The 112,013-nt window shown below is 67.1% G+C and carries 108 protein-coding genes and 3 pseudogenes (2 of these 111 only partly in view); 57 read left to right on the top strand and 54 right to left on the bottom strand.

Annotated elements, in window-relative coordinates; genetic code table 11:
- The 14 genes in view from AC099J_RS21460 to AC099J_RS21395 are tightly spaced (at most 32 nt apart) and all read left to right on the top strand, a layout consistent with a single transcriptional unit that may run on beyond the window.
- Nucleotides 1-419, top strand: partial view of an indolepyruvate oxidoreductase subunit beta family protein gene (locus AC099J_RS21460; protein ID WP_479617319.1) — the final stretch only. The gene continues 1,075 nt to the left of window position 1, outside the view; 419 of the gene's 1,494 nt are visible here — the last part of the coding sequence; the start codon falls outside the window, past its left edge; it ends in the stop codon at nt 417-419.
- 13 nt (nt 420-432) lie between these two features.
- Complete coding sequence (locus tag AC099J_RS21455) at nt 433-1,404, top strand: PDR/VanB family oxidoreductase (protein ID WP_479617318.1); 972 nt, start codon at nt 433-435, stop codon at nt 1,402-1,404.
- Nucleotides 1,405-1,436: 32 nt separating this feature from the next.
- Entirely contained in the window at nt 1,437-2,396 is a 960-nt protein-coding gene (locus AC099J_RS21450) for a Bug family tripartite tricarboxylate transporter substrate binding protein (protein WP_479617317.1), read from the top strand.
- A gap of 9 nt (nt 2,397-2,405) precedes the next feature.
- Entirely contained in the window at nt 2,406-3,737 is a 1,332-nt protein-coding gene (locus AC099J_RS21445) for an aromatic ring-hydroxylating dioxygenase subunit alpha (RefSeq protein WP_479617316.1), read from the top strand.
- The gene (locus AC099J_RS21440; RefSeq protein ID WP_479617315.1) at nt 3,734-4,216 is read left to right on the top strand and encodes an aromatic-ring-hydroxylating dioxygenase subunit beta; all 483 of its coding nucleotides are present in this window, start codon (nt 3,734-3,736) and stop codon (nt 4,214-4,216) included. Before AC099J_RS21445 ends, AC099J_RS21440 begins: the two co-directional genes overlap by 4 nt.
- Nucleotides 4,217-4,224: 8 nt before the next feature.
- Complete coding sequence (locus AC099J_RS21435; RefSeq protein ID WP_479617314.1) at nt 4,225-5,826, top strand: ATP-dependent acyl-CoA ligase; 1,602 nt, start codon at nt 4,225-4,227, stop codon at nt 5,824-5,826.
- Between the two features lie 15 nt (nt 5,827-5,841).
- On the top strand, nt 5,842-6,810 hold the full coding sequence (locus AC099J_RS21430) for a Bug family tripartite tricarboxylate transporter substrate binding protein (RefSeq protein ID WP_479617313.1): 969 nt from the start codon (nt 5,842-5,844) through the stop codon (nt 6,808-6,810).
- A gap of 1 nt (nt 6,811) precedes the next feature.
- Nucleotides 6,812-7,990: a thiolase family protein gene (locus tag AC099J_RS21425; RefSeq protein ID WP_479617312.1), complete on the top strand. Its 1,179-nt coding sequence runs from the start codon at nt 6,812-6,814 to the stop codon at nt 7,988-7,990.
- The gene (locus AC099J_RS21420) at nt 7,987-9,240 is read left to right on the top strand and encodes an SDR family NAD(P)-dependent oxidoreductase (RefSeq protein ID WP_479617311.1); all 1,254 of its coding nucleotides are present in this window, start codon (nt 7,987-7,989) and stop codon (nt 9,238-9,240) included. The genes AC099J_RS21425 and AC099J_RS21420 overlap by 4 nt, the downstream gene beginning before the upstream one ends.
- Nucleotide 9,241: 1 nt before the next feature.
- Entirely contained in the window at nt 9,242-10,078 is an 837-nt protein-coding gene (locus AC099J_RS21415; protein WP_479617310.1) for a cyclase family protein, read from the top strand.
- A gap of 2 nt (nt 10,079-10,080) precedes the next feature.
- Nucleotides 10,081-10,809, top strand: a complete 729-nt coding sequence (locus tag AC099J_RS21410) for an SDR family oxidoreductase (protein WP_479617309.1) — start codon at nt 10,081-10,083, stop codon at nt 10,807-10,809.
- 22 nt (nt 10,810-10,831) lie between these two features.
- On the top strand, nt 10,832-11,818 hold the full coding sequence (locus AC099J_RS21405) for a Bug family tripartite tricarboxylate transporter substrate binding protein (protein WP_479617308.1): 987 nt from the start codon (nt 10,832-10,834) through the stop codon (nt 11,816-11,818).
- 1 nt (nt 11,819) lies between these two features.
- Complete coding sequence (locus tag AC099J_RS21400) at nt 11,820-12,599, top strand: SDR family NAD(P)-dependent oxidoreductase (protein ID WP_479617307.1); 780 nt, start codon at nt 11,820-11,822, stop codon at nt 12,597-12,599.
- Nucleotides 12,599-13,051: an acyl-CoA thioesterase gene (locus tag AC099J_RS21395; protein WP_479617306.1), complete on the top strand. Its 453-nt coding sequence runs from the start codon at nt 12,599-12,601 to the stop codon at nt 13,049-13,051. Before AC099J_RS21400 ends, AC099J_RS21395 begins: the two co-directional genes overlap by 1 nt.
- Here the strand turns inward: AC099J_RS21395 and AC099J_RS21390 are convergent.
- The 8 genes from AC099J_RS21390 to feaR form a co-directional block, all read right to left on the bottom strand.
- Nucleotides 13,026-13,568, bottom strand: a complete 543-nt coding sequence (locus AC099J_RS21390) for a MarR family winged helix-turn-helix transcriptional regulator (RefSeq protein WP_479617305.1) — start codon at nt 13,566-13,568, stop codon at nt 13,026-13,028. The genes AC099J_RS21395 and AC099J_RS21390 overlap by 26 nt on opposite strands.
- Before the next feature lie 133 nt (nt 13,569-13,701).
- The gene (locus AC099J_RS21385; protein ID WP_479617304.1) at nt 13,702-14,541 is read right to left on the bottom strand and encodes a transporter; all 840 of its coding nucleotides are present in this window, start codon (nt 14,539-14,541) and stop codon (nt 13,702-13,704) included.
- 33 nt (nt 14,542-14,574) lie between these two features.
- Nucleotides 14,575-15,207 carry an SCO family protein gene (locus tag AC099J_RS21380; protein WP_479617303.1) on the bottom strand — a complete coding sequence of 211 codons (633 nt, stop codon included), beginning with the start codon at nt 15,205-15,207 and terminating at the stop codon, nt 14,575-14,577.
- 17 nt (nt 15,208-15,224) lie between these two features.
- Nucleotides 15,225-17,537 carry a primary-amine oxidase gene (tynA, locus tag AC099J_RS21375; RefSeq protein WP_479617302.1) on the bottom strand — a complete coding sequence of 771 codons (2,313 nt, stop codon included), beginning with the start codon at nt 17,535-17,537 and terminating at the stop codon, nt 15,225-15,227.
- Nucleotides 17,538-17,605: 68 nt separating this feature from the next.
- Entirely contained in the window at nt 17,606-19,174 is a 1,569-nt protein-coding gene (locus AC099J_RS21370; RefSeq protein WP_479617301.1) for an amidase, read from the bottom strand.
- A gap of 44 nt (nt 19,175-19,218) precedes the next feature.
- Nucleotides 19,219-20,049: a serine hydrolase domain-containing protein gene (locus tag AC099J_RS21365; RefSeq protein ID WP_479617300.1), complete on the bottom strand. Its 831-nt coding sequence runs from the start codon at nt 20,047-20,049 to the stop codon at nt 19,219-19,221.
- Nucleotides 20,050-20,532: 483 nt separating this feature from the next.
- Nucleotides 20,533-22,017 carry an aldehyde dehydrogenase family protein gene (locus AC099J_RS21360; RefSeq protein ID WP_479617299.1) on the bottom strand — a complete coding sequence of 495 codons (1,485 nt, stop codon included), beginning with the start codon at nt 22,015-22,017 and terminating at the stop codon, nt 20,533-20,535.
- 166 nt (nt 22,018-22,183) lie between these two features.
- On the bottom strand, nt 22,184-23,386 hold the full coding sequence (feaR, locus tag AC099J_RS21355; protein ID WP_479617298.1) for a transcriptional regulator FeaR: 1,203 nt from the start codon (nt 23,384-23,386) through the stop codon (nt 22,184-22,186).
- 115 nt (nt 23,387-23,501) lie between these two features.
- On the opposite strand from feaR, the gene AC099J_RS21350 reads away from it, so the two are divergent.
- A complete protein-coding gene (locus AC099J_RS21350) occupies nt 23,502-23,864 on the top strand; it encodes a hypothetical protein (RefSeq protein WP_479617297.1) in 363 nt (120 codons plus the stop codon).
- A gap of 191 nt (nt 23,865-24,055) precedes the next feature.
- Here AC099J_RS21350 and AC099J_RS21345 read toward each other — a convergent pair whose 3' ends face one another.
- From AC099J_RS21345 to AC099J_RS21310, 8 genes are all read right to left on the bottom strand, one after another.
- Nucleotides 24,056-25,477 carry an NAD(P)(+) transhydrogenase (Re/Si-specific) subunit beta gene (locus tag AC099J_RS21345; protein ID WP_479617296.1) on the bottom strand — a complete coding sequence of 474 codons (1,422 nt, stop codon included), beginning with the start codon at nt 25,475-25,477 and terminating at the stop codon, nt 24,056-24,058.
- On the bottom strand, nt 25,474-25,782 hold the full coding sequence (locus tag AC099J_RS21340) for a proton-translocating transhydrogenase family protein (RefSeq protein ID WP_479617295.1): 309 nt from the start codon (nt 25,780-25,782) through the stop codon (nt 25,474-25,476). Before AC099J_RS21340 ends, AC099J_RS21345 begins: the two co-directional genes overlap by 4 nt.
- 2 nt (nt 25,783-25,784) lie before the next feature.
- Nucleotides 25,785-26,927, bottom strand: a complete 1,143-nt coding sequence (locus AC099J_RS21335; protein WP_479617294.1) for a Re/Si-specific NAD(P)(+) transhydrogenase subunit alpha — start codon at nt 26,925-26,927, stop codon at nt 25,785-25,787.
- A 21-nt stretch (nt 26,928-26,948) separates the two neighbouring features.
- Nucleotides 26,949-27,983 carry an L-idonate 5-dehydrogenase gene (locus AC099J_RS21330; RefSeq protein ID WP_479617293.1) on the bottom strand — a complete coding sequence of 345 codons (1,035 nt, stop codon included), beginning with the start codon at nt 27,981-27,983 and terminating at the stop codon, nt 26,949-26,951.
- A gap of 14 nt (nt 27,984-27,997) precedes the next feature.
- Nucleotides 27,998-28,771 (bottom strand): glucose 1-dehydrogenase, encoded by a 774-nt coding sequence (locus AC099J_RS21325; RefSeq protein ID WP_479617292.1) that lies wholly within the window; start codon nt 28,769-28,771, stop codon nt 27,998-28,000.
- 89 nt (nt 28,772-28,860) lie between these two features.
- Nucleotides 28,861-29,853 carry a 2-hydroxyacid dehydrogenase gene (locus AC099J_RS21320; RefSeq protein ID WP_479617291.1) on the bottom strand — a complete coding sequence of 331 codons (993 nt, stop codon included), beginning with the start codon at nt 29,851-29,853 and terminating at the stop codon, nt 28,861-28,863.
- A gap of 14 nt (nt 29,854-29,867) precedes the next feature.
- Complete coding sequence (locus tag AC099J_RS21315; RefSeq protein WP_479617290.1) at nt 29,868-30,539, bottom strand: RraA family protein; 672 nt, start codon at nt 30,537-30,539, stop codon at nt 29,868-29,870.
- Between the two features lie 97 nt (nt 30,540-30,636).
- A complete protein-coding gene (locus tag AC099J_RS21310; RefSeq protein ID WP_479617289.1) occupies nt 30,637-31,845 on the bottom strand; it encodes an aspartate transaminase in 1,209 nt (402 codons plus the stop codon).
- A 272-nt stretch (nt 31,846-32,117) separates the two neighbouring features.
- Between AC099J_RS21310 and nac the strand changes: the two genes are divergently transcribed.
- From nac to AC099J_RS21245, 13 genes are all read left to right on the top strand, one after another.
- The gene (gene nac / locus AC099J_RS21305; RefSeq protein ID WP_479617288.1) at nt 32,118-33,074 is read left to right on the top strand and encodes a nitrogen assimilation transcriptional regulator NAC; all 957 of its coding nucleotides are present in this window, start codon (nt 32,118-32,120) and stop codon (nt 33,072-33,074) included.
- Nucleotides 33,075-33,221: 147 nt separating this feature from the next.
- Nucleotides 33,222-33,671: an acetyl-CoA carboxylase biotin carboxyl carrier protein gene (locus tag AC099J_RS21300; protein WP_479617287.1), complete on the top strand. Its 450-nt coding sequence runs from the start codon at nt 33,222-33,224 to the stop codon at nt 33,669-33,671.
- Between the two features lie 2 nt (nt 33,672-33,673).
- Entirely contained in the window at nt 33,674-35,038 is a 1,365-nt protein-coding gene (gene accC / locus AC099J_RS21295; protein ID WP_479617286.1) for an acetyl-CoA carboxylase biotin carboxylase subunit, read from the top strand.
- Entirely contained in the window at nt 35,035-35,703 is a 669-nt protein-coding gene (gene pxpB, locus AC099J_RS21290) for a 5-oxoprolinase subunit PxpB (protein WP_479617285.1), read from the top strand. Before accC ends, pxpB begins: the two co-directional genes overlap by 4 nt.
- Nucleotides 35,700-36,680 carry a 5-oxoprolinase subunit C family protein gene (locus tag AC099J_RS21285; RefSeq protein ID WP_479617284.1) on the top strand — a complete coding sequence of 327 codons (981 nt, stop codon included), beginning with the start codon at nt 35,700-35,702 and terminating at the stop codon, nt 36,678-36,680. The genes pxpB and AC099J_RS21285 overlap by 4 nt, the downstream gene beginning before the upstream one ends.
- A gap of 2 nt (nt 36,681-36,682) precedes the next feature.
- Nucleotides 36,683-37,120, top strand: a complete 438-nt coding sequence (locus AC099J_RS21280) for an acetyl-CoA carboxylase biotin carboxyl carrier protein (RefSeq protein WP_479617283.1) — start codon at nt 36,683-36,685, stop codon at nt 37,118-37,120.
- Nucleotides 37,121-37,129: 9 nt separating this feature from the next.
- Nucleotides 37,130-37,903: a LamB/YcsF family protein gene (locus AC099J_RS21275; protein WP_479617282.1), complete on the top strand. Its 774-nt coding sequence runs from the start codon at nt 37,130-37,132 to the stop codon at nt 37,901-37,903.
- 226 nt (nt 37,904-38,129) lie between these two features.
- Nucleotides 38,130-38,882, top strand: coding sequence for an SDR family oxidoreductase (locus tag AC099J_RS21270; RefSeq protein ID WP_479617281.1), 753 nt, complete (start codon nt 38,130-38,132; stop codon nt 38,880-38,882).
- Nucleotides 38,883-38,928: 46 nt separating this feature from the next.
- Entirely contained in the window at nt 38,929-39,630 is a 702-nt protein-coding gene (locus AC099J_RS21265) for an amino acid ABC transporter permease (protein WP_479617280.1), read from the top strand.
- Between the two features lie 18 nt (nt 39,631-39,648).
- On the top strand, nt 39,649-40,398 hold the full coding sequence (locus AC099J_RS21260; protein ID WP_479617279.1) for an amino acid ABC transporter permease: 750 nt from the start codon (nt 39,649-39,651) through the stop codon (nt 40,396-40,398).
- Between the two features lie 17 nt (nt 40,399-40,415).
- Nucleotides 40,416-41,150, top strand: coding sequence for an amino acid ABC transporter ATP-binding protein (locus AC099J_RS21255; RefSeq protein WP_479617278.1), 735 nt, complete (start codon nt 40,416-40,418; stop codon nt 41,148-41,150).
- A gap of 49 nt (nt 41,151-41,199) precedes the next feature.
- On the top strand, nt 41,200-42,042 hold the full coding sequence (locus AC099J_RS21250; protein WP_479617277.1) for an ABC transporter substrate-binding protein: 843 nt from the start codon (nt 41,200-41,202) through the stop codon (nt 42,040-42,042).
- A 150-nt stretch (nt 42,043-42,192) separates the two neighbouring features.
- Nucleotides 42,193-43,836, top strand: coding sequence for a tannase/feruloyl esterase family alpha/beta hydrolase (locus AC099J_RS21245; protein ID WP_479617276.1), 1,644 nt, complete (start codon nt 42,193-42,195; stop codon nt 43,834-43,836).
- Between the two features lie 126 nt (nt 43,837-43,962).
- On the opposite strand, the gene AC099J_RS21240 is transcribed toward AC099J_RS21245, so the two are convergent.
- Nucleotides 43,963-44,706 (bottom strand): IclR family transcriptional regulator, encoded by a 744-nt coding sequence (locus AC099J_RS21240; RefSeq protein ID WP_479617275.1) that lies wholly within the window; start codon nt 44,704-44,706, stop codon nt 43,963-43,965.
- 232 nt (nt 44,707-44,938) lie between these two features.
- Here AC099J_RS21240 and AC099J_RS21235 point away from each other — a divergent pair, with 232 nt between their 5' ends.
- From AC099J_RS21235 to AC099J_RS21175, 13 genes are all read left to right on the top strand, one after another.
- The gene (locus AC099J_RS21235; protein WP_479617274.1) at nt 44,939-46,501 is read left to right on the top strand and encodes an acetolactate synthase large subunit; all 1,563 of its coding nucleotides are present in this window, start codon (nt 44,939-44,941) and stop codon (nt 46,499-46,501) included.
- Nucleotides 46,502-46,544: 43 nt separating this feature from the next.
- Nucleotides 46,545-47,339 carry an SDR family NAD(P)-dependent oxidoreductase gene (locus AC099J_RS21230; RefSeq protein WP_479617273.1) on the top strand — a complete coding sequence of 265 codons (795 nt, stop codon included), beginning with the start codon at nt 46,545-46,547 and terminating at the stop codon, nt 47,337-47,339.
- Nucleotides 47,340-47,356: 17 nt separating this feature from the next.
- Nucleotides 47,357-48,412 carry a WD40/YVTN/BNR-like repeat-containing protein gene (locus tag AC099J_RS21225; protein ID WP_479617272.1) on the top strand — a complete coding sequence of 352 codons (1,056 nt, stop codon included), beginning with the start codon at nt 47,357-47,359 and terminating at the stop codon, nt 48,410-48,412.
- Entirely contained in the window at nt 48,405-48,884 is a 480-nt protein-coding gene (locus AC099J_RS21220) for a VOC family protein (protein WP_479617271.1), read from the top strand. Before AC099J_RS21225 ends, AC099J_RS21220 begins: the two co-directional genes overlap by 8 nt.
- 7 nt (nt 48,885-48,891) lie before the next feature.
- Nucleotides 48,892-49,497 carry an amino acid synthesis family protein gene (locus AC099J_RS21215; protein ID WP_479617270.1) on the top strand — a complete coding sequence of 202 codons (606 nt, stop codon included), beginning with the start codon at nt 48,892-48,894 and terminating at the stop codon, nt 49,495-49,497.
- Nucleotides 49,498-49,511: 14 nt separating this feature from the next.
- A complete protein-coding gene (locus tag AC099J_RS21210) occupies nt 49,512-50,381 on the top strand; it encodes an alpha/beta fold hydrolase (protein ID WP_479617269.1) in 870 nt (289 codons plus the stop codon).
- On the top strand, nt 50,378-52,006 hold the full coding sequence (locus AC099J_RS21205; protein ID WP_479617268.1) for a bifunctional 3-(3-hydroxy-phenyl)propionate/3-hydroxycinnamic acid hydroxylase: 1,629 nt from the start codon (nt 50,378-50,380) through the stop codon (nt 52,004-52,006). Before AC099J_RS21210 ends, AC099J_RS21205 begins: the two co-directional genes overlap by 4 nt.
- Before the next feature lie 11 nt (nt 52,007-52,017).
- The gene (locus AC099J_RS21200) at nt 52,018-52,323 is read left to right on the top strand and encodes an NIPSNAP family protein (protein ID WP_479617267.1); all 306 of its coding nucleotides are present in this window, start codon (nt 52,018-52,020) and stop codon (nt 52,321-52,323) included.
- An 8-nt stretch (nt 52,324-52,331) separates the two neighbouring features.
- On the top strand, nt 52,332-53,771 hold the full coding sequence (locus AC099J_RS21195; RefSeq protein ID WP_479617266.1) for an NAD-dependent succinate-semialdehyde dehydrogenase: 1,440 nt from the start codon (nt 52,332-52,334) through the stop codon (nt 53,769-53,771).
- A 99-nt stretch (nt 53,772-53,870) separates the two neighbouring features.
- Complete coding sequence (locus AC099J_RS21190; RefSeq protein WP_479617265.1) at nt 53,871-55,331, top strand: NAD-dependent succinate-semialdehyde dehydrogenase; 1,461 nt, start codon at nt 53,871-53,873, stop codon at nt 55,329-55,331.
- 225 nt (nt 55,332-55,556) lie between these two features.
- Nucleotides 55,557-56,537: a Bug family tripartite tricarboxylate transporter substrate binding protein gene (locus tag AC099J_RS21185; RefSeq protein ID WP_479617264.1), complete on the top strand. Its 981-nt coding sequence runs from the start codon at nt 55,557-55,559 to the stop codon at nt 56,535-56,537.
- A gap of 83 nt (nt 56,538-56,620) precedes the next feature.
- A complete protein-coding gene (locus tag AC099J_RS21180; protein ID WP_479617263.1) occupies nt 56,621-57,940 on the top strand; it encodes a sulfatase-like hydrolase/transferase in 1,320 nt (439 codons plus the stop codon).
- Nucleotides 57,941-58,111: 171 nt separating this feature from the next.
- Nucleotides 58,112-59,482, top strand: a complete 1,371-nt coding sequence (locus AC099J_RS21175; RefSeq protein ID WP_479617262.1) for an aspartate aminotransferase family protein — start codon at nt 58,112-58,114, stop codon at nt 59,480-59,482.
- 85 nt (nt 59,483-59,567) lie between these two features.
- On the opposite strand, the gene AC099J_RS21170 is transcribed toward AC099J_RS21175, so the two are convergent.
- A complete protein-coding gene (locus AC099J_RS21170; RefSeq protein WP_479617261.1) occupies nt 59,568-61,025 on the bottom strand; it encodes an aldehyde dehydrogenase family protein in 1,458 nt (485 codons plus the stop codon).
- 133 nt (nt 61,026-61,158) lie between these two features.
- On the opposite strand from AC099J_RS21170, the gene AC099J_RS21165 reads away from it, so the two are divergent.
- Nucleotides 61,159-62,142, top strand: coding sequence for a helix-turn-helix domain-containing protein (locus AC099J_RS21165; protein ID WP_479617260.1), 984 nt, complete (start codon nt 61,159-61,161; stop codon nt 62,140-62,142).
- Here the strand turns inward: AC099J_RS21165 and AC099J_RS21160 are convergent, their stop codons facing one another.
- The 5 genes from AC099J_RS21160 to AC099J_RS21140 form a co-directional block, all read right to left on the bottom strand.
- Nucleotides 62,143-63,558, bottom strand: coding sequence for an alginate export family protein (locus tag AC099J_RS21160; protein ID WP_479617259.1), 1,416 nt, complete (start codon nt 63,556-63,558; stop codon nt 62,143-62,145).
- A gap of 44 nt (nt 63,559-63,602) precedes the next feature.
- Nucleotides 63,603-65,051 carry an APC family permease gene (locus tag AC099J_RS21155; RefSeq protein WP_479617258.1) on the bottom strand — a complete coding sequence of 483 codons (1,449 nt, stop codon included), beginning with the start codon at nt 65,049-65,051 and terminating at the stop codon, nt 63,603-63,605.
- A 209-nt stretch (nt 65,052-65,260) separates the two neighbouring features.
- Nucleotides 65,261-66,127 (bottom strand): alpha/beta fold hydrolase, encoded by an 867-nt coding sequence (locus tag AC099J_RS21150; RefSeq protein WP_479617257.1) that lies wholly within the window; start codon nt 66,125-66,127, stop codon nt 65,261-65,263.
- A gap of 4 nt (nt 66,128-66,131) precedes the next feature.
- Entirely contained in the window at nt 66,132-67,109 is a 978-nt protein-coding gene (locus tag AC099J_RS21145; protein WP_479617256.1) for a Bug family tripartite tricarboxylate transporter substrate binding protein, read from the bottom strand.
- A gap of 38 nt (nt 67,110-67,147) precedes the next feature.
- A complete protein-coding gene (locus AC099J_RS21140; protein WP_479617255.1) occupies nt 67,148-67,750 on the bottom strand; it encodes an amino acid synthesis family protein in 603 nt (200 codons plus the stop codon).
- Between the two features lie 303 nt (nt 67,751-68,053).
- On the opposite strand from AC099J_RS21140, the gene AC099J_RS21135 reads away from it, so the two are divergent.
- Genes AC099J_RS21135 through AC099J_RS21110 form a run of 6 tightly spaced genes read left to right on the top strand, consistent with a single transcriptional unit; the run spans nt 68,054 to nt 73,571 of the window.
- Nucleotides 68,054-69,091 (top strand): glycosyl hydrolase, encoded by a 1,038-nt coding sequence (locus AC099J_RS21135; RefSeq protein WP_479617370.1) that lies wholly within the window; start codon nt 68,054-68,056, stop codon nt 69,089-69,091.
- Between the two features lie 50 nt (nt 69,092-69,141).
- Nucleotides 69,142-69,768, top strand: coding sequence for a glutathione transferase GstA (gene gstA / locus AC099J_RS21130; protein ID WP_479617254.1), 627 nt, complete (start codon nt 69,142-69,144; stop codon nt 69,766-69,768).
- Between the two features lie 19 nt (nt 69,769-69,787).
- The gene (locus AC099J_RS21125) at nt 69,788-70,852 is read left to right on the top strand and encodes a cyclase family protein (RefSeq protein WP_479617253.1); all 1,065 of its coding nucleotides are present in this window, start codon (nt 69,788-69,790) and stop codon (nt 70,850-70,852) included.
- 24 nt (nt 70,853-70,876) lie between these two features.
- Nucleotides 70,877-71,530 (top strand): glutathione transferase GstA, encoded by a 654-nt coding sequence (gstA, locus tag AC099J_RS21120; protein WP_479617252.1) that lies wholly within the window; start codon nt 70,877-70,879, stop codon nt 71,528-71,530.
- A 41-nt stretch (nt 71,531-71,571) separates the two neighbouring features.
- Nucleotides 71,572-72,540 (top strand): Bug family tripartite tricarboxylate transporter substrate binding protein, encoded by a 969-nt coding sequence (locus AC099J_RS21115; protein WP_479617251.1) that lies wholly within the window; start codon nt 71,572-71,574, stop codon nt 72,538-72,540.
- A gap of 47 nt (nt 72,541-72,587) precedes the next feature.
- On the top strand, nt 72,588-73,571 hold the full coding sequence (locus tag AC099J_RS21110) for a Bug family tripartite tricarboxylate transporter substrate binding protein (RefSeq protein ID WP_479617250.1): 984 nt from the start codon (nt 72,588-72,590) through the stop codon (nt 73,569-73,571).
- A gap of 12 nt (nt 73,572-73,583) precedes the next feature.
- Here AC099J_RS21110 and AC099J_RS21105 read toward each other — a convergent pair whose 3' ends face one another.
- Nucleotides 73,584-74,306: an IclR family transcriptional regulator gene (locus tag AC099J_RS21105; protein WP_479617249.1), complete on the bottom strand. Its 723-nt coding sequence runs from the start codon at nt 74,304-74,306 to the stop codon at nt 73,584-73,586.
- Between AC099J_RS21105 and AC099J_RS21100 the strand changes: the two genes are divergently transcribed.
- Together AC099J_RS21100 and AC099J_RS21095 are read left to right on the top strand one after the other, a co-directional pair.
- Nucleotides 74,305-74,922 carry a hypothetical protein gene (locus AC099J_RS21100; protein WP_479617248.1) on the top strand — a complete coding sequence of 206 codons (618 nt, stop codon included), beginning with the start codon at nt 74,305-74,307 and terminating at the stop codon, nt 74,920-74,922. The two genes, AC099J_RS21105 and AC099J_RS21100, sit on opposite strands and share 2 nt — an antisense overlap.
- 157 nt (nt 74,923-75,079) lie before the next feature.
- Nucleotides 75,080-75,415, top strand: a complete 336-nt coding sequence (locus AC099J_RS21095; protein WP_479617247.1) for a hypothetical protein — start codon at nt 75,080-75,082, stop codon at nt 75,413-75,415.
- 5 nt (nt 75,416-75,420) lie between these two features.
- On the opposite strand, the gene AC099J_RS21090 is transcribed toward AC099J_RS21095, so the two are convergent.
- The 23 genes and pseudogenes from AC099J_RS21090 to AC099J_RS20980 form a co-directional block, all read right to left on the bottom strand.
- Entirely contained in the window at nt 75,421-78,192 is a 2,772-nt protein-coding gene (locus AC099J_RS21090; RefSeq protein WP_479617246.1) for a conjugal transfer protein TraG N-terminal domain-containing protein, read from the bottom strand.
- 18 nt (nt 78,193-78,210) lie between these two features.
- Nucleotides 78,211-79,659 carry a conjugal transfer protein TraH gene (locus AC099J_RS21085; RefSeq protein WP_479617245.1) on the bottom strand — a complete coding sequence of 483 codons (1,449 nt, stop codon included), beginning with the start codon at nt 79,657-79,659 and terminating at the stop codon, nt 78,211-78,213.
- Between the two features lie 8 nt (nt 79,660-79,667).
- Nucleotides 79,668-80,534, bottom strand: coding sequence for a conjugal transfer protein TraF (gene traF / locus AC099J_RS21080; RefSeq protein WP_479617244.1), 867 nt, complete (start codon nt 80,532-80,534; stop codon nt 79,668-79,670).
- A 9-nt stretch (nt 80,535-80,543) separates the two neighbouring features.
- Complete coding sequence (locus tag AC099J_RS21075; RefSeq protein ID WP_479617243.1) at nt 80,544-80,960, bottom strand: hypothetical protein; 417 nt, start codon at nt 80,958-80,960, stop codon at nt 80,544-80,546.
- The gene (gene traN / locus AC099J_RS21070) at nt 80,957-83,167 is read right to left on the bottom strand and encodes a type-F conjugative transfer system mating-pair stabilization protein TraN (RefSeq protein ID WP_479617242.1); all 2,211 of its coding nucleotides are present in this window, start codon (nt 83,165-83,167) and stop codon (nt 80,957-80,959) included. Before traN ends, AC099J_RS21075 begins: the two co-directional genes overlap by 4 nt.
- Before the next feature lie 10 nt (nt 83,168-83,177).
- Complete coding sequence (gene trbC, locus AC099J_RS21065) at nt 83,178-83,951, bottom strand: type-F conjugative transfer system pilin assembly protein TrbC (RefSeq protein ID WP_479617241.1); 774 nt, start codon at nt 83,949-83,951, stop codon at nt 83,178-83,180.
- Nucleotides 83,938-84,966, bottom strand: coding sequence for a TraU family protein (locus AC099J_RS21060; RefSeq protein WP_479617240.1), 1,029 nt, complete (start codon nt 84,964-84,966; stop codon nt 83,938-83,940). Before AC099J_RS21060 ends, trbC begins: the two co-directional genes overlap by 14 nt.
- The gene (gene traW, locus AC099J_RS21055; RefSeq protein WP_479617239.1) at nt 84,963-85,598 is read right to left on the bottom strand and encodes a type-F conjugative transfer system protein TraW; all 636 of its coding nucleotides are present in this window, start codon (nt 85,596-85,598) and stop codon (nt 84,963-84,965) included. The genes AC099J_RS21060 and traW overlap by 4 nt, the downstream gene beginning before the upstream one ends.
- Complete coding sequence (locus AC099J_RS21050) at nt 85,595-86,032, bottom strand: hypothetical protein (RefSeq protein WP_479617238.1); 438 nt, start codon at nt 86,030-86,032, stop codon at nt 85,595-85,597. Before AC099J_RS21050 ends, traW begins: the two co-directional genes overlap by 4 nt.
- A 12-nt stretch (nt 86,033-86,044) precedes the next feature.
- On the bottom strand, nt 86,045-86,617 hold the full coding sequence (gene traF / locus AC099J_RS21045; protein ID WP_479617237.1) for a conjugative transfer signal peptidase TraF: 573 nt from the start codon (nt 86,615-86,617) through the stop codon (nt 86,045-86,047).
- Complete coding sequence (locus tag AC099J_RS21040) at nt 86,614-86,979, bottom strand: hypothetical protein (protein ID WP_479617236.1); 366 nt, start codon at nt 86,977-86,979, stop codon at nt 86,614-86,616. Before AC099J_RS21040 ends, traF (AC099J_RS21045) begins: the two co-directional genes overlap by 4 nt.
- Nucleotides 86,976-89,552, bottom strand: a pseudogene (gene traC / locus AC099J_RS21035) (type IV secretion system protein TraC). Before traC ends, AC099J_RS21040 begins: the two are co-directional and overlap by 4 nt.
- A gap of 17 nt (nt 89,553-89,569) precedes the next feature.
- Nucleotides 89,570-90,244: a TraV family lipoprotein gene (locus tag AC099J_RS21030; RefSeq protein WP_479617235.1), complete on the bottom strand. Its 675-nt coding sequence runs from the start codon at nt 90,242-90,244 to the stop codon at nt 89,570-89,572.
- Nucleotides 90,241-91,077, bottom strand: a complete 837-nt coding sequence (locus tag AC099J_RS21025; RefSeq protein WP_479617234.1) for a DsbC family protein — start codon at nt 91,075-91,077, stop codon at nt 90,241-90,243. The genes AC099J_RS21030 and AC099J_RS21025 overlap by 4 nt, the downstream gene beginning before the upstream one ends.
- Nucleotides 91,061-92,479: a TraB/TrbI/VirB10 family type IV secretion system protein gene (locus AC099J_RS21020; RefSeq protein ID WP_479617233.1), complete on the bottom strand. Its 1,419-nt coding sequence runs from the start codon at nt 92,477-92,479 to the stop codon at nt 91,061-91,063. The genes AC099J_RS21025 and AC099J_RS21020 overlap by 17 nt, the downstream gene beginning before the upstream one ends.
- Nucleotides 92,476-93,393, bottom strand: a complete 918-nt coding sequence (locus tag AC099J_RS21015) for a type-F conjugative transfer system secretin TraK (RefSeq protein ID WP_479617232.1) — start codon at nt 93,391-93,393, stop codon at nt 92,476-92,478. The genes AC099J_RS21020 and AC099J_RS21015 overlap by 4 nt, the downstream gene beginning before the upstream one ends.
- A gap of 46 nt (nt 93,394-93,439) precedes the next feature.
- Nucleotides 93,440-94,006 carry a type IV conjugative transfer system protein TraE gene (gene traE, locus AC099J_RS21010; RefSeq protein WP_479617231.1) on the bottom strand — a complete coding sequence of 189 codons (567 nt, stop codon included), beginning with the start codon at nt 94,004-94,006 and terminating at the stop codon, nt 93,440-93,442.
- A gap of 15 nt (nt 94,007-94,021) precedes the next feature.
- A complete protein-coding gene (gene traL, locus AC099J_RS21005; protein ID WP_479617230.1) occupies nt 94,022-94,321 on the bottom strand; it encodes a type IV conjugative transfer system protein TraL in 300 nt (99 codons plus the stop codon).
- A 22-nt stretch (nt 94,322-94,343) separates the two neighbouring features.
- Entirely contained in the window at nt 94,344-94,703 is a 360-nt protein-coding gene (locus AC099J_RS21000) for a hypothetical protein (protein ID WP_479617229.1), read from the bottom strand.
- Between the two features lie 67 nt (nt 94,704-94,770).
- Nucleotides 94,771-95,076 (bottom strand): hypothetical protein, encoded by a 306-nt coding sequence (locus tag AC099J_RS20995; RefSeq protein WP_479617228.1) that lies wholly within the window; start codon nt 95,074-95,076, stop codon nt 94,771-94,773.
- Nucleotides 95,073-95,612 carry a lytic transglycosylase domain-containing protein gene (locus AC099J_RS20990; protein WP_479617227.1) on the bottom strand — a complete coding sequence of 180 codons (540 nt, stop codon included), beginning with the start codon at nt 95,610-95,612 and terminating at the stop codon, nt 95,073-95,075. The genes AC099J_RS20995 and AC099J_RS20990 overlap by 4 nt, the downstream gene beginning before the upstream one ends.
- 138 nt (nt 95,613-95,750) lie before the next feature.
- Nucleotides 95,751-96,260, bottom strand: a complete 510-nt coding sequence (locus tag AC099J_RS20985; protein ID WP_479617226.1) for a hypothetical protein — start codon at nt 96,258-96,260, stop codon at nt 95,751-95,753.
- A gap of 681 nt (nt 96,261-96,941) precedes the next feature.
- Nucleotides 96,942-98,300, bottom strand: coding sequence for an IS1380 family transposase (locus AC099J_RS20980; RefSeq protein WP_479617225.1), 1,359 nt, complete (start codon nt 98,298-98,300; stop codon nt 96,942-96,944).
- A gap of 301 nt (nt 98,301-98,601) precedes the next feature.
- On the opposite strand from AC099J_RS20980, the gene AC099J_RS20975 reads away from it, so the two are divergent.
- On the top strand, nt 98,602-98,967 hold the full coding sequence (locus AC099J_RS20975; protein ID WP_479617224.1) for a hypothetical protein: 366 nt from the start codon (nt 98,602-98,604) through the stop codon (nt 98,965-98,967).
- 51 nt (nt 98,968-99,018) lie between these two features.
- Here the strand turns inward: AC099J_RS20975 and AC099J_RS20970 are convergent.
- Nucleotides 99,019-99,382 (bottom strand): annotated as a pseudogene (locus AC099J_RS20970) (ATP-binding protein); the annotation flags it as partial.
- Nucleotides 99,383-99,513: 131 nt separating this feature from the next.
- On the opposite strand from AC099J_RS20970, the gene AC099J_RS20965 reads away from it, so the two are divergent.
- From AC099J_RS20965 to tcmP, 5 genes are read left to right on the top strand one after another with little or no spacing between them, the layout of a single operon-like run.
- Nucleotides 99,514-100,101 carry a LexA family protein gene (locus AC099J_RS20965; RefSeq protein ID WP_479617223.1) on the top strand — a complete coding sequence of 196 codons (588 nt, stop codon included), beginning with the start codon at nt 99,514-99,516 and terminating at the stop codon, nt 100,099-100,101.
- Nucleotides 100,102-100,137: 36 nt separating this feature from the next.
- On the top strand, nt 100,138-100,884 hold the full coding sequence (locus AC099J_RS20960; RefSeq protein WP_479617222.1) for a DUF5131 family protein: 747 nt from the start codon (nt 100,138-100,140) through the stop codon (nt 100,882-100,884).
- 8 nt (nt 100,885-100,892) lie between these two features.
- Nucleotides 100,893-102,176, top strand: a complete 1,284-nt coding sequence (locus tag AC099J_RS20955; RefSeq protein WP_479617221.1) for a three-Cys-motif partner protein TcmP — start codon at nt 100,893-100,895, stop codon at nt 102,174-102,176.
- A gap of 37 nt (nt 102,177-102,213) precedes the next feature.
- Nucleotides 102,214-105,291: an N-6 DNA methylase gene (locus AC099J_RS20950; protein ID WP_479617220.1), complete on the top strand. Its 3,078-nt coding sequence runs from the start codon at nt 102,214-102,216 to the stop codon at nt 105,289-105,291.
- Between the two features lie 56 nt (nt 105,292-105,347).
- Nucleotides 105,348-106,484 carry a three-Cys-motif partner protein TcmP gene (gene tcmP, locus AC099J_RS20945; protein WP_479617219.1) on the top strand — a complete coding sequence of 379 codons (1,137 nt, stop codon included), beginning with the start codon at nt 105,348-105,350 and terminating at the stop codon, nt 106,482-106,484.
- 99 nt (nt 106,485-106,583) lie between these two features.
- Here the strand turns inward: tcmP and AC099J_RS20940 are convergent, their stop codons facing one another.
- The 4 genes from AC099J_RS20940 to tnpA form a co-directional block, all read right to left on the bottom strand.
- Entirely contained in the window at nt 106,584-107,105 is a 522-nt protein-coding gene (locus tag AC099J_RS20940; RefSeq protein ID WP_479617218.1) for a hypothetical protein, read from the bottom strand.
- 34 nt (nt 107,106-107,139) lie between these two features.
- Nucleotides 107,140-108,741 carry an IS66 family transposase gene (tnpC, locus tag AC099J_RS20935; protein WP_479617217.1) on the bottom strand — a complete coding sequence of 534 codons (1,602 nt, stop codon included), beginning with the start codon at nt 108,739-108,741 and terminating at the stop codon, nt 107,140-107,142.
- A gap of 70 nt (nt 108,742-108,811) precedes the next feature.
- Nucleotides 108,812-109,159 (bottom strand): IS66 family insertion sequence element accessory protein TnpB, encoded by a 348-nt coding sequence (tnpB, locus tag AC099J_RS20930; protein ID WP_479617216.1) that lies wholly within the window; start codon nt 109,157-109,159, stop codon nt 108,812-108,814.
- Entirely contained in the window at nt 109,156-109,548 is a 393-nt protein-coding gene (gene tnpA, locus AC099J_RS20925) for an IS66-like element accessory protein TnpA (RefSeq protein ID WP_479617215.1), read from the bottom strand. The genes tnpB and tnpA overlap by 4 nt, the downstream gene beginning before the upstream one ends.
- A 137-nt stretch (nt 109,549-109,685) precedes the next feature.
- On the opposite strand from tnpA, the pseudogene AC099J_RS20920 reads away from it, so the two are divergent.
- Nucleotides 109,686-110,113, top strand: a pseudogene (locus AC099J_RS20920) (DDE-type integrase/transposase/recombinase); the annotation flags it as partial.
- 205 nt (nt 110,114-110,318) lie between these two features.
- Here AC099J_RS20920 and AC099J_RS20915 read toward each other — a convergent pair.
- Nucleotides 110,319-110,942, bottom strand: coding sequence for an IncC plasmid conjugative DNA transfer DtrJ family protein (locus AC099J_RS20915; protein WP_479617214.1), 624 nt, complete (start codon nt 110,940-110,942; stop codon nt 110,319-110,321).
- A protein-coding gene (gene traD / locus AC099J_RS20910) for a conjugative transfer system coupling protein TraD (RefSeq protein ID WP_479617213.1) crosses the window boundary here: on the bottom strand, nt 110,939-112,013 show its 3' portion. 851 nt of this gene lie beyond the right edge of the window; 1,075 of the gene's 1,926 nt are visible here — the last part of the coding sequence; its start codon lies off the right edge, out of view — the gene reads right to left on this strand; it ends in the stop codon at nt 110,939-110,941. The genes AC099J_RS20915 and traD overlap by 4 nt, the downstream gene beginning before the upstream one ends.

Raw genomic sequence — 112,013 nt, 5'->3', positions numbered from 1 at the left:
CGCATGCGGTGCACCGGCTCGTGGCGCGCTTCACACGCGAAGGTCGCACCGTCTCCACCAGCTCGCTGCGCGGCTACCTGCTGCTGTGGGGTCTGGCGCGCTTGCGCGGCGCGCGGCGCGCTTCGCTGCGCTACCAGCACGAGAACGCACGCATCGAACAGTGGCTGCAACAGATCGCCACCACCGCGGCAGCACACCCCGCGCTGGCCGTCGAAGTGGCCCAATGCCAGCGCCTTGTCAAGGGCTACAGCGACACCCATGCCCGCGGCCTGGCCAACTTCCAGCTGCTGATGCACGCCGTGCGCTCAGCTGGCGCAACGCTGGCGCCCGCCACGTTACGCGCCCTGCGCGAGGCGGCTCTGGCCGACGAACACGGCAAGCAGCTGCAGGCCCTGCTGGCCCGCCACGCTCTCGCCTGAACAAGGAATCGCCATGTCCACCATCTCCATGCGCGTCGCCCAAGTCGACACGCTGAACCCCTTGATCCGCCGCTTCGCGCTGCAGCCCGCACAGGGAGGCCCGCTGCCCAGTTTCGACGCCGGTGCCCATGTGCGTGTGCGCATCGGTACGGGCGACGACTGGCGCCACTACTCGCTCATCGATTTCTCTACGGCGGCCGACGCCGGTGCCGCCGCGCCGCAGGCCTACACCATCGCCGTGCGGCTGGAGGACTCGGGCCGAGGCGGCTCGCGCTTCATGCACGCGCTCCAGGCGGGCGACGTGATCACGATTGAGCCACCGCGCAACGACTTCCCGCTGGCCGCGCACGGTGGCTCCGTGGTGCTGGTCGCGGGCGGCATCGGCGTCACCCCGCTGGCCAGCATGGCGGCGCGCTGCCGCGCCCAGGGCCGGCCGGTACGCATGGTCTATGCCGGCCGCAGCCGTGCGCTCATGGCCTTGCTGCCCGAGCTGCAGGGCCTGCTGGGCGACGCGTTGCGCGTGCACACGGACCAAGAGGCCGGCGCGCCGCTGGACGTGGGCGCGCTGCTCGACGGCTGCGCGCCCGAGGACCGGTTGTACGTCTGCGGCCCCCAGCCCCTGCTCGATGCCGTCCTCGCCGCTGGCCATGCGCGCGGCTGGCCCAGCGAGCGCGTGCGTTTTGAGCTGTTTACGGCGCCCGTGCCCCAGGCCGGCGACCACGCGTTCGAAGTGGTGCTGGCGCAGAGCGGCCAGCGCTACACCGTGCCGATCGAACAGACCATCCTCGAATGCCTGATCGACCATGGCTGCGACCCGATATTTGACTGCAAGCGCGGCGAATGCGGCGTCTGCGCTGTGCCTGTGATCGAGGGCGACATCGACCACCGCGACTACGTGCTGAGCGCCAGCGAAAAGGCCGCCGGCAACGTGATCCAGATCTGCATCTCGCGCGCCAAGGGCCAGCGCCTGGTGCTCGACCTCTGACCCGCCTTCAACACCCACCCCCAGGAGCCCCCATGATGATCCGCAGAACCCTGATGCGCTGTGCGCTCGCCCTGTTCCCGCTGGCAGCGTTCGCCAATGATGGCAAACCCGTGGAGTGGGTCGTCGGCTACGCGCCGGGCGGCGGCTCCGACGTGGTCGCCCGCATGCTGGCCGACGCCATGGGCAAGAGCATGCAGCAGACCTTCATCGTGGTGAACAAGCCCGGTGCCGGCGCCAACATCGCGGCCGAGTACGTGGCCAAGACGCGCAACCCCGAGCAGACTGTCTCCACCGTCGATTCGGCCGTGCTGGCGGCCAACCCGTTCCTGTACAGCAAGCTCGCCTACAGCGCTGAGAAGGAGTTCGCGCTGGCCGGCATGATCGCGCGCTTCCCGCTGGTGCTGGTGGTGGCTCCCAACGCGCCGGTCAAGACCCTCCCCGAGTTCCTGTCCTGGGCCAGGAGCGACCCCAAGGGCACCAGCTACGGCAGCCCCGGCGCCGGGAGCCCACACCACCTGGCCGTGGAGCTGTTCCGTGCTCAGACTGGCCTGGCGCTGACGCACGTGCCCTACCGAGGCGCGGCGCCGGCCATGGCGGACGTGGTGGGCGGCCAGCTGCCCTTCATGTTCGTCGACACCTCCAGCGGCGGCCCCTTCATCGCGTCAGGCAAGGTGCGCGCCATCGGCGTGGCCAGTGGGCAGCGGCTCAAGTCCATGCCCGATGTGCCCACGCTGGCCGAGCAAGGCCTGCCCGGCTTCGAGGCCTACGCTTGGCAGGCGCTGGTGGTGCCAGCCGGCACCAAGCCGGCGACGACGGAGGCCTTGAACAAGGCGCTGAACGCCGCACTCAATTCCGACGACGTGAAGACCCGCATGGCGACGCTGGGCATCGAGCCGCTGCCCACCTCGGCCGCCGAGGCCACGCGCTACGCCGCACAGGAGCGCGAGCGCTGGGGCCGGGTGATCCGCGACGCCAACATCAAGCTGGACTGAGAGGGCACCATGACCCGCTACCGCGACAACCCCGCCGCCGTGGCCGCGCTGGTGCGCGACACCGAGGTGCACAAGGACTGCTACATCAGCGACGAAGTCTTCGCGCTGGAGATGGAGCAGCTGTTCGCCAACACTTGGGTCTACGTGGGCCATGCCAGCCAGATCCCCAAGCCCGGCGACTTCTTCGGCACGACGGTGGGCGACCAGCCCGTCATCATGGTGCGCCACACCGATGGCAGCATCAAGGTGCTCAACAACCGCTGCGCGCACAAGGGCGTGCAGATCGCGCCCGAGGGCTGCGGCCACACTGGCAAGTTCTTCCGCTGTCCTTACCACGCCTGGACCTACCGCACCGACGGCAAGCTGCTCTCCATCCCGCTCAAGAAGGGGTACGACAACACCGGATTCGACACCTGCGAGGCCAGTCGCGGCCTGGCTTCCGTGGGCGCGGTCGAGGTCTACCGCGAGTTCGTGTTCTGCCGGCTGAACCCCGATGGCATTTCCTTCGCGGAATTCTTCGGCCCCTCGTTGTCCACGCTGGACAACATGGTCGACCGCTCGCCTGAAGGCCGGCTCGAAGTGACCGGCGGCGTCATGCGCTATATGCACGACTGCAACTGGAAGATGCTGGTGGACAACCAGACCGACACCTGCCACCCCATGGTGGCCCACGAGTCGTCGGCCGGCACCGCCGTCAAGGTGTGGCAGCAGGCACCCGAGGGCACGCCCAAGCCCATGGCCGTGGAGCTGTTCGCGCCCTTTGTCAGCCCCTACGAGTTCTTCGAGAACATGGGCATCCGCGTGTGGGAAAACGGCCATGGCCACACCGGCGTCAGCGACTCGCTCCATGCCGCGTATTCGCCCGCGCCCGGCTACTGGGAGAGCATGGCCGCGGCCTATGGCGAGGAGCGCGCCCGCAGCATCCTGGCAGAGGTGCGACACAACACCGTGTACTTTCCCAACATCATGGTCAAGGGGCCGATCCAGACGCTGCGCCTGTTCAAGCCGCTGGCAGCAAACAAGACGCTGGTGGAGAGCTGGACCTTCCGCCTGGTCGGCGCACCCGATCTGCTACTGGAACGCACCCTCATGTACAACCGCCTCGTCAATGCCCCCACGTCCGTCGTCGGCCATGACGACCTGGAGATGTACGAGCGCGCCCAGCAGGGCCTGCATGCGCGCGGCGCCCAGTGGGTCAATGTGGGCCGGCTTTACGACAGCGCCGAGCACGGCCAGGCCGATGCTGTCACCAACGGCACCAACGAATGGCAGATGCGCAGCCAGATGCGCGCTTGGGTGCGCTTCATGACGACCGGTATGGCGCAGAAGGAGGCGGCATGACCTCACCCTCCGATGCCCAACTGATCGACTTCGTGCTGGACGAAGCCGCCATGCTCGACGCCCTGCGCTTCGAGGACTGGCTTGAAATGTTCACCGAAGACGGCCACTACTGGATGCCGCTCACACACGGTCAGACAGACGCCCGTTTGCAGGCCTCGCTGATGTATGAAGACAAGCTATTGCTGCAGGTGCGCGTGGCACGGCTGGCGGGCGCGCGCACCTTCTCGCAGCAGCCCATCAGCCGCTGCCACCACCTGCTGCAGCAGCCGCGCGTGATGGCGCGTGACGACGCCGCCGGCCACTACACCTGCCGAACCTCCTTCCACTACGTCGAGACCCGCCGGGACACGCAAACGTTGTACGCCGGCTGGGCCACGCACACGCTGGTGCAGCAGGTGGGCGGCCTGCGTATCCAGCTCAAGCGCGTGGACCTCGTCAACTGCGATGCGGCTTTCGGCAGCATGCAGCTCTTCATGTGAACCACTCCATGCACAAACCCAACTCCCTGGCCCAAGCCTTCGCGCCGGCCGACCGCACGCTGCCGCGCATGCTGCAGCATCAGGCCGCGCGCTTCGGCGACCGCGCGCTGTTCGTGGCCGGCGCCGTGAGCTGGACCTTTGCCGAAGCGCTGCACATGGCCGGCGCCTATGGCACGGTGCTGCAGCGCGCGGGCGTTCAGGCCGGCGACCGTGTAGCACTCCTGTGTTCGAACCGGGCCGAGTTCATGCAGGTTGTACTGGGCTGCGCTTGGATTGGCGCCGTTGCGGTGCCGGTCAACATCGCCTCCCGCGGGAGCCAGTTGCATCACATCCTGTCCAACTCCGGTGCGCGGCTGTTGGTCACCGAGGCCGAGGGCCTGCAGGCCGTGCGCGCGCTGGCGGTGCTGGAGGCGCCTGCGCTGCCGTTGCAGACCATCTGGCTGCTCGACATGCCGGCCGCCGGCGAGGACGGCTGCACGCCATTCCCCGCCGAGCCGACCGAGGCCGCAGCGCCCGCCGCCGTGCGCCCGGGCGACACGCTGCTGATCCTCTACACCTCCGGCACCACGGGCCTGTCCAAGGGCGTGTGCTGCCCGCATGCGCAGTTCTTCTGGTGGGGCGCGCACAGCGGCAGCCTGCTGGGCCTGCGAGAAGGCGAGGTGTTGGTGACCACGCTGCCGCTGTTCCACACAAATGCGATGAATGCCTTCTTCCAGGCGCTGTTGAGCGGCTCGACCCTGGTCGTGGAGAAGCGTTTCTCGGCCACAGCCTTCTGGGAATCATTGGTGCGCCACCAGGCCACGGTCACCTACGTGCTGGGCGCGATGGTGCCCATCCTTTTGTCCAAGGACGCGACGCCGCACGACCGTGCGCACCGCGTGCGCATCGCGCTGGCACCAGGCGTGCCGCCGCAGTTCCACGCGGTATTCACCGAGCGCTTCGGCATGCGCTTGCTGGACGGCTATGGCTCGACCGAGACCAACTTCGTGATCGGCCGCGACGCCGAACAGCGCCCCGGCAGCATGGGCCGCATCGCCGATGGTTTCGAAGCCTGTGTGGCCGACGAAGACGACAACCCCGTGCCCCCGGGCCAACCCGGCGAGCTTCTGCTGCGCGCGCGCGACCCCTATGCGTTTGCGACCGGTTACTTCGGCATGCCCGAGAAGACCGTGGAGGCTTGGCGCAACCTGTGGTTTCACACCGGCGACCGCGTGGTCTGCGGTGCCGACGGATTCTTCACCTTCATGGACCGGCTCAAGGACGCGATTCGGCGGCGGGGCGAGAACATCTCGTCCTACGAGGTCGAGCAGGTGCTGCTGAGCCATCCAGCCATCGCGGTCGCGGCCGTGTACCCGGTCAAGAGCGAGATGGCCGAGGACGAGGTCATGACGGCCATCGTGCTGCGCGAGGGGGCTAGCCTCGACGCCGTGGCGCTGATGCAGTTCTGCGAGCCGCGCATGGCGTACTTCGCCGTGCCGCGCTTCGTCGAGTTCCTCGCGCAGTTGCCGGCCACCGAGAACGGAAAGATCCAGAAGTTCAAGCTGCGTGATCGTGGTACGACCGACCAGACCTGGGACCGCGAGGCGGCTGGGTATCAACTCAAGCGCTGAAGGGCAGGTGACCTTATGAAACGCATTTTCTTGAAGGGCCTTGTGGCTGGCTGCGCCAGCCTCCTGCTGGCCACCGCAGGCGCCCAGAGCGCCTACCCCAGCAAGCCAATCCGCATCATCGTGCCGTTTCCGCCGGGCGGCGGCAGCGACATGGTCGCGCGCATCGTGTCGACGCGGCTGGCCGAAAGCTGGAAGCAGCCCGTGCTGGTGGACAACCGCCCCGGCGGCAACACCATCATCGCGGCCGAGGCAGCGGCCAAGGCTGCGCCCGACGGCTACACGCTGTTTGTGGCCATCGACTCCACGCTGGTCATGAACCAGAGCCTGTACAGCAAGCTGCCCTACGATCCCGTGGCCAGCTTCACGCCGGTCACGCAGGCCATCACCATGCCCATGGTGCTGGCCGTGCACCCGGCCACACCCGCCAAGACCGTGCAAGAGCTGCTGGCGCTGGCACGTGAGCGCAACGGCGAGCTGGCCTACGCACACGGCGCGCTGCCGGCCCAGGTGGCCGGCGAAGTGTTCAAGGCTGCGACAGGCGCCAAGCTCCTTGCCGTGCCCTACAAAGGCGGCGCACCCGCCATGACCGACACCGTGGGCGGAACCGTGCCCGTAATCTTCGATGCACTCGGCCCGGCCATGCCTTTCGTGAAGGGCGGCAAGGTGCGGGCGCTGGCCGTCACCAGCGCGCAGCGCAACCCGTTGCTACCCGACGTGCCCACGCTGGCCGAGTCCGGTCTGCCGGGCGTGGACCTGGTGACGTGGATCGGCTTCGTGGTGCCGGCCGGTGTGGACCCGGCCATCGTGCAGCGCCTGCACGACGAGCTGGCGCGCATCCTGCAGCTGCCCGCCACGCGCGAACAACTGGCGGCCGTGGGCATGACGGTGGTGGCCAACACGCCCGCGCAGTTCGCGCAAGTCATCCGCGACGACACGGTGAAGTTCGGCCGCATCATCAAAGCCGCTGGCATCCGCCTCGACTGACATGGCGCATTTCCACACCCGCAAGGGCTACGAAGGCGTCGCCGTCGCCGTGCCCGTCACCGTGCCCTACGAGCGTTATTCCACGCACGGCGCGCACTGGTTCATCGGCCGCGCGCTGCATGCGCTGCTCGAACAATCCGGCCTGCCCAAGAGCGCCATCGACGGCCTCACGGTCAGCAGCTTCTCGCTGGCGCCGGACACTGCCGTGGGCGTGACACAGCACCTGGGCCTGTCGCCGCGCTGGCTGGACCACATTCCCACCGGTGGCGCCAGCGGCGTGATGTCGCTGCGCCGCGCGGCGCGGGCCGTGCAGGCGGGTGATGCCGACATCGTGGCCTGCATCGCGGCCGACACCAACCATGTCGATTCCTTTCGCCAGACGTTGGGCGCGTTCAGCCATTTCGCGCGCGACGCCACCTATCCTTATGGCGCGGGCGGGCCGAACTCGATGTTCGCCTTCATCACGGCGCACTACATGCGCACCTACGGCGCCTCGCGCGAGGACTTCGGCCGCATCGCGGTGGACCAGCGCGCCAATGCGCTGCGCAACCCGAACGCCTTGTTCAAGAAGCCCTTGAGCCTGGACGAGTACGTGGCCGCCAAGGCGATCTCCGCGCCCATCCACCTGTTCGACTGCGTGATGCCCTGCGCGGGCGCCGAGGCTTTCCTTGTGATGTCCGAGGCGCGTGCGCGCGACCTGGGGCTGCCGCATGCGCTGCTGCGCGGCGCCATCGAGCGCCACAACGCTTATGCCGACGACCCGGTCATGCTGCGCGGCGGCTGGCGCGTGGACCGCGACGAGCTTTACGCCATGGCCGGCGCGCAGCCGGCCGACATCGACTTCGTGCAGACCTATGACGACTACCCGGTGATCGTGATGATGCAGTTCGAAGATCTGGGCTTTTGCGAGAAGGGCGAGGGCCCGACGTTTGTGCGCACCAGGCGTACGACGCACGACGGCGACTTTCCGAACAACACCAGCGGCGGCCAGTTGTCGGCCGGCCAGGCCGGTGCGGCGGGTGGCTTCCTCGGGTTGACCGAGACCATTCGACAACTCACAGGTGCGGCCGGTGCACGTGCTGTGGCGAACGCGCAGTTGGGCCTGGTGGGCGGCTTCGGCATGGTCACCTACGACCGCTGCCTGTGCACCGGTGCCGTGATTTTGGGGAGTGCCCCATGAGCATCCCGATGCCGCGCCCCGCGCGCAAGAACCCAGTGCTGCGCACGCCGCAGATGAACCTGCCGCCCAGCGCGCGCGGCCGCGTGGCGCTGGGTCTTACGGCCGCCGCCGCCGAAGGCCGGTTCGAACTGCAGGTCTGCGAAGACTGCAGTGCCGTGCAGTACCCACCGCGCGAGGCCTGCGGGCGCTGCGTGTCACCACGGCTGCGCTGGCGCGCCCAGTCCGGGCTCGGTGAACTGTTGGCCGAGACCACGCTGGACCACAGCAACGACCTGTACTTCCGCGAGCGCCTCCCCTGGCGGCTGGGCATGGTGCAGCTGGATGCGGGCCCGAGTGTGATGGTTCATTTGCATGGAGATGTCGGCGCTGCTCCGGATCGCGTGCGCGTCGGCGCCCGCATCGACCGCAGCGGCCAAGCCGTGTTGATCGGATTCCCCGAGAAAGAGAGTGAACACATGGCAGACGACAAGATGCTGCGCGAGATGGCCAGCGACCCACGCTTTCGCAAAGTCCTGGTCACCGACGGCAAGACCCCTGTGGGCCAAGCCGTGGTGCAGGCACTGCTCAAGGCCGGTGCCGACCTGGTGTGGGTCGGCCATGCCGAGCCCTGGAAGACGGCACCCGGCCTGGACGAGCTGGCCGTGTTGCCCAAGGTGGCCCTGGTGCCGCTGGACGTGAGCGACGAACGATCGGTGACTGAGCTGGCCGGCCAGATCGGCGGGAAGGTCGACATCGTGGTCAACACGGCCGAGCTGCACCGGGGCTTCGGCATCGCGGCGAGGCGCGGCACCGACGTGGCCAAGGCGGAGATGGAGGTCAACTACTTCGGCCTGCTGCGCCTGGCCCAGGCTTTCGGCCCCGCGCTGCGTGGCCGCTCGGCCGACGGCGCCACGCATGCCTGCGCCTGGGTCAACGTGTTGTCGGTCTACGCGCTGGCCAACTACCCGGCGCAGGGCACGTTCTCAGCGTCGAAGGCGGCGGCGCTGTCGCTTTCGCAGTGCCTGCGCGCCGAGATGCGGCCAGCCGGTGTGCGCGTGATCCATGTGTTCCCCGGCCCGGTAGACGACGAGTGGAACCAGAACATGCCTCCCCCCAAACTCGGCCCCGCTGCGCTGGCCTCGGCGATCGTCAAGGCCTTGCAGGGTGGGGTGGAAGACGTCTACCCCGGCGAGATCGCTCAGGAATGGCTGGCCCGCTGGCGTGACAACCCCAAAGTGTTAGAGCGTGAACTCGCTGCAGGAGGATCTTGACATGACATCCGCTACCCCGATGGCTTCCGCGACCGTCACCCCGACGGCTTCCCCCGTCCTCGCCGGCTTGGTCGCCGCACTGGCAAGCGGCCAGGTTCGCGTCATCGACCTCACGCAGACGCTGATGCCTGAGTTTCCGGCCATTGCGCTGCCGCCCGAAATGGGCCAGTGCCAGCCGTTCCGCGTCGAGCAAATCTCGGCCTACGACGAGCGCGGTCCGGGCTGGTACTGGAACAACTTCTCCTGCGGCGAGCACACCGGCACGCATTTCGACGCCCCGGTTCACTGGATTTCGGGCCGCGACCTGCCGAACAACTCGGTGGACACCATCGACCCACAGCGTCTCGTGGCACCGGCGTGCGTGATCGATTGTTCGGCGCAGGCAGCGGCCGATGCGGACTACCTGATGACCGTGGCCGACATCGAAGCCTTCGAGGCCCGGCACGGCCGCATCGCGGCGGGTGCCTGGGTGCTGATGCGCACCGACTGGTCGCAGCGCTGGTCCAAGGGGCAGGATGCGCAGGCCTTTCAGAACATGAACGACACCGGCCAGCACACGCCCGGCCCCAGCACCGAGGCCGTGCGCTTCCTGGTGGAGCAGCGCGACGTGCTGGGCTTCGGCACTGAAGCCATTGGCACCGACGCCGGACAGGGTTACCACCTGCTGCCGCCGTATCCCTGCCATTCACTGATGCACGGCGCGGGCAAGTACGGCCTGCAATGCCTGACCAATCTGGACCAACTGCCGCCCACGGGCGCCGTGCTGTTCAGCGCGCCGCTGAAGATCCAGAAGGGCAGCGGCAGCCCCTTGCGCGTACTTGCGCTGGTGGGAGGCTGAGCATGGCGACCCACCAAGTCGCGGCTGTCACGGGCGGCAGCGCCGGCATCGGCAAGGCCATCTGCGAACACCTGTTGGCGCAGGGCTATGAGGTCGTGTCGCTCGCGCGCCGCGCCAGCCCGCTCACGCATGCGCGGCTGCACAACATCGAGGTCGACCTGACCGACCGCGCCGCCACTGGCGAAGCGATGCGCGACATGGCGCAGCGTTTCGAGGTGACGACGCTGGTACACAACGCGGGCGTGATCCGCGCGGCGCTGCTGCCCGACGTGCAGCTGTCCGACCTCGACGCGCTGGTCAACCTGCACCTGGGCTGCGCGATCCAGATGATGCAGGCCACGTTGCCGGCGATGCGCGCACGCCAGTTTGGCCGCGTCGTGCTGCTGTCCTCGCGCGCGGCGCTGGGTTTGCAGACGCGCACCAGCTACTCGGCCACCAAGGCTGGCATGCTGGGCATGGCACGCACCTGGGCGCTGGAGCTGGCGGCCGAGGGCATCACGGTCAACGTGGTGGCGCCGGGCCCGATCCGCACCGACATGTTCTACGACGTGGTGCAAGAGGGCAGCGACAAGGAGCGTCAGCTTGCCGCCTCAGTGCCCGTCAAGCGTCTGGGCGAATCGGCCGACGTGGCGCGGGCCGTGGCATTCTTTGCCGATGCGGCCAATGGCTTCGTGACTGGCCAGGTGCTGTATGTCTGCGGCGGTACCAGCGTCGGCAGCCTGGCCTTGTAGCTTGATGAACTGGAGGGTTTCGATGAACGCTGCACGTCCTGCTTTCACCCGCCGGCATCTGCTCGGCCTGACCGCGTGCCTTGCAGCGACGGGCGTGTCGGCCCAGCCCTCGACCTGGCCGAGCCGACCGCTGCGCATCGTCGTGGCCTTTCCGGCTGGTGGTCTAGCCGACGTGCTGATCCGCCTGCTGGTGCCCCAACTCAGCGAGGCGTTGGGCCAGCCCGTGGTGATCGACAACCGGGGCGGTGCCAGCGGTAACGTGGCGGCTGTCGAGGTGGCGCGCAACGGGGGCGACGGCCACACGCTGCTCGTCAATGTGACGACGCTCGAATCGGTCAACCCCCTCATGTTCGAACGCATGCCGCTGGACCCGACGAAAGAGCTGCAGCACGTGGCTCTGCTGGCCAACACCCAATTATTTCTGGTCACGAGGCCAACGCTTGCGTCCAACACGCTGGCTGAATTCGTGGCTTATGCCAGGGCGCGCCCTGGCAAGCTGAGCTACGGCTCGGCTGGCAACGGCACCACGCCGCACGTGGGCGGTGAGTTGTTCAAGCAGACCGCGGGCATCTTCGCCACGCACATCCCCTACCGCGGCATGGCCCCGGCCATCCAGGACGTGATGGCTGGGCAGATTGACTACGCGTTCGTGCCCGGCACCGTGTTCCCCAGCGTGAAGGCTGGCAAACTCAAACTGCTGGCTGTGGCCAGTCAGCGGCGCGCGTCTTACAAACCTGACGCACCCACGGTGGAAGAGGCTGGCTTCGGCAAGGTCTTTGTGGACACGCCGTTCGCGGTCTACGCCCCTGCCGCCATGCCGGCGGCCAACGTGGCCCGTGTCAACCACGAGTTCAACCGCCTGCTGGCACTGCCGGCCACCCGGGCACGCTTTGCCGATGCTGGCGCAGAGCCGGTGGCGCTGTCGCCGGCCGAGCTGACGGCTCTGGTGCGTGAAGAGACCGCGCTGTTCGGCCCCATCGTCAAGTCCCGTGGCATCAAGATCGATTGACATGAACTCCATCCCTCTTCCCTTTGCCGGGCGCCATGCCGTCGTCACCGGCGCCGGTCGCGGCATCGGCGCCGCGATCGTGGCGCGGCTCAGCGCGGCGGGCGCCGCCGTCACGCTATTGGGCCGGGATATAGCCGTGCTGCGGCAGGTCGCACAAGCGCTGCCGGGGCGCCATCACGCAGTGGCCTGCGACGTCACGCAGGCCACATCAGTCGAGCAAGCGTTTGCGCAAGCCCGTGGGGCGCTGGGTCCGGTGGACATGCTGGTCAACAATGCCGGGCAGGCGCTGAGCGCGCCGTTCGCCAAGACCAGCCTGGCCCAGTGGCAAGCGATGCTGGATGTGAACCTTACCGGCTGCTTTCTGTGCACGCAGGCGGCCCTGCCCGACATGCTGGCCGCAGGCCGCGGCCGCATCGTGCATATCGCCAGCACGGCCGGGCAGCGCGGCTACGCCTATGTCACCGCCTACGTCGCCGCCAAACACGGCGTGATCGGGCTGACCCGCGCGCTGGCGCTGGAGCTGGCCACCAAGGGCATCACGGTCAACGCCGTGTGCCCGGGCTATACCGACACCGACATCGTGCGCAGCAGCGTGGCCAACGTGGTGGCCAAGACCGGCCGCAGCGCCGAGGCTGCGCTGGGCGAATTCGTCAAGTCCAACCCCCAGGGTCGGCTGGTGCAGCCAGCCGAAGTAGCCGACGCCGTGGCCTGGCTATGTGGCCAGGGTGCGGCGGCAGTCACGGGCCAGTGCATCTCGGTGGCCGGCGGGGAGGTGATGTGATGGACGCCGCCGCCTCGTCGCACTTCGAACGTGAACGCCTGGTCCGCTTCTCCGACTGCGACCCGGCGGGCATCGTGTTCTACCCGCAGTACTTCGTGATGTTCAACGGCCTTGTGGAAGACTGGGTCACCGAAGGTTTGGGCGTGGGCTACACGCCGCTACTGTTGGAGCGCCGCATTGGCCTGCCGACCGTGCGCGTCGAGGCTGAGTTCAAGGCCGTCAGCCGCATGGGCGACCGCGTCGCGCTGCGGCTGGGGTGCGTGCGACTGGGCACACGTTCGTTGACGCTGCAACTCGAATGCCGCGCCGCCCAGGGCGGCGAGTTGCGCATGGTCATGCGCCAGGTGCTGGTCACGACATCTCTGCAGACGCACCACGCCATCGACATCCCGCCTGACCTGCGCGCGGCCATCGTGCGCAGCGGCTTTACGGGTGACGGTGCAGCTCGATGATGCGGCGTAACGTCACCTTCAGCGCCTCGGCCCGCTTCAAGCCGAACGGCGCCAGCACGCGCTGCTCGTGTTCCTTGGCCTGCGCGATGAGGTCGGCCACGATGGTCTGACCCGAGGGCGTGATGCGCACCAGGGTCACGCGCCGGTCGGTCTCGTGCGCGAAGCGCTCCACATAGCCTTTGGCCTCCATGCGGTCCAGCAGGCGGGTGACGGTGGGTTGCTTGCTGACCGAGACCTGCGCCAATCCGCCTGTGCTGATGCCCGGGCTTCCCGTCAGCGTGGCCAGAATGCGCCATTCGGTGATGGAGAAACCGGCCGCCTGCACGACGGCGTGGAATTCGGTAGAGATCAACTTGCTGGCCTGGGCCAGCAGGGCGGCCAGGTAATCGTCAACGAAGGGCAGGGCGGGCTCGTCGTGTTCGAGGGCCTCGTCCACGTCGACATACGTGCGTGCCGAGGCATCTGGAAGGTGGGTTCCGGGATCGTTGACGTGGGGATGGTGCAGGCCTGAACGCATCCGAAATCATACATGGGGTGTGGTGGTCTTGACGCGCCCCGCACGTTCCTGGATCACTCAGCCGTGGTTGTCATCGCTGCGCCTGAGATCCGAGTGAATGGTCTTGGCGCGACCATCGGCGCGCGGCCAGCGCTCAGAACACGAACGCCGCCCGCGCCTGTAGCCCCTGCAGCGCGGGGCCGTTGTGGACCTTGACGTCCTTCTGGTACTGCAATTGGAGCTGCACGGTCTCGGTCAGCTGGTGCTGCCAGGTCAGCATCAGGTTGGTGTCGCGCCGCGCACCGAGCACGGTCACGCCGTGCTGGCTTTCGCGCAAGCCGTAGGTCTGGCGCGCGCTGACGGCAAGGGTGTTGGCGTCGGACAGGCGGTAGCTCAGGTGCGCGAAGCCGCGCGCCATGGGCCGGCGCGACACTTCGCTCGTGCGGTCGCGGCTGTAGAGCTCGACTTGGCCGACGAGGTCCAGCGTCCAGGCGCCACCCAGCCTGGTGATGTAGCCGGCCTCCACGTCGAGCGCGTAGCGGTCTTCACTGACGGCCAGGCCCTGCGCGCGCTTGCCCCCGGTGGGCAGCGAGAGGTAGGCGGCCCAGCCCAGGTGCCGGCCGGCCTCGGCGTCGGACAGCGTCCACAGCGTGGCGCCGACGATCACGTTGCCGATGCCTGATTCCGAGTAGCCGGCCGCGTTCACGCGCTGCCGCGCGGTGGGCAGGATCACCTCCACATCGGCCGGCATGCCGCCCAGTTCGAAGTAGTGCATGGCGCGGGCGATGCCCAGGTCCAGCTTCAGGCCCAGGTCGCCGACCACGCGCCTTCCGTTGTCGTAGACGCGGTTGGCCGTCTGGTGCTGGGCGTACAGGGCCACCACGGTGCTGCCAGCAGGTGCCGGCACGTAGTCGCCTGGATCGGGCAGGCCGGCGGCCTGGGCCGACGCGGCGGCGATCAAGCCCAGGGCCAGAAAGGAGGAGGCAGATTTCATCGTGGTGCTTTCGGTGATTCAGTGAGAAAGGGTTCAGGTGTGTCGCGCCATCTGGGCGGCCATGTCGGCGGGGTGTGGATCGACTGCACTGGCCCAGCACAGTCGCGCCTGCCGGTCGAACAGGAAAACACGGTTGATGTGCTGGGCGGCGGCCTGGGCGCTGCCGACGCGGAACTCGGCCAGCATGGCGTCCAGGTCCTGCGGGGCTGGCACGCCGGCCACCCAGGTCGAGGTTTGGGCGCCGAACTTGCGTAGCCAGCGGTTCAGGCCTGGCGGGTCGTCGCCCAGGGGGTCGATGCTCAGCGACAGCAGGCGCCCGTCGGTACCGCCCTGGCGCAACCGTTGCTGCAGCGCGGCAAACAGAGCGCCCTGCACCAGGCAGGTGTCGCCGCAACCAGTGAAGAACAGCTGCACGGCGGTGACCTGGTGGCGCACCAGCGAAGCCAGGTCGCCAACCTGACTGGTGGCCAGTTGTATCGGCAGTGCGCGCACTGGCCGCAGCGCCGCCACGGCGCCGGCCACCGGCGCAGAGGCTGTCGCACGCGGCGCGCCGTGTGCAAGGGCAGCTTGCTGGGTCAGCGCCAGCCCACTTGCCGTTGCGAGACGGCAGAACGCGCGTCGAGACAAGGCGCACGCCGTGGCGCCGCCCGGATCGATGCCTGGCATGTGGCTTTCTCGGCCGCTTACTTCTGGCCGGCGCTCTTGCTGGCGGCCCGGTTCAGGCCCAGCGTTGGCGTTTCGTCGAAGAAGTTCCAGGGCTTGAGCAGCACGTTGACCCACTCGGTCGGCATGATGGGCCACTCCTCGGCGCGCGCGATGTGGGTGGTGCCGGTGGTCAGCCAGACCACGTTGTCGGTGCCGACGATGGACTGGTTATCGGCCGTGAACTGGCCCAGCCCTGTGTCCTTGTCCGAGCGGTTGGGGTACTTGCCTTCGGGGAAAGCCTCTTCGGGGTGATAGCGCGTGACCCACAGCTGCTTGTCCATGAAATTCAGCCGGTTGTAGATCCACTCGTCCTTGCCGAAGTTGGCGCCTTTGGCGATGGGGTGGGTGCCGCCGGCGTAGGGGATCAGCTGGTACGACACGGGGTTGCCCACCTTGTTGGTGCGGGCCGTATTGCTCAGCAGGCGGATGGTGGAAGGGTCGAACTTCTGCGCGGCCTCCTGCTCGGTGGCCACCGTGCGCGTGGTCGATTGCATGGTGCTGGTGCGAGGGCCGCCACGCGTGTTGGGCAACACCACCGGGTCGACCTCAGTCAGCGTGTTGGCCTCCCCGTCCACGTCCATGTCGAGCCGGAAGTTGTAGATATGCTGGTGCGTGGTGCCCACGATGTGGTGGTCCAGCAGCGTGCCGTAGCGCGTGTCTTCGGCAGCGCTGGCATCTTGCATGGTGCGGCTCTGCACGCCCTTGACGGCCTCGATGCCGGTGGCGCCAGCGTTGATGCCGATGGTGCCGTTCTCGGCGAACACCCAGTCGAAGATGTAGTCGTAGTTGCCCACGGTGCTGATCCAGCGCACCACCAGCTCGCGCCGCTCGGCCGACACGTTGGGCTGGCCCATCTCCTGGTGCTTGAACTCGGGACCGGCGTAGCGCTCGAACACCGCGATGGCGTTGGGCACGGTGGTCGGCTTGCCGGTGTAGTCGGCCAGCAGGGCGCTGAGCAGCACCGCGTTCTCGGGCGCGTCCTTGCCCTTCTCGATGGGCGAGGTCAGTGTGCCCATGCCGTACTCGCCCGAATCCAGATACGCCTTGAAGTACCAGCCGGCGTCCGGGTCACCATAGGGCACGATCATGCCGCCGAGCGCGCCCTCATACATCACCTTGCGCTTGGTGCCCTTGTCGTTGTAGGTGACGGTGGACAGCACCAGCCCCACACGCGAGTCCAGCCGCACATGGAAGTCCCAGTTGCGCCAGTGCAGCGTGTTGCCGGTGATGGTGTAGTTCTTGCCCTCGGGCTCGGTGATGTGCAGCGGCTTGGGCGCGGGCGTGGCCTGGCGGTCGCGGCCGTCGAAGGGCGTGGCCTTCATCGGCACCGGGATCACGCCCTGGTCTTCGACCTTGACGACCTTCTTGTGCACCAGGTCGACCACGGCCACGAGGTTCTCGATCGGGTGGGCCCAGTAGTTGCCGTCGCCCACGTCCAGGTAGCTGACGACTTTCAGCAGCCGGTCTTCCTGCTGCAGCCCGTCCTTGCCGGCGAAGTAGCCCACCGTCAGCGGCGTGCCGACGACCTTCTTCACGTCGTTGATGCCGCGCTTGGCCAGCGCCTGCGCGTACTCGGGGCTGGCCTCGATGGCCGCCTGCACTGCGGCGAAATCGTCCAGCAGCACCATGCCGTGGGCGCCTGCGATCTCCTTCCAATCGCGCAGCTGGCGGCTGGCCAGGTTGACGCTGCCCTCGATCACCTTCTTGCCGTCCAGGATGGTGAACAGCGCCTGGCGTTCGGCCGCCACCGGCTTGCCGCTCATCGCGTAGTCCCAGACCTGGTCCTTGGGGGGCGCTTTGAGCGTGATCTCCGTGAAACGGTAGCCGGCCTGGTAACGGCCGCTGGCCTTCAGCACCTCGACCACGGCGTTGATCTCGTCGGGCGTCAGCGGGTTCAGCGGGCTGGCCCGGCGCTCGACCACGAAGGTCTTGTCCAGGCCCGACTGGAACACCTGGTTGACGAAGCCCTTGGACACAAAGGGTTTGCCGCCGCGCATGCTGACCGGCACTTCGAGCTGGAGCGGCGTGCCGTTGACGGTGGCGTCGCGCGAGCCGGGTTTCAGCCGCACCGTGGTGCTGTTGCGGTCGACGGTGTAGACGCGGGCGAAGGCGTCCCAGCGCACGGTGGCGCCAAAGCCGTCCAGTGCCTTGGCAAGGGGCACCATCTCGGCCGCGCCGCCATGGGCCAGGGCGGGTGCCGGGCCCAGTGTGGCGCTGCCGATGGCGCCGGCGGCCAGTGCACTGAACAAGGCCAGGCGGAATGTGGAGTGGGCGGAAGGGCGTTGCTGCATCGTGGTCTCCTGGATACCGGCGAGGGCCGGCGAAGTGTTGTGAATTGCGAAGTGGGTTGAGTGGGTCTTCAAGCCAACAGCGGGCTGCGCCGGGCGGTATAACCGCACGCTTGCTCGTACGCGTGGCCGACCTGTAACACGGCCAGGTCGGCCTGCGCGCGACCCATCACCTGCAGGCCCATGGGCAGTCCGTTCGGGCTGAAGCCGGCCGGTACGTTGAGCACTGGCACACCGGCCAGCGTGCCGCCGATGACCACTTCCATCCAGCGGTGGTAGGTGTCCATGGGCTTGCCGGCGATGGCCTTGGGCCAGTCCAGCTTGGCGTCGAACGGGAACATCTGGGCCGATGGCAGCACCAGGTAGTCGTAGCGCTGGAACAGCGTGTTCAGCGCCTGGTACCAGGCTGTGCGGTCCATCGACGCGCGGTAGACATCGCCGCCACTCAGCTTCAGGCCGTTCTCGATCTCCCAAACCGCCTCGGCCTTGAGCAACGCGCGCGTCTTCGGGTCGTGGTACAGCGGGGCCGCACCGCCGGCAACGAGAAAGCCACGCAGCGTGAGCCAGGTCTTCCACAGCCGGTCCATCGAGAAATCGGGCCTGGCTGCCTCCACCGTGCAGCCCAGCGTCTCGAAGTGCTGGAGGGCCTTGGTGCAGGTGTCCATCACGCCGTCCTCCATCGGCAGGTAGCCGCCGAAATCGCCCAGCCAGCCGATGCGCGCGCCCTTGAAGTCGCGCGCCAGCGACTGCGTGAACTGGGTCGGGTCCTGGTCGATGGTGAGCGGCGTGCGTGCGTCGTAGCCGGCCTGCACCGCCAGCAGCATGGCCAAGTCGGCCACGCTGCGCGCCATCGGCCCCTCGTAGCCCAACTGCTGCATGAAGACCTCGCTGGTCGGGCCGTAGGGCACGCGGCCGAACGAGGGCCGAAAGCCGAACACGTTGTTCCAGCCCGCCGGGTTGCGCAGCGAACCCATCATGTCGCTGCCGTCGGCCACCGGCAGCATGCGCAGGGCCAGCGCCACAGCTGCGCCGCCGCTGCTGCCCCCGGCACTGCGGCGCGGATCGAAGGCGTTGCCAGTGGTGCCGAACACAGTGTTGTAAGTGTGCGAGCCCAGGCCGAACTCGGGCGTGTTGCTCTTGCCCACGAGCAGCGCGCCGGCGCGGCGGGCACGTTCGACGACGATGGCATCGGCCTTGGGCACGTAGCCCTTGAGGATGGGTGAGCCCGAGGTGGTGAGGATGCCTGCGGTATTGGCCAGGTCCTTGGGGGCCTGCGGGAAGCCGTGCATCCAGCCCATGGGCTTGCCGGCCGCCAATTGCGCGTCGCGCTCGGCGGCCTGGGCCAGCAGCCCGTTGCGCGGCTGCAGCGAGACCAGCGCGTTGACCTGCGGGTTGAAGCGGTCGATCTGCGCCAGCGTGGCCTGCATGACTTCCACACACGACACGTCGCGGCGATGGATGCGGCGCGACAGCTCGATGGCGCTCCAGCCGGTGATCTCGGCCGTGCCGGCAGGGCCAGCCAAGCGCGGCGCGCCGGCACAGCCGGCCAGCGGTGCGGCCAGCAGCGCGGCGCCGGCCTTGAGGAAATCGCGGCGGCTGTCGCCAGGGGAAAGGTCAGTGGCTGTCGCAGGGTCTGACATGGTGTGTCCGTATGGGCGGGTTGGGAATCGGGGGCGGGGAACATTCAGGGGCGCAGCGCCACGACCAGTGCGCCGAGCAGCGCATCGGTCTCGACCAGGCTGGGTCCGTAGACCGGCTTGGGCCAGATGCTGTGGATGACGAGCACGAGCTTTTCCTTCGGGTGGATCCACTGGTCGGGCAGCACCTGCTGTCCGCCGGTCATGCCGCCTTGCACGATGAACAGGCCGAAGCGCCCGAAGTCGCGCAAAGTAGCGTTCACACCGCTGCCGGCGAATTCCTGGCCGCCCGGCGAATCGAGCTGCCAATACGCGTGCGACTCCATGCCGAACGGCACCCAGATCTTTTTGGAGAAGTAGTCGCTGATGGGCTGCTTGGTGGCGCCGGCCAGGATCTCGCCGACCAGGGAGATCTCGCCCGTGCTGTAGTTGAAGTTGGTGCCAGCCGGCGCCACACACGGCAACTGGGCCAGGAACTTCAGCACCGCGCCCTTCTCCTGCGCGCTCTGGGCGCGCAGCATGCGGCGACGGTCCGACTCGGGGTCGAGGTAGTCATTGTTCCAGGCCACGCCCGAACTCATCTGCAGCACCTGCCTGACGGTGACGTCGTCATACGCCCAGCCACGCAGCGCGGGCAAGTACGGCACCACCTTGTCGTCCAGGCTGCGGATGTGGCCGTCCTTGAAGGCTGAGCCCACCCGCGTCGACGACATCGACTTGGCCACCGAAAACGACTGCCACTCGGCGCTGGCGTCGTTGCCCATGGCGTAGCGCTCGGCCACGACCTGGCCGTCCTTGATGACCAGCAAACCTGCCGTGTGCTTGCGCGCCATGAGCTGCGCCATGTTGAAGCGCCGGTCACCGACCTGGTAGGACACGTCTACTGGTTTGCCCACAGGCAGCGGATGCACGTGCGCGCCGCGCCGGATGGTGCGCGTCGGGTAAAGCTGGTCCAGGTGGCGGTAGGTGGGTGCCTGCAGGGGGGCGGCAGCGTCATGAGGTCTTCCAGGCGACCGAGCGTCTCAGCAGTTGGCGCCGCAGCCGGGACTGGTGCCTGGACGCCGGTGGTCAGGCCGAGAGCGGCAACCAGTGCCGAGCTGATGCGCACAGACTTCGCACGGGACACAGGGTCGAGGGAGCAGCGCGACGGCTTGCGTGGTCCGCGTGGTGAGACGGACCTTGGTGTCGGTGTTGTCGCCCACACTGCAGAGTCGAACGTGGGTACATCGCGGCGGCGAAGCATCTCGTGTGCCGCTGCAGGGGTCGGGGCGTCTTGCATGGTGCGTTCTCGTGGGGGCCGACTGGAGTGCCGGTTCATGGTCGTTCCCCGCTTCAGAGGGTTGATGAATCGGAGCCGAAGATCAGTGCGCGATGCAGACCGACTTGGTTTCGGTGCAGGCCTCGACCGCGCCCCGGCCGAACTCGCGGCCGATGCCCGATTGCTTGACGCCGCCGAAAGGCATGGCCGGGTCCAGCAGTACATGGGTGTTGACCCAGACGGTGCCGGCCTCCAAGCGCGGCACCAGGTTCATGGCCTTGCCCAGGTCGTTGGTCCACAGGCTGGCGCCCAGGCCGTATTCGCTGTCGTTGGCAAGCGTGACGACCTCATCGTCGCTGTCGAAGGCCAGCACCGACAGCACCGGGCCGAACACTTCTTCGCGCGCCACGGCCATGCCTTGCGTCACGTCGGCCAGCACCGTGGGCGCCACATAAAAGCCCGCACGTGAAAGTGGCGTGCCACCGGTGGCCACGCGGGCGCCCTCTGCGCGTGCTCTTGCAATGTGCGCTTCGATGCTGCGTTGCTGGCGTTGCGACACCACGGGGTTGGTCTGCGCCGTCGGGTCCAGGCCAGGGCCGACGGACATGCCCGCCACGGCGGCCGAGATCTCGCCCAGGAAAGCGTCCACGCGTGAGCGGTGCACGTACAGGCGCGAGGCTGCCGCGCACACTTGGCCCTGGTTCAAAAGGCCACCCAGCAGCACGCCCTGCACGGCCTTGTCCAGGTCGGCGTCGGCCATCACGATCATGGGGTTCTTGCCACCCAGCTCCAGCGTCACGCGGGCCATGTGGTCGATGGCTGTCTTGCCGACCTGCTTGCCTGCGCGCGTGGAGCCGGTGAAGCTCACCTTGCGCACCAGGGGGTGCGCAGCCAGCGCCTGGCCGGCCTCGGCGCCACCGGCCACGATGTTGAATACATCGGGCGGCACGCCGGCCTGCAGCGCCAGCTCGGCCAGGCGAAGCGCGGTCAGCGGCGTTTCGGCAGCCGGCTTGATGACAACCGTACAACCCGCTGCCAGGGCCGGCACCACCTTCCAGGCCGCGATCAGCAACGGAAAGTTCCAGGGCACGATGCCGGCAACCACGCCCACCGGCTCGCGCCGCGCAAACGCGGTGTAGCGCGTGCCGGGTCGCACGGGGATGGAGACGTCCAGCGTGTGCCCCTCGATCTTGGTTGCCCAGCCGGCCATGTAGCGCATGAACTCCACGGTGGCGCTCACGCCGATGGCGCGCGCGGTGTGGATGGACATGCCCTGGTTCACCGTCTCCAGCTGCGCCAGCTGTTCGGCGTTGGCAGCCACCAGGCTGGTGAAGTCCAGCAGGATGCGTTCACGATCGGCTGGGCGCAGGCTGGACCAGCGCCCGTCGCGAAAGGCCGCGTCGGCGCTGCGCACCGCACGGTCTACCAACACGGCGTCAGCCAGTGCCACGCTGGCGATGGGCGCGCCAGTGGCCGGGTCGAGCACGTCGATGGGTGTGCCTTCGTAGACGGGCGTGCCGTCGATGAAACTGCCGTGCCGGCGGTCCAGGAACGCAAGCGTTCCGTTCAAGAGTTCAATCGTTGCCATGGTGCAAGCCTTCGTGTGTCGATTCCAACCAGCGGGGAAAGCGGTGCAGCGTGGAGGCCGTCAGGCTGTCTGCTGCCCTCGACAGGAGCTTAGGCACAGGGATCGCAAGGCGCATTGGCCTGCGTGCCAGACGTTGGTGTCAGCGTGCCAGCTTGGGTAGGGCGCGTCAGGCCGTGGCGGTGTAACGCTGACGGTAACTGCTGGGCGAGACGCCAAAGCGCGCCTTGAAGGCGCTTGAGAAGTGGCTGGAGTCGGCGAATCCCCAGCTATAGCCGATGGCTGAGAGCTTGTCGGTGCCGCCGCTCGGCGAGCGCAGTTCGTCGGCGCAGCGGTCCAGTCGGCGGTGGCGTATGTGCTGGGCCACCACCATGCCCTGGTCGGCGAATGCGCGGTACAGGCCGCGCACCGAGACGCCGATGGCGCGCGCGATCAGCTCGGGCGTGAGGTCGTCGCGCGCCAGTTCGGCATCGATGAATTCGCAGGCCTTGCGAAACAGCCGGTCACGGCTGCTGGGCCCTGGGTCGACGACCGCGATTGCGGGCCGCAGCAAGCTGACGATCGCGTCCAACATGGCGTCGCTTTCGAATGGCTCCAAAGTGGTGCGCGATTCGCGAAAGGCACTGAGCATGAGTCGGCGCGCGAGGCCAGCCAGTGGCGTACTGGCCACAATGCGGCGCGCACAGGCAATGCGGCCTGCGTTCGAGCCGCGCTCCACCAGCGCGCGTGGCAGGATCAGCGACAACTGGCGCGAGCCTTCGCCCATTGGCACCTTGAACGGCCGGCTTGCATCCAGCAAGACCAGATCACCGGCCTGGAGCATGCCGCGCGTATCGTCCTGCTCGACGCCGGCGGTGCCGCGCAGTTGCAACACGCCGTAGAAGTGCCCGTCGTCGCCGCCGCGCACGTCCTCCCGGGTGCGGAACAGTTCGACGCCGGCGGCATCGACCATGGTCAAGCGTAGCGCGCAACTTTGGCGTTCCACCAGCTTGCCCTGGAAGCGTTCGCCGTCCGGCCGTGCGCTCAAGCGTCCGCAGGCTTCATTGACGCGACAAATCCACTCGTCGAAGGTGACAGATGGAGCCGCTGGCTGGGTGTCTCGAATCATTGGGTGTGGATGCTGGCGTCGCGGCTTGATGCGTGGCGCCGAGCGAATGCGGCACACGATGCAAATTCCGAGCCATTTGGCCGCTGCAATTTTTGCCAGCGGCAATTTTGCGGACGAAGGCGCGCGGGGCGCATCGGTGTTTGCGACAGGTAGCAGGCGTGGCACATCGGCCTGCGCCAGCGCTGCATGCGCTCGCACCCGAGAACGTCGGAACTGGCCCTGCCGTGAGCGCGATCTGGTGCTGGCCATGGTGGCCTCGCGCATCGTCGCGCCAGCCACCAAGCTGGCCTATGCGAGGGCGCCCTGGTGCTATGGGACCTGTCGTCCAGCTACTACGAAGGGGCATGCTGCCCGGTGGCCCAGCGCGGCTATGGCCGAGATGGCAAGAGTGGCACGCTGCAAGTCGCACAAGGCCTTCAAGGAGCTGGGCGAGATGGACCGCATGGGCTGGTTGACGGCTCTGAAGAGCGTCTTGATCCGCGTCTTGGTCGGCACGTGCGCCCCCATGGCGCCCGCTGTGCGCTCCGGCTACGCGCAGGACAGGGCTTCCTCACGCCTGCTGGCCGATGGCACGCCGGCGCACAGCTTTGTCACCTTGATGGCCGAGCTGGCCACCCTGCTGCGCAACACCTGCCGCATGTCCAGCGCCGGCGAGGCAGACGCACCCAGCTTTGAGGTGATTACCGCCACTACCGCCTGGCAGCAACGCGCCATGGAGCTGGTCAACGACATCAAGCCGTAGCCAGAAACCCGGAGCCCACGAATCAAGCCATGTGCTTGATGGGAAAAGGAACCTTGGGCTTCTGGTCGGGTGGGAGAACTCCGGGCTCAACGCGCAGTGCACAGATCGGACTGCACAGGGCGAAGAAGGCCGGGATTCAGCGTTTGACTCCAGGGCAGGGCGGTCGGTTGCCGCCGCAAGATGGCAGGGAGCTACTCCACCGCCTTCACCATGTCCTCGACCACCTTCTTGGCGTCGCCGAAAACCATCATGGTCTTGTCCATGTAGAACAGCTCGTTGTCCAGCCCGGCGTAGCCTGCCGCCATCGAGCGCTTGTTCACGATGATGGTCTTGGCCTTGTAGGCCTCCAGGATCGGCATGCCGTAGATGGCGCTGCCCTTGGTGTGCGCGGCCGGGTTGACCACGTCGTTGGCGCCCAGGATGATGGCCACATCGGCCTGGCCGAACTCGCCGTTGATGTCTTCCATCTCGAACACCTGGTCGTACGGCACCTCGGCCTCGGCCAGCAACACGTTCATGTGGCCCGGCATGCGCCCGGCCACCGGGTGGATGGCGTACTTGACGGTGATGCCCTTCTCGGTGAGCTTGGCCGCCAGTTCCTTCACCGCGTGCTGCGCGCGGGCCACCGCCAGGCCGTAGCCCGGCACGATGACGACCGTCTCGGCATTGCCCAGCACGAAGGCTGCGTCATCGGCGCTGCCGCTCTTGACGGCGCGCTGCTGCTGCGCACCGGCCGCTGCCGTCGTCGCCTCGCCGCCGAAGCCGCCCAAAATGACGTTGAAGAACGAGCGGTTCATCGCCTTGCACATGATGTAGGACAGGATGGCGCCCGAGCTGCCCACCAGCGAGCCGGCAATGATCAGCATGCTGTTGTTCAGGCTGAAGCCGATGCCGGCCGCCGCCCAGCCCGAGTAGCTGTTCAGCATGGACACCACCACCGGCATGTCGGCCCCGCCGATCGGGATGATGAGCAGCACGCCCAGCGCGAAGCCCAGCGCGATCACCAGCACGATGTCGATCCAGCTCTGGCTGTGCCAGAAGCCGAAGATGAAGAACGCCGAGGCCAGGCCCAGCAAGGCGTTCAGCAGGTGCTGGCCCTTGAACTGCACCGGCGCACCCTGGAACAGGCGGAACTTGTACTTGCCCGACAGCTTGCCGAAGGCGATGACCGAGCCGGTGAAGGTGACCGCGCCGATGAAGGCGCCCAGCGCCAGCTCGATGCGGTTGCCGCCGGGGATGGCGCCACCCTTGGTGGTGATGGCAAAGGCCCAGGGCTCGGACACCGCCGCCACCGCGATGAACACGGCCGCCAGGCCGATCATGCTGTGGAAGAAGGCGACCAGCTCGGGCATCTTGGTCATCTCCACACGCTGGGCCGCCACGGCGCCGGCGCCGCCGCCGACCACCAGGCCCAGCAGCACCCAGGTCAGGCCCATGGCCGAGCCGGCCAGCGTGACGATCATCGCGCCGGTGGTCAGTACGGCAATCGTCATGCCGACCATGCCGAAGACGTTGCCCCGGATCGAGGTGGTGGGATGGCTCAGGCCCTTCAAGGCCTGGATGAAGCAGACGCTGGCGACGAGGTACAGCAGCGTGACGAGGTCCATGCTCATTTGGCGGCCCCTTTCTTGTCCTTCTTCTTGAACATCTCCAGCATGCGCCGGGTCACGAGGAAGCCGCCGAACACGTTCACGGCCGCCAGCGCCACGGCCAGCACGCCCATGGTCTTGCCCAGGAAGCCTTCGGTCAGCCCGGCCGCCAGCATGGCGCCCACGATGACGATGGCCGAGATGGCGTTGGTGACCGCCATCAGCGGCGTGTGCAGCGCGGGGGTCACCGTCCAGACCACGTGGTAGCCGACGTAGATGGCCAGCACGAAGATGATGAGGTTGGTGATGGTGGGGGAGACGATGTCCATGGTCAGGCCCTCGTAACTGCGTTGTTCTGGGTCATCAGGCAGGCCGCCACGATGTCGTCGTCCATCGGCACGCTGAAGCCGGCGTCCTTGGGCAGCACGAGCTTCAGGAAGTCGAGCACGTTGCGCGCATACAGCGCCGAAGCGTCGGCCGCCACCAGCGCCGGCAGGTTGGTCTCGCCGACGATGGTCACGCCATGCTTGAGCACCGTGCGGTCGGCCTCGCTCAGCGGGCAGTTGCCGCCCACGCTGCCATCGGCATTGGCCGGACCCTTGCCGGCGGCGATGTCGACGATGACCGAGCCCGGCTTCATGGACTTGACCATGTCCTCTGTGATCAGCGTGGGCGCGGCACGGCCGGGAATCAGCGCGGTGGAGATGACGATGTCGGCCAGGGCCACGCGCTTGGCGACCTCGACCTGCTGGCGCGCCAGCCAGCTCGGCGGCATGGGCTTGGCGTAGCCGCCGACGCCCACGGCCGCTTCCTTCTCTTCGGCGGTGTCGTAGGAGACCTCGATGAACTTGCCGCCCAGCGACTCGATCTGCTCCTTGACGGAGGGCCGCACGTCCGAGGCTTCGATCACCGCGCCCAGGCGCTTGGCGGTGGCGATGGCCTGCAGGCCGGCCACGCCGACACCCAGGATGACCACGCGTGCGGCCTTCACGGTGCCGGCGGCGGTCATCAGCATGGGGAAGAAGCGCTGGTACTTGTCGGCGGCCATCATGACGGCCTTGTAGCCGGCGATGTTGGCCTGCGAGGACAGCACGTCCATGCTCTGCGCACGGGTGGTGCGTGGTGCGGCCTCCAGCGCGAAGCTGGTCAGGCCGGCTGCGGCCAGGCGGGCCAGGCCGTCCTTGTCGAACGGGTTGAGCATGCCCACCAGGGCGGCGCCGCTCTTCATGAGGGGCAGTTCATCGGCGGACGGGCTGCGCACCTTGAGCACCAGGTCGGCGCCGAGGGCGCCTGCGCGGTCGGTGATCTGGGCGCCGACGGCGACGTAGGCCTCGTCGGTGACGCTGGCGGCAACGCCGGCGCCGCTTTGCACGTGCACCGTGTGGCCCTGCGCGATGAGCTTCTTCGCCGTCTCCGGCGTCACAGCCACTCGCGTTTCTCCTGCCGCCATCTCGGCGGGCACGCCTATCAGCATGTCTTCTCCTTGAACCACATCTCAATCGAAATTCAGCAAGACCTTCATGGCCTGCGAGCGGTCGGCCGCGAGCGCAAACGCCCGAGCCGAATCGCGGTAAGACAGCGTGGCCGAGATCAGCGGCTTCACATCGACCAGGCCCTTGTTCAGGAACTCCACCGCCATTGCAAATTCCTCGTGGAAGCGGAATGCGCCGCGCAGGTCGAACTCCTTGGCCACGATGGTGTTGACCGGCAGGCTCATGTCGCCGCCCAAACCCACCTGCAGGATGACGCCGCGCGGGCGCAGTGCGTCGAGCGCACCGCGCAGTGCACGTTCGTTGCCGCTGGCCTCGAACAACACGTCAAACGTGCCCTTGTCGGCCGTAAAGCGTTTCAGGCCGTCGGGTTCGTCGGCGACGTTGACGATCTCGTCGGCGCCTACCTTCTGTGCTTTGCCCAGGGTGTGGTGGCTGACATCGGTGGCCACGATGTGGGCCGCACCGGCGCGGCGCGCGGCAATGATGATGAGCGCGCCGATCGGGCCGCAGCCGGTGACCAGCACCTTCTTGCCCAGCAGCGGGCCGGCACGGCGTACGGCATGCAGCGCCACCGACAGCGGTTCGGCCATCGCGCCTTCGCCGTCGCTCACGCCGTCAGCGAGTTTGTGCGCCTGGTGCGTCTCCACCACGATTTCCTGGCGGAACGCGCCCTGCACGTGCGGGTTGCGCATGGCACTGCCGTAGTAGCGCATGTCCAGGCAGTGGTTCTGCAAGCCTTCCTGGCAGTAGCGGCAGACGCCGCAGGGCCGGCTCGGGCTGACGGCGATGCGCTCGCCCGCGGCAAAGCCGACGACGCCTTCGCCCACGGCATCGATCACGCCCGCCACTTCATGGCCGAGCACCATCGGCTCCTGGATGCGGATGGCGCCGAAGCCGCCGTGCTGGTAGTAGTGCAGGTCCGAGCCGCAGATGCCGCCGCAGCGCACGCGCACGCGCAGCTGGCCGGGGCCGAGGTCGGCAGTGGGAAAAGTTTCGACGCGCAGATCGCCGGGCGCGTGGATGACAAGGGCTTCCATGGTGCGGTGTCCTTTCAGAGCGTCGCGGTCACGCCGCCATCCACGTACAGGATGTGGCCGTTGACGAAGTTGGAGGCTTCGCTGCACAGGAACACCGCCGCGCCGCAGAGGTCTTCCACGTCGCCCCAGCGGCGCGAGGGCGTGCGGTTGACCAGCCACTGGGTGAACTCGGCGTTGTGGACCAGCGCATCGGTGAGTTCGGTCTTGAAGTAACCCGGACCCAGGCCGTTGACCTGGATGCCGTGCTGGCCCCAGTCGATGGCCATGCCCTTGGTCAGCATCTTCACGGCGCCCTTGCTCGCGGTGTAGGGCGCGATGCCGGGCCGGCCCAGCTCGCTCTGCACCGAGCAGATATTGACGATTTTGCCGCGCCCGCGCGGGATCATCTGCCGGGCCACGGCCTGGCCCACGAGGAACACGCTGTCGACATTGGTCTTCATCAGTTCATGCCACTGCGCTTCCTCGAACTGATCGAGCGCACCACGGCGCTGCATGCCGGCGTTGTTGACCAGGATGTCGATCGGCGCGATGTCACGCTCGATCTGCGCCACGGCCTTCGCCACGGCCGCGCCGTCGGTCACGTCGAAGGCAGCGGTGTACACGCTTGCGCCCTCGGCGCGCAGACTTGCGGCGGCAGCCTCCAGCTTCTCGGTGCTGCGTGCGTTGAGCACGACGGCCGCACCAGCTTGCGCCAGCCCGCGTGCCAGGGCGAAACCGATGCCCGCGCTGGAGCCGGTGATGAGGGCCGTGCGCCCGGTCAGATCGAATTTTTGGATGAAGCTGTTCATGGAAGATCCGGGTCGGAAGGTGAAAGAACCACGGGTGCGCCCGTGGGCGCGTCTGGCTGTGCGGGCGGGAGGGCCGCCCGCGGAGCAGCTCAGCCCAGCACCTCGGGGTTCACTGGCGTCGGCGGCTTGCCGGCCTGGGCCCCGAAGCCGAGCGCGGCGATCAGGTTGTCGATGGCCAGTGCGGCCATGGCGCGCCGGGTGCGCACCGAGGCACTGCCGATGTGCGCCGTCAGCACGGTGTTCGGTGCCGCCAGCAGATCGGGATGGACCTTGGGTTCGCCCTCGAACACGTCGAGCCCGGCGGCCGCAATCGTGCCCGCGCGCAGGGCTGCTGCCAGCGCCGCGTCGTCGACGATGCCGCCGCGCGCAATGTTGGTCAGCGTGGCGGTCGGCTTCATCAAGGCCAGTTCGGCCGCGCCGATGGTGTGGTGCGCTGCCGGGGAATAGGGCAGCACCAGCACGAGGTGATCGGCTTGCTGCAGCAAAGTCTGCTTGTCGACATACTGCGCGCCGGTTTCGGCCTCTTGCGCGGCATCGAGCCGGGAGCGGTTGTGGTAAATCACGCGCATGCCGAACCCGAGCGCGCCGCGCCGCGCAATGCCACGGCCGATGCGGCCCATGCCCAGGATGCCGAGCGTGGCACCCTGAACGTCGCCGCCGACGAAGTGGTCGTGGATGCCCGTCTTGGTCCACGCGCCGGTGCGCACGAAACGGTCGGATTCGGCGATGCGGCGGGCCGTGGCCATCATCAACGCGAAGCCGTAGTCGGCGGTGGTTTCCGTCAGCACGTCGGGCGTGTTGGTGACCACCACGCCGCGGGCGGTACAGGCCGCCACGTCGATGTTGTTGTAGCCCACGCCGACGTTGCACACGGCCTTGAGGTCCGGGCAGGCAGCCAGCAGCGCGGCGTCGATGCGTTCACTGCCGGTGCTCATCACGCCGGCCTTGCCTTGCAGGCGCTCGATGAGTTCGGCCGGGCTCCAGATGGTGTCGGCAGCGTTGTCGCTGACCTCGAAGTGCTGGCGCAGACGGTCGGCGATATCGGGGAAGGTGGCACGGGTGGCCAGGACGGAGGGTCGCATGGTGTCAAGCCCGATCAGTTGTTGCAGCGCGCTTCGAGTGCGTCGATGAAGCTGCGGTCCCAGCGGCTTTCGCGCATGGCGGCCATCGTGTTCTCTTCGGCCACGAGCACGGCGCGCGCCTTCTCGATCAGCCGCTCGGCGTCCTGCGGCACGATCGCCAGCAGGCCGTCCTGGTCGCCCACCACGATGTCGCCGGGGTTCACGACCATGCCGCCCACGCAGATCGGCACATTGATCTCGCCGGGACCGTCCTTGTAGGGGCCACGGTGCGTCACGCCACGGGCATACACCGGGAAATCGCGCTCGCGCAGCTCGGCCACGTCGCGGACCGCGCCGTCGATGACGATGCCAGACAGGCCGATCTTGGCCGCATAGAACGACAGGATGCCGCCAACCACCGCGTTGTTCAGGTCGCCCTGGGCGTCGACCACCAACACATCACCGGGGCGGCAGAACTCCAGCGCACGCAGGTACGTCAGGTTGTCGCCGCCGCGCGAGCGCGCCGTGACGGCCGTGCCCGCCATGCTGCGTTTGCCGGCACGGTGGTAGGGGTGCAGCCCCGAGGTGCCAATGTTGCGGTGCATGTTGTCGCTGATGGCAGCAGTCGGCAGACCGCGCAGGGCATCCAGGATGGTGCTCACTGCCTGGTCGGCAGAAGCGTTCTTGCGCAGGGCTTTGTATTCCATGAGAGGTCTTTCAGGTAGGAAGAGAACAGGGCAGTGACGTGTGGGACGCGGCGCATCGGCAGCAGGCGCGCCGGCCCGCGAGCCTGCCGCAGCCGATTCAGACCAGGGCGGCTACCGCCCGCCCGATGCGCGTGCAGCCTTCTTCGATGGTTTCGATGGAAGTCGCGATCGACATGCGGAAGTAGGGCGCCACGCCATACGAGGAGCCTGGAATCATCGCCACGCCTTCGGCATCAAGCAGGTACAGCGCCACGTCCACATCGTTGGCCAGCTGCTTGCCAGCGGGCGTGGTGCGCCCGATCAAGCCACTGCAGTTGACGAACAGGTAGAAAGCGCCCCCGGGCGTGCGGCAGCTCAAGCCTTCGATGGCGTTGACCATGGCCAGCGCGCGGTCGCGGCGCTGGCGGTAGACCGCCACGAAGTCTTTCAGAAAGCTGTGGTCGCCTTGCAGCGCGGCCAGTGCGGCGGCCTGGCTGATGGTGCAGGCGTTGCTGGTGGACTGCGATTGCAGCGTTTCCATGGCGCCGATCAGATCGAGCGGGCCAGCCGCATAGCCGATGCGCCAACCCGTCATCGCGTAGGTCTTGGAGACGCCGTTGATCACCACCGTGCGGTCCCGCAACTGCGGTTCGATGGCCACGATGTGCGGCAGCTGCTCGCCGTCGAAGCGGATGTGTTCGTAGATGTCGTCCGTCATCAGCAGCACGTGCGGGTGACGCAGCAGCACATCGGCCAGGGCGCGTAAATCGGCGGCGCTGTAGGCCGCGCCGGTCGGGTTGGTGGGCGAGTTGAGCAGCACCCAGCGGCTATTGGGCGTGATGGCGGCTTCGAGCGCGGCCGCCGTCAGGCGAAAGCCGTCGGCTTCGTGGCAGACCACCACCACTGGCGTGCCGTCGCAGGCCAGCGCCATGTCCGGGTACGAGACCCAATACGGCGCAGGAATGATGACCTCGTCGCCCGGCTCCAGCGTGGCCGAGAGTGCGTTGAAGATCGCGTGCTTGGCGCCGCAGGTGACCACCACTTCGGTGGGCTTGTACTGCAGGCCGTTCTCGCGCAGCAGCTTGTCGCAGATGGCCTGGCGCAGGGCCGGCGTGCCGGCGGACATGGTGTAGCGCGTCTCGCCGCGCTCTATGGCGGCGCAGGCTGCCTGGCGGATGTGCACCGGGGTGTCGAAATCCGGTTCACCGACGACCAGGTTGACGATGTCACGTCCCTGGCGGCGCAGCTCGTTGGCACGGTCGGCCGCGGCACTGCTGGGCGATGGTTTGATGCGGCGCACACGGGCGGCGATACGGGGTCGGGACACGGCGTTTCCTTCGGCGTTGGAAGATCGGCACGGCAGTGGTCGCTGGCCCGGTCCGGCTCTCGGATTTGGTGCGGGCGATGCCATGGCAGGTGGAACAGGCCCGAACAGTACGCGCTGTCATTTTGGAAAGCCAAGACAAGATCGCTCTGGAGATATAGGCAGACCTTATGACGGCTCACGCGGCTGCGGGTGGCCAGCCGGTGCACGGTGTTAGCACGCTGGCCGGCATGCAGGCCCGGTGCTAGGCTCATCTTTTGCTTGCCTTCGCCTGTATGAACCTGCGTCGACTCAAATATTTCGTCAAGATCGTGGACATCGGCAGCCTTACGCAGGCAGCCCAGGTGCTGTTCATCGCGCAGCCTGCGTTGAGCCAGCAACTGGCCACGCTCGAGGCCGAGGTCGGGCAGCAGTTGCTGGTGCGCACGCAACGCGGCGTGACCCCGACGGAAGCCGGCACGGCGCTATACCGGCATGCGCAGATCATCCTGCGCCAGTGCGACCAGGCGATGAGCGACATGGCCGCAGCCGGGCTCGGGCTTTCGGGCCAGGTGTCGGTCGGCATGGCGCCCGGCACCGCGGCCGCCACCCTCGCATTGCCGCTGCTGCGCCGCGTGCGCGCACGTCATCCGGGTGTACTGCTCTACCTCAACGAGAGCTACGGCACCACGCTCAGCGAACTCATCATGAACGGCCGCATGGACCTGGCCGTGCTCTACGGCGACAAGGCCATCCACGGCCTCAAGTTCCTGCCGCTGGTGAAGGAGGAGCTGTACCTCGTCGGCCCGGCCAGCGAGCCGCAGCCCGGCGAGAGCATTCGCCTGGAAAACCTGGCCGAGGTGGAGTTGCTGTTGCCACGGCCCTACAACATCGTGCGCAAGCTGGTCAACGAGGCCTTTGGCCGCACCGGCATGACGCCTCGCGTCGTGGCCGAGGTCGAATCGGCGATCACCCTCACGGCGGCCATTGCCGATGGACTGGGCTCGACCATCCTGCCGGCGTCGATGGCGCGGGGCTTCGTCGCCTCGGGCATGGCCTGGCAGAGCCGCATCGTCGAACCGGTGATCGAGGCGCCGCTGGCCCTGTGCCAGTCGGACCACCTGCCGCTGTCGGAGCCGGCGCAGGCGGTGCGCCAGATCCTGCTCGAGCTGGTCGACGACCTGCTCGTTGGGGGCAGCACGGGCCTGGCGCTTGCCCAGACCCCGGCCGCGGTCGCAGCCGTGGCGCCGTAGCGCCTCGTCTGCCGGTAGCCATAAGACGCTCTTATCCGGGCAAAGCCAAACGGTCTTGGCGTCGCGGCCCGTCCCTCGGTAACTTACAGGCACTGAACACGCTGATGCTCAGCGTGTGAACGCCGCCCGCAAGGGCAGGAAACCGAGATGCATCTGAACGATATCAAGGCGCTGATCGACGTCATGGCCGCGTCGGACCTGAGCGAGATGGAGCTGACGCGCGACGGCACGCTGTTGCGCCTGGTGCGCCGCAAGGCATCGCCTTCGGCACCCGGCACAGCGGCTGTGGATGACGCGACACGGCCACCGCCAGCGCTGCGCCAGGGGCCGCGCCGCGCCGCGCTGGCCACAGCGGCGCCAGCCAGCCAAGACATCACCGCGCCGTTGTACGGCGTCGTGCATTGGCGCCCTGCGCCGGATGCTGTGCCGTTCGTGGCACCGGGCCAGACCATCAAGGCCGGCCAGGTCGTGTGTGTGGTCGAGGCGATGAAGGTGTTCAACGAAGTGCGCGCCGAGCGCGACGCCACGGTGCTCGCGCTGCTCGTGGAGCCCGGGGCCGAGGTGCAAGCCGGCCAGCCGCTGCTGCGCCTGGGTTGACCATGTTCGATACCGTCCTCATCGCCAACCGTGGCGAAATCGCCTTGCGCATTCAGCGCGCCTGCCGCGGCCTGGGGCTGCGCACTGTCGCCGTATATTCCGAAGCCGACCGCGATGCAGCCTATGTCGCCCATGCCGACCAGGCCCTGTGCATCGGCCCGGCCGCGCCCACCCAGAGCTATTTGAACCAGGCTGCGTTGCTCTACGCTGCCGCAGTCAGCGGTGCCCAGGCCATCCACCCCGGCTATGGCTTCTTGTCGGAGAACGCGGGCTTCGCTGCGCGTGTGGAAGCGGCGGGGCTGAGCTTCATCGGCCCGACGTCGGCATGCATCCGCACCATGGGCGACAAGGTGGCCGCCAAGCGCGCGATGCGCGTCGCCGGTGTGCCGTGCGTGCCCGGCCCGGATGGCTCGCTGCCCGATGACCATGCGGCCATCCTGCAGATTGCCCGCGACATCGGCTACCCGGTGATGGTGAAGGCGGCCGGCGGCGGCGGCGGGCGCGGCATGCGCATCGTGCAGGCCGAAGCCGAGTTGCTGGACGCCATGGCACTGACGCGCGAGGAAGCGCGGCGCGCCTTTGGCAACCCAGAGGTTTACATCGAGAAGTTCCTCGGCCATCCGCGTCACGTGGAGATCCAGGTGCTGTGCGACCGCTACGGCAACGCGCTCTGGCTCGGCAGCCGCGACTGCTCGCTGCAGCGGCGCCACCAGAAGGTGCTGGAAGAAGCGCCCGCGCCGGGCATCGATCCCGCTCTGCTGGCCACGGTGGGTGCGCGCTGCGCCGAGGCGTGCCGGCAGATCGGCTACGTGGGCGTGGGCACCTTCGAGTTTCTGTTCGAGGGCGGCGAGTTCTTCTTCATCGAGATGAACACGCGGCTGCAGGTCGAACACACGGTGACCGAGATGACGACCGGTATCGACATCGTGCAGCAGCAGATCCGCATGGCGCGCGGTGAGCGGCTCACGTTGACGCAGGGCCAGGTCGGCTGCTTCGGCCATGCACTCGAATGCCGCATCAATGCCGAGAATCCCGACACCTTCGCGCCCGCGCCGGGCCGCATCACGGCGTGGCAAGCGCCGGGCGGCTTCGGTGTGCGGGTCGATTCGCATGTGACCGCCGACTACCGCGTGCCGCCGTACTACGACTCGATGATCGCCAAGCTGATCGTGCACGGCACTTCGCGCGATGACGCGCTCGCACGCATGCGCCTGGCGCTGTCCGAAATGCGCATCGAAGGCATCGACACCAATGTGCCGCTGCACCGCGCCATCCTCGAAGACCCGGGCTTTCAGCAGGGCGGCGTCGACATCCACCACCTCGAACGCTGGCTGCAGCAACGCGCCACCGGCAAGGCGCACACATGAAACATAGCTCTCCCACCATGACGCTGCTCGGCACCACCGCCTTGCTGTTCGAGGCGCCGGGCGACCTCGGCCTGGCGCCGCAGCAACGCATCTGGGCCATGGCGCAGACACTGCAGCAACTGCCCGAAGTGCGCGAGGCCGTGCCTGGCATGAACAACCTGATGCTGACCTTTGCCCAGGCGCCGCGCACCCTGGCCGCGCTGCAGGCCTTCGAGGCCCTTGTGCTGCAGGCCTGGGACGAGGCCACGCCCCTGCCGCTGCAGGGCCGTGTCGTCGAACTGCCGGTGGTGTATGGCGGCGAGGGCGGCCCGCACCTGGCCGACGTGGTGGCGCACACCGGCCTGTCCATCGACGAAGTGGTGGCCCTGCACTGCGCGCCGGTGTACCCGGTGTACGCGCTGGGCAGCCACCCTGGCTACTGCTACCTCGGCGGCATGGACGCGCGCATCGCCACACCGCGCCGCGCAGTGCCCGTCGTGCACCTGCCAGGCGGGTCGGTGTCGATCGGCGGTGTGCAGACCGGCGTCTCGGCCTCGGCCGGGCCGAGCGGCTGGAACACCATCGGAAGCACCACGATGGACTTCTTCAACCCCGAACAGGACCCCCCGGCCGTGCTGCAGCCGGGCGACTGCGTGCGCTTTCGAATCCAGGACATCGTTCGATGATCGACATCCTTTCCTCCACCGCCCTGGCCACCGTGCAGGACGCGGGCCGGCTGGGCAGCCTGCGCTTCGGCGTGGGCACCGCCGGTGCGATGGACCAGCTGGCGCTGGCCGTCGGCAACCTGCTGCTCGGCAACCCCGAAGGCGCCGCCGCCATCGAAATTCCGGTGTATCCGTTTCAGGTGCGCTTCACCGAAGACTGCGCCTTCGCGCTCACCGGTGCCGATGGCAAGGCGACGCTCGACCAGCGCGCGGTTGCCCCGTGGTGGGTCACCCAGGCACGCAAGGGCCAGGTGCTGACCATCGGCCTGCCGGTCGCAGGCTCCGGCTGCCGCGCCTACCTGGCCTTGGCCGGTGGGGTCGACGTGCCCGAGCGGCTGGCCTCGCGCAGCACGCAGTTGCGCGGCGCGTTCGGCGGCTTCGAGGGGCGCGCCCTGCGGCAGGGCGATGTGCTGCGCGCTGCCGCGCCCGGGGTGCACGCAGCGGTCGACTTCGGCGTGGTGCCGCCGGCCATCAGCCTGCCGCTGGTATGCGATGGCCTGCCCGCCATGCGCGTGCTGCCTGCCGCGCAATATGCGGGCTTCGAGGAAGAATCGCGCGCCGCCTTCTGGGCTGGCGAATGGAAGATCACCGCGCAGAGCGACCGTTACGGCTACCGCATGCACGGCACGCCGCTGGTGCCGATCGCGGCCATGGAGATCCGCTCGCACGGCATCGTGCCCGGCGTGATCCAGGTGCCATCGAGCGGCCAGCCGATCGTGCAGATGCGCGATGCGCAGCCGTCGGGCGGCTATCCGAAATTCGGCACCGTGATCGAAGCCGATCTCTGGCGCCTGGGCCAGGCCGCCATCGGCAGCCGCGTGCGGTTCATCCAGACGGACTACGAGGCGGCAGTGGCCGCACAGGGCGAGGTGCAGGTCTGGCTCGACGAGGTGCGCCGGCTGGTCGATCTCCAGCGCTGGGCGCTGCAAAGGAAATGAGCATGCAAACCCAAGACATCCGCCAACTGGCCGCATGGCTGGTCGCGACCGACATCGATTTCCTGGAGCTGCGCGGGCCGGACGTTGAGATCCGCATCCGCCGCGACGGCGCTGCGACGTCGGCTGATGAGCCGACGCTCGAACAGCACGCGCCACCGACGCCAGCGCAGGACCAGGCCGCCGTGCGCGCTGCATCGGTCGGTGTGCTGCGTGACCACCTGCCAGGCCGGGCAGCGCCACTGTCTACGCCCGGCGCTGCCGTGCAGGCAGGCGACCTTCTGGCGTTGCTGCAGGTCGGCCCGCTGCTGCTCCCCGTGGCCGCGCCCTGCGACGGCTGGGCCGGCGACTGGCTGGTGCCGCTGGGCAGCACCGTGGGCTACGGCACGCACCTGCTGAACATCGACAGCGAACCCGCCGCAACCGACGCGGCGCACGCCTGAGGAGTCGAGATGGACATTGACCTGAACGCAGATCTGGGCGAAGGGTTCGGGCCCTGGCGCATGGGCGACGACGAGGCCCTGCTGAAGATCATTTCCTCGGCCAACATCGCCTGCGGCTTTCACGCCGGCGACCCCGTCATCATGGACCGCACCGTGCGCCTGGCCGCCACGCGTGGCATCGACATCGACATCGGCGCCCACGTGGGCTTTCCCGACCTGCTCGGCTTCGGTCGCCGCCCGATGCAGGTCGATCCCAAGGAGTTGGCCACCTATGTGGTTTACCAGCTCGGGGCGCTGGCGGGCATCGCGCAGGCCAACGGCCGCCGCATGACCCACATGAGTTTTCACGGTGCTCTCGGCAACATGGCCGCGGCGGATGCCGAGCTGGCGATGGTGCTGGTCGAGGCCGTGGCCCGCTTCGATGCCGGCATGATCATCAGCTCTTCGGCCAGCCAGGCCATCGAGCGCGCGGGCGACCACCACGGCCTGCGCGTGGCCAGCAGCTTTCTGGCCGACCGGGCTTGCGACGACGAGGGCCTGCTGATCCCGCGCAAGCTGCCAGATTCGGTGATCCACGACAGCGCCGCCGTGCTGGCCAGGGTAACCCAGCTGCTGGAGGAAGGCACCGTGACGGCCTACAGCGGCCGCAAGGTGGCGATGCGCGCCAGCTCGATCCTGCTGCATGGCGACACGCCCGGCGCGGTGGCGTTGGCCACCGAGGTGCGGGCGCGCATCGAGGCCACAGGCGGCCGCATCGTGCCCATCTCGCGGCAGGTGCCATGAGCACGCCCGTTGCGCCCTGCCAAGCGGCCTGGGAGGCACCAAAGTGGCGTCTGCAGGGCCGGCCGCGCACCGTGGTGGAGCAGCATAAGGCCAGCTTATCGGCACACAGCCAATCCGTCTTGGCGCGATGCACAGCGCGTCGATAGAGTCACTTCCATCAGCAGCGGATACGACGAGAACGACTCGAAGTTCCACCTCTGCAGCCCCCCTCAGAAAGAACCTCACCATGCCTTTTTCCGATTACAAGACAGCCCTCGTGACCGGTGCCTCTTCCGGCATCGGCGCCGCCACGGTCGAGCGCCTATGCGCTGAAGGCCTGCAAGTGCACGCCCTGGCCCGCAGCGCCGGCAAGCTGGCCGAACTGGCGGCGCGCACCGGCTGCATTGCGCACGCCATCGACGTGAGCGACCTGGCCAGCGTGACCCGCCTGACCCAGGAGATCGACTTTGACGTGGTGGTCAACAACGCCGGTGTGGACCGGCCCGGTTCGATTCTGAAAGCCGACGCGCAAGGCATCGACCTGCTGATCGACGTCAACCTGCGCGCCGTGCTGCACATCTGCCGGCTGACGCTGCCCGGCATGGTGGCACGCGACCGCGGCCACATCGTCAACATCAGCTCGATCGCGGCGGCCTACAACTTCGGTGGCAACAGCACCTACCACGCGACCAAGGCGGCGGTGAGCATGCTGTCGCGCCAACTGCGCATCGACGCCTACGGCAAGCGCGTGCGCGTCACCGAGATCTGCCCGGGCCGCGTGGCCACCGACATCTTCGCCCACGTGCATGGCGACAGCGCAGAGATCCGCGAACGCTTCGTGGACGGCTTCGAGCTGCCGCAAGCCGAAGACATCGCCAACGCCATTGCCTTTGCGATCTCGGCCCCGATCGCCGTGAACGTGGGCCACATGGAAATCACACCCACGCTGCAGGTGCCCGGCGGGCTGTCGACCACCCGACCCGAGCGCCCCCAGGCCTGAGCCTGCGACGCCGCTCCAGCCCCTCAGCCCAGCCAAGACGCAGCGTATGAACAACTTCGATGTGATGGCCATCCTGCTGAATGGCGAGTTCGGCGGCATGCTGCTGAAGGGCGTGCGCATGACGCTGCAGATCGCCGCGGGCTCCTGGCTGCTGGCGATGTCGCTGGCGCTGGTGCTGCTCGTGGTGCGGCTCACGCCGAGCGTCATCGCCCAGCGCGCCGTGGCGGCCTATGTCTCCTATCACCGCAACGTGCCCACGCTGGTGCAGCTGATGCTGTGGTACTTCGGCATCTCCAGCCTGTTGCCCGCCGATGTGCAGGGCTGGCTGTCGGAGCACCACGGCGAGGCGCTGTTCGCCATCATCGCGCTCGGCCTGTGCCAGGCCGCGTACTTCAGCGAAGACCTGCGTTCGGGCCTGCGGTCGATCCCCGAAGGGCAGACCGAAGCCGCCCGCGCCCTGGGCCACAGCTACATCAGCTCGATGCGCCATGTGATCCTGCCGCAGGCGGTGCGCAACGCGGTGCCGGCCTTGGTGAACCACAGCGTCTCGCTGTTCAAGAACAGCAGCCTGGCCATGGCCATCGGCGTGGCCGAGCTCACGCACGCCGTGAAGGAGATCGAAAGCCAGAGCTTTCGTACCTTCGAGGCCTACCTGGTCGCCACCGTGCTGTACCTTGGCTTTTCGCTGCTGATCATGGCGGCGGGCGCCTGGCTGTCCAAGCGCTACAGCATCGCCGGCGCCCGCTAGGCCACGAGGAACCCGGCCATGACCGATCTCTACGACATCCTGCGCGACAACTGGCTGCTGCTGCTGGTGGGCCAGTACCCCAACGGCCCGATGGGCGGCATCGTCTGCACGCTGGTGCTGTCGGTGCTGGGCCTTGCGCTGGCCTTCCCGCTCTCCGTGCTGATGGCGCTGGCCCGGCTGTCGCCCTGGCGCATCCTGCGCTGGCCCACCACGGCCCTGGTCTACGTCGTGCGCGGCGTGCCGCTGCTGATGGTGATCCTGTGGGTCTATTTTCTGGTGCCGCTGCTGATCGGCCGCAATGTCTCGGGCTTCACCACCATGCTGTGTACGCTGGTGATTTACGAAGGCGCTTATCTCTCTGAAGTGGTGCGCGCCGGCATCCAGGCGCTGCCGCGCGGCCAGCTCGAAGCGTCCCGCGCGCTGGGCAACAGCTATCTCGGCGCGATGTGGAGCGTGATCCTGCCGCAAGCGCTCTACAACATGCTGCCCAGCCTGCTGAGCCAGTTCGTCTCGACCATCAAGGAGACCACGCTCGGCTACGTGATCAACGTGCAGGAACTTACCTTCGCCGCGAACCAGATCAACAACCAGTTGCTGACGAAGCCCTTCCATGTGTTCTTCATCCTGGCGGTGACCTACTACATCCTTTGCTACAGCCTGACCCAGCTGGCCCAGTGGCTGGAACGGCGCATCGCGAAGAAGCGCCAGGGGCAACTCGGCACGGCACCCGCCGCGCTGCAGCCCGCAGCCGCCATCGCCGAAACCTGACCCACCGAGGACACCCCATGATCTGCTTCAACGGTATCAACAAATGGTATGGCAGCTATCACGCGCTGATCGACATCAACGCCGAGGTGAAGAAGGGTGAGGTGGTGGTGGTTTGCGGTCCGTCGGGGTCGGGCAAGTCCACCTTGATCCGAACCGTCAACCGGCTCGAAGAGGTCAAGTCAGGCCAGCTTCTGTTTGACGGCAGTGACATCCATGCACCGATGACCAGCACGGCGCTGAACAAGCTGCGCAGCCGCATCGGTTTCGTGTTCCAAAGCTTCAACTTGTTTCCGCACCTGTCGGTGCTGGAGAACATCATGATGTCGCCGATGCGCGTGCGCGGCGTGAACCGCACCGATGCCAAGGCCAAGGCGCAGCAGTTGCTCGACCGCGTGGGCCTGGCGACCAAGGCCGACTCGTATCCCGCACAGCTGTCGGGCGGGCAGCAGCAACGCGTGGCGATTGCGCGCGCTCTGGCCATGGAGCCGCCTGCGATGTTGTTCGACGAACCGACCAGCGCGCTCGACCCGGAGATGGTGGGCGAGGTGTTGTCGGTGATGCGCAGCCTGGCCAACGAGGGCATGACCATGATGTGTGTCACGCACGAGATGAACTTCGCGCGCGAGGTGGCCGACCGGATCTGGTTCATGGATGCGGGCCGCATCCTGGAGACCGCCACGCCGCAAGAGTTCTTCAACCGTCCGCAGCATCCGCGCGCCCAGCGATTTCTGTCCGACCTGCGGGCGCACTAGCCGCAAGTCATCCCAACCGCCACGCCCATTTCCAACCAGGAGTCGATCCATGTCCAATGTCACTCGTCTTTCTCGCATGACGGCAATCGCCGGCCTGCTCGCCGCCAGCTTCGCCGCCCAGGCCGACCAGTGGGACGAGATGCAGCAGCGCAAGGAGCTCAAGTGCGGCACCTTCGCGGACGTCCCGCCGTTTGCGGCGCCCGATCCGAAGACGCGCGAGATGGTCGGCTTCGATGTCGACATGTGCAGCGCGTTGGCCAAGCGCCTGGGCCTCACCGCGAAGATCACGCCGCTGTCGGTCGAGGCCCGCGTGCCCGAGGTGAAGATGGGCCGCGTCGACCTGACGGTGGCCAACCTGGCCTACACCAAGAGCCGCGGCGAACAGATCCAGTTCAGCGACCCCTACTACGTGGCCAAGGAGATGCTGGCGGTCAAGGCCAGCGACCCGGGCACCACGAAGGCAGAGTTCAAGGGCAAGCGCCTGAGTTCGACCAAGGGCTCGACCTCCGAGCTGTCGATCAAGATGAATGGCTCGGAACCGGTAACCTTCCAGGACACGGGTTCCGCCTTCATGGCCGTGCAGCAGAACAAGGCGGTCGGCGTGGTGGCCAACACCATGACCATCACCAAGTTGGTCAACCAGTCCAAGACCGGCGGCGTGCCCCTGAAGATGATCACGGAGCCGATGGTGTTCCAGCCCATCGGCGTCGGCATGAAGAAGGGCGAGCCGGTGCTGCTGTCCAAAGTCAACGCCGCATTGATGGAGATGGACAAGGCCGGCGAGATCGACCAGATCTGGGCGAAATGGATCGGTCCCAACACCGAATACAAGCTGGTGCGCGAGGAGAAGGTGACGCCCCTGGCGGATCTGAAGTTCGAGATCCTGCCGTAGTCCGTTGGCGCACGTCGTCGATCCGGACAGAAGGTCATGGCACCTGGCTGGCGGTGAAAACCGTCAATTTCGACGATGGGTGCGTGCCCATGCAAGTAGGACGATACGTGGGAGCGGCTTGGGCCGTCACATATCAACCAGGAGACTTGCATGCACAGTAGGAACGTATCGGAGGCCGCGCGCCGGGCCGGGCATTTGGCGCTGGTTGGCGCCGCCACGGCGGTACTCGCAGGTTGCGGTGGCAGCGACGACGGATTGGATCAGACCCCCCCGGCAGCGATCAGAGTCGAGCAGGCCAGCACACGCTGTTCCGCCATGGCGTCGGCATCGGTGCCGGCCTCGGCGATCGGGCTTGCCACGCAAGGCGCCACGGTGACGAGCGCGTCGTTGCAAGCGGCCGATGCCGCCGCCGGCTTGCCGGAGTTCTGCAAGGTCATGGGCGACATCATCGCCACCAATGCTGCTGACCCAGCCATCAAGTTTCAGCTAAACCTCCCAACCGATTGGAACGTGCGGGCCTTGCAATACGGCGGAGGCGGCTTCAACGGCTTTGTCGTCAGCGGCTTGGGCACGGTCAACCATGCGCCTTCGGACGTCGCGCAGCCCATCGCGAAGGGATACGCGACCTTCGGAAGCGACTCGGGCAATCAGTCTCCCAACGGAGCGTACGGCTTGAACGACCAGGCCTTGCGCAACTATGGCGGCGAGGCGGTCAAGCGTTTGAAGGACGCTGCGGTGCATTTGCAAAAGACCTATTACGCGTCGGCGCCATGGAAGGTCTACTACCAGGGCGCGTCCAAAGGTGGGCACGAGGCACTGGTGGCTGCGCAGCGCTATGGGGACGACTATGACGGCGTGATCGCGTACTACCCGGCCAGCCAAAACCAGGCGATGGTCCTGTCCTGGTACCGCATGTTTCAAGCCGCATATCGCACGCCTGGTGGCTACCTGAACCCTGCCAAACAGCAGTTGCTCAAGTCCAAGGTTCTGGAGCTCTGCGACGGACTCGATGGCGCTGCCGATGGCCTGGTGTCCAACCTCAACGCCTGCAAGCAATCTTTCTCGGTTGCTGTGCTTCGCTGCCCCAGTGGCAACGACGCGGGCGATACGTGTTTGTCCGACCAACAGATCAACACGTTGCAGACGGCCGCTGTGCCCATGGAGTTCGCATTCCCGTTGGCAAATGGGGTGACCAGCATCGGCCCCTATCCCATCTACCAAGGCGGTGACGTGGGCGTCTGGCTCGATGCAGTGGGCGAGCCTGCACGCACCGGCTATTACAACTTTGCCAATGGCGTCTTGCGGTACTTCGACCAGCAGAGCGCGGCGTCAAGCGTCGAGAATTTCGACTACCGCCAGTGGCAACCACGGGTGCAGTACCTGTCGCAGATCCTGGACGCGAGCGATCCCAATCTTGACGCCTTCACGATGCGGCGTGGAAAGATGCTGTTGATTCAAGGCACCACGGACATGCTGGTGTCCAACGAAACGACGACCGCCTATTTCACACGCGTGGCCGCACGGTATCCGGCAACCATCAGAGACTTCGCACGCTATTACGTGATCCCAGGCCTGGGTCACGCTTCTGGAGATTTCACGGCCCGCTGGGATTCGTTGTCTGCACTCGAGTCGTGGGTGGAGCGAGGCGTGGCGCCCGCAGACCAGGTGACGACCGATGCCGCACAAGCGACCAGGGGCCGATCGCGTCCGCTTTGCGAACATCCGGCCTTCCCGAAGTACAAAGGTAGCGGCGACGTCAACAGCGCAAGCAGCTTTACCTGCAGCACGTCCTGATGCAGGCCAGCGCCCCGGTCAGACTGGGGTGCTTTGACGCTGGCCGCCGACATGGAGAACATGGCCAACGCGTTGCAACGGCCGCCTAAGCGCTGGAGGTGCCGCGGCGCGATCGCCAGAAGCCCTTCACCGCTCTGAAAGCGACTGCGACACCTCACCTGCCGCCCGCAGCAACCGGGCGCCCAAGGTATCGGCGTCGAACAGGCTGAACGCCTCTTCCTGGAAGATCAGCGTCATGCTGCCGGCCACGTCGCCGTCGTGGTGGAACACCGGTGCGGCAATGCCGACCAGACTGCTGTCCACCTCGCTGCGGCTGATCCAGAAGCCGCTCTTCTTGATGGCCTGCAGCGCCTGCCAAAAGGCCAGCCAGTCCTTGCCGATCGCGAGGCAGTCCGGGTCGTTCGCGTTGTCTGCCCAGATGCGCCGTAACCGAGCCCGGCTCAGTGCCGCCAGGATCACCTTCGAGCTGGAGCTGCGGAACGTCGGCACGGCGGTGCCGCGCCCATACGTCACCAGCTGCATGCCGGCTTCGCCGCCGCACTGGTAGATGTTGATGATCTCGCTCTTGTAGATCGTGGCCATCAGCCCGGTGGCCCCAACCGCGCGGGCCAGTTGCGCCAGCAACTCCTTGCCGGCGTTCAGCAGCGGGTCGGACTCGCGGATGCGATGGTCCAGCTGGATGATGCGCGGCCCCAGCGTGAACCTGCCGCCCCTGCCCACCAGCAGCCCCGCGCCGGCCAATTCGCGCGTGTAGCGGTAGCAGGTCGTGCGCGTCAACTTCATCGCCTCGCCAATCTCTTCGGCGCTCATGCTTTCGTGCTCGCGTGAGAACAGATCGAGGACGGAAAGCATGCGGGTCAGGCTGGACATGGCGGCGTGGGGGAGCTGGGGCGCGGCCATTGTCATCGACTCTCTGCAGCACTCGGGCCGGTCGGGCATCGAATGTCGCTTTGAGGTAAATCCCAATTTGCGGCATCGCGCGGCCCGTAGGTTGGCAAAACATCCCAAACTAGCATATCGAATTTGATATTGTAGAAAACACTTCACATTTGGCATCGGATCATCTAGACTTCGATGCACCAAATCCGACATTGTGGGAATCATGAACAAAACCGCCTCATCGACAGCCGCCGGCGCCCAGCGTTTGCTCGAAGCCGCACGGGACGCCGGCAGCACCGTCTGCTTCGCCAACCCTGGCACCACCGAGATGCCTTTCGTCGAGGCGTTCGACCAGGTGTCTGGCGTGCGCGCCGTGCTGGGCCTGTTCGAGGGCGTCTGCACGGGGGCGGCAGACGGCTACGGGCGCATGCTCGGCAAGCCGGCGATGACGCTGCTGCACCTCGGCCCGGGCTTTGCCAACGGCATCGCCAACCTGCACAACGCCCGCCGCGCGCGCACCCCCATCGTCAACCTGATCGGAGACCACGCGAGCTGGCATCTGCCGTTCGACGCGCCGCTGACGTCGGACATCGATTCCCTCGCACGCCCTGTCTCGGCCTGGCTGCGCACCGTCTCGGGCGCCGACGCCATGGTCAGCGACGTGCGCGACGCCATCGCAGCGGCTCAGACGGGCGCCGGCGGGGTGGCGACATTGGTCGTGCCGGTGGACTACCAGCAGGCACCGGTCGCGCCATCTGCACCAGCCAGCGATGCCGTAGCGCCGCGCTTCGCGACCGTACCCGCCGCGCGCATCTCGGCGCTGGCCAGCGCACTGCGCACCGGCAACCCGCATGTATTCCTCATGGGTGGCGAGGCCCTCAGCGAACGCGGCCAGCGCGCCGCGGCACGCATCGCGGCAGCCACGGGCGCCGGCTTCTACAGCGAGACCTTCCCGGCGCGCACCGAGCGCGGCGGCGGTCTGCCCGACATCGACCGGTTGCCGTACTTCCCCGAAGTCGCCATCCAGGCGCTGGATGGCCGCACCGTGGTGCTGGCCGGCGCCATCGCACCGGTGGCCTACTTCGGCTATCCGGGCCTGCCCAGCATGCTGGCGCCCACGGACAACACGCAGGTGTTGAGCGCCCCCGGCGAAGACGGTGCTGCCGCGCTGGAGGCCCTGGCCGATGCGCTGCAAGCCCCGGCGGTCGCGCCGCGCCCGGTCGAGCAGGTGCCGATGCCCACGGGCGCCCTGACCCCGGCCGCCATCGGCCGCGTCATCGCCGCCCTGTTGCCGGACCAGGCCATCGTCTCGGTCGAGGGCGGCACCTGCGGCTACCCCTTCGTGACAGCCTCGGCCAACGCTGCGCGTCACACCATCCTCACCAACACCGGTGGCGCCATCGGGCAGGGCCTGCCCGTGGCCTTGGGCGCATCCATCGCCTGCCCGGATCGCCGCGTCATCGCGCTGCAGTCTGACGGCAGTGCGCAGTACACCATCCAGGCGCTGTGGACCATGGCGCGCGAGAAGACGCCGGTGACCATCCTGATCACCTCCAACCGGCGCTACGCGATCCTGCAGAACGAGCTCACCCGCGCAGGCGTGACGCAGTACGGCCCGCAGGCACTGGCGCTGACCGAACTGGAGCGCCCCGCCATCGACTGGATGGCACTGGCCACCGCCTACGGCGTGCCCGCCGTGCGCGCCACGACAGCCGAGGAACTCGCGGAACAGCTGGCCTCGGCGCTGCTGGTGCCGGGCCCGCGCCTGATCGAAATGGTGCTCTGAGCCGCTTCCGATTTTTTCCTCCACCTCACACACAGGACTCGACATGGATCTGCAACTCAAAGGCAAGGCCGCTTTCATCACCGGCGGCAGCATGGGCATCGGCCGCGAAGTGGCGCGCGTGCTGGCACGCGAAGGCGTCTCGGTCGCCATTGCCGCACGCGGGCTCGAAGCGCTGGAGCAGGCCGCTGCCGAACTGCGCGCGGAGACCGGCGGCAACGTGGTCGCCATCCGCACCGACACGACCAGCATGGAGGCGGTGCAGACCGCCATCGACGCGGCTGCGAAGCAGTTTGGTCGCCTGGACATTCTGGTGAATGGCGCCGCAGCCCCTGGCGGCCTGGTGCGCGCCGAGCTGGAGAACGCCGACGACCAGGGCCTGCTGCAGGACATCGACATCAAGGTCGTGGGCTACTTCCGCTGTGCCAAGGCCGCCGCTGCGCACATGAAGGCCAACCACTTCGGCCGCATCATCAACATCGGCGGCCTCACGGGTCGCGGCAGCAAGCAGCTCTCGGGCATGCGCAATGTGGCCATCGCCCACATGAGCAAGACGCTGTCCGACCAGCTCGGCCCCTTCGGCATCACGGTCAACGTGATCCACCCGGGCGTGGTGGAGACCCCGCACATCCACGAGCTGTACGAGAAGGAAGCCAAAAAACAGGGCCTGACCGCCGCCGAGGTGGAAGCCAACTACGCGAAAGCCACGCCGATCCGTCGTGTACTGCAGACGCCCGAGATCGCCGACCTCGTGGCCTTCCTGTCCTCGCCGCGTGCCGGCGCCATCACGGGCGAATCCATCGGCATCGACGGTGGCATCTCGCGCGGCATCTTTCTTTGAACCACGGGAGAACGCACATGCAAGGAACCATTCTGGTCGGCACCGCAGGGCAGGGCATCCTGCGCAGCGCAGACAACGGCGCCAGCTGGCACCGCCTGGGCCTCAAAGAGGCCATCGAATTCGACGGCACCGTGCGCGCGCTGCTGGTGGACCCACGCAACCCGCAACGCATCTTTGCCGGCGCCGATTCCGGCATCTGCCTCAGCGAAGACGGCGGCGTGCATTTCAAGCGGCTGGCGTCGCCGGCAGACGGCCTTACGGTGTGGGCGCTGGGCATCGACCCGCGCAACCCTGACATCGTCTACGCCGGCACCGGCGCACCATCGCGCGCGCGCATGTTCCGCTCCCGGGATGGCGGCGCCACCTGGGAGCAACTGCCGATCGAGCTGCCAGAGTTCTGCGCGGGCGTCAACCGGCCCCGCATTCTGACCATCTGCGTTGACCCGGCCGACAGCGCGGTGTGGTTCGGCGTGGAGGAGGGCGGCGCCTGGCACAGCCAGGACCAGGGCGAGAGCTGGCGCCGTGTGGACGATGCAGCCAGTGGCATCGTCAACAGCGACATCCATGTCGTCACCATCCTGCCGGCACGCAACGGGCAGCCGAAGACGCACCTGATCGCAACCGTCAACTCGGTCTACACCAACACCGACGGCGGCTTCGGCTCCTGGGCTGCAGAAAGTTCGGCCGAGCGCTTCGACGGCATGTACTACACGCGCACCCTGACCGCGCTGAATGGCGACGACGACGTGCTGCTGGCAGCAATCGGCGACGGCACGCCGGGCACCCGCACCAAGATTTACCGCTCGCTGGACCGCGGCGCCACCTGGGCCGACACGGTGCTGCACCACGTTCCCAACTCCACGTTCTGGGCCATCGGCACGCACGCGGCCGACCCGGCCCTGGTCTTTGCCGGCACCAAGTACGGCCACCTGTTCCGCTCCACCGACGGCGGCAAGTCCTGGTTCAAGGATTGGCGTGATTTCAGCGAAATCACCGCCGTGGCATGGACGCCCGTGGTGGCTGCCGTGAAGCCGCATCCCAAATCCACGCTGGGGGCTGCGCCACATGCCTGACCTGAACCCCATGCGCGTGCAGCCCCGCATCCGCCGCACCCATTTGTCGCTCTTCGTGACCAACCCGTTTGAATCCGCCGCCTGGTACGAGCGCGTGCTCGGCATGCAGGAGACGGCGCGCGGCGAACGCTGGGTGTTCATGAGCTTCGGCCAGAAGCACCACGACATTGCGCTGATCCAGCCCGAGCCGGGCGAGGTGGTCGGTGGCGTGGCGCTGCAGCACTACGGCCTGGAGATCGACGGCGATGTGAACGAACTGCGCCGCCTCTATGGGCAGTTGCTCAAGGCCGGCATCACGGTGGTCAAGACGACCGACCACAAGGTGGGACTGGGCGTGTACTTCTGCGACCCGGATGGGCACCGTTTCGAATTCTTCTGCGAGACCGTCCACGACGACGAAGAGGGCAAGCGGCTGCTGCACCAGTACCACGCCCCCAGCAACCCCATCGACCTCGAACCCCTGTACGACTGAGACCATCATGCTCAAGACACCCAACTTCCATGCGTTCCACATCCGCAAGTGGTATTTGCAGATCGAAGACACGCTGGCCGGCGAGACCGGCGCTGCCGCCGATGGCGAGCCGCTGCGCAAGATCGTCGTTGCCGCCTGCATCCACAACCCCTTCGCCGGGCGCTACGAGGCCGATCTGTCATCGTGGATCGAACCCTCGCCCGTGCTCGGTGCCGAGTTCGGCCGCCGCATCCGCGAGGCCGCGCAAGGCCGTGCCATCGAAAGCTATGGCAAGGCCTGCCTGGTGGGCATCGACGGCGAGTACGAGCACGGCAATGCCCTGCTGACCAACCCGGCCGCCAACCCGGTCCGCGATGGCGTGGGCGGCGGCAAGTCGTGGGTGCCCTCGACCGGCAAGCGCGGCGGCCCCGGCACCATCATCGACGTGCCGCTGGCGCACAAGAACGCGCTGTACGTCCGCTCCCACTACGACACCGTGTCGGCCATGTTCAACGATGGCCCCAACCGCGATGAAGTCGTGTTGATCTGGGCCTTTGCCACACGCGGGCGGCTCAATGCGCGTCTGGGCGGGCTGCAAGCGTCGGAAGTCCAAGGGCAGGACGGCCTCGTCTGAGGCGGCAGACCACCATGACACACGCTCCACGCGACTTGATCCTGGACGCCGGCGGCCTGCGCCTGCACGCGCTGCAATGGGGCGCCGACAGTTCGCCCGCCATCGTGCTGCTGCACGGGCTGCGCAGCTACGCGGCAACCTGGGAGCCCGTGGCCGAAGCCCTGGGCGACCGTTGGCGCCTCATCGCGCTGGACCAGCGCGGTCGCGGCGAGAGCGACTGGGACCCGGAGCGGCGCTACTTCACGCCCCAGTACGTGGCGGATCTGGCTGCCGTGGTGGACCAGCTCGGCCTGCAGCGCTTCGTGCTGGTGGGCCATTCGTTGGGCGGCACCAACGCGCTGGTCTACACCGCTGCGCATCCCGAGCGGGTGCGTGCGTTGGTGGTCGAGGACATCGGCCCGGGGTCATCGGCCGGCGGCGCAGGCGCGCAGCGCATCCGCCAGGAACTGGCCAACACGCCCGACAGTTTCGACACCTGGGAGGCCGGCCGCGCCTTCTGGCGCGCGCGCCGGCCGCTCATCACCGAGCAGGCCCTGGACTCGCGCGTGCGCCATTCGCTGCGCGCCCAGCCCGACGGTCGCATCGGCTGGAAGTACGACGCCCAGGGCATCGCGCAGGCGCGGCTCGATCCGGACCCGAGCCGCATCGTCGACCTGTGGCCGGCGGTCATGAGCCTGCGCTGCCCCACGCTGCTGCTGCGGGGCGGTGATTCCGATTTCCTGCTGGCCGATGTGGCCGAGCGCATGGCCGAGGCGGCGCCCGTGATCGAGTGGCACGACATACCCGGTGCCAGCCACTACGTACACGACGACCAGCCCGATTTCTTCCTGCAGCGCCTGCAGGACTTTCTGGGCCGCCTGCCGCACGAGGAGAGCCAGTCATGACGGCCGAGAAAAATTGCGACGTCGTCGTCGTGGGCGCCGGGCCCGTGGGCGTCAGCGTCGCCCATCTGCTCGGCAGCTACGGCGTGCGCACCCTGGTGGTCGAGCGCAGCCGCGAGATCCTGCCGTACCCGCGTGCCGTGGGCATGGACGACGAGGCGCTGCGCCTGTTCCAGTCGGTCGACATGGCCGAGCCGCTACTGCAGGACATGGTGCAGAACGTATCGCTGCGCATGTTCGACCGCAACGGCAAATTGTTCGCCGACATCCGCCCGGCGACGCGCGAATTCGGCTGGTGGCGCCGCAACATCTTCATGCAGCACCTGGCCGAGCACACGCTGCGCGAAGGCCTGGCGCGCTATCCGCATGTCGAGATGGCGCTTGGCCAGGAGGTCGCCGCCATCGCGCAGAACGACGAGGGCGTGCGCCTTACGGTGCGCGGTGAAGACGGCAGCGAGCAGCGTGTGAACGCGGCGTTTTGCGTAGGCGCCGACGGTGGGCGCAGCACCATGCGTGAGCTGCTGGGCGTCAAGCTAGAAGGCGTCACGCATCCGATCAAGTGGCTGGTCGTCGATGTGCTGAACGCCGATGTCGATGCGCCCTACACCTCGCTGCACTGCGACCCGCGCCGCCCGCATGTGTGCATCCACCTGCCGTTCAACTACCGGCGCTGGGAGTTCATGGTGTTCCCGCACGAGGACGAGGCGCAGCTGGCGTCCGATGCCTCGGTGCGCGCCTTGCTCACCCCGTATGTGACGGATCCTGCCGCCATCGAGATCGTGCGCTCGCGCATCTACACGCACCACTCGCGTGTGGCCGACCGCTTTGTGGTCGGGCGCACGGTGCTGGCCGGCGATGCGGCGCATCTGTCGCCGCCGTGGATCGGCCAGGGCTTGAACGCCGGGCTGCGCGATGCCGGCAACATCGCCTGGAAGCTGGCGCTGCTGGTGCGGGGCGCCGCGCGGCCCGGGCCGGTGCTGGCCAGCTACGCGCAGGAGCGCCACGGCCATGCCAAGGCCATGATCGACCTGGCCGACACGTTCGGCCGGCTGCTGATGCCCACCAACCGGTTCAAGGCACTCGCACGCGATGGCTTCTTCGGCAGTGTCGCGCGCATTCCGCAGGTGCGCGACTACGTGCTGCAGATGCGCTTCAAGCCGATGCCGCGCTACACCAGCGGCCTGGTGGTGTTGCCGCCTGTGGTTGCGCCGCACAGTGCCGTGGGCCGCATGCTGATCCAGCCCGACGTGGAGACCGGCGTCCACCGGCGCGAGAAGCTCGACACCGTGCTCGGCACCGGCTTTGCGCTGCTGGGCTGGCGCGCCGATCCGCAGCAGGCGCTGGGCGAAGCCAGCGCTGCCGTGTGGCGCGAATTGGGTGCTGCCTTCGTTCGGGTAGAGCGCTCACGCAGCGGCGGCTCGCGGCTCGGGCGCATCGCCCACGACAACGGCACGGTGTGCATCGAAGACATCGACAACGCGCTGGCCGACTGGTTCCAGGTGCAGGGTCACACCTTCGCCATCGTGCGGCCCGACCGCTACGTGGCGGCGCTGGCCGATGCCGTCGACCTAGACGCCACCAGTGACCGCTTCTTTGCCCTGTTCCGCGAGGCCACCGTGCCCGCCTGAGGAGACAACCCATGTACGTCGAACAACGCATCTACTCGCTCGTCCCGGGCGGCACTGCTGAATACCTGCGCCTCTACCTCGAGTGTGGCCGCACCGTGCAGGAGGGCCATCTGGGCAACATGATCGGCTGCTACACCCGTGAGGTCGGCGAGCTCAACCAGCTAGTCTATCTCTGGCCGTTCGATTCGCTGGACGAACGCGCCAGCCGCCGCGCCGCCCTGATGGCCGACCTGGCGTTCGCCGCCTTTCGCAAGCAGGTGCGTCACCTGGTCCTGCGCCAGGAGAACACGCTCCTGGCCGACGCGCTGCGCGGATGAAAGCCGCCATGCAATACGACGCGCTCACGCTGTACATCGACGGCGAGTACATCGCCGCCGGCGCGCGGCCCACGCAGCCGGTGTTCAACCCGGCCGACGACAGCCTGCTGGGTGCGCTGCCCCATGCGCTGCCCGAAGACCTGGAGCGTGCCGTGCAGGCCGCCCACCGTGCGTTCCCGGCCTGGCGAGACGCCTCGCCGCTGCGCCGCTCCGACATCTTGCGCCGCGCGGCACAGCTGATGCGTGAACGCGCCGATGCCATCGGCCGCCAGATCACGCTGGACCAGGGCAAGCCGCTGGAGCAGGCAGTCGGCGAAGTCGTCTACAGCGCCGAGGCGGCCGAGTGGCATGCCGAGGAAGGCCGGCGCATCTACGGCCGCATGGTGCCCGCGCGCGCGCCCGATGTGCAGCAGCTGGTGCTGCGCGAGCCGATCGGCGTGTGCGTGGCATTCACGCCCTGGAACTTCCCGTTCAACCAGGCGCTGCGCAAGGTGGTGGCGGCCCTGGCTGCTGGCTGCACGCTGGTGCTCAAGGGGCCGGAAGAATCGCCCAGCGCCATCGTGGCCATGGCGCGCATCTTTCACGACGCCGGCCTTCCGCCGGGCTGCCTGAACATCGTCTGGGGCGTGCCGGCTGCGGTGTCCGAGCATCTGGTCGCCCACCCGCTGGTGCGCAAAATCTCGTTCACCGGCTCGGTGCCGGTGGGCAAGCACCTGGCAGCGCTGGCCGGCCGCCACATGAAGCGCGCCACCATGGAGCTGGGAGGCCACGCGCCTGTGGTGGTGTGCGCCGACGCCGATGTGGACGCCGCCGTCGATTTGCTCGTGCCCTACAAATTCCGCAATGCCGGCCAGGTGTGCGTCTCGCCCACGCGCTTCTTCGTCCACCGCAGCGTGCACGACCGTTTCGTGGAGCGCTTCGTACAGAAGACCGCTGCGCTGCAGGTCGGCCCGGGCCTGGCGCCCGGCACGCACGTGGGCCCGCTGGCGCACGGGCGGCGCGTGGCCGAGATGCAGGCCTTCGTCGACGATGCGCGCCGCTGCGGCGCCGAGATCGCCACCGGCGGCCAGCGCCTGGGTGATGCCGGCCACTTCTACGCCCCCACGGTGGTGCTGCGCGCCGGTGAAGACACGCGCCTCATGAACGACGAGCCCTTCGGCCCCCTGGTGGGCGTGCGCTGCTTCGACATGCTCGACGAGGCGCTGGTGTTGGCCAACCGGCTTCCGTTCGGCCTGGCGTCGTATGTGTTCACGCGTTCGAGCCACAGCGCCCATGTGCTCTCGCGCGGGCTGGAGGCCGGGATGGTCAACATCAACCATTTCGGCATGGCACCGGCCGAGATCCCCTTCGGCGGCGTGAAAGACAGTGGCTACGGCAGCGAGGGCGGCACCGAGAGTTTCGAGGGCTACCTCAGCACCAAGCTGATCACGCAGCGCCACTTGGCCTAGCGCACACCCCCCCCCTGCTCCTGACGCATGTGTCTGCGCGGCCCTGCCGCGCGGCAAGCGTGCGTCCGCTGAACCCCTCCCCACGAAAGGACCCCACGCATGCTGCAACTCCACGACGCTGGCCTGTTTCGCCAGCAGGCCTATGTGGCCGGCCAATGGATCGATGCCGACGATGGCCGCACGGTGGCTGTGACAGACCCGGCCAATGGCGAGGTGCTCGGCACCGTGCCGGTGTGCGGCGCAGCCGAGACGCGGCGCGCCATCGAAGCGGCCGAATCCGCCCGGCACGCCTGGGCGCGCCGCCCGGCGAAGGAGCGCGCCACGCTGCTGCGCCGGCTGCACGAACTGATGCTGGCACATGTGGAAGACCTGGCCCTCATCATGACGCGCGAACAGGGCAAGCCCCTGGCCGAGTCGCGCGGCGAGATCGCCTACGCGGCCTCGTTCATCGAGTGGTTTGCCGAGGAAGCGCGGCGCGTCTACGGCGAGACCATTCCGGCGCCGAGCAGCGACCGCCGGCTGATTGCCCTGCGCCAGCCCATCGGCGTCGCCGCGGCCATCACGCCGTGGAATTTTCCGGCGGCGATGCTGACGCGCAAGGCCGGCCCGGCGCTGGCGGCAGGCTGCGCGATGGTGGTCAAGCCGGCGACGCAGACGCCGTTCTCCGCATTGGCCTTCGCCGTGCTGGCCGAACGCGCCGGGCTGCCGCCGGGCCTGCTGTCGGTGCTGACCGGCTCGGCCAGCGCCATCGGCGGCGAACTGACGGCCAACCCGCTGGTGCGCAAGATCAGCTTCACCGGCTCCACCGAGGTCGGGCGCACGTTGATGCGCCAGTCGGCCGACACGGTGAAGAAGCTGTCGCTGGAACTGGGCGGCAACGCACCCTTCATCGTCTTCGACGACGCCGACCTGGACGCCGCCGTCGAGGGCGCCATGCAATCGAAGTTCCGCAACACCGGGCAGACCTGCGTCTGCGCCAACCGGCTGTATGTGCAGCGTGGCGTGCTGCAGACGTTCACCGACAAACTGGTGGCACGGGTGCGTGCGCTGCAGGTGGGGCCGGGCACGCAAGCGGGCGTGACGCAAGGGCCCTTGATCGACGCCAAGGCCGTGGCCAAGATCGAAGAACACGTCGCCGATGTGCTTGCCAAGGGCGGTGTGGTGCTGACGGGCGGGGCGCGCCACGCGCTCGGCGGCAACTTCTACCAGCCCACCGTGGTGGCCGGTGCCACCCCGGCGATGCTGGTGGCGCACGAAGAAACCTTCGGGCCGCTGGCGCCGATCTTCGCCTTCGACACCGAGGACGAAGTCATCGCCCAGGCCAATGCCACGGAGTTCGGCCTCGCGGCGTACTTCTTCGCACGCGACCTGGGCCGTGTGTGGCGCGTCGCCGAACGGCTGGAGGCCGGCATCGTGGGCGTGAACACCGGCCTCGTGTCGACGGCCGAAGCACCGTTCGGCGGCATCAAGCAGTCCGGCCTCGGGCGCGAAGGCTCCCACCATGGGATGGACGACTACCTGGAGCTCAAGTACGTCTGCCTGGGCGGGTTGGACACCTGAGCAGGCAGCGCGTCGGCGGTGCGCCAGCGCCTGCAAAGGGTGCGTCGCGCACCGGCGTGGCACACGGCGGCTGGTGCATCCGTTCGAAACCGGTGATGTAGCTGGTACAAGTTTTGCAATTACCGTATTAAGGGAAATGACTAAGTACTACGCGCTTATTTTTCCGTCAACATACGACTCATTTCCCTTACCGTGAACTCAACACAATTTCATCAAGGAAGAACGATGCTCAATTCTCTGTCCCGCCGCCGTCTCGGCACCCTGGCCGCAGCCGCCGCGCTGGTCACTTTGTCTGGTGCCGCACTGGCGCAGCAACCCGACCGGATCAGCATCGTCGTGCCGTACCCGCCCGGCAGCGCGCCCGATACGCTGGCGCGCCAGCTGGCCACCAAGCTGGGCCCCAAACTCGGGACGTCCGTGATCGTGGAAAACCGGCCGGGCGCCAACGCCATCATCGGCAGTGACTACGTGTCCAAGGCCAGGAACGACGGCAGCACCTACCTGCTGGTCGACCGCATGACGGTGGTGGTCAACCCGCTGCTGTTCAGCAAGCTGCCTTACGACCCTTCGGCGTTGATGGGCGTGAGCGATGTCGCCCGTGTGAATCTTCTGCTGAGCGTGCGAGGCGAGGCGCCGGTGAAAGACTGGGCGGGATTCGTGGCCTATGCCAAAGCACATCCGCAGGCCGTGGCGATCGGCACAGGGGGCCCCGGCAGCGTGCACCACTTGAGCCTGGAGCTGATGAGCAAATCGATTGGCGTGAAGATGACGCATGTGCCCTACAAGGGCATCGCCCCCGCAGTGCAGGATGTGCTCGCGGGTCAGCTTTTCGGTGTGATCTCCGGCCCGGAGGTCGTCGTTCCTCACCTGGAAGGGGGGCGCCTTCGACCTTTGGTGACAGGTGCGAAGCAGCGCCTGGGTTTGCTGCCGCAAGTGCCCACGATGGCCGAACAAGGTGTCAGCGAAACGGTGCTGCTGTCCACGACCTTCTCGGTGTTTGCACCGCCTCGGACACCAACGTCGGTCTCCAGCCCGTTTGGCGATGCCGTGCGCGCAATCCTGGCAGAGGCGGACACGGCCGCACGCTTGGCGCCGATTGGCCTGGAGCCAGCTGGGGCTACGCCGCAGCAGATGCAGGCGTCGCTTGCCGAGCAGGGGCCACAGCTGGCGCGCGTCATCCGCGACGCTGGTATCAAGCTGGACTGATCCATGGCGCTGCGCGCCGTCGAGGCGGCAGCCAGCACCGCGCGGTCCCATGGACCGCTGTCGTACACCAGGAAAGGCTGACCATGCGCCGTCCCAATCTCATCTTCATCATGGCCGACGACCTGGGTTATGCGGACCTGGGCTGCTACGGCGGGCGGGAGCCGGTGTCGCCGTGCCTCGACCAAATGGCTTCGCAGGGGCTACGCTTCACCCAGGGGTACGCGAACTCGCCGGTGTGCTCGCCGACGCGCTTCGGGTTGCTGAGCGGGCGCTGGCAGTACCGCCTGCGTGGTGCCGCCGAAGAGCCATTGACGGGGGCCAAGGCGAAACTGCGCCCGGACCTGGGCATGCCCCCCGAGCATCCGACGTTCGCATCGCTGTTGCAGGCTGCAGGGTGGCGCACGGCACTGATCGGCAAATGGCATCTGGGCTATCCGCCCGCGTTCGGGCCGCGCAAAAGCGGCTACGACACGCACTTCGGGCCGCTTTCTGGTGGCGTGGACTACTTCAACCACCAGACCATGCGGGGCAAGCACGATCTGTGGCTGGACGGCGAGCCTGCGCATGCGCTCGGCTACCTCACCGACTTGCTGAGCGAGCGCGCCATCGGATTCGTGCGCGACTGCGCGGCGCGAGATCAGCCGTTCCTCCTGAGCTTGCACTACACCGCCCCGCACTGGCCCTGGGAGACCCGCGACGACGAGGATGTGGCTACCACGTTGGGCGGCGACATCCAGCATGCACGCGGCGGTTCGGTTCACACCTACCGCCGGATGATCCACCACATGGACGAGGGCATCGGCAAGCTGCTCGACGCGCTGAACAGCTGCGGTTTGGACGAGGACACCCTGGTGGTATTCACCAGCGACAACGGCGGCGAACGCTTCTCCGACAACTGGCCGTTGATCGGCGGCAAGATGGATCTGACCGAGGGCGGCATCCGCGTGCCGTACATCGTCCGCTGGCCCGGCCACATACCGGCGGGCAGCGTGAGTGACCAGCCGATCATCACAATGGACTGGAGCCGCACCTTTTTGCGGGCCGCAGGCGTGGCCGAGGCGCCGATGTATCCGCTGGACGGAGCCGACTTGATGCCGCTGCTTGGCGCACCGCACACCGTGCAGCTGAACCGCCCGCTGTTCTGGCGCATGAAGTACCGCGACCAGCACGCTGTGCGCGATGGGTGGTGGAAGTACCTGCGCATCGAAGGCATCGAGTACCTGTTCGATCTGGCCGCGGACGAACGCGAGCGTGCCAATCGCGCCGCGGACGAGCCTGAACGACTGGCCACGATGCGCGCGCAATACCAGCGCTGGTTCGAGAGCCTGCCTCCCGTTCCGCATGATGCGGACTACGACCTCGTCGTGACCGAACGCGACATGCCGGGCGCCCATCTGCGCTGAACGCCACGAACGGAAGGCACTTCGTGGGTCAGGCAGCACCCCACGCCATGCCGTTTCGGGCTACCGGGATGGGCCGCAGTTGACTGAGCATTGGCCCATGCTGCAACGGCCGCGTCTGCAAGACGCCGGCCTGTGCGCTGATCCCTCATCCACCCTTCAGAGAGAAGCACCGTGCTCGAAACCCAACTGCAATCCCTCCACTACCCGGACGCCCCCAAGATGGTGTCCGCCGCATTCCCCGGCCCGCTGGCGGCCAAGGCCCTGGAGCTGTCCGCCCGCACCGAATCGATGGCGCGCGGCGGCGGCCGCATGCCGGTGGTGATGGACCGGGCCTTCGGCGCGACCTTCAAGGACCCGGACGGCAACACCTTCATCGACCTGTCGGCCGGCGTCGGCGTGAGCAGCGTGGGGCGCTGCCATCCCAAGGTATTGGCTGCCATGCAGCAGCAATCGCAGGTGCTGATGCACGCCATGGAGGTCAACAGCACGCGGCGCACCGAGCTGGCGGTGAAGATGTCCGAGATCGCGCCCGAGGGGCTGCGCGGCGACTGCGTCACGTTCTTCACGCAGAGCGGGAGCGACGCGCTCGAAGCGGCCGTGAAATTCGCCAAGCGTGTCACGGGTCGCCACCAGCTCATCGCGTTCCACGGCGGCTACCACGGCGTCTGGAATGCGTCCGTCGCGCTGACCACCGGCTCTGCCTACCGCAAGGGATACGGGCCGTTCATGGGGGGCGTCATCCACGCGCCCTATCCGTACGCCTACCGCTTCCCGTTCGACACCACGCACAAGAGCGCTGAGCAGATCGCAGGCGAATACGTCGACTACCTGTTGAACACGCCCTACACCGCGGCAGACGACGTGGCCGCCGTGATCGTCGAGCCGGTGCAGGGCGAAGGCGGTTACGTGCCGCCGGCCCCGGAGTTTCTGCAGCTGCTGCGCAAGGCCTGCGACCGCAGCGGTGCGCTGCTGATCGTCGACGAGGTGCAGTCGGGCGCGGGGCGTACCGGCAAGATGTGGGCGGTCGAACATGCGGGCGTGAAGCCGGACATGCTGACCTTCGGCAAGGGCATCGGCAGCGATGTGCCGATGGCCGGCCTGATCATGCGCTCCGACCTGGCGGGGCAGATTCCCGACGGCTCGGTGCCCAACACGTTCGCCGCCAACGGCGTGTCGGCCGCAGTGGCACTGACCAACATCGGCATCCTGCAGGATCCCGAGCTGAACCTGATCGCGCGTGCGCACACGCTCGGCGCCGAGGCGCAGGCGCGCATCCGCGGCTATGGCAGCCCGCGCGTGGGCGAAGTGCGGGGCCGCGGCCTGATGATCGGCATCGAGCTCGTGGAAGACACCACCACCAAGGAGCCGCTGGGGCGCGAGAAGGTAGGCCAGTTGATGGGTTACCTGCTCAGCCACGGGGTGCTGATGGTGCCGTGCGGCCGCTACGGCAACGTGATGCGCGTGATGCCATCGCTCACGATCACCCGCGCCCTCATGTTCAAGGCGCTGGACGTGTTTGCCGAAGGCCTGGCCACGCTGTGATGGTGCAGGGCGGGTCGCCGCTGCTTGCGGCGTTCCGCTCCGATCCGGAGCGACCCGGTCCCATGCGGAGCGGGTCGGCCGCGCCTCAGAGCATCAGCGTGACCGTCTTCTCTTCCAGGTAGGCATCCAGCGCCTTCGCTGAGAGGTCGCGGCCCAAACCGCTGTCCTTGCCGCCGCCCCATGGAAGGCGTGCATCCAGCGGGCTCCAGCAGTTGACCGCGACGGCGCCGACTTCCAGCCGCGCCGACACGCGGTGCGCGGCGGCCAGATCGCGCGTCCAGACCGAAGCCGACAGGCCGAAGTCGCTGTGGTTGGCCAGTTGCACAGCTTCATCCTCGTCGTCGAACGGGATCAGCATGCCGACCGGGCCGAAGATCTCTTCCTGCGCGATGCGCATGTCGTTGCGCACGTCGGCAAACAGCGTGGGCCGCACGAAGAAGCCTTGCGCGGGCACCGGCTCGCCACCCGTCACCAGGCGCGCACCCTCGGCCTGGCCCAGATCGATGTAGCTGCGCACGCGGTCGCGGTGGCGGGCATTGATGAGGGCGCCCATCTGCACACCGGGCTCGTCCGGTCGGCCCATCTTCAGCCCCCGTGCAGCGGCTGCCAAGGCCTCTTCGAAGGCCGGCATCACCGAACGCTGCACCAGGATGCGCGAGCCGGCCGCACAGGTCTGGCCCTGGTTGACGAACAGGCCCATGGCCACGCCCTGGGCCGCCTGCGCCAGGTCCGCGTCGGCGAACACCAGCTGCGCCGCCTTGCCACCCAGCTCCAGTGTGAGGTGTTTGAAGGCAGGCGCCGCTTCACGCGCGATGATGCGGCCCACGGCGGTGCTGCCCGTGAAGCTGATCTTGCGCACCAGCGGGTGCGCTACCAGGGCAGCGCCTGCCACCGCACCGCCGTTCACGATGTTGACAACGCCGGGCGGCAGTCCGGCCTCGGACAGCAGTTCGGCCAGGGCGGTGACGGCCAGTGGTGCGTCCTCCGGCGCCTTCACCACCACGGTGCAGCCAGCCGCCAGTGCCGGGGCCAGCTTCCAGATGCAGATCATGAGCGGCGCGTTCCACGGGATCACCAGCGCCGCCACCCCGATGGGTTCGCGCGTCGTGTAGTTCAGCGTGGTGCGGCCCATGAAGCCGGCCGTGGGGATGGTGCGGCCTTCCAGCTTGTCGGCCCAGCCGGCGAAGTAGCGCAGCGTGTCGACGCACATCGGCAGATCCATCAGCGCCATTTCCTGCGGCGGTCGGCCCTGCTCGTCGGCGAGCAGCTGCACGAACCGGGCGGCATCGCGTCCGAGCAGATCGGCCAGCCGCTGCAGCAGGCGTGCACGTTGCGCGCCCGGCGTCGCTCGCCAGCCGGGCAAGGCGCGCGCTGCGGCCTGCACGGCCGCGTCCACGTCGGTCGCGCCAGAGTCGGCCACATGGGCCAGCAGCGCCCCGGTGGCGGGGGCCAGCTTGTCCAGCCAGGTGGCGCCAGTGGCGTCTTGCAACCGGCCATCGATGAAGTTGCGCGCGCTGAGAGCGGCGGAATCAGGGGTACGCATGGAAACTCCAGCACAGTTGGGAATGGATTGGCATAGGGATTGCATGAATTCTTTTATACGGGATTTTGGTAAATAGTTGACCCTGATTTCAGGCGGTTGAGATCGGCATCAATTCCTTAAAAAGAGACTAAACATGATTTTTGCCCCCCAAGTTGGTGCGCTGCAGGCCCGCATCGACCGATTTCGCGACATCCATCTGCATGCGGCCTCGGTACACGACTGGCAACAGACCTACCACCAGCTCACGCCGGGGCCGCTGCACAGCTCGCTGATGCAGTTTTCGGCAGGTGCGTTCCATGTGTTCCGCGAGTGCATCAACCAGCGGGTGGTGCAGCAGGGGCGGGCGCCGCGTGGCAAGGTGTGTTTCGCCGTGCCGCTGGCCCTGCCAGGCGCAGTGCGCATGCAGGGCCGCGCCGCCGACATGAACTGCGTGTTCGTGCTGCGCGGCGATGAGGAATTCATGTTCCACATGCCCGAAGGATGCGACCTGCTGGCACTGACCTTCGACGCCGCGCACGTGGCGCAGCTGTTGTCTGGCGACGCCCGAGGCGCAGAGTTGCAGACGCTTTTGCGCCAGCCCGTGCTGCGGGTGTCGCCCGAGAAGATGGGCTCGATCCGGGGCGCCCTGCTGCAGGTGTTCTGCGACGCGCTGGTCCACCCCCACCTGTTTCACGACGCACCGGCCCAGGCCGCGCTGGAACATGGCTTGCTGCAGGCCTTGCTGGGCTTGCTGGAGGCGCCGGCTTGCGACCCGGCCCAGCGCCTGGTCAGTTCGCCCCACAGCTTCATCGTCGAGAAATGCCACCAGTTCATGCTGGCCGACACCGATGTGCGGCCGGACGTGGTGGCGCTGTGCAAGCGCCTGCGCATCAGCCGGCGCACGCTGCAGAACAGCTTTCGCAGCGTGGCGCAGATGACGCCGGTGCACTACATCCGGTGCATCCGGTTGAACGGCGTGCGGCGCCAGCTGATGGCCACGCCGCCGATGGCAGCGACCATCGCCGAGATCGCCTCGACCTGGGGCTTCACGCATCTGAGCCATTTCGCGGCGGAGTACGAAGAGTTGTTCGGCGAATTGCCATCGCACACGCAGCGCGGTCGCGACCTGCGGCACTGATCAGAACGGCGCGATCAGCAGCAACTGCGCGTACAGGTTGGTGCCGGGGCTGTTCTGGTTGCCGCCGTTGCCAGCGTCCCTGCGCGGCTTGTACAGGCCCAGCATGGGTGCCACGACCAGGTGCGGGTGCACCGTCCACTCGGCAAACAGGTTCAGCTCGCGCGCATCGAGCGTGAGGGTCTGGCGATCGCGCAGCGTGCGGTAGCTCTGCAGCGCCGCGCCCAGCGTCAGCGATGGAGTGGGTTTGACGTCCACTACAAGCTGGTGTACGGCCGCGTTGCTGTTGAACGGCCCGGCGTAGTTGCCTGCCACCTCGCCTTGCAGCCAGCCGCGAAAGCCGCCGGTGAACAGCGGGTCCCAGCCCTGGCCGTGGCGGGCGTACCGGTAACGCAGGCTCGGCGCCCAGGGGGCAGCGGGCCAGGCGTAACCCGCCTGCACGTAGCCGGCGCTGGCTTGGCCCATGTCGGTGCGCTGGCGCGCGACCTCGAAAGCAAAGCTGGCATCCGCAATGCCGGCACTGCCCTCGCCACGCACGCTGAACACGTCCATGCCCTTGCGCAGCAACTGCGCGGGGCTGGCGTAGCGCGCGTCGACCTCCAGGCCGCGCAGGTAGGTCAGGCCCAGCGTGCCTGCAGGGGTGGTGTAGTCCAGCGTACCGGCCGCCACTGCGGTGTTGGCCTGGGCATGGTTGTCCGACTTGAGCCACATGGCGCTGCCGTGCAGCCCGTCTGGCCGGCCGAGCTTGACCACGGCCGTGCCGGCAAAAGCGTGGCGTGCCCCGATGTAGTAGGCACCACCGCGATCGAGTGCGTCGCCGGCCAGCCGTCGTCCCGGGTTGAAGCCGTCGTCCATCACGAGAAAGCCGCTGCCGATCTTCACGGCCTGGCGGCCGGCCGAGATGTCCAGCCCATCGGTGCCCAGCGCCGGCAGGCTGGTGCCCGAGCGCCAGCCGATGTAGGCGTCTTCCATGCGCGTGCGGCGCTCGCTGCCGTCGCTGTACCCGCCGGCATCGCCGTCGCCCCAGGTGGCCGAGCTGACGGCGTTGAGTGCGCCATAGACCGTGCCCACCCCCAGCCGTGCCGTGCTGCCGGACAAGCCGTACTTGGCATAGCCCTCGCGCCAGGTCGAACTACCGGGGCGGCCGTCGTAGTTGCGCTCGCTGTGGAGCCAGGCGTATACGAGGGTCAGGTCCGCGTTGAGGATCTGGCCGTCCTGGTTGTGCAGTTCATAGGCGGCTGCCGGCGCGGCGAGGGCGGCCAGAGCGGCGGCCAGCGCGGCGATGCGCCAGCGGCAATCCTTGCGCGCGTGCGCCGATGGCCCCACGTTCTCAGGCTGCCGAGTGCGGCTCGAACCGAAATGCGCACAGGGCAAGGTCGCCACGGGCCGGGTCGTGTTGCAGGTGTCTGCGGAGGTCATCGCTGGGGTTTCCTGAAGGTTGGATCGCGGAACGGGATGGCGCGTCACAGCTTGTGGCTGCCGAGGTTGGCAAAGCGCCCGGGTGCGCGGCGGCGCAGCCGTGCGGCCAGCGCAACGCCGACCACGATCGCCACGGGGATCACGGCGCACAGTGCGTACGACAAGGCCTTGCTGGCCCCGGTCAGCACGTCGAAATGGAGCACGGCCAGCACCAGCACGCACACGAGCGCGACGCAGGCCAGCCCGGGAAGCAGGCGCGCGCGCCACAGGCCCAATCGCAGGTCGGGGCGGCGGCCGAAATACGCTAGCACGGCGGCCGATGTCAGCGCCATCAGCCCGATCACGCACAACGTGGCCACGCTGGACAGCCAGGCGAACAACTGCAGGATGGGGTCGGCATCGAAGGCGGCAAAGGCCAGCACCACGGTTGCCGCCACGGCGCTTTGCACGGCCGAGCCCAGGTGCGGGCTTTGGTGCACGCGGTGCGTGGTGCCCAGCCAGGCGGGCAGCAGGCCGTCGCGGCCGATGGCGAAGAAATAGCGCGCGGCGGCGTTGTGAAAGGCCAGCAGGCCGGCGTAGATGCTGACCATGAACAGCACCCGGATCACGGACGTGAGACCGGGGCCGGCGTAGTGGTCGGACACGCCGTACAGGAAGGTTGTCGGGTCTTGCAGTGACTGCAGCAGCGGCACGATCTTGTCGGTGCCCACGCCCACCACCAGCGCCCAGATCGACAGCCCGTAGAAGCCCCCGATCAGCAGCACCGAGGCGTAGGTAGCGCGCGGGATGGTGCGCTGCGGATCCTTGGCCTCCTCGCCATAAATGGTCGTGGCCTCGAAACCGATGAACGCTGCGAAGCAGAACAGCAGCCCGATCGAGGGCGTGCCACTGAGGACGTTCGAAGGCTTGAACGAATCGAGGTGGATGCCGTTGTCGCCACCTGCCCGCAGGATGGCGATGTCCAGCGTGAGGATGGCGGCGTATTCGGCGACCACGACAAAGGCAAGCACACGCGCCGACAGGTCGACATTGCGGTAGCCGAGGATGGCGATGCTGAGCATGGCCAGCAGGGACCAGATCCACCACGGCGCGTCAATGCCGAAGGTCGTGGCCATGGTGCCCGCCACGACACCGCCGAACATGCCGTACAGGCCGATCTGCAGAATGTTGTAGGCGAACAGCGCCAGCACGCCGGCCGCACCGCCGGCCAGGCCGCCGAGCCCGGTGGACGTGAACGCGTAGAAGCCGCCCGCGTTGGTCACGTACTTGGCCATGGTGGTGTAGCCCGCCGAGAACGCCAGCAACACCGCCAGCGCGGCCAGCAGTAGCGCAGGCGTGCCCGGACCGTTGCCGAGCATGATGCCGATCGGGAACCCCCCGGCGATGACGCTCAGCGGGCTGGCAGCCGAGACGACGAAGAAGACGATGAAATAGACGCCCAGCGCGTCGCGTCTCAGCGTGTTGGCGCCGTGCGGCGGCAGGGTGGCACTCATGGCATTCCTAGGTAGACATCCGGGGGCGGCTGCGGGCGGGTTGCGCCGTTCCGCGAGCCTGTTGCCGCTGACACCACGAGGGCGGCAGCAGTGGAGTCGAATGCTAGGAGTGAGGTGCTGGACGGCGGTAGCCCGAATCGGCAAGGCCTGCGCGTGGGGCAGCAGGCGCAACCGGCCCGTGGTGGGTCTCGCCAGGCGCAGCGAGCTTTTCAGTGTGGCTGGCGCAGCAGGAAAGACCGCACCGCGCCGTTGAAGGCCGCCGGCTGGTCGTCGTGCACATAGTGGCCTGCGCCAGCAATCTCAACGCCCTGGATGTGCCGGTTGGCCGACAGCATGTCCGTGAAGGTCTGGTGTGACAGATAGTCGGAGTTGGCGCCGCGCAGCAGCAGGGCAGCGCCGCCGATGGCGTGGACACAGGGCCAAAGATCGGGGTCGGGCTGGCTGGGGTGGAGACGACAGTGCGTGATGCCGGCCTGGTCGTGCGCCCACGTCACGGCGCCGTCGGTCTCACGCATGGAGTTCGCCACGCGCGACTCGATCGCAGCCTCGGTGACATTCGGACGGATGGCGCGCCAGAAGCCTCTGGCTGCGTCCCAGTCCGGAAAGGACGAAGGTGTGTGGACCAGTTCCGCATTGATGCGTGCGGCCCCGTCGCTGCTGCGCGATGCGCCGGGTCCGCTGTCTTCCAGGATGAGGCTGCGCAGCCTGTTGCCATGGGTGAGCGTGTACACCAGGGCGTTGATACCGCCCATCGAATGTCCGAGCAGATGCACCGAGTCCAGCCGAAGCGCGTCGACGAACGCGGCGATGTCGCCTGCGTAACGGGCCGTGTAGTAGTCACGTTCAGGACACCAGTCGGTCTGGCCGCGGCCGCGCTGATCCAGCGCAATCACGCGGAAGTCGACGGCGAGCGCCGCCGCCAGCGGTGCGAAGGTTCGCGCATAGCTGCGCAATCCGTGCAGACACAGCACCACCGGTGCCTCCTGCGGGCCCCAGGCGACGTAGTGAAAGCGCAGCTTGCCCAGCTGTACGAAATGCGATGTGCCGGGGTCGGAATCGGAGACGTGCAGACTCATGCGGTCACTTCGTGGTGATCCTGACCTGCTGCAGGATCTTGCGGGTCTGCGTGATCGAGCGATCCCAGGCCGCCGCCTCCTGGGTACGGCTGCCGGCGGCGCGCTGCAGACCCAGCTCCAGCAGGCTGGCCTGCACCTGCGGCAGGACCAGGACCTTGGCAATTGCGGCGTGCAGTTTCTCCAGGATGATGGGGGACGTGCCGGTCGGCGCGAAGACGGCGAACCATCCTGAGTCTTCCAGGCCGGCGATGCCCACCTCGGTGAACGTCGGCACATCGGCAAGCGACTGCACGCGACGGGGGCCGGTCACTGCGAGTGGACGGACTTCCTTCGAATCGACTTGCGCACTGACGGCGGCGATGGTCAGGAACACGCTGTCGATGTGGCCGCCGCGCAGGTCGGTGAGCGCCGGCGACGACCCTTTGTAGGCCACGTGCAGCAGCTGCGTGCCGGTTCGCGCGGCCAGCAATTCGCCGAGCACGTGCGGCGATGAGCCGCTGCCGAAGGTGCCGAAGGTCACGGACCTGCTGCGCCCCGCCTGCAGCAGTTGGTCCAACGTGCCGAGATAGGACTTGGTGCTGACAGCCAGCACCAGAGGCGTGTCCGCCACCATGCTGCCGAGCACGAATCTCTTGCGCACCTCGTCCATCGCCATCTTGTCGTCCGACATCAGCGGTGCCAGTACGTGCGTGGAACTGCTGCCGAACATGAGCGTGTAACCGTCTACCTTGGCGCGCTCGACCGCGCGCAGCGCGATAGCGCCGTTGGCACCGGGCTTGTTGTCCACCACGATGGTCTGGCGCAGGTGTTCGCCAAGCTTGTCGGCCACCAGCCGCGCCAGGATGTCGGTGCCACCACCGGGGGCGAACGGCACTACCAGCGTGATCGGCCGCTCGCTCGGCCAAGTGGGCTGTGCGTGCGCTAAGGGGAACGCGCACCAGGCGCCGAGAGCCGCGATGCCGGCTAGAAAAAGTTGCTTCATATGTGTTGCCTTGCGTGGAGGGCGGGGGAGTGGCGCGCTCAGACCAGACCGTCCTGGCCCTGGATCTCCGACGCCTGCAGACCGCTGAGGCGCGCGTGGAGGCGTCCGCGCGTGGCGAAGGCCCAAATCACCAACACCTCGTCGCGGTTGGGGCCGTCGCCGAACATGGCGCTGACGGTGTCGTAGTGCGAACGCACGTACAGCGCATCCTTGTGCGCCAGCGGGATGTCGATCACCGTGCCGGGCCCGCCGCGCTTGCCGGTTGACGGCACCCAGCTCTTGCCGCCGCCAACGCCGTCACGCACCGGGTTAGCGGCCGGGTTGGTCAACAGCGCGTTGCCGTGCTCGTACTCGCCGTCGGTGCCGACCAGGCACGCCTTGCCGTAGCTCTCGATCGCACGGCCCTGGGCCGCCTCGCGGATGCGCCGGCCAAACTCGCGGCCAAGCTCTGGCGAGGGCGCGATCCAGGACGACAGGTCCGCTTCGAAGCGACCCGCGAACGGGTTGTGGATGCAGGCAGCGATGACGATCTTGCGCAGTGGCTCGCCGTCGGCGGGCTTGCCACTTTCACCGGCCAGCGTGTCGTCGATCTGCAGATACCACTTGCGAATGTGGAAAGCGCTGAGGTTGTCGGTCTTCATAGGGTCTCGGGTGTGGTGGACGTCCATCCGGCAGCATGCATGAGACCAAGAAATTACTTCATTGCAGTAATTTGGAAGTCGATCGTACAAGAAAATTATCAACAACACTAACTGCAGCTCAATGGCGAAATGTTGGAAATTCTGAAGCGTTGGACGAGTATTTTCAAAATTGGTAGTTCTTCTAGTTGGCATATTTATCGCATAGAAGTAAAAATGCGACATCCACCGCAATGCACGCAGCAATCCAGGGCATGTGACGCGGTGGCTTGCACCACAACCGTCCGAAGGGAAGAGATGACGCCATTGACATGCACCATCCTGGTGGCTACGGCCGGCCAGGGCATCCTGCGCAGCAACGACGAGGGTGCGACCTGGCACCGGCTGGGCCTGAAGGAGTCGATCGAGTTCGACGGAACCGTGCGATCGCTGGCTGTGGACCCGGCCCAAGCGGCGCGCATCTATGCCGGCGCCGATACCGGCCTGAGCATCAGCACGGATGGCGGCGTGCATTGGCGCCGCGCCGAGGGGCCGTTGAACGGCCAGACCGTCTGGTCGATCGCGGTGGACCCGCGCAACCCTCGCGTGCTGTTCGCTGGCACGGGTGCGCCGTCGCGCGCCGCGATCTACCGCTCGCGCGATGCCGGTGAGACCTGGACCCGGCTCGCACCGGAGATTCCCGAGTTCTGCGCGGGCGTGCACCGGCCACGGCTGCTGACCATCTGCATCGATCCCGACGACAGCAACGCGGTCTGGTTCGGCGTGGAAGAGGGCGGTGCCTGGCGCAGCCGTGATGGCGGCGACCAGTGGGAACGTTTGGCAGAGGGCTTGCCCGGCAGCATCCGCAACCCGGACATCCACGCCATCACCGTGTTGCCGGCGACGGCCGAAGCACCCAAGACAGCGTTGGTGCTGACGGTCAACTGCGTGCACCGCAGCACCGACGATGGCGCGAGCTGGCAGGGCGAACTTTCGCGGGACCGCTTCGACGGCCTCTACTACACCCGCACCGTTCAGGCACTGCCCGGATCGGACGTGCTGTTGCTGGCGATGGGTGACGGCACGCCGGGGCGCCGCACGCGCATCTACCACTCCCATGACCGCGCGCAGAGCTGGGTCGAATCGCGCATCGACCTGGCACCCAACTCCACGGTCTGGGCTTTCGGTGTCCATGCCGCGCGGCCGGATCTGGTGTTCGCCGGCACCAAGTATGGCGATCTCTACCGCTCCGACGATGGCGGTCGCCGCTGGCACAAGGAGTGGCGTGTGTTCAGCGAGATCACCGCCGTGGCCTGGACGCCTATGAAAGCGGCGCTGGTCGCCCACCCGCAATCCGTGCAATAGCCGCTCGCTGTGACCGCGCCCCCTTTTTTCCGACACCACAGGATTTCTCCATGAAGCTCTATCTCACGCCACATGCCTGCTCACTGGCCGCCGACATCGTCGCGCGCGAGGCCGACATTCCTCTCGAACGCGTCTGGGTCGACGTACGCGCGAAGAAGCTTCAGGACGGCAGCGACTACTTCCGGGTCAATCCCAAGGGCCAGGTGCCCTCCCTGCAGACGGATGATGGACAGTTTCTGACGGAGGGCGGTGTGATCATCCAGTACCTGTGCGATCGCCACGGGGCCGACGCGCTGCTGCCCGGCTTGCTGGGGATGGAGCGCTACCGCGTACTCGAATGGCTGAGCTTCATCAGCACGGAACTGCACAAAGGCTTCACGCCGCTGTTCCGCGCGACCACGCCGCCCGAGTACCGCGCGATCGCGGTAGACAACTTGCGCAAGAGACTGACCTGGCTGGACGAAGTGCTGCGCGAGCGCCAGTTCCTGCACGCCAACCGCTTTACGGCGGCCGACGCCTACTGCTACACCATCGTGATGTGGAGTGCAATGCACCGGATCGACCTGGCCGTCTGGCCGTACCTTACAGCCTACCTGCAGCGCGTGGCCGAGCGGCCCGCAGTGCGGGCCGCACTGGCGGCCGAAAAGATGGAACTCGACAGCCGGGCCGCAGCCTGAACGCGGCAGGAGCACCAGCATGACCCAACAACGGTGGGCCCGCAGGCCCGAGGGTTCGAATTGGGGCGATTTCGGCGCCGATGACCAGCGAGGCGCGATGAATCTGGTCGGTCCCGCGCAGGTGCGCAAGGGGCTGATTGAGGCCAGTGAAGGCCGCACATTCAATCTGTCGCTGCCGCTCGACTACCCGGGAGGCAACGCACTGCACCCCCGCCGGCATCCGCCGCGCCGTTTCGCAACGCTGCGTGGCGCGCCGCACGAAGGCGAGCAGTGCTTCTGCTTCGCGATGTCGCGCGTCAACCCGTTCTACACCGACGTCTTCAGCGACGACGTGGTGGTCCTGCACACGCAGTACTCCACGCAGTGGGACGGGCTGGCGCACGCCGGAGCAGAGTTCGACGCCGATGGCGACGGCACGGACGAGATGGTGTTCTACAACGGCTACCGCGCGGGGACCGATGTGCTGCCCGGCACCCGCATGCAAGCCGATGGGCCGGCCGGCTGGGACAGCTGGGAGAACCCGCGCGCCGAGGCACTGGGCATCGTGCAGCTGGCCGAACACGGCGTGCAGGGCCGCGCGGTGATGGTGGATCTGCACCGCCACTACGGGACGCAACACCACGCGGTGGGTTACGACGACCTGATGCGCATCCTGGAGGCAGACCAGGTCACTGTCGAGCGTGGCGACATGCTGTGCCTGCACAGCGGCCTGGGCGACATGATCCTGGCCATGGGCCGACAGCCCATCGCCCAGCAGCTGCTCAGCGCGTGTCCCGGCCTCGATGGCGGCGACCAACGTCTGCTGCGCTGGATCACCGATACCGGTGTTGCCGCGCTGATTTCCGACAACTTTGCGGTCGAGCTCATGCCCAAAGGCACGCGGATGCAGGGCCGCCACGCCATGCTGCCGCTGCACGAGCACTGCCTGTTCAAGAACGGAATTCATCTGGGGGAGCTCTGGCGCCTGGGCGACCTTGCCCGCTGGCTGGCCGCGCACGGCCGCAGCCGCTTCCTGCTGACGGCGCCGCCGCTGAACCTGCCCGGTGCGGCCGGCTCGCCGGTCTCGCCGATCGCCACCGTCTGACCCCTCACCTGCGGAGAACAATCCATGAAGCTCTACCACGAAGTTCGTGGCTGCTCGCTCGCGGTCGACATCGTCGCGCGCGAACTGCAGTTGCCGCTGGACCTGCAATGGGTCGACATGAAGACCAAACGGCTACAAGACGGCAGCGATTACTTCGGAGTCAATTCCAAGGGTACCGTGCCCACGCTGGAGCTGCCCGACGGCCAACATCTGAGCGAGGGCTGCATCATCATGCAGTACCTGGCCGACCAGTGCCCTGGCACCGCGCTGCTGCCGGCTACGGGGCTGGCGCGTTACCGCGTACTGGAGTGGATGAGCTTCATCGCTGCCGACCTGCACAAGGGCGGCTTCATGCCGCTGTTCAAGGCGACGACGCCACCCGAATACCGCCCGATTGCGCACCAGTATGTGCAGGACCGCCTGCAGTGGCTCGACGAGCAGTTGGCCGACCGCGAGTTCCTGACCGGGTCGTCCTTCACGATCTCCGACGCGCACTGCTACACGATTGCGATGTGGACCCGGGCCCACGCCATCGACACCGCAGGGTGGCCGCACCTGGAGGCCTACCTCGCCCGCGTCGGCGCCCGTGCCAGTGTGCGCGCGGCTGAGCAGGCCGCCGCAGAGCAGGGCGAGCGCGAGCGCGCGCAGCGCGCGCAGGCCCCGGTCGCCATGCGCTGAATGCACCCCCGACCCGACCTCCGTCCCACAAAGGAATCGACATGCAGCTTCTGAACCACCTGCTTCTGCTTTGCGCTGTTGTCAGCGCACCGGCCATGGCCGTGGCCGATGGCTATCCGAACAGCCCGGTGCGCCTGGTTGTGGCCTTCCCCCCCGGAGGCGGCACCGATGGCGCGGCGCGCATCGTGGCCGAGAAGCTGGGTCCGGAACTGGGACAGGCCATCGTCGTGGACAACCGTGCCGGCGCTGGCGGCACGATCGGCGCGCTGTCAGTTGCACGGGCCAAGGCCGACGGCTACACGCTGTTCTTCGGCACAGGTGCGGAGCTGCTTATCAACCCGTTGACGCGCAAGGTTGCGCCCTACGAGCTGCTGAAGGAGTTCATGCCGATCACCGAGGTCGGTGGCGTGACCTTCGTGCTAGTGGCGCCCGCCAAGGTGGCCGACAACAGCGTGCAGGAGCTGGTGGCGCGCGCCCGGGCGCAGCCCGGGAAGTTGAACTTCTCGTCATTCGGCATGGGATCGACCAACCACCTGGCGGGTGAGCTGTTCCTGTCGGCCACGGGCACGCGGGCCACCCACGTCCCCTACCAGGGAAGCCAGCAGGCCATGACAGCGCTGCTGGCCGGCGACGTGGACTTTGCGTTCGAGACTGCGGCCGTGGCTTTGCCGCACATCAGGGCCGGCAAGCTCAAGGCGCTGGCGACGCCGTCGCCTCAGCGGCTGAAGGAACTGCCGGACGTGCCGACGTTGCAGGAGGCCGGGTACAAGGAGCTCGTGGCAGAAGGCTGGATGGGTGTGTTCGCGCCTGCCGGCACACCGATTGCGGTGGTTGAGAAGCTGTCGGCCGCTCTGGACAAGGTGATTCGCCTGCCCGATGTCGACAGCCGGCTGCGCGCGCGCGGCGTGCTGGTCACCGCGAGCGGCCCGGACTCCTTTCGCCACAAGCTTGCGCAGGAGACCGACAAGTGGAAGCGCGTCGCCAAGGACGCCAATCTGTCGCTCGACTGACCAACTGGATGGATGTTTTCCGTTCTTCCTTTCCACGGAGCCTTCGCATGTACAACCTCGTAACCACGCGCCGCGCCGCAGCCGTCGCCCTGCTGGCCATGGGCACTTGCTTCGCCGCACCTGCGGCATTGGCTGACACCTACCCCGCGCGCCCGATCTCGCTGATCGTGTCGTTCGAACCGGGCGGCTCGACCGATATCTCGGCACGTGCCATCGCCCAGGAGTTGAGCCTCAGGCTCAAGCAGCCGGTGGTGGTAGAGAACAAGGCCGGCGCCGGCGGGCGCATCGGCACCAAGCTGGCCGCGATGGCCAGGCCCGACGGCTACACCTTGTTGTGGGGCAGTGGCAGCAGCCTGACGGCGGCGCCGGTGCTGTACGCAGGGCAGGAGCATGTCGCCACGCTGATACCCGTCAGCCTGGGCGCTACCCAGCCCTTTGTGTTCGCGACATCGCCGGCGGTCGGAGTCAAGACCACGGCAGACTTCGTCGCCCTGGCCAAGCGCAGCCCCGGTACCATGAACTTCGCCTCGGCCGGCACCGGATCGAGCAACCACCTGCTGGGTGAGATCTTCATGTCTGTCTCTGGCGCGCAGCTGACGCATGTGCCGTACAAAGGCGCCGCCATGGCCAAAGATGGCGTGATGAAGGGCGAGGCACAGCTCATGACCGAGGTGACCTCGCCGCTGATCGGCGCGCTGCGCGCTGGACAATTGGTTCCGCTGTTCATGACCGGCGTGGTGCGCGATGCCATGTTCCCCGAGATTCCAACGGCTGCCGAGGTCGGGTTGCCGGCGTTGGCGATCGAGGGCTTCTTCGGCCTTCTGGCGCCGGCCGGAACGCCGCCGCAGATCGTGACGCACCTGAACGATGCGATGCGCGCCGTGTTGGCGTCGCCCTCAGTCACGCAAACGTTTTCCAACCTGGGCTTCACTGCGGCCTACAGCACGCCCGAACAGATGGCACAGCGCATCGCGCGGGGCAAGGCCGTCTACGCCGCGATCGTCAAGGAACGCCAGATCCGCGCCGAATGAAGGTCTGTTCAGTCACAGGTGGCCGTCGGCGGCCAGGCGGGCGCCGATGGCTTGCGCAGTGCGCATGACCAACTCCGCAATGGCATCGGCGTTGAACAACGCCAGGCGTGCATCGCTACCCAGCGCTGTGACGCTGGCCACCACCAGGCGACCGCGGCCGAAGATCGGTGCCGAGATGCCCGTCTTGTTGTCGTTCAGTTCACCTGAGGTTCGGCAGTGGCCCTGCTTGCGGATGCGCTGGGCCTCTTCATAGAACGTCTCCCAAGGCGGTATCTCGGCCGATGCATCGGCCAGCTCCTCGTGCAGACGGCGCAACCGTGCAGCCGGCAGGAAGGCGACGAGCGCCTTGGAACTGGCGCCACGCGGGATTGGCACCGGACGACCGCGCCCATAGCGTAGCGGTTGCTGTGGGTCTGTGAACTCGGTGTGCACGGTGATGATCGAGTGCCCATACAGTTTGGAAATGAACACGTCCAACCCTGTCTGCTCGGCCAGCCCGCGCATCGGCGGTGCTGCCGCGCGGATGACCGGGTCGGACTCCCTGATGCAGCGGTCCAGCTCGATGATGCGCGGCCCCAGCGTGATGCTGCGGTCCAGCCGCACCAGCAGGCCGACCTTGCACAGCTCCTGGATGTAGCGGTAGCCCGTGCTTTTCGGAACGCCCAGCCGCACGGCAATCTGATCAACCGTGAGCGAAGGCACTTCGGTCGAGAACAGCGACAGGGTGCCCAGCATGCGCGACAGACTGGATTCGGGGGCGTCGTGCGCGGCCGTTTCCGGTTCCGCCACTGGTTCAGGGAAGCGCTGCTCGGAACGCGCAAGTCTGCGCCGGGCGGCACTCACCGGCACGCCTGCAGTGTCGGTTCGTTCGGTCGATGGGTTCTTCTTCCGCAAGCTGGGCGTTTTCATGCGCCCATTGTCTTGCAATGGTTGCGAGCGCCATGCCGACCCGCATCCGCACTCAAGGCGTACGCGGAAACAGCCGTGCAATGCCGCTGCGCAAGTTCAGCATCATGGCCTGTCGTACCGCTTTGGGGTTACGGGACGCGATGGCTTCGTCGATGCGCAGGTGTTCGGCGCGCACGTCACGCCAGCGGTGCATCATGGGTCGGGGCGACAACTCGCGCACCACGCGAATGGCGACGCGGATGTGCTCCGCCCGCACGCAGTGCTCGACAAATTGCAGTCGACCATCCAGCGCATCGTCGCGTGCCCGGACATCATCAAGCGGCTGCAGGAGCTGGGCTCCGAGCCCTCCGACAGGAGCCACCAGCAGATCACGGAGTGGATGCATGCTGAGACCGTGCGCTGGGACAAGATGGTCAAAGATAACAACGTCAAGGCCGACTAGGCGCAGGATGTCCCGAAGTCCTTGACCCGGCAGGGAGATGGAATCCTGCAAGAGCGCGGGCCCCGCATCTATGGCTCTAAGGTAGCTTGCATGTCTCCGAACAGACCGAGGTCCTTGAAGTTTTTTTCAGCAGTGCTAGGCTCGCCTGCGACAAGCCATGCGAAAACTCATCTTCCTGCTGTTCCTTGCGATCGGCGTCGGCCTGGGCTGGTTGTCGGCCCGGCACGACGAGATCGGACTGCAGATCGTCATGATGATGATCGGTGCCATGTGCGGCGGAGCTATCGGCGGCGCGCTGTCCCAGATCGGATCTCGGAATCCAAATCTTCGGCCTCTGCAGACCGAAGAGGAGCGTAATCCGATTCCCGGGATGGGGATGTCTGGTCGCGACTTGGCCGCAAATTTCTGGCGTGACAAAGGACACCCGCCCTTCATGAAGCCGCCACGTCCTGAGCACGGCGTTCACATGCTGGACGCCGACAAGAATATCTGACCGAACTATTTTTTCAACGCGTCCTTCAAGGCGCGTCTGGCGTCGTCGATCACGGGTGAAGCATCCTGGCGCAGCTGGTTGGCAGATCGTTTGATCAGTGAGCTTTCGGAAGCCAACGTGCCATCCGTTGTACTAGTGACGTTGGCTTTGCGAACAAATCGATCCTGGTTGTCCTCCACATCGGATCGGATCTGGGCGCCATCGTCGCGGATCGACTCGCGCAGCGCAGACGGCCTGCCGTTACTGCGTGGACGACTTTGAGCGCCTTCATTCCGCTCGATGCCCTCGCGGTTGGCTTGGTGTCGTGCGGCCAGATCCGGCGCGAGCGAGGCGCCGGCCGCACCGCGTCGATGTTGATCGTCGAGGTCGCTGAACGTCGTAGGCAACGCGGTACCGTCTGAGAACACGCGATTCGGTCGCAGAGACTGCCGCGCCAGTTCTGAGGCCATGAGGACTTGCGCTGAGGCACTGTCGCCACCGTATTGTTCGGCGTAACGCGTGAACATGCGCAGGTTGTGAGGATCCTGGGCGATGTCGATGGCGATGCTGTCACCGCGTTCGTGCGCGGAGGACACGCGTTCGGCGAAGGCCGTGCGTTCGGAAAGGCTCGCATCGGCGCGTTCTGAGCGTGCTGCGGAGGAGCTTAAGCGCGCGGAGAGGTCCTGGGCCTCGAGTGCGTCGCTGGCGAGTACCTGAACGAAACTGGTATCGCGGGTGGCTCGGTCGCCGAACTGTTTGAACGCGGCGATCTGGTCGCTGCTCAAGGATCCCAATGCACGCTGTTCTTCTTTTGAAAGACCGGCGGTGTAGTTCTTGTCCGCACTTGCCTCGCCTTGCAGCCCAGCAAGCGGTGTGCTGATTCCAACTCGGCCAGATACGCCAAGAGCAATCCGCGCAACTTGAACCTGCGTCAGCCCTGTGGAATCGGCCACGCTCCGGCTGATCTGATCCAGCTTGTTGAGCGATTCCCCCAACTGCTCGTAGCTGCTCGAAGTTGACCCACTGCTGCTGCGCGACGACCGCAACTTGGTCAGGCCCTTCGTGAAGGCTTCCGTCAGAACCGATGACCGTTCGTTGCTCGCCGCCACCGACTCCCCGCGCGCCGCATCCACCTGCCGACTGGCATCCTGCACATCCTGCTCCGACACCCGCATGGATACGACGCGTGACGCGTAGCCCTGGTTGCGCAACAGGCTGACCGCCGTACGCCCCGTCAGCACGTTCGAAGAGAAGGTGTTGCCGGACAGGTCATGCTGCCAGCTACCCATGAATGCCGAGCTGCGGTTGGGCGCCAGCTGAAACTGGTCCATCGACACATTGCCGAGCGTGGTGTTGCCGATGGCGGACATCGACGTCGCGCCGGAGAGCGCGCCCTGCAGCCCCGACAACCCACCGACCAGCGCCGTGCCGAAGTTCTCCATGCGTTTGAGCGCCGCCCAGGCGACGAACGGGATGCTCATGGCCAGGTAGCCGACCACGGCTTCGCCAGATACCGCCCGCCCGTAGATGACGGAGGCGGTCTGCAGCGCCAGCGCCTTCGCCCCGTTCCCCAGATCCGCTGCAGCCGCCAGGTCGTAGGCCGCGTAGATCGACGCCATGTAGTTCAAGATCGCATACAGCGGTGGCCAGAGCTGGATCCAGATCAGGATCGACGCGTAGCCCTTGAAGGCCAGCATGGTCTCGCGCCCGCTGGTGAGCAGCAGCAACAGCACGAACAGCGGGAACAGCGCATAGGTCACCGCCTCGATCACGTTGCGGAACACCGGGAGCGCCTGCTCGGCGACCTTGCCGTAGTTCAGCCAGGATGCGTTCATCTGCGCGAGCGCTTGGGCGCGCCCGACCGCCAGCACCATGGCGGCTGGGTCGTTGACCTTCTGGCCGACGATCCGGCCGGTGTCCTCCAGCGCGTTGAGCATGGCGTTCTGGCGGATCAGATCAGCGGCCGTAGCCGACGCGTTGGCGATGCCATTCTTCAGATAGGCCTGCTGCACCTGGCCGGCGATCACGCTGGCCGCCGCTGCCGCCGGCAGCGTGGGGTTCAGCCGGAACGCGATGCGGCCCTGGATGCGCTGGATCTGCGCCGGCAGCCGGGCGTTCAGGCTGTTGTAGACGTTGGGGCAGGTGTCGACGCCCACACTGCCGCTGGTGGCACTCAGTGTGCTGAACCGGGCCGGGTTGGGTGACGCCATCAGCGGCCAAACGTCGTCGGACGCTGAGAACACGGCCGGGTCCAGGGTGCCGTCCACCAGGTCGTAGGTCGTGCAGTTGTGGATGAAGTTCACCAAGTCCGTCCGGAAGCCGGGATCCTGGAACACCACGTTGCCGGTCTCGCGGATCAGCCGGTTGCCGAACATCAGCCCGTTGCGCTGGTAGCTCAACTCGGCCGGCAGCGCGCCCGGTCCGGGAATGACCTGGAAAGCGGTCTCGAACAGCCCGGTCAGCGTGTGGCCGATCGTGCTGGTCAGGCCGCCCAGCAGCGCGACGCCGAACGGCACGTTGTCGACCACCTTGACGGCCGAACCACCTGTCTTGTCCACGATGCCGACCGAGACCTTGGGCACGATCAGGATGCCGAAGACCAGCACGACGGACGCCAGCCACTTCCAGCCCTGCAGCTTCTCCGGGGCGAACACGTAGGCGACCATGGCCGCGACGAAGCCGCAGAAGGCGACGGCGGCGACGGCGGACGCGTAGTCGCTGGACGCATGGATGGCGGCGGCCGCGTTGAACACGCCGAACAGGCTGTCTGCGTTCTGGTAGGCGTAGATTTCCCACATGGCCGGCACCGCCTGTCGCTATCGGCTGCCGTGGGCCGCCTGCTGCCCCAGCATGTCCATCACGTGCTGCGGCATGCTGGAGCGCAACTGGCGCTCCAGCTGCTCCAGATGGCTGGCGACGGCCCGGAACGATCCGACCTTCTGGTACAGCAGGTTCTTCTCCTGCGACAACGCCAGCAGCATGGCCTGCGCGCGCTGGCGGATCTGCTGCGCCTGCTCGCGCTGGCCCTGCTGCAGCGTGTAGTCCTTGGCCAGCGCCGCCATGCCCACGCGCAGGTTGCGCTCCAGGAACACGTAGGCGTAGTCGGCCGCGATCACGTCCCGGTACTGGGCGATCAGGCTGTCGGCCAGGCCCGAGCCCGGGATGCTGGTGCCGACCGACAGCATCTTGTAGACCGGCTCCGTCGTCTGGTTCACGAAGCCGACCTCGGCCGAGTGGTTCGGGATCGCGGTGCGCGTGGCGATCTTGTCGGCGATGGAACGCATCAACGCTTCCACCCGCGCGGTGAAGGGCTGGTGGCTGTAGGCCGTGTTCAGGGTCACGGTGTCGCAGTCCGTGGCGTTGTTGCAGCGCAGGAGGTGCTGGACCACGTTCGTGCCGGTGCCGGCGGCCTGGCCATACAGCAGCTGGCTGATGGACGTCAGCGCGGGGGCGATGGGATCCGGATCCCGTCCGGACTCTTCGGGATGGAAGATGACCGTGCCGACCATGCTCATGATCAGTTCACGCTCGTCGTCGCTCAGCGTGCTGCCGGTGTGCTGCAGCGCCTTCCAGGTCAGGTTGCCGACGAACGGGGCCTTGTGCCGCAGGTTGGCATCGCCGGAGGATCGGGCCGACGCCAGGATGCCGGGCCGGTTGGTCGCGCAGCGCCGGCGTGCCGCGTCGCGGTCACTTTCCAGCCCCATCTCGACCGCCAGATCCGCGCAGCTTTCCTGGCTGCTGTAACCGACTGCCTCGGCCGCTGTGCTGACCATTGCCTTGGCGGTCTCGCAGGAGTTCATGCGCGCGTTGTTGATCCAGGTCTCCAGGCCCTTGGCCCACTTGGTCAGGCCGCCCAGCAGCGGCGAGACGGCTTCGAGGGCCAGCTGGAACGCGATGCCGGGCAGGGCCGCCGTGATGTTGCGCAGCATGTTCTTGAACTCCTCGGCAGAGATGTGGCTGAAGCTGCCGCCGAATACGTCGATGCCGCCGCAGCCGGCCTTGGCGCTGGGGAACTGGATGGCAGCGAGCTGGTAGACCTTGTTGGGCGAGCGCATCATCAGATTGCCACCGGTGTAGGTGTTGTAGGTCTGGCCACGGAAGGCGCCCGGTGCGGTGTAGTTGCCGATCGCGCCCAGGTTGTTGAACATGTCGTTGACCTCACTGTTGAGGTCGGCGCGACCGGGCGTCGCAGTGGCCAGCAGGGTTGCGGCCAGGAAGACCGCGAACATGCGTCGACTGGCCGGAGGGGGATCGGACAAGTGCATGGGACCTCCTATGGAAGTGCGAGCCGCCGTGTCGTGCCAGGCACCATGGCCTGGTTCTCCGGCGACATCACGATCGCAATGCGCTCCAGCAGCTGCGACTCGGACAGCACGCCGAAGCCGATCGGGGTGATCGTTCCAGAGCTGGGCTGCGCCAGGAACACCGCCGGCACCTGGCTCACCTGCAGCGTCGTGGCAATGCCGTTGTCGCGGCGTGCCTGCGGAAAGCCCGGCATCGGGCCACCGTCGACGCTGATGGCCACGACCTGCAGGCCATGCCGCGCCTCCAAGGCTTTCAGCACGGGCGCGAATGCATGGCAGTAAGGGCAGTCCGAGCGGAAGAAGAAGAACAGCACATGGTCCTGGCCCAGGCGCGCCACGGACGCGGAGCGCTCGGTCTGCTGCTGCCGTTCGAACACATCGAGCGCAGTCGCGTTGACGGGCCGGCCGTACAGCGTCGGATCCAGCGACGGTGTGGCCCAGGCCACGCGCTGCGCCACGTCCGCGAAGTACGAGGCGCGGCTGACGACCTGCATCTCCAGTTCCATGTAGCGGCGCACGTTGGGCTCGGTCGGCCGCATGATGGCGATGTTGCGCGTCTCCTCCAGGCTCTTCTGCAGCCGTTCGAAGGCGATCAGTTCGGCGGGGCGTGCCGGTAGTGTGGGCGCTGCAGGGATTCGCAGTGCTGGGGGAGCTGCGGGACTGTCCGCATCGAGCGCCGGCTCTTCGTAGAAATGCCAGCCGCGCCACCTGTCAACCCAGTACGGCGGCTGGACGCCGTCGGAACTCGCAGGCGACTGGCCCTGAGCCAGCGCCATGCCCATGCCCAGCCATGCACTGGCCAGCAGCAGGAAAAGACGATGAACACCTATGGCCATGTCACACCTTCACGATCGCGAGCGCGGAGGCAGCCCATCCAGGCAGTAGTCGATGCCGAACTCGATGGTCTGCCGGCGTGGTGCGGAGGTCTCGGGCAGATGCACGCCGTCCTGCCAGATCAGCACCTTCAGGCGGCTGCAGCCGGTTTGCTGGTAGCGCTTTACGGTCGATACGTCGATCAAGATTGGCGAGATCGCCCGGAACTGCCGCGTGATCGCTTCGGCCATCGATCCGGTCAGCACGCCATGCGCCGTGCCGTCCGATGACTGCAGGGCCGCCAGCATCACTGGTCGCGCATCGGTCACTGGGCTGCGAACGGGCTCGGCCCGTGGGGCCAGCTGCACCCACAGCATGGCCAGCACCAGGGCCAGGTGCAGCGAGGCGCGCAGGGCGACACGCAGGGCGGCGACATGGTGGGCTATCACGGGCACCGCCCCTCGCCGTAGTAGCAGTCACCCGCCTTGCCCGTGTTCCCGGCCTGGACGGCCGCCGCATTCGGCAGCGTCGGCACGATGGACGCATAGAACTCGCTGAGGTCCATGTGCCCGAAGTCCAGGCTCTGCAGCTGCGCGACGGTGAACCCCGAACAGTCGGGGTTACCGGCACCACCCCAGGACTTGCCCAGCTGCTGGCGGCCTTGCTGCTGGATGATGCGGGCCAGGGCCGAGTTGAAGCAGCACTTGTTGGTGGTGTAGGTGCGGCATGACACGCAGCGCCCGTGCACTCTGATGCAGGACGAGCAGTAGGTGCCCACCGCATGGCACAGCCGAGCGCCTTCCTTCATGGCCAGCTGGCCTTCCTCGGCGTCGCAGGACAGCGCGGCCATCACGACGTAGATCACAATGGCGATGACCAGGCTCCACGGGTCGAACGCGATCACCAGGCTCTCGCCGGCATACAGAACCGACGAGCCGGCAGGCAGGGCGGTGCCGTTGACGGCCACCGTCACGCCATAGCTGGAGAAGCTGCCGCTGAAGCCGCCACTGGTCAGCAGCGCCTGCGTGCCGTGGTACAGAAACTCGCGGTTGCCTGCGTTCATCAACACGTCGTAGACCAGCCGCGAACCGACGCCGTAGATGCTCTGGTTGGACATGCTGCGGCCGGCCGCGTCGGTCATGCAACAGTTCTTCAGCATGCGGTCCCGGCAGCGGTTGGGCTCGCCACGGAACACCTCCAGGCGGTCCGTATCCATGTAGACCCCGGCCTCACGCGCGGCTTCGAGGAAGGTCATCGTGCGCGCGAAATCGGCGTCCGGCGGGTGCGCGGTGCTGAAGCAACTGCCGGCCACGCAGAACACGTCGGCCGGGCAGTTGCGCGCCGTGGCCGCCGTGGCGGGGGCCACGGGGCAGGCGTAGGTGTTCTCGGTGAGGTCACAGGCGCCGGTGGCTGGATTCGTCTGGCGGCACACGGAGGCGGTCGGCGTGCAGCCCGCCGCCGCCAGGGGCGCGCATTCATCCGTCGCGGCACCGGAATGGCAGGACAGCGCGGTGTCGTAGCGCCAGCAGGCCCGCGTGACCGGCACGCCGTCGATCAGTTTGGTCGCTGGGCCGTCGACGCAGCGTGCCGCAGCCGCGACGCGGCACCGGCTGTCGCTGGCCGCTGCCGGGCACCGGTCATCCCAGCGGTCGATCTCTGTCGCGGTCGTGTGCGGGCGCGTGAAGCGCAGCGACAGCGCCGGGTTGTGGCCGTACAGAGGGTTCACGCGGTAGCCGGCGCCGGGCCGGCTCGCGTCCTCGATGAACGGGGGTTCGTCTGTGCAGACCTCGGCCGACTCGCCTTCGGCTCGGCAGACGCGTCGCGATGGTTCCGCCACGTAGCCCGTCATCTGGCAGTCGTGGCCGGCGCACACCTCGCCGACGATCCACAGCGACCGCCCGGTGTCCCCCCATGCAGTCGGGGACAGCGGCTGCACCGGCTGCGGGAACGCCCGTGCGGCCCCCACGTCGAGGTTGAAGTACAGCGGCGCGGCCTGGCGATCTGTCGCGCGCAACCGCTGTTGGGGCTGGTCGGGCAGGCACTGCACGGCGAGTTGCAAGTCACCGGATCCGCCCAACACGGACCACGATCCCGGTGCGCAACTGTCGGTGCGCTCGACCTCGACGGTCAGCGTGCGCGCGCACGCTGCAGTGGTCGCGCCCGCGCCTTGGTGGCAGATCCGGGGCTCGGTCGCGGCCGTCGGCACCGTGTCGACCTGGCAGCCGCGGTAGAAGCTGCCGAGGTCTTCCAGCACCGCACCAGGGTTCGCCGCGACGCGGCGCGCCCCGAGTACGGCGGGGTCATACGGCAGGACCGGTGCGCGCGGTGTCTGGGCGGAGGCCTGGGCGCCCAGCAGTGCCTGGCAGACGGGGTCGCCCGGTGTCAGTGCGCACGCGGCCAGTCGGCTGCTGCTGGCGCCCGACAAGTTGGGTTGTCCATAGTGGGCGCGCTCGGGTGGTGCGATGGTGTAGCCCGGCACCACGGCCGAAGCACCCGATGTGGTGATGCCGCCGCGGACGACGGATTGCACCGCCTGGCCTGCGGCCAGTCCTTCCTGGTGGGCCTGCGACTGGGCAGCCGCCTGGGTGACGACGAAACAGCCCAGCGTGCACCACACAACCGCACGGTGCAGGCAGGACAGGAGACGCGGCGGCATGACCAATCCCTCACGGCCGTAGCCGGGCCAGGAACAGCGCTGCGTCGGCCTGGAACGCGGGCGCAGCCCGTTGCATGTGGTCCAGCGCATGGTCCAGGCTAACGTCGCCGGCCGCCTTCACGAAGGCCTCCGGTGCCGCGCAGGTGCCGCTGACGCAGGACACCGGGCGCGCGCCATCGCGCACCAGCACAAAGCTGGGGACGTGCGTGACGGCGAAGCGGTCGAAGGCCGGTGGATCGATCTGCACGGCGATCCGGCGCTGGCCGATCAGCCCCTGCAACGCGGCGACCGTGGTGCGCAGCGAGCCCTGCACGAAGCCGCGCAACACCACGGTGGCGCCGGCGCGTGCAGCTTGGTCGAGCAGGCGGTCCAGCGTCGGCCGCGGCACTGTCAGGCTGATGAACACCATTAGGCCAGGGCCTGGGTGCAGACCCGCTGCCGTGCCGAGGGATGCGGTGGACGCACCGTAGCCGCGTGCGATGGCTTCCAGGTCGAGTGGTGTGTTCGTGCGCGGTTGGGGCAGGGCGTCGAGCCGGAGTGGTGCAGGGCTTGCAGCGGGGTCCGACGCGTCCGCGCCCGTCCCGCCGTGTCGGCGATGTGCCTCATGGATGTCGCGCTCGGTCAGCACCGGCTGGGCACGGCGCAGACGGTCGATGTCGGCGTCGGTGATGGTCGGCGCCTGCGCGCTCGCCTGCGCGAGCCACGCCAGGGCCACGAGGGCTGCCGCGTGGCGCGCAAGTCGCGCGATGCGGCTGCCAGCGCTTGGACGGTCAGTACCCCACACAGCAGTTCCTTTTGCGAAACAGCATGAAGCCGAAGTCCTCGCCCCGGACCGGGAACTCCTTCCCCGCGCCCCAGGTCACCGTGGTGCGGCCGAATGGCTGGCAGCACTTGCCGGCCTCCTGGGCCGTGTTCGGAATCGGATGCGTCAGCTGCGTCTTGTAGGCCGTCTTGTCCATGACCGGCGCAAAGTACGGCCCACACAGACCCGGCGTGCCGTGCCAGCCCCAGGCGATCAGCTCGCGGTGCAGCTTGGCCGTCAGGCGCTGTGCGATCAGCGCGGCGGTGCGCACGCCGCCCAGGTGGTAGGGCACGTGGCCGTTCATGGGATAGACGCCGCCTTGACAGCCCGCGCACCAGAACAGTTCGGGGATGCCGAAGCCGGCGGTGGCGGCCACGCAGTCGGCCGCGCAGGCCGCGACGGCGACGGGGTTGGCAAACAGCAGCGCGTCCGGGTGCAGGATCAGGCTCAGCTCGTCGTCGGCCCACAGCGGGTCGACCTCGGTCAGGTAGGCCAGGTCAAATGACCCGCGCTCCAGACAAGGAGAATCCGTCACGACGCCCAGGTAATACAGCACCGGGTTCGCGTAGTAGTGCGCCTGGTAGAAGCTGCCACCGTCGCCATCGCCTTCCGGCCGTGTGAAGCGCGCGGCCTCGGGTGCAGGCAGGCCCGGGTTCAGGTCGATGCCGCCCAGTGCGCTCAGGCAAAACGGTTTGCGCACCACCTCCACATGGCGCGCCGGCTCCCAGAAGCCGACCGACAGGCCGAGCACCGGGTTCACGCCGCAGCTGCACAGCGGGGCTGCGGGATTGGCAATGTCCTCCTGGTCGCCGAAGTTGCCGACGCGCGCCGCGCCGATGCTGATCGGCAGGATGCAGCTCCAGCAGATGTCGGTGATCGGGTTGGGGAACTTGCCGGTGCAGGTGGTCGCCCCGACGGATGTGGCACTGACCGCCAGGGCGAGTCCGGCCAGCCATCGCCACCACGACCACCGGCGGGCCCACGGTCGCTGTTTCATGGCACAACCTCCAATTCGTCGATCCGCAGACGCCGACCTTCCTGCGACACCAGCGCCGGTACCTGGGTGATGCCCAGGCGCTGCGTCAGCCGGCCGTGCTGGTCGTAGTAGACGGGCACGCGCCAGGACTGCATCAGGTCCAGGTAGGAGCCTGCCGTCAGGACCGGTTTGATCCGGGCTGGAGTTCGGGCCATCAGCACGCGCGCCTGGCGGACCTGGCGGCTGTCGCGGGCGTCGAAGAACAGCAGCGGGCGGGACAGCGACACGACGTCCAGCGGATTGGCGCGCGTGCCGGCGGCGAACAGCAGCTCGCCCTGGGCGCCGACGATGTTCTGGTCCAGCGTGATGCTCGGATCGACATGGAAGCTGCGCGCCACCGTCGTCGTGCGCACGCCCTCGACGGCGGCGGGTTGCCGCACGGCCGCGATGCCGCGCGCGCGGGCCTGGTCCTCGATGCGGGCCAGCTCGCCGCTGCGTTCCTTCTCGCGCAGGCGCTGCTCGATCATCTGCAGCAGATGCGGCTCGGCAATGGGGTAGGTGGGGCCGATGGTTCCCAAGTCGATCGCCGGGGCCGGCAGTCCGGCCGCAACCAGTGTCCAAGCAAACCAGCGGAGACAAGCGAGCGAGCTCATCGGCGCTCCTCGCGCGGGCACTGGAGCTGCGCTACCGCCTGGTGCCGGGCCATGCGGTCCTGCGTCGCCGCTGCGCGGATCAGGCCCATCAGCGCGGGATCACCGCCTTGCAGCGCCATCGCGCGGCGCAGGCCTGCGGCATCCAGGGCCAGGCCACAGCGCAATCGGATGGCGGCCACGTACGTCCGGGCGCCGGTCTCCGAGGCCAGCGCGATGCGCTGCAGCAGCGCGAGATAGTCGGCGAGCTCCCGGTCGTCGGTGGACGAAGGACTTGCCATGGTGGTCAGCGGACCCTGGGCCGGGCTGGTCTGCGCAAGGGCATTTCCGTGCGTGCAGACGGTCAGCAGGCAGCCAAGCACGGCGGCAAGGGGTGGCGCGGCATGCGTGGCCTGGGGCCCGATGGTGGAGGTAGCGTGGGTGGCGTGGATCCGCATGATCTCGGCCCCTCAGAACAGCGGCACCACCACACCCAGCAGCTGATCCGCCCGCACCAGTCCGCTGTCGCGGTAGCGCGAGTCGAAGCTGTCAGCCGCTGTGCCCTGCACGAAGTAGTGGCCGGCCGGAATCACCAGCGGCGCGATCGGCGCCAGAGGCTGCCGGTCGAATGCGTGTGTCTTGGCCAGGCCGACGGACGCACCGTTGACCCGCACCAGCCGGTCCCGCACCGTCACGACGTCCCCCGGCAGCCCACACACGCGCTTGAAGAACGGCTGCGCGCGCAGGCCGGGGTAGCGCGTCTGCGCCGGCCCGTCGAAGCGGTACACGACCAGATCGCCACGCTGCGGGGGTGCCGTGCTGCTGTGCAGCCAGGCCACGTGGTAGGGCAGGCTGGGCGTCCAGTTGAACAGTAGCGGCAGCCGAGGCGTCGGGTCGACGAACAGGCGGGTGTACGCGAAAGCCCAGATCGCAAGGACCGGGGTGTACAGGTACCAACGCAGGCGCATGTGGCCGAGCAGGCCGCGCAGGTCGACCAAGCGGCGGGGCTGAGAGGCGGGAGGGGGCGCCAGGTCGTGGCTCATGGCAGCTCCACCTTGCGGCGCAACGCCGGCGTCAGATCCCGCGCGTGCGGGCTGCCGACCACGGCCGTGCGCAGCACCACCAGGCAGCCGCACTCGCGTGGCAGTTCGTCCAACGCCGCCGGCAGCCGCTGCGAGAAGCTGCGCGCCAGGGCGAGCGCCTGCTGCTTGTGCTCCTCGCTGCCGGTGGCGGTCAGCAATTGGGTGAACTGCGCTTCCTTGGCGCGGTAGACCTCGGCCAGGTCCACCGTGCCGATGGCCAAGGCCGGCCGCACGATCCAGCGGTCGTAGGCAGCCAGGCCCGCGCCGGCGACCAACGCCGAGACCGTGGCGGTACCCAGGGCACGGGACAGCAGCGTGGTCACAGCGTCAATCCCCGCTGCCGCAGCAGCTCGGTGATGGCCTCGTCGATTGACAGACCCTGCGCGCGCAGCGCATCGATCGGTGCGTTGTCCTCCAGCTTGTTCGAGAACAGCAGGTGCGTGGCCGGGTCCAGGATGTTACGCGCCACGCCTTCACCCACGGGCGAGGAGATGTACAGCTCCGAGAACACCCCGGCCTCGGTGCGCAGCGAATTCAGCAGGCGCTTCTTGGGCTCGTCCATGGTCAGGCGGCCCTTGCGGTCCAGCATCTCGATGGATTCGGGCTTCTGGCGCAGCAGGAACACCCAGTCCGAGCAGTTGAAGGCGGCCTCCATCTGGGCCGAGCCGTAGTAGTCGTCGGCGCTCTGGGTGGCCGTGCCCAGCGCGCCGCCGTATTTGCGAGCACGGCGGGCGGCTTCCTCCACGACAGCCGCTTTGACCGGATCGTCGGCGCCGATGTCGCCGAGTTGCTGCTTGAGTTCATCGATGAACAGCACCTTGCGCCGGTTGCGCGTCAGGTACATCTCGCCGGTGATCTGGTGCAGCAGCAGGATGTTGACGACCGCGTGCAGGTCCGGCCGGCGCTTCAGCTCTTCGTTCTCGATGACGACGAAGTCGTTGCTGAAGTCGACGTTGGCTTTGCCCTCAAAAAAGCGCTCGTACTGGCCACCGCGCGCATACGGGTTCAGCATGATGGCCAGGTCCTTGATGCGCTGGTCGTTGACCACGCCGAGCTCCGGCATGCTGCCGGTCTTGAAGGCGTCGCGCAGGCCGGTGACCGTCAGGTCCTGGCCGTGGGCGCGCCACAGCTGCAGCACCATGGCCGAGATCGCCTTGTATTGCACCTCATCGAGCTGGTGCTGCATCGAGCACATCTTGGCGATGCCGGGCACCAGCATGTCGATGTCCTCGTGGATGTCGCGCACGATCGTGAACGGGTTCAGGCACAGGTTCACATCGGGCCGGAACTCGATGTAGGTGCCGCGCGCCTTGCGGCACAGTTTTTCAAAGGATCTGCCCAGGTCCAGCATCCAGACCTTGGCGCCGATCGCGCGGTAGGACCAGGCCAGCTCGTTCATCAGCACGGACTTGCCGGAGCCGGGCGCGCCGATGATCGCGAAGTTGTAGTTGCCCAGGTCGTTGTCGAACAGGTCCAGCGTCATGAGCTGGCCGCGCCGGCCGCCGAACACCAGGGCCGGCGTGCGGGTGCCGCGCCATTCCGCGATCAGCGGCGCCAGGTGGATGGCGTTGGACATGGTCTTGCGCGTGACGCGGCGCATCTTGGCCAGATCCTTGTGCATGCGCGGGCTCAAGGTCATGGGCAGGCTGGCCAGCAGCGCCTGGCGGTGCATGTAGGCGTCGGCGTTGAGCTGGAAGCCGCGTGCGCGCCAGATCGCGTTGGCGGCTTCGTGCGCGGCCGCGGCCTTGTCCGGGTGCGTGAAGATCGCCAACTGGTGGTACAGGCTCACCAGGCTGCCACCGGTGTCGACGGCGTTCGCGGCGGCCGCCCAGTCGTCCAGCTTCTTGCGCACATCCGGCATGACGTCGGCCATCTTGGACTTGGCGTTCTGTGTCGCCCGCACGTGGTTGGCCGTGATGATGGACTTGGTGGCGTTGGGGTCCAGCATGTGCACGCCCAGCGTGATCAGGAACGGCGCGCTGTACTGCAGCGCCGGCTGCATCAGATCGCCGATCAGCGAGCCCATCTACCACAGCGCAAAGCGTTCCGGGAAGCTCTTGATCGAGTAGAAGCGGGCCTCCAACACGTCGGCGCTGGTCTCCTTCCACAGCGTCAGGCCGCCTGGGTGCGGGTCCTGGATGGTGTCGAAATCGACGATCTGGTCCCGGATCTCGCGGCCGTCGTCGTAGTGCAGCTGCCGGTCGTCGTCGAAGTTCAGGTCCGGATGGTCCGAATGCGCGATGCGGTCCGGGTTGGTGAACAGCGCGCACCAGTTGATCAGGTCGCTGGCGTCGCAGACGCGGTTGGGCAGCATGGCCGAGCGTAGCGTGGCGGCCATGGCGTCGCGCAGCGTCAGCAACGCCTCGCGCCGGGCCAGGTCGTCGCCATCGCCCGGGACCGTCACGCTCAGCATCAGTCGGAAGTCGCGCAGTGTGTAGTGGAAGCCCGATGTCAGCGAGGCCTGGGTGCCGTGCAGCAGGTGGTGCACGCGCTGGCGGGCGAGCTTGCGGAACAGGTTCTCGTCGGGCACCGGCCGGCCGAAGGGCTGGGCGCGCTCGGCCTGGTCGGCGTCCTCCACGCGCAGATTCGTGTATTGACGCAACTGCTGGCGGATGTGGGGCGAGGCGAACAGGTGGAATTGCAGGCCGGTCTGTGGTGGGCAGTTGGCGTAGAGCGACACCAATACCTCGGCCATGCGCTCATCGGCACCCGACTGCGGCATCAGCTCCAGCAGGAAGCCCAGGCCGTCGCGGTTCACGAACAGGCGTTCCTCGGCCAGATAGCCGGCGTAAGGCAACCAGCCGGCGAACTGCTCGGCCGGTGTGCTGGTGTCGAAGGCCCAGGGCCAGGAGGGACGCGGAGCGCGGTCCGCAGGGGGGTGTGTGTCGGTGTGCATGGTGAGTGCCTGACGGTTCAAGGCTGGCGCGCGCTGGGCTGACCCGGAAGTCCAGGCAAGCGCGGCAACGATGGGAAGCTGCCGAACGGCGAGGACGGACCGCTGCGCGAGAGGCTGTCGGGCAGCGACGCGCCGGGTTGCTCCGCCTCTGCGGGCGGTGCGTCCCTGGACCCGGCACCCGGCGGCGCGCTGATGGGCAGGTTGGGCGGCGGCTGCAGCGGCACATAGCGGTCGCGGATGCGCTGCTGCACATGGTCGAGCTGCCAGCGCCCGCTGTCGACCTGCACGTAGACATAGCCCTGGTCCCAGAGGTCGCCGTCGGCGTCTTCCCAGGGCTTGGTCCACAGACGCAGCACGCGTGGCGGCGAGCGCAGTGCGGTCCCGGCCAGAGATTCGGCGCCAGGCTCGGCTATGGCTGGCAACGCCCCGGTCAGCACCGGTCGCGAGGGCGCTGCAGTGGTGGAGGCCGAAGCGGCACCGGCGGGTGCGGCCGCGCGCGGCCCACCCGCTGGCGCTGCCGCACGCTGGCTCGGCAGGTTGTGATGCACAGCGTTCGCGTAGGTGCCCGACACCGAATCGCAGGCCACGCCATCGGGCGCCGCGCAGGCGTACCGAGATTCGCCATCCAGCCCGGACATGTTGACGCAGCCAGCCAGCAGTAGGGCCAAATTGAGCAGCAGGGTGGTTCTCATGGCCGCTGCCCCGCGTTGGCCGTGGCGCTCTGTGTGGCACTCGCCAGCCGTGCCTGCAGCACCGCCCGGTCCACATACCCATCGGTCCGTGAGCCATCGGCCCAGAACAGCGTGGGCGTTCCCTGCACGCGCAACGAACGCGCCAGCGCCAGGTTGCGGGCGACCGGGTGTTCGCAGCGCGCGTTCGGCTGCTGCGCGCTGGCATCACCCTGCAGCATCCACTGGTGCCAGGCGTGCTGGCGGTCGGCGGCGCACCAGATCGCGACCGGCCGCGCTTCGCCCTGAAACGGCACGAGGAAGGTGTGGATCGTCACGTCGTTCAACGTGGCCAGTTCGGCTTCCAGTTGCTTGCAGTAGCCGCAGCTGGGATCGCTGAAGACGACCACGCGTCGCTGCCCGTTGCCGCGTCGGACCGTGATGGCGTCGGCCAGCGGCAACTGGTCGATGGCCACCGGAGGTGGTCCGTCGGTGGGATCGGTCGGCGCCTCATCCACGCGCTGCGCCAGCTTCGGTCCGGTCAGGTCGCGCATGGCCTGCGTGTCGAACAGCCGTCCAAACAGGAAGTAGCGCGGCGTGGTCGCGTGGACGTAGGCGACATTGCCGTTCATCCAGACCTCGTAGAAGCCCGGCACCTCCGTGCGGGTCACCTCGGTGAACTGGGTGCCGGGATGGGCCTGGCGCAGCGTGCCCAGCAGCCGGGCGGCCTCGGGGTCGGCCAGCGCAGGCAGCGGTGCGTAGAGCGCGGCGCAGAGGACCGCGCCCACAGCGGCACCGAGCGCCATGGAAGTATCACGGCCGGTGCGCGGCCGTTCGCGGTCAGTAGGCTTGGTCATCGGTAGGCTCCAGGGAACGGGTGCCATGGCTACCGCCGGGACGTGTGATCGCGCCCGTCATGGCCGTCATCGGCACATCGATGCGCACGCCCTTGGTGATCACCACGTCGATCTGCCGGCCGGCATCGACCTCGATCACCGGGAAAGTGTTCTCGGCCAACTTGATGTAGTACTGCGCCAGGCGGTCCAGCGCCTTGCCGACGCCGCTGCCCAGGCCCGCGCGGTAGGCGTCGGCGTTGCTGTCGGTGCTGGCGATCGTGCCCAATGGCGAGCTGCTGTAGCTGGTGTTCGCCGTGGAGAGGCCCTGGCCGATGCCGCTGACCACGCCGGCCAACAGTGCGTTGGCCAGCATCTGGCCCTGCTTGGTCACCAGCCGGCCGCGCATGCCGACCTTGCCGTCTTCGCCGTAGACCGTGCCCTGGATCCGCACTTCCAACGACAAGCCGTCGCCGCGCACGCAGGACAGGCTTTCGGTGCGCAGGTAAGCGCGCTCCGAGCTGATGTCGCCGTAGCCGGCCGCGACCACGAAGCACTCGCGGTATTCGCCGCGGAACTGGTTCGGCAGCACGCTGTTGTCGGACAGGCGGACCAGCACCGGGTGCGGGTTCGACTGGGACTGGCCGCCGGTGGGCGCGTCCAGGCCGCCCAGCAGGATGCCGCGTGTGAAGCTGACGGGCAGGTAGGTGGCGACCGTGCGCGGGGCGTCCTTGGCGCGCGAGCCTTCAACGTTGCGGCTGCCTGCTGCGTCGAGATCGGCAGAAGCCGTCCTGCGTTCGGCCAGCGAGATGCGCGTGATGGCCGGCGTCGGCGGTGCGGGCGGTACCAGCGCAGGCGGCGGGCCGGCCGGCATGGCGCCAGTGGTGCCTGTGGCCAGGGGAAGCCGGGGTGGCAGTGCAGCAGCCGGTGGCATCGTGGTCGGACTGGAGGCCTGGGCTGCCGGGGATGCCACCGGTGGTGGGGCAGGTGCCGGCACCGGTGCTGCGGCGGACTGGCCGGCCGTCAGGCGCTGCTCAAGCTCGGAGAAGCGCTGCATCGTGCGCGCCTCGAAGGCCTGGCGGTCCTTGTTGAGCCGGCCCTGTTCCTCGCGCTCGGTCTCGTACTGCGCCAGCTTGCGGCCAGCGGTGCCGACCCATTGGTCGACCGGGTTGACCTGGGACCCGGGCGGCATCACACCGATGTTGGTCACGTCGCCCGGCTGCGTGGGGCGTTGGCGCGCAGCCCCGGCCGACGGCTGCGCGGCCGAGAAGCTGAACACCAGCCACAGCAGCAGCACGCCGCCGGCCACGATGGCCGCCAGCAGCGCGTACTGGCGTTGCCGTGGCGACAGCCGTTGCGGCAGGCCACCCCTGGCATGCGGGGCACTGGCCGTGGCCGGACCCGGGTGCGGTGTCGGCCCGTTCATCGCGTGCTTCCCCGGCGCAGCACGTAGACGCTGGTGGATTCGCCCGGCCGCAGGTTGTGGTGCTCGATGGCGATGCCCGTGACCTCGCCGCCAGCGCGACCGGCGGCACGGTCGAACTCCTGCTCGGCCAGCACCATGGGCGCCGCACCGATGTTCTGCAGCGCGTATTTCTCGCCGACGAAGCCACGGCCTTCGTACAGGCGCATCAGCGTGAAGCGGGTCTCGGCCCAGAGCTGCAGCGGCCGCTGCGCCTCCTCGACGCGGACATCTGAGGGCACGCGGTCCGAGACCATCGCGACCAGCAGTGCCTTCATCGTGCGCACGTGGTTGGGGGCGGGGCCGGCTGGCGTTTGCTCGTGTGCTTGGGGGCGTAACGCCCGGGGCGTCTTGTCCCGGATCACGATGGTGTCGGCCGGCGTGTCGGCGCGGCGCAGCAGCAGCGTGTAGGTGGCCGTCGCCGAGGACACGAACAGGTTGATGGGGCGCGTGCCGTTGCCGACCGGCCGCAGGTAGACCTCGCCCTTGTCGCGGTCGCAGGCGACGATCACGTCACCGGCCGCGTTGACCGGGCCGCCCAGGCTGCTGGCGTGGGCACCACCTGGTGCAGCAGCGGGCATCGCCGGCGCAGGCCCGGTGGCGCCAGGTCCGCAATGGCTGGAGTGGATGTTGCCGAAGACGTCGGTGATCGCAGCGCCGTCGATGCGCAGCCGCGTCGGCTCCTTGAGCGACACGATGGCTTCAGTGGCGACGCCGTCGCTGGCCTCGATCACCTGCAGCGCCTGGGCGGGCAGGCCGTAGGCGAGGGCCGTGACGACCAGGATGCGGCGGGCCGACGGCGGCAGCAGCTGCCAGCATCGCGTGCGATGCGCAGCAGCGGGGATGCGTGGCGCGTCCTGGACGCGGCGACCTGTCACGGGCAGCGGCGGCGCGCGACGCTGCGCAGTGGTTGGGCCCACAAGCTCACCTGACCGCATAGGGCACCTCCTGGAAGCCGACGAGGTGCATGCGTGCGCCGGCATGGCTGAATTCGATGCGGTAGGCCTTGAGGTCGTTGCCGGTCTCGTGGCCATTGACCAGCGTGCGCAGCCGTCCCCGCACGACCAGGCTCTGAGCGTCCTCGCTGGCCACCAGCTGCTGCGGCGCAAAGGCCGTGGTGGCGTTGATGCGCTTCAGGCGTTCGGCTTCCACCTCCTGGCGTGTCTTGAGCGCGCCGTACTGGGCCGGGTCCACGTAGCCGAGCAGCATGTCCTTCTTCCAGTCGATGGTGCTGGGCGTGACGTCCAGGACCAGCCAGGCGACGAAGCTGCCCATCTGCTCCAGGTACTCGCTCGATGCCCGTGCACCGTCGACCCAGAAGGTCTTGTGCAGCGTGGGCGGCACGACCACCGTGCGAACGGTGCCGAGCAGGGCCAGGATCACGGCCAGCGCGATCACCTGGCCGGCCGCGAGTGCGCCGACCGCCAGGCCGAGCCCTTTGTTGCGCCGGCGCAGATCCTTCAGGTCACCGCTGAGCCGTTCGAAGTCCATGGTCTGCTCCGTCGGTCAGCCGACCATGCGGCGGATGTGGGAGGGCGGGCTGGCCAGCATCGAGGTCGCCGGGTTCGTCGGCAGATGCCAGTACAGCCAGTGGATCGCGAAGGCCGGGTGCTTGTCTGCCTTGAGCCGGGCGATCCAGCGCGACAGCGCGATGCCGACGGCCACGCACACGGCGAAGGCACCTTTGCTCGACGTCAGGTAGCCGACGAAGAACATGAACAGGATGGGCGCGGCCACGTCGATGTCCCAGAAGCCGATCTTCCAGCTGTCGTCCAGCCGGCGCGGGATGTAGGTGTCTGCTTGCATGGCGGGCGTCGGCGGTGGCGGTTCAGACCACCGCGCCCATGATGGCGCCGGCGATCACCAGGCCCACGGCCGCGAAGATGGCCATGCCGACGTAGAACAGCACCGGGCCGAAGTTGCGCAGCGCTGACAGGCTGATCAGCGCGACCACAAAGCCAATGAAGCCGACCAGCGCCTTGATGGCCGGCCCTAGGTCGGCGATCTGTGCCAGGGCCGAGGTCATGGGGCCGGTGATGCCGGTGAAGGCCACCAGGTCGAGGGCATGGCCGGGCAGCGCCAGTGCGAGGCCGAGCAAGGCCAGGACCAGCAGGCCGATGAAGCCGAGCCAGCGGCGCGCGGGCAAGCGCGTTGGCGGCGTGGGGGCGGGGAGGGAGGCAGTGGTCATGGGAACTCCAATGGACGGGATACAGATGGCAGGGGGTGACGGGATGGCGACAGGCGTCCGACCCGCATCACGGTGGACGCTCTGGCACTGGGGCGACGAAGGTCTCGGCACGGCCATCGCGGCCCTCACCACCATGCACGGGCGCTGCCGCCTTGGCCGCGAAGGCCTTCGGCGTCGGCTGCGGGCACTGGCTGGATTCGCACAGCACGAACGACGCGAAGAGCCCATGGCCGCGCTGGGCCGCGCGCAGCGCGGCCGGCACGGCCGCTGGCGGCGCGGCAGGCTCCACAACCGGCGCTGTCGCGCAGCCGGCCAGCCACGGCGGCACCGCGATGCAGGCGACGCTCAGCAGAGGCAGCCAATGCGAGTTCATGGCGCCACCCTCACCATGAGGTTGGACGCCAGAGGCGCTGGGGCAGCAGTCGGCCTTGCTGTCTGTGCAGCGCTTGCAGCGCTGCCGGCCTTCGTCGTCGGCAACCGCTGGTAGACCTTCCAGGCATAGCCGGCGCGCGCACGCCGGCAGTCGTCGCCGTGGAGCTGGCTGCACGCGGCGTTGTAGGCCCCCACGCTGTCCCAGCTCACGCCATGGCGCGCGAACAGATCGGCCAGCAGCCAGGCGCCCACCTGCAGGTTCACGCAGGCATCGTGCAGGTCGGCCTCCTGGATGCCGTGGCGGGCCAGCTGCGGCAGGTGCCGGCTGTTGATCTGCATGAGGCCGATGTCGTAGCTGCCGGTGCGCTGCAGGTGGCTGCGGTTCACGGCCGCCGCGTCCAGGTTGGACTCGGTGCGGGCGACCGCGTAGAGCAGCTCCGGCGCGATGCCATGGCGTTGCGCGGCGGTGTCCCAGCAGGGCGCGGCCAGCGCGCACGCCGACATCCCCCACCAACCGACGAACACGAGTGAACGCATGGCATCCCTCCAGCGCGTGAAGCAACGACCCGCATGGCTGCGGAGCCCTGGGTGTGGACCGGCGGGCCGGTCAGGGTGGGGTGCGGGTGGAGCGCGTGGGGTGGTGCGGCACGGGGCCGCACCCGAAGCGGTGGTGCCTCAGTTCGGTGGGGCGGCCGCTGGCGAGACGCGCTGCTGCGCCAGCAGCCGCTCGACCATGTTGCGCCGTGCCTGGCGCAGCACGGCTGCACCGGAGGCGTCGTCCTGCTGGCACAGCGCGACGCAGGCCGTGGTGAACTGGTCGAGCTGGAACTTGGGGTGCGGGTGCCGGTTCAGCGGCGAGCACTGCAGGTCATGCAGCAGCTCGAACTGCGGGCGCCACAGCGACTCGCGGCGGCGCACGGTGGTGGGAGAGCGCAAGACCAGCGCGGTGCCCATGAAACCGAAGATGCGCTCGGCCACATCGGGCCGGGCGAACACGAGGGCGACACAGGCGCTCAGCAGGTCCGGGATGCGGAACATCGGCGCGACGTTGTCGCTGCGCCGGAGCAGGGCGTAGAGCCAGTCGTGCTCCTCGAGCCACAAACGGGTCTCGACGACGTCATGGGCTTCCGCAGGGCACGACGCAGCGTGCGGGGGCAGGGGGCTGGGCGACAGGGCAGTGAGCATGGCGTCGGTCCTTCGGTCTGCGGGTGACAGGGCGCGCGGTGGAGCGCATGGGATGGACGATAGGCCGGTGGCGGGCGGATGTCGCGTGGCAATGGGGGGTGATTTGGGGGGATTTCGGGGTTGGTGGGCTGCCGAAAGCAGTCGACCGCCACCATGCGGCTTCCGACTCAGGCGCGGCCAAAAGTCCGATGTCTGGATAGCAGCGGTTGCCGCCGTTGCCGTCTACAAGGCAAGAAACTCTTCGAGGCCAGTCCCGGTCGCGGAGGCCCCTGTCGCTTGCGTGGCTCGAACGACCGCACTGGAGCGCCCTGCGGCCATCGAAGTCACCGTAGCTCGGCAAATCTGAAGATCTGGTGATCCAATGACCGCTGCCCGCTGGTTCAAATGCGATGCAAGTCCGTTGCCGCTGTTCGAAGGTGCTGTCACAAAGGGCGGCAATCGGCGCGAAAGCGATCCGATTGACGAAGTTTCGGACCCGTGTGGTCGAAACTCCGTCAGCCTCTCCTATAGCTAACCCGGATATTTCACGCATGTAGCTAACGGCCTGCGCAGCGGGGCATCGCGGCGCGGATGTGAGCGCGCAAGGCTGCGATGGTGTCTGCAGCCAGGGTCCCGATCATCGGCTCGTGGATGCGGTCGCACCGACCCCCACCCCGGCTTGGGTTGCGGGCCGTTTTTGTGTCATCGCGCCGGCCAGGCGCTCGGTGTCAATTTCGGAGAGCGCAGTTGGCTCATGGCGTGCGCGAAGGTCTGCGCGCTGGGCCAGTTGGAGGCCAGGTACAGGCGGATGCGCCGCGTGTTGCGCGTCACCACTGCGCCGACCTTGAGCAGTTTGATGCGCAGGGTATCGACCTGCGCCGTGGCCAACTCGGTGCCCTGCAAGGCCAGCGCGCGCAGCCGCTCGATCAGCACGTAGCCCAGCGCGGCCAGCAGCATGCGCAGTTGGTTGGAGCGCAGTGCATGGCAGCTCGTGCGCGTAGCGAACAGGCCGATCTGCGCCTCCTTGATTCGGTTCTCTGCCTCGCCGCGCTGGCAGTACAGACCGTCGTAAAGCTCCTGAGGCTCGCCGCTGAGGTTGGTCACGATAAAGCGCGGATTGCAGCCTTGCGCGCCCCATTCGAGCCGCGTGATCACGCGCCGCTCGTGCGGCCAAGTCTGTGCGGCGTAGCTGAACTCGTCCACCATGCGCTGCTTGGCGCCCGTGCGCTCGTAGTCTTCCTTCATCGAGAGTTCGGCGAACTCCACCTGCGCCTGCAGCCGTGGGTTGCGCGCCAGGCCCACGATGTAGTGCACGCCGGCGCGCTCGCACCAGTTCAGGATGCGCTGGCGGCAAAAGCCTGAGTCGCCGCGGAACACGATGCGCACGCCGGGCCACTGCGCACGCAGCCGGCGCACGAGCAATTTGAGGATGGCCGCCGCGTGGCGCGCTCCATCGATATCGCTGGGCCGCAGGTAGGCACACAGCAGTTGCTGGCCGCAGAACACGTACAGCGGCAGATAGCAGTAGCTGTCGTAGTAGCCGTGGAAGAAGCGGCCCTCTTGCTGGCCGTGCAACGGGTTGTCGGTGGCGTCGAAGTCCAGCACCAGCTCCTCGGGGGCGCTCTCAACGCCGGCGATGAACTGATTGACCAGCACCTCGTGCAGCCGCCAGGCCGTGGCACGATCGGCCCACTTCTCCAGCCGGCACAGTGTGGGAGCGCTGGCGATCTCGCGGTCTACGCCGACGGCCGTCTGCACGGCTACGTCATGGCGCAGCGCGCCGTGATCGTTCAGGTCTTCCCAGCCCAACGCCAGACCGTACACCCGCTGGCGCAGCATGTCGCGCACGCCGTGCTTGATGAGCAGCGGGCTGCGCGGATCGGCGATGCAGCGCGCCGCTGCGTCCATCAAGCCCAGCTTGCGGTCCACCTGGCCGAGCAGCATCACGCCATCGCTGGTCATGCTGCCACCGTCGAATCGCCCCTCCACCACGCGTTGGCCAACACGGCCAAAGTCCATCGCGCCAACGTCAATTTCTTCGGTACAGTTTGGCTTCGGCATTGCCCGCTCGTTTGATCAAGATTCGACACCTCGATTTTCGAGCACACAAGAGCAATGCCGTCCTCGTTTTTGGGGCTACTACGGTGAAATATTCGGGCTAACGTGGCGCAAGAGGCGACTCGCACCAGCACCGAAAGAGGGGTCTAGAGGAGGGTTCGGAATGGGATGTGGCGGACGCAGTCCCGAAACCGCTTGCGACCGTTGTCCGGATAGGCCTCGTACCAGACCTTGCCGCCCGGGGGCATGGCCGTAGTGATAGGTACGGAAGCGCGGAGCCGACCAGCACCGCTGGCCGATTCGCATGGTGGTCTGCGACCGCCTGGGTGATGGCGATGTCGCCGTCGCCACCTACTTCATAGTCGTATCCCATCTCGACGACCGTGATGGAACGGTGCGGGCCAGTTCGGCGAAGGCACACTCCGACGCGATGAGCTGGGCTTCCGCGGTCGCACGCGAGTCGCACGGCTGGCAAAGCCTTGTACAGGGTCCCGTAGTTGGTTTCCTTGGCCAGGCTGGTGACGTTGGTGGACTCCTCCAGGTCGCCCTTGGTGAACAGCGTGTCTTTGGTGTGCAGATGCGTGTTGATGAAACCAGGCGCTACGATGCGCCCGGTGGCGTCCAGCCTCCGGTCCTTGGGGCCTGGTTGTTGAATTCCACCGAATCCTGACCCACCTTCTCCCACCAATATTGACCCACCCGGGATAGAGCCCTGCGGGGCTCACGGTGTGGATAACTTTTTGGCTTTGGACTCCTTTTTGATGGGTTGTGCCGAGCTGTTCTTGAACCGGAGCTGTCATTGCCGGTCTCAAGGATATGGCAGTGGTGCGTGAGGCGCTCGAGCAGCGCTGTCGTCATCCTGGCATCGCCGAACAGCTGGCCCATTCGCTAAAGCTCAAGTTCGTCGTGATGATCACGCTGGTGCGCTCGTAGAGCTTGCTGAGCAGGTGGAACAGCAAGGCACCGCCCGAGGCGCTGAAGGGCAGATACCCCAACTCGTCGAGCACCACAATGTCTATGTGGGCCAGGCGGTGGGCCATCTGCCCGCTCTTGTTGCAGACCTTCTCCTGCTCCAGCAAGTTGACCCTCGCAGCGCATCCCGAGCTGACCGACTTGCTGGTGGAATGGCGCCTCTAGACGCACCCACTCGCCTCAGGGCCAGTTCGCCTTTTCTTTGATAGACCTCGCGTGCTAGACTTGATTTCGTCACGAAATCATGCACACCGAGCCCAGCAAACCCCGCCATGGTGGCACCCGACAGGGTGCCGGGCGCAAGGCTGCCTACGGCGAACCCACCAAGACGGTCCGGGTGCCGCAAAGCCTCGTTCCCGTAGTGGCAGGCCTTCTCGATGACTGCAAGCGCTCGCCGGCTTTAGCCGATGCGCCAGCCCTGAAGCCGGTCGCGACGCTTCGCACCGCCACCACGATACCGACGCTCGGGCGTAAGGTTCGCGCAGGTAAACCCACTTCCGGCGACGACTACCAAGAGGACGCGGTCGATCTCGGCAGGCACCTGGTGCGCGATCCGAGTAGCACCTTTGTCATGAAGGTGGCTGGCTGGTCCATGCGCGACGCCTGTATCTCTGATGGCGATGAACTGGTCATCGACACCGGCCTGTCTGCGGACGACGGCCGCATCGTGGTCGCAGACATTGACGGCGAACTGACCGTCAAACGCCTGAAGCGCACGGACACCGGGTGGCTGCTGCAAGCCAGCAACCCCGATTTCGCCGACATCCCCATCGGCGACAAGAACGAACTACGCATCTGGGGCGTCGTCACGCGCGTTCTTCACGCCCTCTAGACGGCTGCACTGATTTTGAAGAACTAGGAGGCCACCATGTCGCAAACAAGCCGAATCGAATGGACCGAGGCAACTTGGAATCCGACCGTGGGCTGCACGAAGATTTCCCCTGGGTGCAAGCACTGCTACGCCGAATCGATGGCCAAGCGGCTGAAGGCGATGGGCACGCCGGGCTACGAGAACGGTTTCAAGCTGACCATCCTGCCGGAGCGCCTGTTGGAACCACTCACGCGCAAGAAGCCGACGGTGTACTTCGTCAACTCGATGTCCGACCTCTTTCACAAAGGTGTGGACGACAACTACATTGCGCGAGTCTTCGACGTGATCCGGCAGTGCCCGCAGCACACCTTCCAGGTGCTAACGAAGCGCGCCGACCGCATGGCCAACTTCTTCAAGACCCACGCGGTGCCCACGAACGCTTGGATGGGCGTTTCCGTTGAGGACCGCAGGTACGGCGTGCCGCGCATCGAAGGCCTGCGCAAGGTCGACGCGCGCATCCGCTTTCTCTCGGTGGAGCCTCTTCTCGAAGACGTTGGCGAACTCGACCTGAGCGGCGTCCATTGGGTGATCGTCGGCGGGGAGTCCGGTCCAAAGGCGCGGCCGATGCAGCTCGATTGGGTCGAGAATGTGCGACAACAATGTGAGAACCAGGGAGTGCAGTTCTTCTTCAAGCAGTGGGGAGGCTGGGGAGCCGACGGCAAACGCCGCTCCAAGAAGGCCAACGGCCGCTTACTCGGGGGCAGGACCTGGAACGACATGCCTGCTCTGTCCGCTCACGTCTGAAGGAACGCATGACGCTGAAACAGTACAACTGGAAAGATGGCCCCGACCTCGTCCAGCAACACAGCGTCGCCAAGCACCGCATTCTTGAGGCCTACCTCGCCGCCTACTTCCGAACCCTAGTCAGCTCGCCGAGCCAGGATGTTCTGAAGCTGACGCTCGTCGATGGATTTGCCGGCGGCGGCCTGTACGTCCACAACGACACGCGCGAGCCCGTCAAGGGCTCGCCCTTCATCTTCCTGCAAGCCACACGGGAAGCCGAGTTCAGGATCAACCAAGACCGGCGCAAACCCGTCCAGCTTCAGGTCGACTACTTCTTCACCGAAGCTGATCGGCATGCCTACATGCACCTCGACAAGGTGCTTCGCGAAGCGGGCTACGGTAGCCGAATCGGCAAAGGCATCTACATCGATCACGCCCGTTTTCAGGACAAGGCCGACGCGATCATCGAGTTCATCAAAAAGAAGAGCCCGAAGAATGGGCGCTCGATCTTCGCGCTCGATCAGTATGGCTACAAGGAAGTGCCGACGCAGCTCTTGCGCAAGATATTCGACGCGCTACCCAGCGCCGAGGTGATCCTGACCTTCGGTGTCGACTCGTTCATGAACTTCGCGAGCGACGGCGACCAGGTCAAGGACCTGCTCGACGGGCTCGGCATACCGGACATCTTCGGTGGCCGTTCGGTCAAGGAAATCAAGTCCTCCGATCGCGACTGGCGCCTCTTCCTGCAAAGCACTCTCCACCGGCGCCTGGTCGAGAACTGCGGCGCCCGTCACTTCACGCCGTTCTTCATTCGCAACCGAGGCGGCCACGGTGACTACTGGCAGATCCACATGTCCCAGCACCATCGCGCTCGTGACGTGATGACGGAAGTTCACTGGGCGAACACCAACTACTTCATCCACTACGGCGGCGCCGGCCTCGACATGTTCCAGATAGCCGGCTACGACCCGGTGCATGACGCGAACTACCTTCAGCAGTCGGCGCTCGGATTCGAGTTCGATGACGTGGCGAAGAAGGCAACTCTCGCCGCACTGATGGAGCACATCCCACGCAAGGTCTACGCGACGGGAACGGGCATGAGCTTCAGCCAACTCTTTGAAGGCACCTGCAACGGCTCGCCTGCATCGGCCTCGCTCTACCGGGAGTCGCTCATTCGACTGGTCCAGGAGTCGGCAATTGAGGTGATCGGGATCGATGGCACCCGGCGGCGATCAGCCGCTCAGGTCAAGGACACAGACCAATTGTTGCGGCCGAGACAGCAGAGTCTCTTCCTCGGCGCCGCTGCCAATTAGGCGACACTGCCTAAACACGAACTAGAAGAACCGAACCATGCCCACCGGCAATCTCGACCTCAACGCGCTGGCCATCAGACTCGCAAACCGCGTCAACACGCGGACAGAGGCGAACGTCCAAAGCGACCTGCACGCGCTGCTCCTTGCCGCACCGCTCGAACTGGACGAGGACGACCTGGTCAACCTCGATCCCGTGCTGGAACAGCAGGCTGGTGCAGGACGACGCATCGATGTCGAGGCGGGCTTCTGTGTGTTCGAGGTCAAGCGCGATCTCCGCAAGGGGAAGATCAAGCAGGACGCAGTGGTCCAACTCGCCGGCTACGTTGTGTCGCGGACAGCGGACATGCAGCAGCGCTACGTCGGCGTCTTGACCGACGGGGCCGACTGGCACCTGTACCACCTCGAAGCAGGCGAGTTGCAGGAGGTCTCCACATTCGTGCTGGACCCGGCCAAGCCCGACGTTGAAGGCCTCATCGTCTGGCTAGAAGGCGTGCTCGCCACTGGCGAGAAGATTCAGCCGACACCGAAGGAGATCGAGCGTCGTTTGGGCGCGATCAGCCCGGCGCATGCACTCGACTACACCGAACTCAAGCAGCTGTACCTGAAGAACCGGAACGTTCCTGGCGTGCGTTTGAAGCGCGAGCTGTGGGCGAGGCTGCTGACCACCGCGTTCGGTACCGGATTCGCCGATTCCGATGCGCTCTTCGTCGAGCACACGCTTCTGGTGATCACGGCGGACATTATCGCCCACGGTGTTGTCGGCATCGACCCCACGGCGCAGGACATCTCGGCGGCCACGGTGCTGACGGGACGGCTCTTCGCGGAAGCGCAAGTTCACGGTGTCGTCGAGCCCGACTTCTTCGACTGGCTGCTCGAAGTCGATGACGGCCCGTCGTTCGTGAAGGCGCTGGCCAAGCGACTGGTCCGATTCGCCTGGCGCGATGTGGAGCACGATGTGCTCAAGGTGCTCTACGAGAGCGTGATTTCGAGCGAGCAGCGCAAGAAGCTCGGCGAATACTACACACCCGACTGGCTCGCTGACCGCGTGGTCGCCGACGCTGTTGTCTCACCGCTGACGCAGCGTGTGCTCGATCCCGCGTGTGGGTCGGGGACATTCGTGTTTCATTCGATCAAGGCTTACCTCGCCGCCGCAGCGAAGGATGGTGTCAGCGACGCCGAAGCCGTGGTCGGCGTGACATCGCACGTGTTCGGCATGGACATCCACCCCGTGGCGGTCACCTTTGCCCGGGTGACCTACCTCCTCGCCATCGGCGCGGAGCGCCTGCAGGCTCAGGATCGGCCGGCGATTTCGGTACCGGTGTACCTGGGCGACAGCATCCAATGGGGGCAGGAGCGAACGCTTTTCACCGCCAATGCACTGGTCGTGCCAACCACGAACGCCGGTGAGCTGTGGTCGACCGAACTTCGCTTCCCCGCCAGCGCCGTCACCAATGCCGCGCAGTTCGATCGGCTGGTCAGCGAACTGGCCGACATGGCGGCGGGCACGCGCGAGCCGAACTCGCCAATACCGCCGCTGAACGCCGTCTTCCGTCGCCACTCGATCGCTAAGGAGGATCAGGCCACGGTCGCGGAGACGTTCGAGACGCTGTGCCGGCTGCATGACACTGGGCAGAACCACATCTGGGGCTACTACGTGCGCAACCTCGCGCGACCGTATTGGCTTTCCCGGGAAGAGAACCGCGTCGATGTACTGGTGGGTAATCCGCCTTGGCTTGCCTACCGTCACATGACTGCCGAGATGCAGCATGCCTTTCGTCATCTGAGCGAGGAGCGCGCTCTCTGGGCCGGTGCGTCCGTGGCGACGAACCAAGACCTCTCGACGCTCTTCGTGTTGCGCGCCATCGAGCGCTACCTCGTTCCCGAGGGTCGCTTCGGTTTCGTCATGCCGTGGTCAGTGCTTCGTGGCCGTCAATACGAAGGGTTCCGTCGAGGCAGATACGAACTGCGCGACCATGTGGCCATCGCCGTTAAGTTTGCAAAGCCCTGGGACATGCACGGCGTGAAGCCCTCGTTCTTTCCGGTTCCTTCGTGTGTTGTCCTGGGAACTCGCAGCGCCGACGACAAGTGCGAAGCCTTGCCCGAGGAGGTTGTCGCTTGGTCTGGTCGTCTGTCCCGCCCGAATCTCGGGTGGGAAGCCGCTGCTAAGCACCTCAAGCATGGCGAGGGTGCGGTCACGCGTGCTATTGAACTCGCGCCGGGCACTGGTTCTCCCTATCAGGAGCGCTTCGGCCAAGGTGCCACGCTCGTTCCGCGCATGCTCTTCATGGTCGAAGAGAAAGCGGCCGGGCCCCTCGGTATGGGCGCTGGCCGCGTGGCCGTCAAGAGCCGGCGCAGCAGCAACGAGAAGAAGCCCTGGAAGACGCTGCCTACCCTTGAGGGCAGCGTTGACCGACAGTTCGTCATGAAGGTGCACGTCGGCGACACTTTGCTGCCCTTCCGCCTGCTCGAACCTCAACGAGCCGTCGTCCCCACCGATGGGTCTGTCGTGATGGACTCGACCGATGACCGCATAGCGCATTACCCCGGTCTGCACGATTGGTGGCGCAATGCTGAGACGGCCTGGAACAAAAATCGGCTCAAGAGCACACAACTCAGCCTGCGCGAGCAACTGGACTACCGCAAGAAGCTCTCCGATCAACTGCCCCTCGTTCCTGGCCGTCATCGGGTCGTCTACAACGCGAGCGGGATGTATCTCGCCGCCGCGATCGTTACCGATGCGTCGATCATCGAAAAGTCGCTGTATTGGTGTACCGCCTCGACGCTGCAGGAAGCGAGGTACATCCAAGGCGTTCTCAACACCGAGACCCTGACCAAACGCCTACGGCCGTTGCAGGCGCGCGGCGAGCACAACCCGCGTCACTACGACAAGTACGTCTGGCAGCTTGCGATCCCTGCGTTCGATCCCGACAACGAACTGCACGCGAACATCGCGTCCCTTGCGGCCGAGGCCGAGAAGCTGGCCGCGACGGTGTCGCTGCCCGTAGGCCGCAGGTTTGAGACGCAGCGACGCTTGATCCGCGAGGCAGTCTCTGGCAGCGAGACCGGCAAGCTTCTCGAACAGGCGGTCGACAAATTGCTTCCCGCAAAGAAGTAGGCGGCACTGCGATCATGTCGTCGGTCCCGAGCCTTTACGAAGGTCGAATCCCGGCCATGGTGAAGCACGCTCTGCTCAAGAGCTACCTGGAGAAGTTGGTCCTCATCATCGGCATGAACGGACGTGCCAAGGGAAGCGCGGAGATTTGCTACGTCGACTGCTTCGCAGGCCCCTGGGGTTCGGACGACGCGAAGCTCGAAGGCACGTCGATCTCGCTGTCGCTGAAGACGCTTGCAGCCTGCAAGGAGTCGCTGGCTTCGCTCGGCGTGAACGCCCGAATGCGGGCCCTGTTCGTCGAACGCGACAAGGCTGCGTTCCAGCGTCTGTCGGCTTACCTGTCGAACGACGCCCCGAAGTCGGTCGAGGCAAAGGCACTTGAAGGCGACTTCGTCGATCTGCGCAGTGATATTCTGAGTTGGGCGGGCAAGGACGCCTTTACCTTCTTCTTCATCGACCCGAAGGGATGGACGCCGATCGTGATCGACGTGCTGCGGCCTCTGTTGCAGCGTCCGCGATCTGAGTTCCTGATCAACTTCATCTACGAGTTCATCAATCGCACAGCGTCGATCGCTCAGTTCCGCGAGGCGATGCACCGGCTGCTCGGCAAGGAGGTCGAGGTCGAAGGGAAGACGCCCGATGAGCGTGAACAGGTATTGGTCGGGGCCTACCGCGAGGTACTGAGGACCTGTGTTCCCGTTGCGCGCCAACCCTTCAACGCGCGCACTGCCTACGTGACGGTGCTGCATCCGGAGAGGGAGCGAACCAAGTACCACCTCGTGTACCTGTCGTGCCACCCGAAGGGCATCGTCGAGTTCATGAAAATCTCGCAGGCCGTCGACATCGTCCAGGCTCGCGTCCGATTGGCAAACCAGCTTGAAGAGCAAGCCGCAAAGTCCGGGACGATAGACATGTTCGTCGAGCATGCGGTCGCGGAAGTCAGCGGGGCTCGCAGCACGCCGGATGATGTCGATCGGTTCTGGCGAGGCTACCTTGCCAGCGGCGAGAAGCGCATCAACCAGGCCGCCTTCGCTGACATCCTCGAAGACACGAACTGGCTCCCGAAGGAACTTCAGGCCTCTGTACAGCGCTTGCTGAAATCGGGAGAGATTGTCAATCTCGACTCGGTAGGTAAGCGCCGCACGACTCAGCCACTGCACTACGACGGGCAGGGCGAGCGGCTGAGGCTGAGCTGAATTGTTGGCGGCCCTTCGCTGAGGTCGGTCAGAGCATTGGAATTGACACTGTTTACTGCGTAATAGTCCGACGAACACCGTTGGCTACGGCGTCACCGATCAGACGTCAACGAGATGTCGAAGCAGTTCGAAGGCGACCCGCCACTTCTGGCCGTCGCAGTCCAGCGTGGCAGTGTGTTGATTGACGCGCACGATCAGGCCAGCGCGGTGCTGGAGATTTTTGTCAATGAAGGTGACGCGGTTGCCGACGCGGAAGTCGGCACGAGCGGCGACCTCTGGTGGGGGAACTGGCCTCGTGAATCCGACGTCCGGTGGCGGCGAGCCACTGTCGGTCGGCGCCGCGGTCTGCTCGGTGAGGATTGCCGCGTAGTGCACTTTGAAGGCCTTGCTGTAGCCCGCATCCTGTATGGCCACGTGGTCCCCGTGCATCCCGATGACGCGTGCCGAGCGCAACTTCCCGTCTGCCCAATGGAGGTACTGGATCTGCTGGCCGGTATGCAGCTGCGCGCGCACCTGCACGATGCGTCGTGGGTCGGCCAGCAGTTGCTCGATGACCCAGCTGAGCTGGTACAGCTCGGCGCTGGTCGCCATCGGCAACTCTTCGATCAGCTTGATGCGCATGAGCACATTCTGCCGATGGCCGCTGGGCCTGTGTTCAGGCCGCCAGCGGCATGTCCTTTGCACAGGAGTCGTCCACCCACATCGCGGCAACCGCCCATGGCAGCAACTCGTCGATACGGTTGCTCGGGTGCCCGCCGATGCGCTCGAGGACGTGGCGCAGGTAGCGCTGCGGGTTGATCCCGTTCAGCTTGGCCGTGCCCAGCAGCGTGTACATCACCGCCGCCGTGTGGCCGCCCGCGTCCGAGCCGACGTGCAAGTAGTTCTTGCGTCCGATGGCTACGCCGCGCAGGGCACGCTCGGCCGCATTGTTGTGGGCGTCGATGCGCCCGTCGCGGGCGTAGTTCGTCAGCGCCGTCCAGTGGCTCAGCGAGTAGCCGATCGCCAACGCCATCGGCGACTTCGCCGACACCTGCGCCAAGGTCTCGCTCAGCCAGGACTTCAATTCCGTCAGCACCGGCACTGAACGCGCCTGGCGCATGCGTCGTCGTCGCAGCGCCGATCGGCCGTTGACCTGCGCCTCGATCCTGAAGAGCTCGCCGATCCGCACCAGGGCCTGGTGTGCAAGCGTCCCGGGCTGGCGCTTCTGGCGCACATGGATGTCCCAGAACTTTCGGCGCGCGTGGCTCCAGCATCCAGCTTCAAGGATCCGACCGTCCGTGTAGAGCTTGTCGTACCCGGCGAACGCATCGGCCTGCAGAACGCCGCTGAAGTTCTTCAGGTGCCGCTGCGGGTGTTCGCCCTGGCGATCGGGCGAGTATTGGAACCACACCGCCGGCGGCGCCTTGTCGGCGCTGGGGCGGTCATCGCGCACGTACACCCACAACCGTGCCGTACGCGCCGTCTTGCCCTTGCCACCCAGCGCACGGATCGGCGTGTCGTCACCGTGGACCTTGCCGGCCTTCAGTACGTAGCGCCCCAACGCATCGGCCAGCGGCGTCAGCATCAGGGCGCAATTGCCCATCATGTCGGTGATGGTCGAGCGGCTCATGTCGACGCCGTCGCGGCCGTAGATCTGGCACAGCCGGTACAGCGGCACATGATCGGCGAACTTGGTCACCGCCATATGCGTGAGCAGGCCGGCGCCGGCCATGCAGCGGTCCATCGCCCGGCTCGGCGCCAGCGCCTGCGTGATCGTGTGGCAGCCGGCGCAGGCCAGTCGCGGACGCACGTGGCGCACCACGTGGAAGGTGCCCGGCTCGTAGTCCAACACCTCCGAGACGTCCTGGCCGATCTCGCGCAAGCCGCCACCACAGGCCGCGCAGCCACAATTGCCTTGCAGCGTGTGAACGACTGTGCGTCGCGGCAGGTGTGCCGGCAGATCACGCAGCCCTGGTCTGGTCTTGGGTTCGCGCTTCTTGCGCTCGGCGTCGAGCGACGACACGTTGGACTTCAATCCGTCCTCGGTGCCACCGTCGGCAGTGGGCGCAATCGCAGGTGCTGCGACCTGGCCACCAACGAGATCAAGCTGCGCGTGTTCCAGCTTCTCGCTGGAGCGTCCGTACTTCATGCGGCGCAGGTAGGTCAGCTCGACCTTCATCTTGTCGATGGTCAGCTGCGCGATCTTCAAGGCCTCGTGCGAGCGCCGCACTTCACTGCTCAATGCAGTGTTGTGTGCCACGAGGTCTGCGAATGTCATGGCCGAGACTTTGCCGGTCACGACCAGCACTCGCAACGGGACTTGTCCCGTCAACCTATTGCCGCGCCGACTACACCGCCATGCGTGGTTGCCACGTGCGTTCAGGGTGCCGCCAGTCGATGCCTTCGAGCAGCATCGACAACTGCGCAGTGCTCAACGAGACGCTCCCGCTGTCGGCCTGCGGCCAGACGAAGCGGCCTCGCTCAAGCCGCTTGGTCAACAGGCACATGCCGTCGCCATCGCTCCACAGCAACTTCACCAGGTCACCCCTGCGGCCTCGGAAGGCGAACACGTGGCCGCTGAACGGATCCTCGGTCAACGCCATCTGGACCTTCGCCGCCAGCGAGTCGATGCCGCAGCGCATGTCCGTCACGCCAGCGGCAAGCCACACCCGGGTTCCGGCGCGCGGGCCGATCATTGGCTTTGGCGCAGCGCGCGCAAGACACTGCTCAGCATGACCTCGTCGACCGTGCCGCGAAGGCGCAGTTGGGCGCCGGCGATCTCGAGCTCGATGACGCTGGGACGTGCGCCTCGGCTGGCCCCAGCGGTCGGCATTGACGAAGGCATCGCGGCGATGTCCGGCATGACGCAGACCGGCAGCAGCGTTGCGCCTGCCGGCGCCACCGCGCCATTCGCCCTGACATGCTCGCGACGCCACTTGAACAGAAGATTGGCGTTGATGCCGCCCTTCATCGCGATTGCCGCGACTGACGCGCCGGGAACCAGACTCTGCGCGACCAGGTCGTCCTTGAACGCCCGGTCGTGCAGCCGACGGGTCCGCGCCGACTCGCTTGGTTGATCCTTCATGGTGTCCACCATCTCCGTTGGTGCACACCATCAAGCGGGTGCGCACTCCATCAGGCGATGGTGCCGGCCAGCCGCAGCAGGCACAAGAACGGTACTGGTCGGACTATTACTTTACTGCGCACGCGCCACCCATTCGAGTGGGCTGGGCCATGGCGCCGACCATGCACGCTGTGCTGGTGTGCGCAGCGCTGCAACTGGCTATCGCGAAGCGCCAATCTGCGCCCGGTCTGATTTTTCATTCCGATAGGGGCAGTCAGTAAGTCAGTACGCCAGCTCGCAGCATCAAGCGATGCTGGCCCACCATGGCCTGGACGGCAGCATGAGCCGCAAGGGCAACTGCTAGGACAATGCGGTGATGGAGCGCTTCTTCTTCAGCCTCAAGACTGAGTGAGCCTGGCAGCGAGACTACGCCAACCACGCCGAGGCCATGACCGACATCGCCGCCTACATCGTGGGCTTTTACAACCGTGTGCGCCTGCACTCCAAACTGGGCAACTTGCCACCCAATGCCTTCGAGCAGCAATCGGCAATCAAACGACCCATCGTCGTGTCCGAAAATACTTGACCAGCACATTCCTTGAGTCACCGACCCGGCCAATCCCTCCATCCTTCGACCTCTTCTCGGCGAAGCAGCCATCCACGGCACGGTACTTCGAATGGCAAGTGACGGTTGCAGCGGACGTTCAACAGGCGGGTCGCGAATGACTTTGACCGGTCTGCAGCAGTCGTAGACGCGCAATGAGGAAGGAGGCCCCTGACATCGGCACAGCCTACCCGCGTCGATGGAAACTCCCCACCGCCGGCCCCAGCAATCCCGCGACGGAAACCAAAACCCCCGCCCACACCAGCGGATGCACCACCACCGGCACCACCAACCCCACGACGCTTCCACACCCGAGCAGGATCAGCAAGCAGCACCACACCGCGAACAGCTCCGGATCGTGGTGCCCGAACTCCCTGGCCTTGATGATGCGCACCCAGCCCCCATCCAGCGCCGCGGCGAGCGCCAGCGGCGCCAGCCACGGCAGCCAGGACAGTATCCCGACCAGCCGGTAGCTGGCCAGCAGCAGCACGGCATCCACCGAGCGCACGTAGGCGTTGTCGAACAGCCGCCGGTTCACGGAGACCATCTCCGCCGCGATGGCGCCGTCGATGCCGGGCGACCTGGCGGTCGGTTGCGCATTTGGCAGCGGGCTGGATCGCGCGGCATCCGACTGCAAACGCATGGCGCGCTCCAACTGCCGGTCGGCACACGCGAGCCCGCGCAGCCGGGCATTGGCCGCGTGCTCCTGCCGCAAGGTCTGCAGGATATCCCCGGGCGCGTGGACAGAGGGCACGTACAGCACCAGGACCAGCATCGCCAGCAGCGACACGATGGCGATGGCGCGGATCACTGTGCTGCCTCCGCAGGAGCTGGCAGCGCGTCCGCATCTGCATCCCTGTCCGCCCCCGGATCCAGGATCGGGAACCGCCCCTTCACGATGCGCCCGCCCGACACCGAGGCGAAGTACTGCAGGTTCGGCAGCTTGCCCAACACATCCGCCGGCACCAGCTCTTCCTGGCTTTCGCTGAGCTGCGTGGAATAGCTCGACGAGAAATCGCCCAGGTGCGCGTCGGCGCCATGGCTCAGCCCCACGCGCACGGTATGGATGGCGGTCTTGCCAAACGTCTCGACCACGAAGTCCTGCGTGGGCCGGTCTTTGGTGCGCAGCGCGATCAGGTTGTTCAGGTTGCCCAGCGCCATGCGAGCGGCGTGCTCGCTGCCCAGGCGCCGCGCCAAATCCGCCAGGGTCTGCATGGAGCAGGTTGTGAAGATGCCGCCCTCCGCACCCTTGTTCAGGATCTCGATCAGCGGCTGGTTGATCACGTTGCTCACCTCGTCGACGAACAGCGAGATGCGCCGGTATGTGCCCAGGTTGTAGCGCATGCCCGCGCGCGCGGCCTGGTCGGCCAGAGCCAGGGCGCCGATGGCCGAGGCCACCGAGGGGTCAGGCAGGGCGTCCAGGCACATGTACAGCACATGCGCGCCACGCTCGATCTTCTCGAAGTTCATGATAGGCCGCTCGTCGTCGGCGTCGAACGGGTCGGGCGACAGGCTGCGGCCCAGGTCACCCGAGGTCAGCATGGACAGAATGGGCAGCAGGTTGGCCGTGATCTTCTGGTAGTGCTCGCGGTTGTGGCGGAAGGTGCGCACCTGCGCGTCGATCACCTTGTGGCGCTGGTGCTGGGCGACTTGGTGCTCGTAGTAGGCGACGAAGGCCATGAGGTCGGCGCTCGCGGCCTCCGATGGCCGCTTCATCTGACCGCGGTGCGCCTCGTGCAGCAGCCGCCGCATCTCCGGCAGCTCGCGCCAGCCGGGGCCGAGCAGCCCATCGAAGAAGCGCCGCAGCGAGGCCTCCAGCACGGGCTCGATGCCGCCTTCGATGTACTTGGTCAGCTTGATCAGGTTCGGCCGCTCCTCGAGC

It is taken from the genome of Rhodoferax sp. RT4P68 (genome assembly GCF_056521305.1).
This window is presented reverse-complemented; position numbering and strand designations above follow the sequence as displayed.

Excerpts from the sequence above, each read along its gene's own strand:
- AC099J_RS21455 (WP_479617318.1), top strand. The coding sequence starts at position 433 with ATGTCCACCATCTCCATGCGCGTCGCCCAAGTCGACACGCTGAACCCC.
- AC099J_RS21325 (WP_479617292.1), bottom strand. The coding sequence starts at position 28,771 with ATGAACAGCTTCATCCAAAAATTCGATCTGACCGGGCGCACGGCCCTC.
- AC099J_RS21445 (WP_479617316.1), top strand. The coding sequence starts at position 2,406 with ATGACCCGCTACCGCGACAACCCCGCCGCCGTGGCCGCGCTGGTGCGC.
- AC099J_RS21160 (WP_479617259.1), bottom strand. The coding sequence starts at position 63,558 with ATGACCTCCGCAGACACCTGCAACACGACCCGGCCCGTGGCGACCTTG.
- AC099J_RS20975 (WP_479617224.1), top strand. The coding sequence starts at position 98,602 with ATGGTGGTCTGCGACCGCCTGGGTGATGGCGATGTCGCCGTCGCCACC.
- AC099J_RS21300 (WP_479617287.1), top strand. The coding sequence starts at position 33,222 with ATGCATCTGAACGATATCAAGGCGCTGATCGACGTCATGGCCGCGTCG.
- AC099J_RS21335 (WP_479617294.1), bottom strand. The coding sequence starts at position 26,927 with ATGCTGATAGGCGTGCCCGCCGAGATGGCGGCAGGAGAAACGCGAGTG.
- AC099J_RS21350 (WP_479617297.1), top strand. The coding sequence starts at position 23,502 with ATGGCAAGAGTGGCACGCTGCAAGTCGCACAAGGCCTTCAAGGAGCTG.
- AC099J_RS21270 (WP_479617281.1), top strand. The coding sequence starts at position 38,130 with ATGCCTTTTTCCGATTACAAGACAGCCCTCGTGACCGGTGCCTCTTCC.
- AC099J_RS21250 (WP_479617277.1), top strand. The coding sequence starts at position 41,200 with ATGTCCAATGTCACTCGTCTTTCTCGCATGACGGCAATCGCCGGCCTG.
- traN (WP_479617242.1), bottom strand. The coding sequence starts at position 83,167 with ATGCCGCCGCGTCTCCTGTCCTGCCTGCACCGTGCGGTTGTGTGGTGC.
- AC099J_RS21345 (WP_479617296.1), bottom strand. The coding sequence starts at position 25,477 with ATGAGCATGGACCTCGTCACGCTGCTGTACCTCGTCGCCAGCGTCTGC.
- traW (WP_479617239.1), bottom strand. The coding sequence starts at position 85,598 with ATGAGCTCGCTCGCTTGTCTCCGCTGGTTTGCTTGGACACTGGTTGCG.
- AC099J_RS21090 (WP_479617246.1), bottom strand. The coding sequence starts at position 78,192 with ATGTGGGAAATCTACGCCTACCAGAACGCAGACAGCCTGTTCGGCGTG.
- AC099J_RS21360 (WP_479617299.1), bottom strand. The coding sequence starts at position 22,017 with ATGGCAACGATTGAACTCTTGAACGGAACGCTTGCGTTCCTGGACCGC.
- AC099J_RS21220 (WP_479617271.1), top strand. The coding sequence starts at position 48,405 with ATGCCTGACCTGAACCCCATGCGCGTGCAGCCCCGCATCCGCCGCACC.
- AC099J_RS21340 (WP_479617295.1), bottom strand. The coding sequence starts at position 25,782 with ATGGACATCGTCTCCCCCACCATCACCAACCTCATCATCTTCGTGCTG.
- AC099J_RS21380 (WP_479617303.1), bottom strand. The coding sequence starts at position 15,207 with ATGCCAGGCATCGATCCGGGCGGCGCCACGGCGTGCGCCTTGTCTCGA.
- tnpC (WP_479617217.1), bottom strand. The coding sequence starts at position 108,741 with ATGACATTCGCAGACCTCGTGGCACACAACACTGCATTGAGCAGTGAA.
- AC099J_RS21440 (WP_479617315.1), top strand. The coding sequence starts at position 3,734 with ATGACCTCACCCTCCGATGCCCAACTGATCGACTTCGTGCTGGACGAA.
- AC099J_RS21180 (WP_479617263.1), top strand. The coding sequence starts at position 56,621 with ATGCGCCGTCCCAATCTCATCTTCATCATGGCCGACGACCTGGGTTAT.
- nac (WP_479617288.1), top strand. The coding sequence starts at position 32,118 with ATGAACCTGCGTCGACTCAAATATTTCGTCAAGATCGTGGACATCGGC.
- tnpA (WP_479617215.1), bottom strand. The coding sequence starts at position 109,548 with ATGAAGGATCAACCAAGCGAGTCGGCGCGGACCCGTCGGCTGCACGAC.
- AC099J_RS21385 (WP_479617304.1), bottom strand. The coding sequence starts at position 14,541 with ATGAAATCTGCCTCCTCCTTTCTGGCCCTGGGCTTGATCGCCGCCGCG.
- AC099J_RS21185 (WP_479617264.1), top strand. The coding sequence starts at position 55,557 with ATGCTCAATTCTCTGTCCCGCCGCCGTCTCGGCACCCTGGCCGCAGCC.
- AC099J_RS21145 (WP_479617256.1), bottom strand. The coding sequence starts at position 67,109 with ATGAAGCAACTTTTTCTAGCCGGCATCGCGGCTCTCGGCGCCTGGTGC.
- AC099J_RS21390 (WP_479617305.1), bottom strand. The coding sequence starts at position 13,568 with ATGCGTTCAGGCCTGCACCATCCCCACGTCAACGATCCCGGAACCCAC.
- AC099J_RS20950 (WP_479617220.1), top strand. The coding sequence starts at position 102,214 with ATGCCCACCGGCAATCTCGACCTCAACGCGCTGGCCATCAGACTCGCA.
- AC099J_RS21115 (WP_479617251.1), top strand. The coding sequence starts at position 71,572 with ATGCAGCTTCTGAACCACCTGCTTCTGCTTTGCGCTGTTGTCAGCGCA.
- AC099J_RS20980 (WP_479617225.1), bottom strand. The coding sequence starts at position 98,300 with ATGCCGAAGCCAAACTGTACCGAAGAAATTGACGTTGGCGCGATGGAC.
- AC099J_RS21205 (WP_479617268.1), top strand. The coding sequence starts at position 50,378 with ATGACGGCCGAGAAAAATTGCGACGTCGTCGTCGTGGGCGCCGGGCCC.
- AC099J_RS21025 (WP_479617234.1), bottom strand. The coding sequence starts at position 91,077 with ATGACCAAGCCTACTGACCGCGAACGGCCGCGCACCGGCCGTGATACT.
- AC099J_RS21395 (WP_479617306.1), top strand. The coding sequence starts at position 12,599 with ATGGACGCCGCCGCCTCGTCGCACTTCGAACGTGAACGCCTGGTCCGC.
- tynA (WP_479617302.1), bottom strand. The coding sequence starts at position 17,537 with ATGCAGCAACGCCCTTCCGCCCACTCCACATTCCGCCTGGCCTTGTTC.
- AC099J_RS21435 (WP_479617314.1), top strand. The coding sequence starts at position 4,225 with ATGCACAAACCCAACTCCCTGGCCCAAGCCTTCGCGCCGGCCGACCGC.
- gstA (WP_479617252.1), top strand. The coding sequence starts at position 70,877 with ATGAAGCTCTACCACGAAGTTCGTGGCTGCTCGCTCGCGGTCGACATC.
- AC099J_RS21095 (WP_479617247.1), top strand. The coding sequence starts at position 75,080 with ATGCGAAAACTCATCTTCCTGCTGTTCCTTGCGATCGGCGTCGGCCTG.
- AC099J_RS21425 (WP_479617312.1), top strand. The coding sequence starts at position 6,812 with ATGGCGCATTTCCACACCCGCAAGGGCTACGAAGGCGTCGCCGTCGCC.
- AC099J_RS21190 (WP_479617265.1), top strand. The coding sequence starts at position 53,871 with ATGCTGCAACTCCACGACGCTGGCCTGTTTCGCCAGCAGGCCTATGTG.
- AC099J_RS21110 (WP_479617250.1), top strand. The coding sequence starts at position 72,588 with ATGTACAACCTCGTAACCACGCGCCGCGCCGCAGCCGTCGCCCTGCTG.
- AC099J_RS21315 (WP_479617290.1), bottom strand. The coding sequence starts at position 30,539 with ATGGAATACAAAGCCCTGCGCAAGAACGCTTCTGCCGACCAGGCAGTG.
- AC099J_RS21410 (WP_479617309.1), top strand. The coding sequence starts at position 10,081 with ATGGCGACCCACCAAGTCGCGGCTGTCACGGGCGGCAGCGCCGGCATC.
- AC099J_RS21225 (WP_479617272.1), top strand. The coding sequence starts at position 47,357 with ATGCAAGGAACCATTCTGGTCGGCACCGCAGGGCAGGGCATCCTGCGC.
- AC099J_RS20940 (WP_479617218.1), bottom strand. The coding sequence starts at position 107,105 with ATGCGCATCAAGCTGATCGAAGAGTTGCCGATGGCGACCAGCGCCGAG.
- AC099J_RS21265 (WP_479617280.1), top strand. The coding sequence starts at position 38,929 with ATGAACAACTTCGATGTGATGGCCATCCTGCTGAATGGCGAGTTCGGC.
- AC099J_RS21330 (WP_479617293.1), bottom strand. The coding sequence starts at position 27,983 with ATGGAAGCCCTTGTCATCCACGCGCCCGGCGATCTGCGCGTCGAAACT.
- AC099J_RS20965 (WP_479617223.1), top strand. The coding sequence starts at position 99,514 with ATGCACACCGAGCCCAGCAAACCCCGCCATGGTGGCACCCGACAGGGT.
- AC099J_RS21285 (WP_479617284.1), top strand. The coding sequence starts at position 35,700 with ATGATCGACATCCTTTCCTCCACCGCCCTGGCCACCGTGCAGGACGCG.
- feaR (WP_479617298.1), bottom strand. The coding sequence starts at position 23,386 with ATGCGCGAGGCCACCATGGCCAGCACCAGATCGCGCTCACGGCAGGGC.
- AC099J_RS21430 (WP_479617313.1), top strand. The coding sequence starts at position 5,842 with ATGAAACGCATTTTCTTGAAGGGCCTTGTGGCTGGCTGCGCCAGCCTC.
- AC099J_RS21150 (WP_479617257.1), bottom strand. The coding sequence starts at position 66,127 with ATGAGTCTGCACGTCTCCGATTCCGACCCCGGCACATCGCATTTCGTA.
- pxpB (WP_479617285.1), top strand. The coding sequence starts at position 35,035 with ATGAAACATAGCTCTCCCACCATGACGCTGCTCGGCACCACCGCCTTG.
- AC099J_RS21400 (WP_479617307.1), top strand. The coding sequence starts at position 11,820 with ATGAACTCCATCCCTCTTCCCTTTGCCGGGCGCCATGCCGTCGTCACC.
- AC099J_RS21125 (WP_479617253.1), top strand. The coding sequence starts at position 69,788 with ATGACCCAACAACGGTGGGCCCGCAGGCCCGAGGGTTCGAATTGGGGC.
- gstA (WP_479617254.1), top strand. The coding sequence starts at position 69,142 with ATGAAGCTCTATCTCACGCCACATGCCTGCTCACTGGCCGCCGACATC.
- AC099J_RS21405 (WP_479617308.1), top strand. The coding sequence starts at position 10,832 with ATGAACGCTGCACGTCCTGCTTTCACCCGCCGGCATCTGCTCGGCCTG.
- AC099J_RS20960 (WP_479617222.1), top strand. The coding sequence starts at position 100,138 with ATGTCGCAAACAAGCCGAATCGAATGGACCGAGGCAACTTGGAATCCG.
- AC099J_RS21140 (WP_479617255.1), bottom strand. The coding sequence starts at position 67,750 with ATGAAGACCGACAACCTCAGCGCTTTCCACATTCGCAAGTGGTATCTG.
- AC099J_RS21420 (WP_479617311.1), top strand. The coding sequence starts at position 7,987 with ATGAGCATCCCGATGCCGCGCCCCGCGCGCAAGAACCCAGTGCTGCGC.
- traF (WP_479617237.1), bottom strand. The coding sequence starts at position 86,617 with ATGAGCCACGACCTGGCGCCCCCTCCCGCCTCTCAGCCCCGCCGCTTG.
- AC099J_RS21275 (WP_479617282.1), top strand. The coding sequence starts at position 37,130 with ATGGACATTGACCTGAACGCAGATCTGGGCGAAGGGTTCGGGCCCTGG.
- AC099J_RS21230 (WP_479617273.1), top strand. The coding sequence starts at position 46,545 with ATGGATCTGCAACTCAAAGGCAAGGCCGCTTTCATCACCGGCGGCAGC.
- AC099J_RS21450 (WP_479617317.1), top strand. The coding sequence starts at position 1,437 with ATGATGATCCGCAGAACCCTGATGCGCTGTGCGCTCGCCCTGTTCCCG.
- accC (WP_479617286.1), top strand. The coding sequence starts at position 33,674 with ATGTTCGATACCGTCCTCATCGCCAACCGTGGCGAAATCGCCTTGCGC.
- AC099J_RS21195 (WP_479617266.1), top strand. The coding sequence starts at position 52,332 with ATGCAATACGACGCGCTCACGCTGTACATCGACGGCGAGTACATCGCC.
- AC099J_RS21100 (WP_479617248.1), top strand. The coding sequence starts at position 74,305 with ATGCGCGACAGACTGGATTCGGGGGCGTCGTGCGCGGCCGTTTCCGGT.
- AC099J_RS20995 (WP_479617228.1), bottom strand. The coding sequence starts at position 95,076 with ATGAACTCGCATTGGCTGCCTCTGCTGAGCGTCGCCTGCATCGCGGTG.
- AC099J_RS21165 (WP_479617260.1), top strand. The coding sequence starts at position 61,159 with ATGATTTTTGCCCCCCAAGTTGGTGCGCTGCAGGCCCGCATCGACCGA.
- AC099J_RS21000 (WP_479617229.1), bottom strand. The coding sequence starts at position 94,703 with ATGACCACTGCCTCCCTCCCCGCCCCCACGCCGCCAACGCGCTTGCCC.
- AC099J_RS20955 (WP_479617221.1), top strand. The coding sequence starts at position 100,893 with ATGACGCTGAAACAGTACAACTGGAAAGATGGCCCCGACCTCGTCCAG.
- AC099J_RS21370 (WP_479617301.1), bottom strand. The coding sequence starts at position 19,174 with ATGTCAGACCCTGCGACAGCCACTGACCTTTCCCCTGGCGACAGCCGC.
- AC099J_RS21215 (WP_479617270.1), top strand. The coding sequence starts at position 48,892 with ATGCTCAAGACACCCAACTTCCATGCGTTCCACATCCGCAAGTGGTAT.
- AC099J_RS21050 (WP_479617238.1), bottom strand. The coding sequence starts at position 86,032 with ATGCGGATCCACGCCACCCACGCTACCTCCACCATCGGGCCCCAGGCC.
- AC099J_RS21200 (WP_479617267.1), top strand. The coding sequence starts at position 52,018 with ATGTACGTCGAACAACGCATCTACTCGCTCGTCCCGGGCGGCACTGCT.
- AC099J_RS21260 (WP_479617279.1), top strand. The coding sequence starts at position 39,649 with ATGACCGATCTCTACGACATCCTGCGCGACAACTGGCTGCTGCTGCTG.
- AC099J_RS21085 (WP_479617245.1), bottom strand. The coding sequence starts at position 79,659 with ATGCACTTGTCCGATCCCCCTCCGGCCAGTCGACGCATGTTCGCGGTC.
- AC099J_RS21170 (WP_479617261.1), bottom strand. The coding sequence starts at position 61,025 with ATGCGTACCCCTGATTCCGCCGCTCTCAGCGCGCGCAACTTCATCGAT.
- AC099J_RS21240 (WP_479617275.1), bottom strand. The coding sequence starts at position 44,706 with ATGTCCAGCCTGACCCGCATGCTTTCCGTCCTCGATCTGTTCTCACGC.
- AC099J_RS21155 (WP_479617258.1), bottom strand. The coding sequence starts at position 65,051 with ATGAGTGCCACCCTGCCGCCGCACGGCGCCAACACGCTGAGACGCGAC.
- AC099J_RS21320 (WP_479617291.1), bottom strand. The coding sequence starts at position 29,853 with ATGCGACCCTCCGTCCTGGCCACCCGTGCCACCTTCCCCGATATCGCC.
- AC099J_RS21245 (WP_479617276.1), top strand. The coding sequence starts at position 42,193 with ATGCACAGTAGGAACGTATCGGAGGCCGCGCGCCGGGCCGGGCATTTG.
- AC099J_RS21105 (WP_479617249.1), bottom strand. The coding sequence starts at position 74,306 with ATGCTGGGCACCCTGTCGCTGTTCTCGACCGAAGTGCCTTCGCTCACG.
- AC099J_RS21280 (WP_479617283.1), top strand. The coding sequence starts at position 36,683 with ATGCAAACCCAAGACATCCGCCAACTGGCCGCATGGCTGGTCGCGACC.
- AC099J_RS21255 (WP_479617278.1), top strand. The coding sequence starts at position 40,416 with ATGATCTGCTTCAACGGTATCAACAAATGGTATGGCAGCTATCACGCG.
- AC099J_RS21210 (WP_479617269.1), top strand. The coding sequence starts at position 49,512 with ATGACACACGCTCCACGCGACTTGATCCTGGACGCCGGCGGCCTGCGC.
- traE (WP_479617231.1), bottom strand. The coding sequence starts at position 94,006 with ATGGACTTCGAACGGCTCAGCGGTGACCTGAAGGATCTGCGCCGGCGC.
- AC099J_RS20990 (WP_479617227.1), bottom strand. The coding sequence starts at position 95,612 with ATGCGTTCACTCGTGTTCGTCGGTTGGTGGGGGATGTCGGCGTGCGCG.
- tnpB (WP_479617216.1), bottom strand. The coding sequence starts at position 109,159 with ATGATCGGCCCGCGCGCCGGAACCCGGGTGTGGCTTGCCGCTGGCGTG.
- AC099J_RS21235 (WP_479617274.1), top strand. The coding sequence starts at position 44,939 with ATGAACAAAACCGCCTCATCGACAGCCGCCGGCGCCCAGCGTTTGCTC.
- AC099J_RS21060 (WP_479617240.1), bottom strand. The coding sequence starts at position 84,966 with ATGAAACAGCGACCGTGGGCCCGCCGGTGGTCGTGGTGGCGATGGCTG.
- tcmP (WP_479617219.1), top strand. The coding sequence starts at position 105,348 with ATGGTGAAGCACGCTCTGCTCAAGAGCTACCTGGAGAAGTTGGTCCTC.
- AC099J_RS21020 (WP_479617233.1), bottom strand. The coding sequence starts at position 92,479 with ATGAACGGGCCGACACCGCACCCGGGTCCGGCCACGGCCAGTGCCCCG.
- traL (WP_479617230.1), bottom strand. The coding sequence starts at position 94,321 with ATGCAAGCAGACACCTACATCCCGCGCCGGCTGGACGACAGCTGGAAG.
- AC099J_RS20985 (WP_479617226.1), bottom strand. The coding sequence starts at position 96,260 with ATGCTCACTGCCCTGTCGCCCAGCCCCCTGCCCCCGCACGCTGCGTCG.
- AC099J_RS21030 (WP_479617235.1), bottom strand. The coding sequence starts at position 90,244 with ATGAGAACCACCCTGCTGCTCAATTTGGCCCTACTGCTGGCTGGCTGC.
- traF (WP_479617244.1), bottom strand. The coding sequence starts at position 80,534 with ATGGCCATAGGTGTTCATCGTCTTTTCCTGCTGCTGGCCAGTGCATGG.
- AC099J_RS21415 (WP_479617310.1), top strand. The coding sequence starts at position 9,242 with ATGACATCCGCTACCCCGATGGCTTCCGCGACCGTCACCCCGACGGCT.